This window comes from Pseudovibrio sp. Alg231-02, assembly GCF_900143565.1.
In the GTDB taxonomy this organism is placed as follows: Bacteria; Pseudomonadota; Alphaproteobacteria; order Rhizobiales; family Stappiaceae; genus Pseudovibrio.
The window spans coordinates 114,156-229,498 of sequence record NZ_FREX01000003.1; the positions used below are offsets into that span (position 1 = coordinate 114,156).

Here is a 115,343-nt window from a genome sequence, read left to right on the forward strand (position 1 = left end):
GCGGGATGCCACTTTGTGGAAAACATCATCCACCAGATCCTGCTTTTCACCTTCGCGAACTGTGCGAAACCCGAAGCTAGTTGCCATTTCAGTCGGGTCTGTTACGGATGCCTGCTCAGGGGTTGAGAACTCACGCGCCATAATCAAATCACTCCATTTCGCGGGCGAACATAGTACAGCTTGTTACAAAGCGCTATTGTTGAACGTAATCTTTGCCCAGCAGCAAACCACTGTACCAACGGATATCTTATGCCTGAATTACCGGAGGTTGAAACAGTCCGTCGCGGACTAGCACCTTTTTTTGACAATGCAACAATTTGCAGAGTTGAACAACGCCGACTTGATCTTCGTTTTCCTTTTGGCGATGATTTCATAGACCGTCTGGAAAATCGCAGAGTTGTTTCCTTCAGCCGCCGTGCGAAATATCTACTGCTTGATCTGGACAGCGGTGATGTTTTGGTGATGCACCTTGGCATGTCGGGTTCGTTCCGCTGGATCGAGACTGATGACCACGAACCAACACAAACCGTTGAAATGTATCATGCAAAAGGCAAACACCCTCAGCATGACCATGTGATTTTCCATGTTCGCCCAGCTAATCAGGAGACGATCGTAAAGATCATTTATAATGATCCGCGGCGCTTTGGATTTATGGTGCTCATCCCTCGCAGCGAGCTGGCGACACACCCGATGTTTGTCGATATGGGGATCGAACCACTTGGCAATGAGCTGGATGGAGCTTACCTAGCCAAGCTGTTTGAGAACCGGAAAACCTCTCTCAAAGCAGCTTTGCTCAATCAGAAGTTCATCGCAGGACTGGGTAACATTTATGTGTGTGAAGCACTCTGGAGAACGGGGTTAAGTCCCTTCAACAACGCATCCACACTTGCAGGCAAATCCGGTAAGCCACTTAAAAAGGCCGATGAGCTTTCCAATCACATTCGGGAAGTCTTGCAGGAAGCGATAAAATCCGGCGGTTCTTCCCTGAAGGATCACCGACAAGCGGATGGCTCTCTCGGATATTTTCAGCACAACTTCTCTGTCTATGATCGCGAGGGAGAAGCTTGCCGAACTCCCAAGTGTGCTGGTGTCATTGAGCGGAAGGTCCAGAATGGGCGCTCAACATTCTTTTGTCCGAAATGCCAGAAGTAGACATGCGAGCTGATATGTCACGCTTGAGGGAATTGCATTCCCTAGAGCAACTGTCTAGGAGACAGGCATAATATTATAAAAGCCAGCAGGATGCCCTGTAGACGGCGAGAAAAGGATGGCCCTATGAAAATCGGTGTAGTTGGTGTTGGCGCTGTTGGAAGTACTGCAGCCTACGCCATGGCCATGAACGGTGTGGGCAACGAAATTGTGCTCGTCGATTACAATCCGAAACTCGCTATTGCCCAAGCAGAAGATATTCTTCACGCGACCCCATTTGCGCGCCCGATGAGTGTTATTGGTGGTGATTACAGTGACTTGAAGGATGCAGCAGTCGTCGTGATTGCGGCTGGTGTCAACCAGCAACCGGGTGAAACCCGGATTGAGCTGTTGGCACGCAATGCTGGTGTGTTTGCAAAAGTCATTCCTGAGGTGCTGAAATATGCACCAAATGCGATCCTGATCATCGCAACCAATCCGGTTGATATCATGACTCAGGTTGCGACCGAGATTTCTGGTCTGCCGCGCAATCGCGTTATCGGCTCAGGTACAATTCTGGATACTGCACGTTTTCGTACTTTATTGGGTAAACATTTGGGCATCACGCCAACCTCTGTACATGCAGATGTGCTTGGTGAGCACGGTGACAGTGAAGTGCTTGTCTGGTCTGGCGCGAAGGCAGGTAACACGCCGTTGTTTACCTTTGCCGAGCAGATCAACAAGCCAATCACTCAAGATGTTCGTGACCGCATTGACCATGGTGTTCGTTACGCTGCCTATTCGATCATCGAAGGCAAGGGTGCAACCAACTATGGCATTGGCGCAGGGCTCTCCCGCATTGTGAAGGCTATTGTGACAAATGAACATGCTGTCATCAGTCTTTCCATCGTCAATGAAGAGATTGTTGGCGTGAGAGACACAGCCCTTTCAGTGCCGCGAGTGCTGGGTGCTGATGGTATTGAAGCGACCCTCTTCCCTAGTATGGATGAGTTGGAACGCAGTCAGCTGCAAGCATCCGCAGTGGCGTTGGAAACGGCAGCAAAAGAAGTGCTTTCCAAACACCTGAAATAGTGCAGATCCCGCAAAAGCTTTATTTCGGCAGTTTTATTAGGCTTTTGCGGAATTTTCTTATTCTCACCTTGGCAAAAACCTGTTTTTCACCTATGCCACAGACCTAGTTTCTGATGCACAAGCGCATACAATCGCCAAGTTAGCTATTGGATTAGGTTTGTTGCGCGCGTCTGTGCACCACTTGCAGCGCGGAGAGTATTGATGACACAGGCGGATATCGGCCTTGTTGGACTAGGCGTCATGGGAGCCAATCTGGCTCTTAATATCGCAGACAATGGCTATAAAGTAGCGGTGTTCAACCGTACTGCAGAGGGAACCCAAGCTTTCATGGAGAAGGCTGGACACCTCAAAGACATGTTTATTCCCTGCTACAGCACAGAAGAGCTGGTAGCGAACATCAAAGCCCCTCGTCCTATCATTTTGATGGTTCCCGCAGGCGAGCCAGTTGATCAGCAGATTTCTGTTCTGAAAGACCACCTGAAAGACGGTGACATTCTGATTGACGCAGGCAACAGCGACTTCCACGACAGTAACCGCCGCTACAAAGAATTGGCCGACACGCCATTCACCTTTGTTGGTATGGGCGTTTCTGGCGGTGCGGAAGGCGCTCGCTTCGGTCCATCCATCATGGTTGGTGCTTCTGAAGCCGCTTACGGGCGCATCGAGCCTATCCTGAAAGCGATCTCAGCAAAGCACAATGACGAACCTTGTGTTGCTTTGATGGGCCCTGAAGGCGCTGGCCACTTTGTGAAGACTTTGCACAACGGCATTGAATACGCTGACATGCAGATGATTGCTGAAGTGCACGAAGTTCTCACCGAGACTCTTCACCTGAGCATTCAGGAGCAGGCCGAGATCTTCTCCAAGTGGAATGAAGGCCCGCTGGCGTCTTACCTCATTGAGATCACCGCAAACGTTATGGGTGTGATTGATGAAGAGAGCGGCAAGCCAATTCTGGATGTTATTCTGGATACTGCTGGTCAAAAAGGCACTGGTCGCTGGTCCGCTGTCGAAGCGCATCTGCTTGGCGTTCCGGCAACTGGTATTGATGCAGCTGTTGCAGCGCGTTGCATGTCTGCAAGTCACGCACTCCGTCAGGAAGTTGCAGAACTCTACCCGCAGTCTGATGCAGTGCTGACTTGGGAACTCAAGCAGGAAGGCATTGATGCCTGTGAACGTGCTCTGATTGCCGGTAAAATTGCAGCCTACGCTGAAGGTTTTGCTGTGCTGGCTGCTGGTGGCAAGGAAAACGGCTGGGATCTGCCAATGGGTGACATTGCCCGCATCTGGCGTCAGGGCTGTATTATCCGCTCACGCTTCCTGGATGAGATTGCGCAGGCATATGACCAAAATCCTGACCTGAAATCTCTCTACCTGGCTCCTGCTATTGCTGAACGTATGAAAGATGCTGTTCCTGGTCTGCGCGATATGCTGAGCTTGAGCATCACCAACGGCGTGCCTACGCCTGCTCTTTCAGCAGCGCTTGGTTCGTTTGACATGATCCGTCAGAAGCGGACTGCTGCCTATGTGATTCAAGGTCAGCGGGACTTCTTCGGTCAACATGGCTTTGAACGTACGGACAAAGAAGGTTCCGGCTTCCATGGCCCTTGGCCTGCTGGTGGCGCGTAAGCCAGATACAACTTAGGCATGCTAGTTATTAACTAGGCTGTGCTATGCCTGATTGAAATTTGATACAGAAACTGGCAGGACCGCTATGTGGCCCTGCCCGTCTTTAAGAAGGCTGGCATGTAGAAGCTACAAACTAAGCCTTTACTAATCCCGGGAATAAGATGTGACTGCCAATTCACCCAATGGAGCTGAGATTTACCGCCGTCTCATTAAAGCGATTGAGAGCCGTGAGCTGAAACCCGGCAGTCGCTTGAGAGAAGCTGAACTGGCAGAGAAATTCGGTGTCAGCCGCACACCTATCCGGGAAGGCCTGAAGCGCCTTGAGGCGCAAGGGCTTGCTGTTCATGAACCAAACCGCGGCATGGTCATTCCTAGTCTGGACCATAACCAGATCAGCGAACTGTACTATCTGCGCGAAGTGCTGGAAGGAACTGCTGGTCGTCTGGCTGCGCAGCACGCCTCGAGCGCTGAGATCGAAATTCTGCAGGAAATGGTCGAATCTGACATGCAGAACCTTGCGGATGCAGAGCGCCTGATCAAGACCAACCGTGAGTTCCATCGCCGCTTCTATCTCGCTTCCCACAACCGCTATCTGGTTGAGCAAATTGATCATATGCGCCTATCTTTGCTACTGCTCGCGGGCACGACCCTGACGGATGATGACCGTCGTCGTCTTGCGATTGAAGAACATGCTGAGATTGTGGATGCAATTTCCAAGCGGGATTGTGACCGTGCTGACAAAGCTGCACGTCACCACATCGCAGAAGCCCATAAGGCTCGCCTAAAATTCTTCACTCAACTCACCTGAGTCTTGTCAAAATCTGGGTAATTTGGAGCGCGTTCTGCTAACAGAGCGCGCTTTTTGTTTAAGTGAGTCGGTATAAGTACCTAGAAAACCAACCAAAACAAGCTTCACTTTTATTAGCCTGAGATATCACATAAGTTTCATATGAACATAGTAGACGTTCATATGAACAGCATATTTGCAGATTGAAGCAGACTTTTGTGATGGAAACAGCGCTCAGTACAAGACAATCAGAGATCATCTCTCTCGTGCGGTCCAATGGTTTCGCGAGCGTAGACTCGTTGTCGGAGCAGTTCGCGGTTACCACCCAGACGATCCGTCGAGACATAAACCGCTTGAGCGAACTGGGGCTTTTGAGACGGGTTCATGGTGGCGTGGAGGTTCCGGCAAATAGGGGCAACATCACCTACAAAGCCCGAAAGATCCTCAATTTTGAAGCAAAGAACGCGATTGGGAACTCTGTTGCAGAGTACATCGACGATGGTGCAACACTTGCTTTTTCCATCGGCACGACGCCCGAGATTGTTGCAGAAGCACTTGATACCCATGAGGGGTTGAAGATCTTCACGAACAACATGAACGTAGCCATTGCAGCACTACGGAACACTTCCAGCGAAGTTACGATTGCAGGAGGCCGATTGCGTCATGGCGACCTAGACGTTCTTGGTTCAAGCGCGGAAGGTTTCTTCAAAAACTACAAGTTCGACGTCGGCATCTTCGGCGTTGCTGGCGTGGATAGCGATGGCACCCTCCTCGACTTCAATGAGGATGAAGCCACTGCCCGTCAGGCCATTTTGGCGAACTGTCGTCAATCATTTCTTGTTCTGGACCATTCCAAGTTCGGTCGCCTCGCCCATGTTCGCGCTGGCTTTCTGACTGATGTTTCGAAGATCTTTTGCGAAGAAACTCCGCCAGCTTCAATCCTTTCAATAATTGAGAAGTCATCTGCAGAGCTCGTAATCTGCAAACAGGAGCCTACTCTATGAGCAACCTGAACCATCCAGCTCGCCTAGAACTCTCAAACCTGACCAAGTCCTGGGGAGACTCAACGGCAGTCAACAATGTCAACCTGTCCGTGGATGGTGGAAGTTTTACGGTCTTATTGGGGCCAAGTGGATGCGGCAAATCCACGACGTTGCGCTTGATTGCCGGGTTGGAAGAAGCGACTTCCGGGCAAATTACAATAGGCGGGAGAGATGTGACTTATCATTCCCCCGCCCAGCGCGACATCTCTATGGTGTTTCAAAACTATGCGCTCTTTCCGCATATCTCTGTGGCTGAAAACATTCTGTTTGGGCTCAAAGTGCGCAAAGTAGGCAGAGCGGAACGGGATGAGCGGCTGAAGACTGCAGCTGATCTTCTCGGGATTTCTCAATTGTTGGACCGGAAGCCATCCCAGCTCTCTGGAGGGCAGCAACAGCGGGTTGCTCTAGGTCGCGCCATCGTTTCACAAAAGCCTGTTTGCCTTATGGATGAGCCTCTCTCTAACCTTGATGCCAAGCTTCGTCAGGAGATGCGCGTAGAGTTGAGAGCACTACAGCAGCAGCTTGGGCTGACAATGGTTTATGTGACCCATGACCAGACAGAAGCCATCACCATGGCCGATCAGGTGGTGCTGATGAACAAAGGTGAGGTTGAGCAGGTTGCAACACCAAAAGTGATCTATGAGCGCCCTGCCAGCGTGTTTACAGCGCGTTTCATTGGTACTCCGCCGATGAACATTGTGGAACTGGATAAGGTTCGTTCTGTCACCCCTGTCACGGCTCAATCCCTGCTGCCTGACGCACCAAAAGGATGTTTGCTGGGCCTGCGCCCGGAAGACATCAGATTAACTGGTGAAAACGGCGTTCCGGCCCAGGTGATAAGCCTTGAATACATGGGGGCAGATACGCTGGCTAATTGTTCTGTTGGCGGTGAAAAGCTGCTTGTTCGCGTGAAAGGCAGCACCGAATTGAGCCCGGGGCAGAACATTGGCCTGGCCTGGGATGATAAAATTCCTGCAAGCTTTCAGAGAGATACCGGCAAGCGCCGGGAAGAATTCAAGCCGGTCGAGGTGCAATTCGAGCCGGCTTGAAAAACGCGCATCAGCGCATTGGAGTGCCCCAATTACTAGGGCAATTTGAGGATATAAACCTATGAAATCCATTTTCAAGTCTTTAGGTCTGGCAGCTTCTGTTGCTGCTCTATCCCTTAGTACTGCGATCAGCGCTCATGCGGTTGATCTGCAATTCTATTTTCCTGTGGCTGTTGGCGGTACAGCCGCGACAACAATTGAAGAACTGACAGCAGAATATGCGGCTGCTCATCCTGACGTGAATATCGATGCTGTTTATGCCGGTTCTTATCAGGATACTGTATCCAAAGCTCTGACCGCAGCACGTGGCGGCAACCCTCCGCAGCTTTCTGTAATTCTGTCAGTCGACATGTTCACTCTGATCGATGAAGACGTGATCATTGCGTTTGATGATGTGGCAAACTCTGACGAAGACAAGAAGTGGCTGAACAGCTTCTACCCCGCCTTCATGGAGAACTCGCAGACTGGCGGGAAGACTTACGGTATTCCGTTCCAGCGCTCCACTCCGGTTCTCTACTGGAACAAGGAAGCCTTTAAAGCGGCAGGTCTGGATCCTGAAAAAGCACCTGCAACATGGGAAGAAATGGTTTCCATGGGCCAGAAGCTGATCAAGAAAGACACTTCCGGCAACGTCACCCAGTGGGGCGTGCGCATTCCTTCCTCTGGTTTCCCATACTGGCTGTTCCAAGGCCTGACCACCGAGAATGACGCTATTCTGGCGAACGCTGAAGGGAACAAGACCAACTTTGACGATCCAAAGGTTGTTGAAGCTCTGCAGTACCTTGTCGACCTTTCTGGCAAGCATGGTGTGATGGCTCCAGGCATCATCGAATGGGGTGCTACTCCAAAGGCCTTCTTTGAAGGTAATACCGCTATGATGTGGACCTCGACTGGTAACCTGACCAACGTGCGCAACAACGCTCCGTTCGATTTCGGCGTTGCTATGTTGCCAGCCAACAAGCGTCGCGGTGCACCGACCGGTGGCGGTAACTTCTACATCTTCAAAGATTCCAGTGATGAGCAGAAAAAGGCATCTGTAGACTTCGTGAAGTGGATCACTGCTCCGAAACAGGCTGCAAAGTGGTCTATGGCGACTGGCTACGTTGCGCCATCTCTAGCTGCTTGGGAAACTGACGAGATGAAGGCATATGCAGCTGACTTCCCGCCAGCACTCGTTGCTCGTGAGCAACTGAAGCACGCCGTTGCAGAACTCTCCACGTACCAGAACCAGCGCGTGACCCGTGTCTTCAACGACGCCCTGCATGCTGCAATCACCGGTAAGAAAACACCGGAAGAAGCTCTTAAAAGTGCCCAGGCAGAAGCGGATCGTATTCTTTCTGAATACCGCTAAGCCTTTTTAATTTCACGTGATCTGGCGAGGCGCAGCTGCTACGTGCCTCGCTCCAGCATTTTCCAAGAGGTTGCCCGATGACCAGACGTATGCAGTGGATTTACGCGTGGCTGTTGCTCACTCCAGCAATGATAATGTTGTTCGCGTTCACCCACTTCCCGGCCATCACCACTATCATCAATAGCTTCTTCTCCACTCCGCGTGGGCGCAGGCCGGCCAAGTTTGTTGGACTGCAGAACTATGAGGAGTTGATGGCGGACCCAACCTTCTGGAAAGTGCTGGTCAATAACCTTTGGTACGCGATGGCAACCATTCCAGCTTCTATCGGTATCTCTCTGCTGATGGCCATCTGGGTGAATGACAAGCTCAAGGGACGTAGCCTTGTACGCATGTCGTTCTTTGCACCGACTGTGTTGCCTTTGATCGCGGTCGCAAATATCTGGCTGTTCTTTTATACGCCGGGCTTTGGGTTGATCGACCAGATCCGCATGGGCGTCTTCGGGCTTCCCGAGAACTCATGGCTGGGCCAGCAGGAAACAGTGCTGATTTGCATGATGGTCGTGACCATCTGGAAAGAAGCCGGGTTCTTCATGATCTTCTATCTGGCAGCACTACAAGCCATTCCACCCTCCTACAAAGAAGCTGCTGATATTGAAGGGGCAAGCCGTTGGACCTTCTTCTGGAAAATCACATGGCCTTTGCTTATGCCAACAACTTTGTTCGTATCTATCAATGCTGTTATCAACTCTTTCCGCCTGGTGGACCACATCTTCACCATGACAGGCGGAGGGCCAGATAACGCTTCGTCTTTGTTGCTCTTTTATATTTATGAGGTCGCCTTCAAGTACTGGCAAACCTCTTATGCCGCCACGCTGACTGTCGTGATGCTGGCGCTTCTTTCGATCATTGCGATCGGCCAATTCTTCTTCATGGATCGTCGGGTGCACTACAGATGAGCGACTTATCTCTTTCCAACACTGTTGAAGCAACACGTCCACGCCAGTTCGATTTTGACCGTGCTCTCAACACGTTCGGAGCATGGACACTGGCGTTCTTATGGGCCCTGCCTCTGCTCTATGCGATCTGGACTGCATTCCATCCAGCAGCTTATGAAGCCAATTTCGAGTTGTTTGCACCGCTCACTTTGGAGAACTTCACTAAAGCCTGGTCAGCAGCTCCATTTGCTCAGTACTTCCTGAACACGACCATGCTGGTGACGATCATTTTGATAGCGCAGTTTGTTTTGGGCACTCTGGCAGCTTATGCCTTTGCACGCTTTGAGTTTCCCGGCTCAAATATCCTGTTCACTCTGGTGCTTTTACAGCTGCTTGTGATGCCGGATATCCTGATTGTCGAAAACTACAAGATGATCCGAAACCTTGGCCTGATAGACACCATCGTAGCAATTGGCTTGCCCTATATGGCATCTGGGTTCGGAATCTTTCTTCTGCGACAGACATTTAAGACTATTCCGCGTGAGTTGGATGAAGCCGCACGCGTTGAGGGCGCCGGACCTTTACTGGTGCTCTGGAAGGTTTACGTGCCGCTGGCAATTCCGACCTACCTCGCTTACGGGCTTGTTTCAGTCAGTCACCACTGGAACAATTTCCTCTGGCCTCTGATTATCACCAACTCGGTAGAGACGCGTCCCGTCACTGTTGGGCTTTCTATCTTTGCTGCGGTTGATGGTGGTGTGGAGTGGAGCGTTATCAACGCAGCAACGCTCATGACATCAGGTCCGCTGTTGATCGCTTTCCTGCTGTTTCAGAGACAATTTGTGCAGAGCTTCATGCGCGCAGGGATTAAGTAGGGAAATCGTAATTCTTACCCCTCAAATTTAAATGAAATGGGTGACCTTTGAGGAGGTTCACGACAGTTTTTTGAGGGGAATGAATGAAACTTACCGCGATCACAGCCAGTATCTTTGCAGTATTACTCGGAATTTCTGGGTGTGCAGTGGTTTCAGTCGGGGGAGCTGCGGTCTCGGTTGCTACAACTGCAGTAACAACAACTGCAAAGGTTGGAACAAGTGTCGTAGGAGGAGCGGTGGATCTTGCTATTCCGGACGATAACGAAGACGACGAGTAATAGGCCTGTTACTTCAAATGGATAGCGTAGTGTTTAAATTAATCTACGCTAACGGTTTCAGTGCTCGCCAAAACCACTTCTATTGCGCGGTGCAACTCGGACATTTGGTCTTCGTCGAGGACTTCAACAAGTTCACTGCGCGTTTCTACATCCAGCTGCTCAAGTGTAAATTTCTCTGCAGGAAGCTCTACGAGAGGTTCAGAACTGGCAGAAATCGGCAGAATTGGGCTATCTAGGCGCTCTGCTTTGACGCGAGCATCTTCCAAAATGACATGCACGAGGCCGCGGCGGTCGTCGGGGAGATTAACCTCGGCAACGATCGCATTGACAGTGTCGCGGTCTCCCAGCAGCAATACTGGCGGCTTGGAAGTCGCAGAATTAGTCATCGAGAGGGCAGTCAGCAACGCGCCCATAAACACTACTAGAAGATACGGCATATACTAGATTCTTACGGTCTAAGTGTCAGTTCAAGCTCAGATTATACAGGACAGAAGTATGAAGTAATAACCGCTCGAACTGGTTCATTTCTTTATATTCTTCCAGGGTGTTACGCGCCAGTGCAGGATCATCCGTGATAATTCCATCTACGCCCATGGAGATGTAGCGCAACATTGTAGACGGATTGTTAACCGTCCAGACAAAAACCTGCTTATTGGTCTCTTGTGTCCTTCTTATGAAGCTCAAAGAGGCGGAGGCGGAGGAGACGGCTACGAAGTTTCCTTTGAGTTCGGAGAAATTACCGATAGATGTGGCGGTAAGAAGGCCGATGTTCCAATTTGGTTCTAATTTTCGCATTCTTGAGAGGGCTGATCGCTCTAACGACATGATTGCTATGTCGTTTTCCATGTCAGCCTGCGTGATGATGCGTGCGACCTCATTTTCGAGGTGTTCGTTGCGGCTGCGGGGATAATATTTGAGCTCGATGAGGAGAACTGCCTTCCCCCTCACAATCTCAAGCGCCTCGCGAAGCGTTGGGACGCGTTCACCCTGAAACTCCATCCCAAACCATCCGCCCACATCGAGAGCCTGGATTTCCTCCAGTGTCAGGTCCCAGACATTGGCTGGCTTGCTGATGAGGCGCATGAAGTCGCTGTCGTGGGCGATGACCACGGAGCCGTCTGCGGCTTCCTGAACATCGACTTCAATCCAGTCGGCTTTGTCCTCAATTGCTCGCTCCAGTGCTGCTATGGTGTTTTCCGGCGCGTGGGCGGAGGCCCCGCGGTGGGCGATGATCAGGACGTCTTTTTGCGGCAGATCGGCTGAGACCCAATACGTCCCTGTCAGCACCACGATGGTTCCGACCACTCCAATGAGAGCGGCAAGGCGCATAGGTGTCAGTGGGTTGGCCCACTTACTCTCCAGCTTTGGCGTATGCGGCACCTCAGAGAACGTGTGCCCCTTTCCATCGGCAACGAACAAAGCTGCCTTGAAAAGCAACGCCATAGTGCCAGACATCACGCCACTGATCAGTGTATTGCCGACCAACAGAAGCACGACGAGACTGCCCAGGATCGCTGCCAATGTCTCGGGGGAGCTCTCCCCAAACGAAATGGCGTAGGAGCCGATCAGTTCCAGCGAGATCAGGAAGAACGCATGGATGAGGATGTCCAGAAGTAACCACAGCGAGACGGCACCTGCAAAGACAGGACGGAGGCCACGCGAGAGGAACCGGGCCCGCGAAAAGGCGGAGCCAACAGGATGATCTCTCAGCACCACAAGCGGCAAAGACAGGCCCCAGACGAGGATTGCATAGAGGGGCATAACGATTACCAGCGCCACCCCAATTCCAATGAAGAAGGCAGCCATCCAGAACTCAACGGGTTGAAACTGGAGGTAGTAACTGAAGTCATGCTCCTGCAAAAAGATTAGTATACTCAGTGCGATAATGACAAGACCCGGGATCATTGCCATCACTAACCGCTGTGTCAGCCGCCATGTAAACATACCAAGGCGGGGAAACATGCTGAGCGTTGAGAACAGGGCATTCCGTGCAGCAGGGAATGCATTCTCTTGCCTGTCCAGCACCGCGAGCAGAGCAACCTGCTCAAGCAGTGCCATAGCGATGAAGACGACGACAAAGAAGAAGGCACCGAGCAGCCCAATCGGCGACAGAAAGAAAGACGCGATCTCATAATCGGCCAGCACTGCATTGCCGGAAAGGCCAATAACGAAGTTGCCGATACCAGCAACAATAGGTGTGATTGCAACTGCACCGAGAAAAACAAAGGCATAGTGAACCAGCAGCAAGCGAAATGCGTTTGCTTTCCAGCCACGAAGTATCAATTGAGCAAGCGTGTTTAATCGAGCTGCCATACCCTGTTCTTATCGTTGTTGGTGCAGACAGACTGGCTGATTGATGCCAATTAAATGCAATGTACCTGAAGAAGGTTCCGTAAGAGCGCATAGGTGCTGCGAAGTCAAGATATGCCAAACAAACGGTAACAGTTGAGCGGGGGATTCGCGTATTTTCCCAATATTATCCCATTTATTTATGCGAATGATTTGCAACTGCAAAAGTGCGGAAAAGCTTTTAATGACAATAAGTTGCAACTGAAACTCATATTTAGAAATACTCTAAACTACTGAAAGTGCACGTTTTTAAACTTGACAACAATAGTCAGGAATATGAAATAGCCGCAGTTTTCTCACGCTTTAGGGCGTGACAACATTTGGCAAACTGAATTCGTGCAGCCCGGATTTTCCGCTCGCAGCGCGAGGCGAATTCACTGCACATTTAAGGGGATTACAATGAGCTTTATCCGTGGCGCTTTGCTCGGCACTGTAGCACTCGGCAGCCTTTCTACTGTTGCTGTCGCTGCAACTCCTTCTGACGTTCTTGCAACCTACGGCGACATCGCCCAGGCAGCGTTTGAAGACTCTCTGACAACTGCGAAGACCCTTCAGGGTGCAGTGGACGCGCTTGTCGCAGAGCCAACTGAAGACAACCTGAAGGCCGCACGCCGCGCATGGATTGCAGCTCGTAACCCATACCAGCAGACAGAAGTTTACCGCTTTGGTAACGCGATCGTTGATGACTGGGAAGGCAAGGTCAACGCCTGGCCGCTTGACGAGGGTCTGATCGACTACGTTGATGGTGCTTACGGCAATGAGTCTGAAGAGAACCCGTTTTACGCAGCAAACATCATTGCAAACACTAAATTGACTGTTGCTGGCGAAGAAATCGACGCCACTGAAATCACCCCTGCGCTGCTTGCTGAGCAGCTTCAGGAAGCTGGTGAAGTGGAAGCAAACGTTGCGACCGGTTACCACGCAATTGAATTTCTGCTGTGGGGACAAGATTTGAACGGAACGGGGAAAGGTGCTGGCAACCGTCCTGCTTCTGACTTCGACGCTGCAAATTGCACTGGCGGCAATTGTGAGCGCCGTGCAGACTACCTTCAGGCTGCAACGAAGCTGCTTATCACCGATCTGGAAGAGATGGTCGCAGCATGGAAAGCCGACGGCGCAGCACGTAAAGAGCTGGCTGATAAAGGCGAAGCTGCAGGCATCGCAACCATCCTGACCGGCATGGGTTCCCTGTCTTACGGTGAACTGGCTGGTGAGCGCATGAAGCTCGGCCTTATGCTGAACGATCCTGAAGAAGAGCATGACTGCTTCTCTGACAACACCCATATGTCCCACTACAACGACGTGGTTGGCATCAACAACGTATTCCAGGGTAAATACACCCGCGTTGATGGTTCTGTTGTTGAAGGCGCTTCCCTTAAGGACTTGCTTGCAAAGGCAGATTCCGCTGTTTCAACTGAGTTGGAAGGCAAGCTGAATGCTTCCCTCGGCACTTTCACAGCCATGAAAACCCGCGCTGAAACCACTGAATCCTACGACCAGATGATTGGCGAAGGAAACACAGAAGGTAATGCAGTGGTACAGGCTGCTATCGATAGCCTGGTTGACCAGACATCTTCCATTCAGCGTGCTGTTCAGGTGCTGAAGCTTGAAAATATTGCATTCGAAGGCTCCGACAGCCTCGACAACCCTTCTGCAGTATTCGAATAAGATATCCAGTCCCGCACGAGACACCTCGTGCGGGACTTATCCCCCTCGCCTTTTGTTTGCGTTGTTATGTGCGTTCATTTGCGTGTTTTAGCGTTTTTGCGAAGGCCTATGTAAATACAGGCACCCGTTATGCCAGGAATGGTTCCAGCCACACTTCGCCGTCGTGCAGGAGTGATAGCCACTACCACCGCTTTTACCAGCTTCCTCATTCCCGCCGCTTCTGCTGTTGATCTGAACCAGCGTACCGATCTCAGTGACGGGGATAAAGCGAAAGTCAGCCGGGTTTTGAAGGCACCGACTGATTTCTCTAAAGCTGAAAATTTTGAGTTGATGCAAGCGGGAAAAACAACGACCCGGAAGCCTCTCAATCGCGCTGTCTTTACCTACCCAAGTGCCAACCTCCCTTTCGAGCAGCATCAGGACTTCCGTCTGGGTGAGAGCCTGTTCCAGAAATTCTGGGTGTCGACCCCGAGTTCTACGCGCGCCTCTGATGGTCTTGGCCCTCTGTTTAATGCCCGCGCCTGCGAAAGCTGTCACCCGAAAGCAGGGCGCGGTCGCCCGCCGGTTGATGACGAACGCCCAGTTTCCATCTTCATGCGCCTCTCAGTTGCCCCTTCCACGCCGGAAGAGCGGGCTCTGATTGAGAGCGGTGAAGTGCCTCTCCTTCCCGAGCCGACCTATGGTGGCCAGCTGCAGAACTTTGGCGTGCCGGGCGTGCCCGGAGAAGGTGAGATGAAGATCACCTATGAAGAGATCAAGATTGATCTTTCTGAAGGTGAGACTGCCTCTTTACGCAAGCCGACCTACACCATTGAGAATCTGGCTTATGGACCGATGTCTGAACATGCGCTGATTTCGGCTCGTGTTGCGCCGCCAATGATTGGCCTTGGCCTGCTGGAAGCGATTGCAGACACTGACATCACCTCTCAAGCTGATCCGGAGGATGCTGACGGTGATGGCATTTCTGGCCGTGTAAGCTGGGTGAACCCTGCTGACCCTGACACCAAGCAGGTTGGCCGCTTTGGCTGGAAAGCCTTGAACGCGACCGTGCAATCTCAATCTGCTGGCGCATTTGCAGGCGATATCGGCATTTCGACACCGTATGACCTGCGCAATTATGGAGACTGCACCGAAGCTCAGACTGCGTGCTTTGAGCAAGCACATGGCGAGCAGGCGCATCTTGGTGTTTCAGAAGCGCCTGACCCGGTTCTGGACCTTGTGGTGTTCTATTCTCAAAACCTTGCCGTGCCAGCGCGTCGTGATGCAAATGACGCCCAAGTACTTGCTGGTAAAAAGGTATTTTACGAGACAGGTTGCGTAAGCTGCCATACGCCCAAATATGTCACCAGCCGCACAGCTGAAAACCCGGAGCATCAGTTCCAGCTGATCTGGCCTTATACAGACCTGCTGTTGCACGATATGGGCGAAGGTTTGTCTGATGGTCGCCCAACAGGTTCTGCCAGCGGAAAGGAATGGAAAACACCGCCACTTTGGGGTATTGGATTGACTGAAACTGTCAATAATCACAGGTTCTTCCTGCACGACGGACGTGCCCGCGGCCTGCTGGAAGCTGTGCTGTGGCATGGTGGCGAAGCGGAAGCCGCCAAAACCCGTGTGGTTGAAATGCCTGCTAAGGATCGAGCCAATCTGATCCGGTTCCTGGAGTCTCTTTGATGCGGTTTAAGCGCGCTGTCACGCTCTCTCTGGCTGTTGCCTCGGCAATCGTTGTCTCTGCGCCCTCTTTTGCGGCAGATACCACTGACTATGCTCAGTTCCCACGCTCCAGCGTAGAGCACTATATTCGCCCGGCGACCAAACAGCTTGCCAGCGCGCTGACCGACCTTGAGAAACGGACTGGGGATTTGTGCACCAGTTCCACGACTGAAAGCACCACGGCCTTTAACGAGGCTTTCAGCAAATCCGTTGCTGCACTCGCTGGCGTTGACTTTTTACGCTATGGGCCGATGGCGCAGGACAACCTTGCTCAGCGCCTCGCCTTTTTGCCGGACAGTCGCGGTGTGGTGCGGCGCCAGATCAATAAGGTGGTTGCCAAGCAGGACCCTACTGTTCGCGACCCCGCTTCCCTTTCTGTCAAAAGCGTTGCCTTGCAAGGGCTGACTGCTCTTGAGCGCATCTCTTACGCCAGCGATGGCACTTTGACGCTTGGTTCTGGCAAGGACGCTGTTTACCTTTGCGATTATGCCGAGAGCATCAGCATCAATCTGGTTGGTGCCGGATTGGAACTTGAAGCCGAATGGGCTGACCCTGACGGTTTTTCCAAAGTGCTTCTGGAGCCAACCAAAGGTGGCGGTGTGGTGCACACCCACAAAGAAGCTGCGGAGATGGTGTTCAATGCCATCACTACGGGTCTGATTGTCGACAAAGACCAATATCTGCTTGTTGTGCTTGGCAAGACTGAGAAGAAGGCCAATCCGAAGAAAGCTCCATTTGCCCGCAGCGGTAATGCTGTCACCTACCTTTCAGCCAGCCTTGCGGGTTTGCAAGGCGCTTTGAATGCAGGTGGCTACGCAAAGGTGCTGGAAGACGAGCAGGACTGGGTGGAAAGCTCGCTGAACTTTGAATTTTCCAATGCGCAGCGTGTGCTTGCTAACCTGCCAAAACCACTTCAGGACACTGGCAAAGAGCCAGAGGTGCGCGAGCAACTGCGTTATCTCATCACCATTATCGATGGCATCAAGGTGGTGATGGCAGAAGACCTTGCTGGCTATGTCGGCCTTGCAGGAGGCTTTAATGCGCTTGATGGCGACTAAGCCCCTTGCTCTGAGCAGACGGCAGTTTCTAACAGGTCTGGCAGCCTCCGGCATCGCTTTGAGCACAAGCAACACGCTGGCTTTTGCCAATGGCCTGCCTTTTGCGGAGGCCGAAGACCTGCAACTGTTCGCCAGCGCACTACGCACACCAACGGGCAGCTACGCTCTGGCGGTGTTCAGCGAAGATGGCGAAATCCTTTATCAAACGCCCCTGCCAGACCGTGGTCATGCCATTTCCTTTGACCGCAACACCATGCGCCTGCTCTCCTTCGCACGCCGCCCCGAGACCTTCGCCGTGCTTGCAGACCTGACCGGTGCGCGAGAGCCGGTTGTTTTCACATCTCCTGAAGACCGCCATTTCTATGGCCACGGGGTGTTCTCCCCCGATGGCCGTCTCGCCTATGCGCCGGAAAATGACTTTGCCAACGTGCGCGGTGTCATCGGCGTCTATGATGTTTCCGGCGACCAGCCAAAGCGGATCGGCGAGTTCGAGAGCTATGGCGTTGGTCCGCATGATTTGCTGATGTCTCCTGACGGCTCTCAGCTCGTGGTTGCCAATGGCGGGATTGAAACACACCCGGACATGGGCCGCGAAAAGCTGAATCTGGACACGATGAAGCCGAATGTGACCTTCATTGACACCGCAACAGGTGATTTGCTTGCTAAGCAGGCCCTGGGTTCTGATTTGCACCAGCTCTCCCTGCGCCACATGAGCTTTGATGGCAATGGTGATGTGTGGGTTGGCGGGCAGTTTCAGGGTGCGAAGGATGCAACGCCTCCGCTGATGGTGCATCTGGGGCTTGATAAGGCCGCTACAGCTCTGGAGATGCCTCTGGAGCTTACCAAGGGCCTGCAGAACTATGTTGGCAGCGTGGAGATGAACCGCTCCGGCGACGTGATTGCAGCCTCCTGCCCGCGTGGCGGTAAAATCCTGTACTGGGATGTGGCGCAGCGGTCCTTCATCGGTTTCCACCAGGTTGCAGATGGCTGTGGTGTGGCTCCGCTGGACGAGGAAAGCTTTGCGATTACTGACGGAAACGGTGCCATCAGCTTTAGTGGAACCGAGGATGGTGTGGCCCAGATTATCAGCCAGAGCGCTGGCGTCAGCTGGGATAACCACCTGACACCACTGGGTATCTTGCGGGAGGGTTAGGCTCTCCCCGCGCCTTTCCACATTTTCGAGGGTTGTTGTAATTGGCGCATTGCAGCGCGGCTTAGGATCGGGTAAAGACTACAACACCTCAAGGGCACCTACGCCCGACACAGGCACCCGTAGCTCAGTTGGATAGAGCGCTGCCCTCCGAAGGCAGAGGCCATAGGTTCGAATCCTATCGGGTGCACCATATTTTTCAATGATTTAGATAGACTTGCGTGACTGTGGATTTCATCAAAGGAACCACATAGTAACCACGCACAGGTAGCTCATGTGATTTAGTAACTCACCAAATAGGATCAATCGTCCTCTAAATTTTTGGTAGGTTGAGACCAGCCGCCTTCGGGCGGTTTACGATATTCTTCATCTTGTTGAACTCAGTTCCATAAGATTTTTTTATGCCCACGCTATGAGCAAACTCCTTACCCGTCACATGTTCTAGCTCTTCAGCATACTTAAGTGACTGAAGATGTATCTCCGCAGCTCTGCCTCCTTCAGGAGCCGCATCAATGGCTTGCCGGATTGTGTTAAAGATCTTGGATTTATCAGCCATATCTAATGCCTCAACATTCCATTGATGAAAACGAATAGGACACTCTGAAAGAATGATAAATTTCATTCTCAGAGCATCATAACGTTTCATTTTGCAACTAACTGCAAAATACTCATCCGAATTAAAGCCTAGATTTCTCTACGATGAACCGTTTCAATAAAGCAGAGGCTTATCGGCGCCTCAAATCACAAAATTTGCGTATTTATACTCTGGTCTGGACGGTAACAATTAAATCGAAGCTGAGTGGAATTCATTTATATTCAGAATTCATATGTCCCTTGTCCTGAGAGGCTTCTCAGGATGTTGTAGTGCGCGTCTAATATGTTAATGGAAAGTTAAATCTTGATTTAAAGTCATTTCGTTTATTAGGGGGCAAACATGCTGGAGATCACTCAAGAGGCACGCGCTGAAGAGACAGATTGCGGCGTTTCATTCCAAGTGACAATCTCTAGCGTCGTAAATTATGCGAGTTGGCAGAACTCGGTTCCCCTCCTCTCCATGGTTGAACTGCATAACTCAGCAGAACACGCTCAGAACAATCTTACGCTAGAGCTAAGCTTCACTCCGTCATTCGCAAAGGCCAAGAGCTGGAAGATTGATCGCTTACCTGCAGACGAGACACTCAGCCTTTCAAATCTTGAGGTGACTTTAGACCCAGATTACCTGCAAGGACTGGATGAGGCGGAAAAAGGTGTCGCAGTTTTCCATCTGCGCAATGCTGAAGGGGAACTTGTCGCCGAGCACAGAAAAGAATTGCGGTTATTAGCTCGCGACGAATGGGGCGGCTTTGCAGGCATGGCAAGCATTGCAGCTGCGTTTGTCATGCCAAACGATCCTGCTATCGCTCAGGTTCAGCGAGATGCCGGGGAAGTTCTCGTAAAATATGGATACTCGCCCGCCCTGGACGGATACCAAAGCAAAGACCCGAAAAGAGTTTACATGCTGGGTGCTGCGCTCTGGTCTGCTGTGGCTGGTATGGGCTTAATGTATGCAGAGCCGCCCAAAAGTTTTGAAGTTCACGGACAGAAAGTTCGGCGTCCTTCTACTATTCGAGAACAGGGGCTTGCCACTTGCTTTGACAGCACACTCTTTTTTGCATCTGCCTTAGAAGCCATTGGCTTAAATCCTGTCGTTCTCATCATCGAGGGGCATAGTTATTGCGGTTTCTGGCTGAGAGAGACAACACTTCCGTCCCTTATTGAACAAGATCCGACTGAGATCAGAAAAGCGCTTGCTGCACGCGAACTTATTGTGTTCGAAACAACAGGTATTACCCGCCGTCCGGCAGACCAGTTTGATAAAGCGATTGCGATTGCTAAAAGTTACACGAACGAAGAAAACGAAGCGGGTTTTATTGGCGCGATTGATATAGCACGCGCCAGAGCTTCTCAAATTCGTCCTATGGCGTCACACCAAGCTGCATCTTCAGAAAACCACGCTGAAGCGCCAGAGTTTGAGGCGACTACTCTACCTCTGCCTAAAGCACCTAGCTTTGATGCGCTCCCTACGGATGAAGCTGAAGAATCTCCACGTACTCCAAAGGATCGAATCGCACGCTGGCAGAATAAACTGCTTGATCTGTCGTTGAGAAACCGGCTTTTGAATTTTAAGTCCACCAAACAAACAGTTCCATTTTTGTGCACAGACGTTCCGCTTCTGGAGGATCGCCTCGCTGAGCGGAAGAAAATTCGGGTTATTTCGCTGCCAGAAGAGAACCCTCATGGGGAGCGCGATGAAGATCTGCATCTCAAAAAGACCGGGCAAGATCTGGATGAAGAGTTTGCAGCTCAAGCAATTGCAAGAAACGAGCTTCCTTCCACTTTAGAGAAACGAGAGCTGGATAAGCGGCTGACAGAGCTTTTCAGGCGCGCAAAGAACGATCTGAACGAGGGCGGCTCCAACACCTTGTTCCTTGCAGTCGGCTTCCTGCGTTGGAAGAAGTCAGCTGATGACGAAAAGGCCTACAAAGCTCCGCTCCTGCTTATCCCAGTGAAGCTCACACGTAAGAGCGCTGCATCTCGCTTCAATTTGGAGCACCATGAAGACGAAGTGCGTTTTAACGCAACTCTGATGGAGTTTCTCAAGAAGGATTACAATCTTTCTCTTCCACCATTCGACGCAAAACTGCCAACTGATGAGAGTGGCATTGACGTTCCTTACGTATTTGAGATGGTTCGAAAAGCGGTACGTGACGTGCCGGGCTTTGAAGTTGTTGATGAGACGGCCCTCTCAACCTTCTCTTTTGCCAAGTTCCTTATGTGGAAGGACCTCGTTGAGCGTACTGATGATCTGCGTAAGAACCGGGTCGTAAGGCACTTAATTGATAACCCAGACAAGGCATTTGAACCGGGTGTTTCAACGGCTTTTCCATCTGAGCGCGATATCGATGTAAAATACGACCCGAAAGACATCATCACTCCGCTCCCTGCGGACTCATCTCAACTAAGCGCTGTCATGGCTGCGGTGGAAGGTCAGGATTTCATCCTTGTCGGCCCTCCCGGTACTGGCAAAAGCCAAACCATCACAAACATGATCGCTCAATGCTTGGCTAACAACAAAAGTGTTTTGTTTGTCGCTGAAAAGACTGCTGCACTGGACGTTGTTTATCGTCGCTTGCGAGAACATGGGTTAGGCGAGTTCTGCTTAGAGCTGCATTCAAACAAAGCTGAACGAAAGCAGTTTTTGGAGCAACTTAAGACTTCGTGGGAGCAAGGTTCAAAGCCAGACACTGGCGAATGGGTGCGCATCAACGAGCAGCTCAAAGTTCGCCGAGATCACCTCAACGATTATATTACTGCCCTTCACACGCCTTCAGCATGCGGACTTACTGTATTTGATGCTCTGGGGTTGGCTGTAAAACATGCCAATGAATACGTTCCTAAGCTCAACTGGGACAACAACAGGACCATTGGAAAGGAAACGCTTGCACAGCTGCAGGACACCGTAAGCGAAATCGCTAGCGTGCACCGCGAAGTGCAACCAATCCCTGCTCTTAATCTTATTAAGCACCAAGATTGGTCTGTACGCTGGCAAAATGACTTACTGGATGTAATCTCAGAAACTTCGAATGTGACATCCAAATTTCTGGAGCAGTTAGACGCCTTCAACCAACTTGTTGATTTCAAGACAACGGCACAACTTAGTCTGCAGGATATAGAAGATATTTGCTCATTTTCAGAGCTCGTTCTGTCAACTCAGGACACTCAGTTGCGTGTCGTGTTCGAAGAGCATTTTGATGAAATCAAGACATCGGCATCCAAATTTGTCCATCAATTAGATACCTTCAACCAACTTGTTGATTTCAAAGCAAGTGACACCCTCATCTTGCAGAAAATTGAAGAAATTTGTTCGCTGGCTGAGCTAATTCAATCTACTCAGAGCATGAAATTGGATAGGGTATCTGAGGAGCGCTTCGACGAACTCAAAACGTCTGTATCCAGCTTTCTCCATCAATTGATTGCCTTCAATCGTCTTGCTAATTTCAAAGCAAACGGCACCCACAGCTTGCAGGATATTGAGGAAATTTGCTCGCTGGCTGAGCTAATTCAATCAACTCAGAAAACACAGTTAGGTGTGGTGTTTGAAGAGCGATTTGATGAGATCAAAGCATCTGTATCCAATTTTCTCCATCAGTTGGATTACTTCAATCAGCTTACTGATTTCAAAGCAAGTGACACTCTCGGGCTGCAGGATATTGAGGAAATTTGCTCGCTGGCTGAGCTAATTCAGTCAACTCAAGAAACGCAGCTAGGTGTTGTATTTGAAGAGCGATTTGATGACATTAAATCGTCTGCTCAAAAGTTAGAAAAAGACATAATCCAATTTAAGAAAGCAGAAACACAACTAAATGCGTCGTATGATGAAGCAACAATCCTGCGATTACCAATGGATTCATTGGATCACAATTGGCGTGAAGCTTGTTCAAAAATGTGGCCGTTTTCTGCCTTTGCAAAAGGCAAAATTAGAAAACTGTTACAGACCTACACGCAAAGTGGCACCGCAAGTCCCGAAACCGAAATTTCTCAGCTGCGAGAGATGCAAGATGCGTTGAACTCGATTCAAGAGCAAACTGATCAGCGCTTTTATCCTAAATGGGACGGAACACAGACAGAAACTGAAAAGCTGCGCTCTTACTTTGATTTAGCTGAGAAAGTCAAAGCTGTTCTCGCTCACATCAATCATCATAGTAATGCTACGATCTTCAAGAACGAGCAATTCCGATCTTGCTTAGAAAATGGAGAAGTTGGTCATCCATTACGATTGCAATCCCAAAAGCTACTCGAAGCAAAAGATCATTTTCACGTTAAATTTGCCCAACTCTGCGAGTTTACAAATTCACTCAGAAACCAAGGTGATAGGCGCTCCCTACCTAAATGGGAAGCTGCACAAGCAGATATCGACCAACTCCGCTCTTACTTAGGCTTGGCTTACGAAAGCACAAAGGCCATCCGACATATCAATCACCTTAGCAACGCAACAGTCTTCAAAAACGAAGAACTCCGCTCCAGCCTGTCTGAGGGAAGAGCTGATGATCCACTACGCTTGCAGGCAGCAAAGTTGATTGGAGCTGCAAAGCTCTTCCGAGATGGATTGGGCCGTTTTTGCCGCGCAGCAGGTTCTAGCAAAGATCATTTTGAAGGGACTGCAATCTTACACAGATTGCAGGATGATCTCCAAGTCTTAACCGACAATTCAAAGCAACTTCAAGTCTGGACCGAATGGCAGAAAGTCAAAACAACTGCTGAAAATCAAAACCTTACGCCATTCATTGAAGCTGCTGAGAACCAACTCATCCCTCATGAGGACTTAGAAAAGCGTTTTACTGTCGCCTTCGCAAACTGGTGGCTTCCTGAAGCGATTGATAACACTCCTGTTCTTCGCAGCTTCAAGCGCTTCAAGCATGAGGAAATGTTACAGCAATTCCGAAAGCTTGATGATCAAGTGCGGGCTACTGCGGCATACAAAGTGCAATCTGCCCTAAACCATAAGCTGCCTTCACAGCATGCCGTTCCAAAAAGCTCCGAACTTGGAACGCTTCGCCACCAAATGAACCTGAAGCGGCCAAGCAAGTCTATTCGTGACGTTATTTCGGCAATGCCTGGAACATTTAGTAAGCTGGCTCCCTGCCTTCTAATGTCTCCTCTGTCAATTTCGCAGTATCTTCCTGCGGGCCAATCACAGTTTGATGTGGTAATTTTCGATGAGGCTTCCCAGATCACGACTTGGGATGCTGTTGGAGCAATCGCACGTGGTACGCAAACTATCATTGTGGGTGACCCTAAGCAGCTGCCTCCAACCAATTTCTTTGGCCGCTCAGAACAAGATGATGATGAAGAGCTAGAAGCCTACGAGAAGGATCTGGAAAGCATCCTTGAAGAGGCGAAAGCCTCTGGTTTGCCTAACTTACAGCTGAATTGGCACTACCGCAGTCGTCACGAGTCTCTCATCGCATTCTCCAACTGGCACTACTACGATAACAGGTTGATTACATTCCCATCACCTGTCGTGGCAGACCGTGCTGTGAAACTCGTTCACACGCCAGATGCAATCTATGACCGAGGCAAGAGCAGAACTAATAAGCTAGAAGCCCAAAACATCGTCAAAGAAGCTGTTAAACGCCTGCGTAAGTGGATTGATCTGCCGGAAGAAGATCGTCCTACACTTGGTGTAATAACCTTCAACCAACAGCAACAAAGTTTGATTCAGGACTTGTTTGACGCTGAGTTGCGTAATCATCCTGACTTGGAATGGTTCTTTGCTGACGAACGCATTGAACCTGTCATCGTTCGCAACCTTGAAAACGTTCAAGGTGATGAACGCGATGTTATGATGTTCTCGATTACGTTTGCCCCCGACATTGCAGGCAAAATGTCCATGTCGTTTGGTGCGATCAACAAAGATGGCGGTGAACGCAGACTAAACGTTGCAGTAACCCGCGCACGCGAAGAACTACTCATTTTCAGTACAGTTACGGCAGATGCTATTGATACATCTCGGACAAAAGCCCTTGGCGTAAAGCATCTTAAGGAGTTTCTGAGCTTTGCTGAAAAAGGCACAATTGCGCTAGCAGCTTCAGACGATGGTTCTGTGGGAGGCTATGATAGCCCATTCGAAGAAGCTGTCTCCGAAGCACTCCAGATGCGAGGCTGGACAATTGTTCCGCAAGTCGGGGTGTCAGGCTTCAGAGTCGATTTAGGCATTGTACACCCAGATAAACCGGGAGCGTTTATTGCCGGTGTAGAATGCGATGGAGCAACATACCATAGTTCAGCAACCGCACGGGATCGCGATAAAGTACGCGAGCAGGTACTGCGCAATCTCGGTTGGGAAATCCTTCGTATTTGGTCTCCTGATTGGTGGTACGACTCTCAACATGTAGCAGACGAGATTCACCACAAACTGCGAGATCTGTTAGTCGATAGCCGCGCCGCAGATAAATTGAAGGCAGAGCAAGCAGCAGAGGCTGAAAAGCTTGAAGAAGAGCGCTTGGCTTTTGAAGCTCAACTTGATGAAAGCATTCCGGACACCTCTCTTGAAGAGGTCAAGGAAACGACACAGGTTGATAGGATTGAGCCACTACAGAGCACTCCATTGCACGGCAATCACTCTGTAACTTCAGCATCAAATGCACCTTCACCAACATCAAAGCCGTATGAGTGGACAGACCTTTCTGGCCTTGCGCCGGATCCAGACAAATTTCATGACGCTGACTATGCTCCAACACTGTTGGAGATGATCAGAAAAATTGTATCGGATGAAGGACCAATCAAAGATACAGCATTGGCGCAGCGCATTACCAAAGCACATGGTTGGAGTAGAACTGGTGCTGTGTTGCGGCGTGAAATTGAGAAGCACTTTGCGAACTTTGACCTTCACGAGGAAACATCAGGTACCTTCGTTTGGGAAAAAGATAGCAAAACGCAACTCATCGGCTTCAGGCCAGCAGTGAACAAAGATTACAGGCGTTCTGTAACGGATATTCCAATTGCTGAAATCGCTGGTCTCATTGATGAGCAGCCGCACTTGCTTAGCGAAGAGGACCCAGTTAATGCCATCGCCCGAACAATGGGTTATGACCGCGTCGCTGCAGCCATTAGGGCAAGAGTAGCCGAAGCAATCGAGTACTTTCGAGCACACTCTGGGTAACTAAGCACAAGAGATCAAATCAATGGGCGGATCTATTCCTGCCCATTGAAAACCAAACTACGTTTGATTTGATTGCCAATTATGTGCTTGCGCGCCTTTTTGCAAAAGGAATGCAACACGACGCGCAATTTCAAGCTCTGACATCTTCTTTCCATGAATATCAAGCCCGGTTACTTATGCTTGCAGGACACCCCCGTCCTTGCCAGTGACTTCGCTTTTTATCTTTTGACCATAGCGAGAAGGGAAATGCTTCTCTGCAATCCACTGCGCGTTTGTATGCGCAAGCGCGAACGTTGAACGTTTTCTGCATTGAAAACCGCTGTGGTTTCACTTCGATTGATGCGCTCCATCCAGTCATTGCGAGCATCATCCGCAATCTCCAACATCTCATCAACAAGGCTGTTAGCAGCAAAACGGCGAGCTGCCTCATAGGCCTGCCTAAATTCTGGATAGCTTTTAAGGCAAATATATCTCCTAATTCCGCTCTACAAAGTTTGTTAAGTCAAACCGGCTGCTGGATTTTTTGTTTTGTGAACTCGGAGAGGCGATTCACGAAGGTTCCCAGGTCTTGTTGGAGAGTGATGAAGTTTGGGTATTTTTCGAGTGTTACTTCGCTCATGTAGAGGCCGCGGCTGACTTCGATCTGGAGGGAGTGCCAGCCTTGTTGGGGGCGGCCTGTGTGAATGACCAGTTCTGCGCCTTTGTAGGGATCATTGATCTTCACTTCATAGCCAAGGTTTGTGAGGATTTCCCAAGCTGTGTAGATGTATTCGCGGTCGCAGGTAGTGCCATCCCGATCGCTGAGGGTGATATCTGGCCGCTTTTCGCCTGCTCCAGTTTCGTGCATGACGGTGGAGACCGCCTGCATGCTGTGGCAGTCCAGATGATAGGCCACACCGAAGCGGGCGTGGGCATGTTCCATGAGGCGGGTGAGTGCATCGTAGTAGGGCGCGTAATAGGCATCTATGCGGTTCTCGATCTCCGCAACGCTCAGTTCACGGTCATAAAGCGGACCGCTGGTGGGTGGGGCTTCTGTCCAGATGAGGCCTTTGCCGAGGTCACTGCGGAAATCGGGCTTTGCTGCTCGTGTCCAGCCTTTGATAGTGGCCGGATCAATGTTGTCTGCGCGGCGGTTTGGGTCGATGTAGATGCGAGGAAAGAGCGCCTCGAGGTAGGTTCCGCCAGTTTCAGCCGCCTTTTCAAAGAGTTCGTGGACGTATCTGTCCTCTGCACATTTGTAGCGGCTGGCGGGTACGCAAGGGCGGAAGTCCGCCGGGTAGATCTCTCCTGAATGAGGAGAGTCCACCACCAGCGGGTTGGTCAGTTCTGCGGGTCGATGGATGTTCAGCACGTTTTCGATGGATTGGGGCAATGTGTTTCTCTCAAATATTTTTGGTTTAACTAGGCATCATTGAGGTGACAGGCAGAGACATGACCGGGAGCAATTTCCCTCAGGGTTGGCTGCTGCTCTGTGCACCGTTTGGTGGCAAATGGACATCGCGGATGGAAATGACATCCGCTTGGTGGGGCCAGTGGTGACGGGATTTCGCCTTTGATCGGCTCATACACCTGCTTGCGGGCATCAATACGCGGGACTTCGCGCAGTAAGGCCTGTGTGTAGGGGTGGTTTGGTCTGGCAAATAACTCATCAGTTTTCGCGATCTCAACTACGCGGCCCAGATACATGATCACCACACGGTCGGAGAGGTGCTCCACCACGCCAAGGTCATGACTGATGAACAGATAGGTGAGGCCGAGTTGTGCCCGCAAGTCCATGAAAAGATTGATGACCTGCGCCTGAATGGACACATCAAGCGCTGCAATGGACTCATCACAGACAAGAAATTCCGGGTTAACTGCTAAAGCGCGGGCGATGCCGATACGTTGGCGCTGTCCGCCGGAGAATTGATGCGGATAACGGGTTTTGAAATCCGGATCCAAGCCGACGCGGAGAAGCATCTGGTCTACATAGTCTGAGAGGTCTGCCTTTGAAACTAGGCCATGGACACGGGGCGCTTCGCCGATGATATCACTCACCCGTTTGCGTGGATTGAGGGAGGACATAGGGTCCTGAAAGATCATCTGCACCTTCAGTTGAGCATTTTTAGCATCCGCACCGGAGAGCTGTTTGACGTTGTCTCCATGGAACTGAACGGTGCCGTTGCTGGCCTCATGGATGCCTGCCACGACGCGGCCCAACGTGGATTTTCCGCAGCCGCTTTCGCCAACAAGACCAACCACTTCGCCCGGTGCAATGCTGAGCGAGACGTCATCAACGGCGTGGACCACCTGCTCTTTGAGGTTGGAGCCGAAGAAGCGGAGTGTTTTTTCAGCAAGGTCCAGTTTTTTGGTGAAGCGCTTGGAAACGCCTTGCAGCTCAATGACCGGAGTTTCCAGAAGTGTCATGCCATTTCCTCCTGCTTTACAGGATGGAAGCAACGGACTTGCCTTTCCTCTCCTAACTGCGTGATTTCTGGCGTAGCAACCAGACAGTCACTCTGCTTTGCCGAGCAACGACTTGAAAAGGCGCAGCCAGCGGGAAGGTTGAGCAAAGATGGTGTCATACCTGGAATCTGGTAGAGCTTGGCGCCGCGTTTGTTGCGGCTTGGGACGGATTCAATGAGGCCCTTGGTGTAGGGGTGCAGTGGTGCGTCCAGTACTTCATCAATGCTGCCCTGCTCTACAATGCGCCCAGCATACATCACCGCGATCCTATCTGCCAAACCGCTGATGACAGCCAGATCATGCGTGATCCAGATGAGGGACATGCCGGTCTCTGAGCACAGCTTGCGGACCTCGTAGAGGATCTGTGCCTGAATGGTGACGTCCAGCGCTGTTGTTGGTTCATCTGCAATGATCAAGTCCGGCTCGTGCAACAATGCGATGGCAATGGCAACACGTTGGCGCATGCCGCCTGAGAACTGGTGCGGGTAGGACGCGAGGCGTTCATCCGGAGAAGCGATACCAACGCGGACCAGTGCTTCACGGCAACGCTGTCGTGCGGATTGTTTTGAGATGTCCTCGTGGGCCTGAATGGCCTCAATCATCTGCGTATCGATGCGCAGAACAGGGTTGAGGGTCATCATGGGGTCCTGAAAGATCATGGCGATCTTCTTGCCCCGCAGCTCGCGCCACTGCTTTTCGTTTTTTCTGGCGAGATCATCCCCATTGAGGAGGATTGAGCCGCCGACCACTCTGCCCGGCTCATCCACCAGACCGATCAACGAGAAGCCCGTCACGGTTTTGCCGGAGCCACTCTCACCAACGAGACCCAGGATTTCACCGGGTTTGACGGAGAAGCTGACATCATCAACGGCTTTGACAACACCTGCCTTGGTGAAGAAGTGGGTTTTGAGGTTTTTGACTGTGAGTGTGTTTGGCGTGTTCATATTGTCCTCACTTCCTCAGGCGCGGGTTGAGGACATCACGCAGCTGATCGCCCACCAGATTGATTGAAACCACAGTGATGAGCAGGGCTATGCCGGGGAAGATTGAGATCCAGTATTTGCCACTGATCACATACTCAAAGCCATTGGCGATGAGCAGGCCGAGGGAAGGCTCTGTTTGTGGCAGGCCAACGCCGAGGAACGACAGGGTTGCTTCCAGCGCAATGGCGTGGGCGGTCTGAACCGTTCCAACCACAATGAGTGGCGGCAGGCAATTTGGCATGATGTGTAGGAAGAGCACGCGGGCATGACTGAGGCCAAGGCAGGTGACGGCTTCCACGTACTCCTTCCCACGTTCAACAAGGGCTGTTCCCCTCACTGTTCGGGCGTAGTAGGCCCATTGCGCTACGACGAGGGCGAGGATGATTTTGTCGACGCCTTTGCCCATCAGCGCCAGCAACATCAAGGCAACCAGAGAGGCTGGGAAGGAGAGCTGCAGGTCCACAATGCGCATGATGAAGGTTTCTGTGCGACCTCCAACATAAGCTGCGATCAGGCCGACGGACATGCCGATGACAAGAGCGATGATGCCACTTGTCACCCCGACGGAGAGCGAGATGCGCAGGCCGTAGAGGATTGCAGAGAACAGATCGCGCCCTGCCCCATCTGTGCCAAGCCAGAAGGTGTATCCGTCAAAGCTTTGCTCCCCCGGCTCCATGCGGGCATCCAGCACGCTGACTTGCGCCAGGTCGTAAGGGTTTTGCGGGGTGATCCATGGGGCGAACAGTGCTGCCATGATGATTGTGAACAGCAGGAGCGCAGCGGCGACAGCGACTTTGCTCTCCACAAACTCCGAGAGAAAGCGGCTCATAGGAGTATCGCCAGAGAAAAGCTGCTTTCGCGGTGGTTTGAGGCTTGTTTCGATGGTCATGAGATGCCCCTTAGTTCGCCGCATCCTGAAGCCGCACGCGCGGGTCCAAAATGGAATAAAGGATGTCAACAATCAGGTTGATGACGACGAAGAGCACCACGATAATCATCAGGTAGGCCACGATGATCGGGCGATCGAGCTGCTGAATGGCATCAATGAGCAGTTTGCCCATGCCGGGCCATGCGAAGATTGTTTCCGTCACGACTGAAAAGGCGATGAGTGAACCAAACTCCAAGCCGAGGACCGTGACCACGGGGATCATGATGTTCTTGAACAGGTGCACCATGACAATACGGCTGGAGGACAGGCCTTTGGCGCGGGCGAACTTGATGAAGTCCATATGCATGACCTCCCTCACCCCTGCCCTTGTCAGGCGGATCACCAGCGAGATTTTTAAGAGCGCGAGATTGAGTGCCGGGAGAACAATGTGAGAGAAGCCATCTGCGGTGAGGAACGAGACCTGCATGCCGAGCACCGAGACGGTGTCTCCACGCCCTGTGGCGGGCACCCAGTCGAGCATCACGGCGAAGAGCATAATCATCATGATGCCAACCCAAAATGTGGGCAGTGAAAAGCCCAGAATCGAGCCGCTCATGATGAGACGCGAGGAGATGGCGTTGGGGCGCAGACCCGCGTAAAGACCTAGCGGAATGCCAATGACAATCGCCATGAGGAGCGCCATGAAGGCGAGTTCCAGCGTGGCAGGCATCCGCTCCACAATGAGCTTGAGCGCTGACTCACCAAAGATAAAGGAGGTGCCCAGATCTCCTTTGAAGGCGTTGCTGACGAAGACCGTATATTGCTGCCACACAGGCTTATCGAGGCCGAAGTCGCGGATGACGCGCTCAATTTCGGCCTGATCCGCATCCGGTGCGACCAGCATATCGATGGGATCTCCCACCACATTCACGCCAAAGAACACAATGACGGACATAGCAATCATGACTATGCCACTTTGCATCAGGCGTCTGAGAACGAAGACAGACATGTCTTTAAATCTTTCGCAGGTAAAGCCAACCCATTGAAATAATTGAGGTGAGTTTTGGCCTTAGAAAAGAAAAAGACCGGCATAAGCGCTATGCCGGTCTTTTGTTTGCATGCGATTACTCAGCGGATACGCCCCAGGACAGGGTGTATTCATCCGTGCGAGGCAGGTACTCAAGGCCCTTGCGGGTCGCCCACGTATTCACCTGATAATGCAGCGGAATGATCGCCTGATCGTTGATGGCGATCTCGGTTGCTTTTGCGAGCAGATCCTGACGCTTTTCATCATCGACAGTTGCCAGAGCTTCTTCAATCATGGCGTCCACTTCAGCATTGGAGTAGCGGCCACGGTTGGAAGAGCCGAACCCCTGGCTCTTGTCGTAGGTATGGATGAGAGAGCGCAGTGGTGAGGATGCTTCGCCAGAACCAGCGCCCCACCCCACGAGAACCATTGAGAACTCAGGCGTGTTGTTTGGACCACCACGAGATGCGCGTTTGAAGTAGACAGACCGCGGCATGGTCTCCACATCGGTTTTGATTCCAACGCGGTTGAGCATCTGTGCGATGGCTTCCACGATCTTTGCATCGTTGATGTAACGGTCATTCGGACCGTGGATCCGCAGCTCGAAGCCATCACCAACACCGGCAGCTGCCAGCAGCTCTTTCGCGCCCTTTGCGTCGTATTCAACCGGCTTCAGGTTTTCGCTGACCCCAAAGAAGCCATCTGGCAGAAGCTGGCCTGCTTTGACGGCGACACCTTCCATCACACGTTCAACAATCAGATCGCGGCTGATGGCCTTGGAGATCGCTTCACGAACACGCTGATCCTTCAGCGGGTTTTTGATGGCCCCGCCGCCCATGGCTTTCACGAATGGGCTGTCATCGCGGTCATGATCCAGATGCAAGTAGATGACGCGGTTGGATGGGCCCTGCCACAAGGAGACTTTGTCGTTGCTGCTCAGCACTTCAATGTCTGTTGTTGGGACGCCGTTAATCAGATCAACATCACCCGCCAACAAAGCAGCCACACGAGATGGGCCGGATTTGATTGGCTTGAAGGTTACCTTGTCCCATTTCGGCTTTGCGCCCCAGTAATCAGGGTTTGCTTCCAAAACAATGCGATCACCCGGCACGTACTCAGCATATTTGTATGGGCCGGAGCCAACGGTTGCTTTGCCGGAGTTGTACATCTCGGTTGTTGCATCCGTTCCGGCTTCTACAGAGATGATACTGACGGTTGAAATGTCATTAGGAACAAGCGGATAAGGCTTTTCAGTCACGATATGGACTGTGTAGTCATCAATCTTTTTGACCGTTTTGCCTTTGGTGTATGTGGCAAAGCTGGATGGTGAGTTTGGCACATTTGGTGCGCGCTCAAATGAGAACACCACATCATCCGCATTAAACGGATTACCATCATGGAACACCACGCCCTCACGCAGTTTCAGTTCCCATGTGGTGGCGTTAATTGGCTTCCAGCTGGTTGCGAGGCCAGGCTGCAGCTGTTGTTTTTCGTTTTGGTGAATAAGCCGGTCAAACATATGATAGGCAATCATATTGTTCGGACCCAGATTATGGTAGTGCGGGTCAATGGCGCTTGGCTCTGAAGACAAGCCGATTGTCAGGTCTTCAGCAGACGCTATTCCACCCATAAGCAACATGGCACTTGCTGTTCCAGCAAGCCATTTGTGCAGCTTAATCATTGCTGCTCCCCCCTCAAAATTTTCGTTCCCTCTGGCGATTAAAATTCATTCGCCCAGTAACAATGCCGCTGCTTCTTTATATGAGTGTGCTTCTGCCAAAACGGGCAAATCACCGGTAGAGCTTCGCGGTTGACTTAAACCGTAGTATGTGTTTTCAACATTGTCATTCAAAATTTTATAATCAAAACGCATAGAACTATGTCAGATACCCCTACACGCCCCCGTCTCAGCCTTCGAGAGTTTGAAGTTTTACGCGCTGTCATCAGCGTTCGGAAAACAACTGCCGCCGCTGCACGCCTTGGTATTTCGCAGCCTGCGGTGAGCCGCGCGATCAAGCACCTTGAGGAACGTCTTGGTAAAACGCTGTTTAATCGGGAAAGTGGTCGGCTTGTGCCAACCTCTGATGCTTTGGCACTGAATGAGAAGCTTGAGCCGGTTTTCGAGATGCTGGCGGGGATTGAGAACGAGACATTCGTTTCTCAGCACAGCAGCAAGCCGCTGCGCCTTGCAGCGCCGCCAACAATCTCACACCGCTTTTTGCTGGGCGTGATGGCGGCGTTCATCAAGGCTTATCCAGGGCAAAAGGTTGAACTGGAGATTGGTACATCCTCTGACGTTCGCAATCATGTAGCGGAAGGGCATGCCGATCTGGGGATCACTGACGGGCTTTCCAAGCACGCTGGATTAACGCTGGAACCGCTGCGTTCTGCCATTGCGCATGCGGTTTTGCATCGGGACCATCCCCTTGCCAGCAAAGCGTTTATTGAGCCCGAAGACTTCGACGGGCAGGACTTCGTCGCCCTCACCCGCCGGTTTCCCGTGCGGGCGATTTTGGAGCGCATGTTTGCGGAACGGGGAATTCGGCCTAATATTGTTGCCGAATCTTCTACCGCCGTCTCCGTGAGTGAGCTGGTGCATGCAGGTGTTGGTGTCAGCGTCCTCAACCCGTTTCCCGTGGCGCGAAACCATCCAGAAACGCTGGTTTTTCTGCCGTTTAAGCCGCGTATCTCCTACCTCAACGCCTTCATATTGCCTGCAACGACACCGAGCACTCCGATCGCCAGAAAATTCATTGAATTTACGCGCGCCTTTGAGATTGAGGACCCATATTCAACACCAGCCTAGATGCGTTTTGAGGCTGGTGTGACCTATACTTTTCAAGGACCATTGCCATGATTATTGAAAGTACAGCTTACCCTATCGAAATCGATTTTCCCGATATCCTGCCCTATAAAGTCGGCAATACCGGAGTGGATTGGATCACTACGTTCGATTCCGGCACTGCTGGCCCGCATGTGATGATTTCTGCGCTGGTGCATGGCAATGAGCCGTGCGGCGCTGTTGCTTTGGACTGGCTGTTTAAGCAGGAAGTTCGCCCTGTGCGCGGCAAGCTGAGCTTCGCTTTTATGAATGTGGCGGCTTACAACTCGTTTGACCGGAATGACCCAACCGCTTCGCGTTATCTGGATCAGGATTTCAATCGTGTTTGGCAAAATTGTTCGCTGAATGGCCCGGAAGTGACGCGCGAGCTGGAACGAGCTCGCGAAGTGCGGCCTGTTGTCGATACAGTAGATTACCTGCTGGATTTGCATAGCATGCAGCACAAGAACCCGCCGCTTATGCTGGCTGGGGATCAGGAGAAAGGCCGTGCGTTAGCCAAGCAAGTGGCTGATCCTGAGTGGATTATCTGCGATTCCGGCCATGAAGAAGGCAAGCGGCTGCGTGATTATGATGGGTTTGGCGAGCCGGCCAGTCCAAAGGCCGCTCTTTTGCTGGAAGCCGGGCAACATTGGGAAGCTGCGGCTGGGCCTCGTGCTATAGCGGCGTGTATTCGTTTCCTGCGTGCAACAGAGTGTGTGCCTGCTGATTTTAGTGAGGTGTTTCTTGCAGAGCAGCCGCCGCTGGTTCCACAAAAAACAATAGAAATCGTGGCACCTGTTACGGTTCAGCATAAAGATTTCCGTTTCAGCGATGATTACCTTGGGATGGAGGTCATTGCCGAGAAAGGAACTGTGATTGCGACGGATGGAGACACGCCAGTCACAACACCGCATGACAACTGCGTGCTGATTATGCCAAGTCGTCGATTGCTGGTTGGGAAGACTGCCGTACGACTTGGGAAGCTGTTGGATTAAGAGCGCTTTGGGGCTGGGAATCTGGTTCCCAGCCACGCAATTTAAGCGCTTAACTCTGCGGTTTCAGAGCAGATATTCTTCAAGCTTTCCCATTGCCATTCACTGAGAACGGGCGTTTTCTTTGCCTCTGGGTCGGCAAGCTCATTCAGCGTATCCACGCGCTCTTGTGTTGGCGGATGGCTGGAGAGGAAGCCCAGAGCCTGTGTGAGAGCATTGGCTTCACTGTGCTCTGCTGCGATCTTTTCAAGGAAGCTCGCGAGCCCGGTAGAATCTACGCCTGCGTTTTCCAGCATCTGAACAGCGAAAAGGTCGGCTTCACGCTCCATGTCTCTGGAGTAAGAGCTGTCGAGCATAGACTCCCCAACACTGGCAACGATACTGCCGCCGGTGAAGTCTCCGATGAACATGGAAAAGACAATACCCGTGCCCGCCACGTTGATGAGCTGTTGCATGGAGTGGCGGTGTTTGACATGGCCAAGCTCATGCGCCAGCACGGCGGCCAGTTCATCAGGACTGTCAACCACTTCCAGTGTTTTGGAGAGAATGGTGATCCTACCGCCGGGAAGGGCGAAAGCGTTGGGTATTTTGCTTTCAACCACTGTCATCACCGGGTCAAACGGCAAGTCCATGCCCTTTGTGAGGCGCTTTGCCATCTGCTCCAAGGCAGCCTGACCCGTTGAGGCCTTACAGATTTTCTCTTCACTCAAAGCCGGGATCAGTGTTTCTTCAACGCTCTTGCCAAGTTCCGCTTCCCAGGACTTCGGCACGTTGTGAACCGCGTATTTGGAGAACGCAGGTAAAAAGTAAATCAGCGCAAGCGCAATCAGGGCGATGGATGCCAAGCTGCCAAACACGATTTTCTTTGTGTTTTCGCGCTTTGGAAGGCCCGCTACCAAACGAATTTTGCGCTCAACGGATTGCGCGGTCTCTGTATTCGTAATTTTGACGTAAGCGGTGCTTGTTGGCTTGTTCAGCTCTACCACCATGGCGGTTTGAGATGTCCAATCACAGAGCAGCTTTGCCGCGGACCAGCGCGCATATTCCTGATCGCCTGCCAGATCTGTCAGGACCATCTCATCATAGTCAAACCAGATCTGACAGTTGCGTACAGCTGCAGACGTGCCATCAAAGAACTCAGCGTTTCCAAGCAGTAACTTCATGGTCAGATAACTTCAAACCCTGCGTCAAGCGTATCAGCAAGCCCCATGCCAACTGCATTCTCCAAATCACCAGCAGCAATTGCATCCTTTACGCTGTGGGCGTTGATGACCACCATGCTGCTCATCTTCCACTCAAACAACATGACTTGAAGGACCATCATATTGGCAAACAGGAGCACACCGTAATAAAGAGCAAAAACTGGCAGGAAAGCCAGACTGAAAAAGCCACTCTGTGGCTCTAGTTGGACTCCAACTGTTACAGCCAGAAGAGTACCAACTGCACCTACAATTGAGATACCCACGCCAACAATCACACCATGAATAATATAGGCGCCGTAGAACTTGGAAGCTCCGATATAACTCTCGAAGCCGGTATCACCAATCTTTGTGGAGTTGGCCTGAAGACGGAAGATTCTCGCCATGGCAAGAGGCCAGAGGACCATAGACAACAGAACTACGAGCGGTAGGAAGGCGAGGGCTTTACCTTGTGTATACACCGCCGCAATCAAGATAAATGCGACGGGCAATAACGTGATCGCATAAACAGGTATCAACGCATCAAAATAGTTCTTCGCTTTTGCTGAATAACTGAACCGCTGGTTCCCAAAGTAGCTGGCTTCTGCCAGCATTCTGTCCAGTTTTGCCATGCGCCATGGCAGAGCAATGCCGAGGGTGAGGACTGAGAGGATGGTCCAGAAGAGCCATGCGCCCACATAACGCCATGCAGAGCTTTGCATGTGGAAGCGAACTCCGCGCCAGCTTGTGCGGGTTAGCAGGTATCTGCGGCGGCGGAACAAGGCGTAGGGTGTCAGCAGAAAACCAACAACAAACATGATACCGAAACCAACGATTGTTGCAATCGGCCCCATAAACTGGAGGCCAAAACCAAGCGCGTAGAATGGAATTAGGATTGCCAGAGCAATCAGGAAACCAATGAAAAGCTCTTTGCCCGTGCCATGGTAGCGAAGATGATCGCCTTCCAGATGGGTCGCGGACCAAAGAGATCTACGCAGGCCCGTCATGGCCCAGAAACGGTAGATACCCAATGTAGCAACCGTCAAAGTGACCCATGTCATAATGCGTCCGAAGAACGAACCGCCAGAAAAGAGGATATAACTCCGCTTTGGTGAACCCGGATTTTCCTGAGCAATGTCAATAGTCATGGCACGATCCAAAATTTTTAAATAAAAACGTCTTTCTCTGTAATTCTACTCGTCAAATTATGCAAACACTCGAAAGCTGAGTGAGCATTATTCTTCTATAGCAACTCTTCGGCCGTGAATGCCTGAGGATTTCTTAGGTTAACAAAAAACAGGCGCATCTTTGCAGATGCGCCTGTGTAGAATCGATGAATGTTCTGCGTCCTAAACGAAGCAGTCCATGATTTCCTGTTCGCGAATGATACCGACCGGGCGGTCTCCGCGATAAACTGCGATTGGACCAGCGTTGTGGCGCTTCATCTCAATCACTTCGCGGATCATTTGCTTCGCTGCACACTTTGGCATCTCTTCAACGCTCACGATCACATCAGCGCTCATCTGAGAGAGGTCCGTCATGATGTCTTCAGCGTGCAGAACGTTGAGTGGGTTCATGTGCGCGACAAAGGATTCAACGTACTCATCCGCTGGTTTCTTCACGATTTCCTGCGGAGTGCCGATCTGCACCACATGACCACCTTCCATAATGGCGATGCGGTTGCCGATTTTGGCGGCCTCATCAAGATCGTGGCTCACGAACACGATGGTTCTGTGTAGTCTTTCCTGCAGCTCCAGCAGCTCATCCTGCAAACGGCTGCGAATGAGAGGATCGAGCGCAGAGAACGGTTCATCCATCAGCAGGATTGGTGCATCTGTTGCGAAGGCGCGTGCCAGACCAACACGCTGCTGCATACCACCGGAAAGCTCATGCACGTATTTGTCGCCCCAGCCGCCAAGACCAACAAGTTCCAGCTGCTCTTCGACACGTTCCAGACGCTGGGTCTTAGGAATGCCGGAGAGTTCCAGACCGAAGCCAACATTATCTCGCACAGTGCGCCAAGGCAGCAGGCCGAACTGCTGGAATACCATGGCAACACGTTCGCGGCGCAGTTTACGCAGGCGCGAGGTAGAGCAGGTGGTTGGGTTGACCTGCTCGCCATCGTCAGCAACGAGCACTTCGCCACGGCAGACCTTGTTAAGTCCATTGATGGCGCGGAGCAGGGTGGACTTGCCAGAACCGGACAGGCCCATGAGAACAAGAAGTTCGCCCTGCTGGATGTCGAAGGTCGCGTTGGCAACGCCAACCAACTGGCCGGTTTGGTCCTGAATTTCAGCGCGGCTTTTGCCGGCATCAATTAAGGGCAGGGCAGCGTCGGGCTGATCGCCGAAAACAATGGAAAGGTTTTTGAAGGAAACAACAGGATTGGTCATTTTTTGCTGCCCTTTTCTTCTGAGCTTTTGAAGAAACGGTCAAGCACAATAGCAATCAGCACGATTGCAATACCAACCTCAAATCCTTTTGCGATGTTCACTGTGTTCAACGCACGAAGTGTTGGAACACCAAGGCCATCCGCGCCAACAAGGGCAGCGATCACAACCATGGACAGTGACAACATGATGGTTTGCGTCAGGCCAGCCATAATATTTGGCAGCGCATATGGCAGCTCAATCTTAAAGAGCTTCTGCCAATAGGTCGCGCCAAAAGCTTCACCAGCTTCCAGCAGATGTTGCGGCGTGGAGGCAACACCAATCTGGGTTAGGCGAATGGATGCGGGCAGGGCGAAGACGACAGTTGAAATCAGACCTGGAACGACACCCAGTCCGAACAGGATCAGGGCGGGGATCAGGTACACAAACGTTGGAATTGTCTGCATCAAATCCAGCACAGGCCGTACCCATGAGAAGAACTTAGGGTGATGCGCGGAGTAAACGCCGACAGGAATACCAATCAACATACAGATAAAGGTGGAGCTGAGGATCAGCGCCAGCGTTTCTGTGGTTTCATCCCAATAGCCCTGGTTGATGATGAGCAGCAGGCTCACTGCAACAAAGGCTGAAAAGACGAAGGATCTTCTGACCACAAAGGCCAAAGCTGTGGCAATGACGACAATGCCGAGCGGGTGAGGGGCTTGTAGAACCCATAGTACACTGTCGATGAGCCATTCGATTGCAACGGAAATCGCATCGAAAAAGCCACTTGCATTGTCGGTGAGCCAGTCAACTCCCCACTTGGCCCATTTGCCGATGGGTAGTTTGTGCTCTGTTAGCCACTCCACGGGAAACCTCAGATTTTGTTATTGTGTGTCAACGCGTTAACGTCATTTCATTTATAGGGCAGGATACAGAATTATTGGTACCGACAAGCAGCTTGCCCCAGTGCGCAATGGTTATTCCAGGTGCCGGAGTGTTCTGGAATAATGCGCTAAGAGGCGGACTGCGAGTGTATCGCATCCGCCTCTCAATTCATGCTCGGTAATGACCCTTAGAGGCCGAATGCAGTCTTTGCAGCAGCAAGACCGTCTTTACCGTCAAAAGTAGTTACGCCAGCAAGCCATTTATCAAGAGCCTCAGGGTTCTTCTTGATCCATGCTTTTGCTGCGTCTGTTGGCTCTTCACCGTCGTTCAGAATACCGTTCATGATCTCGTTCTCCATCTGCAGGGAGAAGGTGAGGTTCTGAAGGAATTTGCCCATGTTTGCGCACTCAGCAGAGTAACCTGCGCGGGTGTTGGTCAGAACGTCAGCGCCGCCGAAGTTTGGACCGAAGAACTCGTCACCACCGGTGAGGTACTTCAACTCAAAATTGGAGTTCATTGGGTGCGGTGCCCAACCGAGGAAGACGATGTCCTGGTTCTTGCGGGTTTTACGCGCGACCTGGGACAGCATGCCAGCTTCAGATGATTCGACGAGGTCGAATTTGTCGAGACCGAACGCGTTTTTCTCGATCATATCGAGGATCAGACGGTTACCGTCGTTGCCCGCTTCAATGCCGTAGATCTCGCCATCAAGGTCTCCAGAGAATTTTGCGATGTCCGCAAAGTCCTTCAAACCCTTGTCATAGGTATACTTAGGAACAGCCAAAGTATACTTGGCGCCAGTCAGGTTGGTTTGAACAGTATCAACGGTGCCAGCTTCACGATATTTCGCGATATCAGCTTCCATTGTCGGCATCCAATTGCCGAGGAATACATCAATATCGTTGTTTGCGAGAGACGCATAAGTGACTGGAACGGAAAGTACTTTTACGTCTGTTTCGTAACCGATCGCGTCCAGCACAGACGTTGCTGTGGCGGTGGTTGCGGTGATGTCTGTCCAGCCCACGTCGGAGAAGCGTACAGTTTTACAGGCTTCCGCTTCTGCGGCGAGAGCTGACCCAGTGATTAGTAATAGTACTGAAGCAGAAGTAGAAAGTTTCTTTATCAGGCCACTAGCAACACTCATGTAAATCTCCCCAATTTCGATATTTATTTAATAGAGCCGTAGAATTGTGTAGAAAACATGTCCCAAACACTATCATGGCGACAATTAAATTTTCAAATTCCTTCGTTCACTAAAGCTAATAAACACCCGATGGACTAAAGGCAACCTCTCCGTCAGATATTAATTACGATAAATCTGAGTGCAATACTTTTCAAAAGCTCCGAAATGTTCTAAGAACTATTTTTATTGATTGAACGTTCAATAAAAATAATCTTGGAGTGAGTTCGGCGCAAATGCCTAAGGTCGGAATGGAAGAGGAACGCAAAACCTCGATAATTATGGCAACGATCAAAGCGATCCATGAAAAAGGATACGCAGCGACGACAATGGCAGATATTGCCAAGAATGCCGGCGTTTCGACGGGTCTGCCACATCACTACTTTGGCTCGAAGGCAGCTGTCTTCAACGCGACCATGAGCTTTTTGCTGACGGACTTGAGCAAGCAATCCCGCAAGCGCTTGCTCAAGACGAAAACCCCTATGGAGCGGATCGATGCGATCATCCATACCAACTTCAGCGATGAGCAGTTTCAGCCCTCTGTTATCTCGGCGTGGTTTGCGTTTTATGTGGTTGCACGAACGGAACCGGGAACACGCCGGTTGCTTCAGATCTACCACCGACGGCTGATCTCGAACCTCACTGCGGAATACCACCGCGTCACAGATCGTGAGACGGCAATTACAGCGGCAGAAGGTACAGCTGCGATGATTGACGGGCTCTGGCTGCAATGCGTGCTAACGACAAACCGGCCTGACGGGTCACCGGCAACAATGCTGGTTCAGGACTACGTGAAGAAGTGCTTCGACAGCTTTGAAACGACAGAAACTACACAATAATAACTGGAATACGGCTTCAAGCCCAAGAGAATACAATGACTGCAGATTTCATTATTGTAGGCGCCGGCTCTGCTGGATGCGCCCTGGCAAACCGTCTTTCTGAAGATCCCCAAAACAAGGTGGTTTTGCTGGAGTTTGGTGGTACGGATATCGGTCCGTTTATCCAAATGCCCGCTGCCTTGTCCTATCCCATGAACATGTCCCGCTACGATTGGGGCTATGAGAGCGCGCCCGAGCCGCATCTGGATGGGCGTAAGCTTGCTTTGCCACGTGGTAAGGTGATTGGCGGCTCTTCCTCCATCAACGGCATGGTCTATGTGCGCGGCAATGCCTGCGACTTTGACAGCTGGGAGGAGATGGGGGCGAAAGGCTGGGGTTACCAGAACGTTTTGCCTTACTTCCAGCGCCTTGAGAATACCGAGATCGACGGAGACTGGCGCGGAAAGTCCGGCCCACTCTACGTCTCTCGCGGTACACGCTGGAGCCCGCTTTACGATGCCTTTGTGCAGGCTGGTGAAGAGGCTGGTTATGCCAAAACTGACGACTACAACGGTTATCGTCAGGAAGGCTTTGGCGATATGGAGATGACGGTGCACAATGGCCGTCGCTGGTCCGCCTCCAATGCCTACCTCTGGCCCATCAAAGGCCGCGAGAATCTGGAGATTATCTCTGGTGCGCACGTTAATCGCATTCTCATGGAAGGCAAACGTGCTGTTGGCGTTGAGTATGTACGTGGCGGGCAAGTACATCAGGTCAAATGCTCCCGCGAAGTTGTCGTTTCTGCGTCTTCCATCAACTCTCCAAAGCTTCTGATGCATTCCGGCATTGGTGATGCAGCTGCTCTGTCCGCTCTGGGCATTGATGTGATTGCAGATCGCAAGGGTGTTGGTGCGAACCTTCAGGATCATCTGGAACTCTATATTCAGCAGGCGTGTACTCAGCCGATTACGCTCTACAAGCACTGGAATCTGATCTCCAAAGGCGTGATCGGAGCTCAGTGGCAGCTGGCGAAATCTGGTCTGGGCACCACCAACCACTTTGAGACCTGCGGCTTTATTCGCTCCAAAGCGGGCGTGATGTACCCTGACATTCAGTTCCACTTCCTGCCGTTTGCGGTTCGTTATGACGGGCAGGCGGCGGCTGAAGGCCATGGCTATCAGGTTCATGTTGGTCCGATGCGCTCCAAGTCTCGCGGTGCGGTGACGCTGCAGTCTGCGGACCCAATGGACAAGCCGAATGTGCTGTTCAACTACATGAGCCATGAAGACGATTGGGAAGATTTCCGCCAGTGCATTCGCCTGACACGTGAGCTATTTGCTCAGCAGGCGTTTGATCCATTCCGTGGCAAGGAAATTCAACCAGGCAAAGACGTTGAAAGCGACGATCAACTGAATGCTTTCATCAAAGAACATGTCGAGAGCGCCTTCCATCCGTGTGGCACCTGTAAGATGGGTGACACGAATGACGAGAGTGCTGTGGTTGACAGCGAATGTCGTGTGATTGGTGTTGACGGTTTGCGCGTTGCGGATAGCTCCATCTTCCCGCAGATTACGAACGGAAACCTCAATGCACCTTCCATCATGGTTGGTGAGAAGGCTGCAGACCATATTCTCGGAAAAGGTATGCTTCCTGCCAGTGATAAGCAGGCGTGGGTTCACCCGAACTGGCAGAACGAACAACGGTAAGTGTTGGATTAAGAAATGACGAAAACAGATAACCTGACAAATGCATCCCTGCGTGCGCAGCCTGGTGGCTCTCACTTTATTGGCGGCACTTACGTTGAAGACACGATGGGTGAGGAGATCCTCAGCCTTTACCCTGCAACACAGGAAGTGATTGCGCGGGTTCACTCCGCAACACCGGCAATCATCACCAAAGCTGTTGCATCCGCACGGACGGGCTTTGCAATCTGGCGTTCCATGGCACCTGCTGAGCGCTCCCGCGTTCTGCGTAAGGCTGCTGACCTGATGCGCGAGCGTAACCGTGAGCTTTCCGAGCTGGAAACGCTTGATACGGGTAAGCCGCTGCAGGAAACTCTGGTGGCTGATGCTGCTTCCGGTGCTGAAGCGCTGGAATACTTTGCAAGCGTTGCGGCTACCTCTAACGGCGAACACATCGATCTGGGTGGCTCTTATGCCTTGACCAAGCGCGAGCCACTGGGCATTTGCCTTGGCATTGGCGCCTGGAACTATCCGATTCAGATTGCTGCATGGAAAGCTGCTCCGGCGCTGGCTGCTGGTAATGCAATGATCTTCAAACCATCTGAAGTGACTTGCCTTTCTGCGCTCAAGCTGGCTGAGATTTTCCGTGAAGCGGGCTTGCCGGATGGTGTGTTCAACGTAGTGCAGGCAAACCGTGAAGCAGCTGCTTCTCTGGTTTCCCATCCTGAAATTGCCAAGGTTTCCCTGACGGGTTCCGTGCCAACCGGTATGAAGGTTGCTGAAAAAGCAGCTTCTCAGCTGAAGCACATGAGCCTTGAGCTGGGCGGCAAATCTCCGGTGGTGATCTTTGAAGACAGTGACATCGACAATGCCGTTGCTGCAGCGATGAACGCGAACTTCTATTCCACCGGTCAGATTTGCTCCAACGGCACACGCGTGTTCGTGCACTCTTCCATCAAGGATGAGTTCCTGAAGCGTCTGAAAGAGCGGACCGAGAAGATCCTTATTGGTGACCCGCTCAATGAAGACACACAGCTTGGCCCGCTTGTCTCCAAAGCTCAGCTTGAGAAAGTGATGGACTACATCGCGATTGGACAGAGCGAAGGTGCGGTTCTCTATGCTGGTGGTGGACGTCCGCAGGTGGCAGGCCTTGGTCGTGGACTGTTTGTTGAGCCAACCATCTTCACTGAGGTCAAAGACGACATGCGCATTGCTTGCGAAGAGATCTTTGGTCCTGTGATGTGTGTGCTGGACTTTGATGATGAAGCTGATGTGATCCGCCGCGCCAACAACACCGAGTTTGGTTTGGCTGCTGCTGTGTTCACCAAAGACATTCAGCGTGCTTACCGTGTGATTGATCAGTTGGAAGCTGGCACTTGCTGGATCAACAACTACAACCTGACCCCGGTCGAGATGCCATTTGGTGGCTTCAAGAACTCCGGTATTGGACGTGAGAATGGTCAGTGGGCGCTGGATCAGTACTCTCAGGTCAAGAGCATCTATGTAGAGATGGGTGATGTTGAGGCTGGCTGGTAAGCAGCCTCAACCATCATTTTGAATGAGCAGAGTAGGGGCTTTTGTTCGCGTATCTTTATCCGAAAACCGGTTTCCACTTTTCGGCGATACACGGCGTCCCTACTCACGCATTGCGTGGGCGATCTGATCGACCATTGGCTTCATGATGTATGAGATCACCGTGCGGTTTTCTGTTTGAATGAACGCCTCGACCGGCATACCCGGCACCAGATTTTTACCACCCAGCTTGTCCAGCTGATCTTCTGAGATTGTCAGCTCAGCCATATAGAAACTGAGACCGGTTTTGGGGTCTTCCAAAAGATCAGGTGAGATCGTCTTCACCTGAGCTGTCAGCTCGGGTGTTGTGCGTTGATCAAAGCTTGGCAGGCGGATCGTTGCTTCCTGATTGGGCGTCAACTGATCCACATCGATTGGCTGCACCTGCGCTTCAATCACCAGAACGTCTTCACGTGGCACAACTTGCATCAACACCTCTCCGGGAGCGATAACACCGCCGATGGTGTGAATGGTCAGGTCGTGCACTGTGCCAGACTGGGGTGATTTGATTTCCATGCGCATCAGCTGGTCCTGTGCAGCGATCTTCTTTTCTTCAAGTTGAGCAACCTCTGCCCGGACTTGCTGAAGCTGTTCCAGTGTCTTTGTCAGCACATCTTCTTCGATCTGCATGATCTGAATATTGCGCTCCGCGATGGCTTCTTCTGTCTTAGCGACCTGAGCTATGAAGTCCCCATATTCACCCTGAAGCTTGGTTTTTTCGCGCTTGAGGGCTGTGACACGGGACTCTGTAACCAGTCTTTTGGCCAGTAGTTTGTTGAGGTCTTCCAACTCGCCATCGATCAGGCTGATCTCGATTTCTTTGGCATCTCTTTGTTGAGACAGTCCATCAATTTGCTTTCTATACTGCTGAATCTGAGCACGCATCTGGTCCTGTCGGCCACGCAGGTTCTTGGTCTTCGCAACCATCATCCGGCGTTGCCCTTCCTGAATGGTGTTCAGGACCTGAGAATGTGCATCATCTGTGGCTCGTGTTGAGAAGAGTATTTCTTCTTCTCCATCACGTTCTGCGATCAAACGGGCTTCCTGCGAGTAAAGATTGTCGAGCTGTTTGGTCACGACAGCAAGGTTGGCGCGGGTCACTGTGTCATCAAGGCGGAGTAGGGTGTCTCCGACTTCGACAGTGTCCCCGTCAGTTACCATGATGGAGCGGACAATTCCGCCTTCCATGTGCTGCACATTCTTGGTGTTGGTTTCAACGACAATGGTACCTGGAGCGATGATCGCGCCGCGGATTTCCATCAGGCCGCCCCAGAGGCCTACGCCTCCAACAAGGATAACAACCAGAAGACCAGCGCAGATCAGATGGAATCTAATGCTACCCTTGATCTGCTTGTCACTTTCAGAATGATTATACATTATGCTGCTCCTCGTTTGGCAGGAGCTTTAATTGCTGCTTTTTGCGGGACTTGCTGAGTTTGAACCGGGGTTACAAGTTGCTTCATAACCTCATCTCGCGGACCAAAGGCAGCTTGTCGGCCATCATTGAGCACAAGCACCTTATTAACCGCCGCAATCGCACTTGGGCGGTGGGCAATGACAATGACGATCTTACCCCGGCCCCGCATCAGTTTGATCGCATGGGTCAGGCAGGCTTCACCTTCAGAATCCAGGTTGGAGTTAGGCTCATCCAGAACGATGAGGAAAGGCTCACCATACATGGCACGGGCGAGGGCGATGCGCTGACGTTGGCCGCCAGATAAGGCATAACCACCACTACCGATAATCGTGTTGTAACCATCCGGCAGGCCCGTGATGAACTCATGGATACTGGCAATTTTCGCAGCTTCGATGACATCATCAGGGTTTACGTCTTCCTTGAACCGGGAAATATTCTCCGCAACCGTGCCATCAAACAATTGAATGTCCTGCGGCAAGAAGCCCACAAATTCACCGATACGCTCCGACGTCCATTGATCAAGCTCTGAGCCATCAAACCGGATTGATCCTGTCAGCGCATTGGTGATGCCGACAATCGAGCGGGACAGTGTTGACTTGCCAGAACCGGACTTGCCAATCACGCCAAGGCCTTCGCCAGCTGCAAGACTAAATGAGATGCCTTGCACGATTGGCTGGCGGATACCGACCGGGCCACATGCCACACTGTCCAGATCAACTTTCTGATGCGGAAGGGGCAGCTCCATCACGTTGTTGGTGTCATCTTTATTTTCGACGACCTTGCGCAAACGGGCGAGGCCCTGTCGTGCAGCCAGAAAACCTTTCCATTGGGAAACTGCTTGCTCAACAGGGGCCAAGGCACGGGAAGACATGATTGAAGAGGCGATCATGACACCAGAGGTGACCTCCTGCTGGATAACCAGCCATGCACCCATGCCAAGCATGGCGGACTGCAAGATGAAGCGGAAGGTTTTGACGGCTGTTGAGAAAAAGGCAGCTCGGTCGCCCGCTTTGCGCTGCTTGACCAAGTAGGCATCATTGCCCTTGTGCCATCTGTTCTTCATCGTTTCCATCATGCCCATTGCCTGAATGACTTCAGCATTGGAACGACTGGCTTCAACGATGGCAGAGCGGCGGTTTGTTTCGGCTGCAGCCTCGCTTGAAGGTCTGCGGGAGGTAAGTTCATTTACTCCAACGAGCGCACAGATGATCAATGCCCCACCGATTGCCATCATGCCAAGATAGGGATGGAAGAGGTACACGATACCGAAATAGAGTGGCATCCACGGCAAGTCGAAGATGGCAGCAGGGCCTGGGCCTGAAAGGAAACTGCGCACCTGATCCAGATCCTGAACCGGGCGCATCTTTGCACCTTTGGGGCCGAGAATAAGCGGTAGGCTCGTTGAGATTTCGTAGGAAACACCAGAGAGCTGGGCATCTACACGTTGCCCAAGACGGGACAAAACACGACTGCGAAGTGTTTCCAGAATTCCATAGAAAAGGAAAAGGACGCCAACAAGGGTTGCTAAAACGACAAGCGTTGGGACCGACCCACTCGCCAGCACGCGGTCATAGACCTGCAGCATAAAGAGTGGTCCTGTCAGCATCAAAATATTCAACAGCATGCTGACGCCACCAATTCCAACCAGTGCGGACCTTAGAGATCTGAATGCACTGGTGATTACAGATTCTTTCTGTCGTTGGCTGCCGGGCATAAGCTTTTCTCTCAATTGCTTCGGGAATTAAAGCAAGAAACCCCCTCCCGGTAATGACCGGGAGGGAGCAGTTCTTTTCGTTAGCTCATCGATCAGATCAAGTTATCGTCCTGATTGACCGAATGCATCTGATCTACAACACCGCCTTCTTCAGTTACGATGGTGTTGAAGTCGTCAGCTTCGAAGTTCTCCGCAGAGAGGTCTTCTACGCTGATGCCGTTCAAGGTGTAGGTGTGACCACCGTTATCCAGAACCTCGATCACAACACTGTTGTTCTCTTCCGTGATCTGAACCTGTGATGCATTCAGATTACCGAAATCAATGGTGTCGGTAGCAGGGTCGAAGTTTGTGATGACTTCTTCTGATGCCCAATCCCAATTGATCTGAACGGTATCGCCTCCGATTGCTCCATTGCCATTGGCCGCAGCTGCAAGAGCTGGTTCAGGAGCATTCTGAGCTTCACGAGGTCCAGTTTCCTGTTCAGCTTCCTGAGCAGAAGCGGCAACCGCATCATCGTCTCTGTCATTGGAAGCAGCTGCTTCCTGTGCAGTGGTTGATGCTTCAGGAGCCTCTGGAATGTAGGTAGAGTCTACACTTTCAGCTTCGGACTGAGTTCCCACATCTGCCAGATTGTCAGCATTTGACAGGAAGTCATCAATCTTAGCCTGAGCAGCTGCATCATTTGCGATGATGCTGTTTGCTGTCAGATCAGCTACGACAATGCCAACCAGCAGAAGTGACCGACCACCGTTACCCGGCAGAGTGAACAACACACCATTGTCGGTCTGTTCCACTTCGAACTGGCCGCCGCCAATCCAACCGATGTTCACGGTATCCTGTTCCGGATTGAAGTTTGCGACTTCTTCCTGCTTGCCCCACTGCCAATCCAGTGTGAACTCACGAGGTGAACCATCGCCCGGATCAACTGGGTCAACCGGATCCACTGGATCTACAGGATCGACCGGGTCAGGATCTGGGGTTGGGTCTGGGTCCGGAGTTGGATCTGGATCCGGAGTTGGGTCGACAGGTGGCTGTGAACCTTCACCGCTGAGCAGATCAAGGATTTCCTGCAATGTAGATGGATCTTTAATGTCGAAGTTATCGGCATTCAGATCCTCAAGGAACACACCTTCCAGCAGGAGGGTTTGTCCACCATTTGAAGGCAGGGAGATCACGAGACCGTCTTCAGATTCTGTGAAGCTGATCTGGTCTGCACTGATCCAACCAATACTGATCTTATGTTCCGCTGGGTTGAAGTCGGTGATAACGCTGTTTTCACCCCAAGCCCATGTGAACACGACCACACCATCACCAGGAACCTGACCTGGAGTGCCTGTACCCGGATCAACTGGGTCAACCGGATCGACTGGATCAACTGGATCAACTGGGTCCGGATCTGGATCAGTTGGGTCGACTGGGTCAACCGGATCGGTTGGGCCGAAGTCACCCGGTCTGGTCTGGTGGCCATCCGTTGTGTCGCCAGCTGGCGCTTCCGGAGTCAACAGGCCTTCACGGCTAACGAGGGTCACGTCACCCTGATCAAATCCGAATGGAACTTCAAGGTTATCTTCCATAACCTGATCGAAGTGGAATTCCAGCTGACCTGGAACCAGATCATCAAGAGAAATGCCTTCGAACAGGAAGCTCTGACCACTTGGCAGAGTAGAGATCAGCAGGCCGTCGTCGGTTTCTTCAACGCTCAGACGCTCACGTGTACCGTAGTACAGGAAGCTGATCTTCATGGATGATGGGTCAAAGTCAGAGATAACTTCGTGTACGCCGTACTCATGAGACCGGATGTAGACTGTGTCGTCTTCGCGAGGGCCCACGCCTTGTTCCCAAGAGACCACGCCACCAAGATCTTGACGGAGGTGTTCATTACCGACCACTCCGAAGTCTGAGATGTCGACATCCTGGAAGGTGACGCCCTGCACGATTTGTGCAGAAGAGCTCCACGGGCTGTCGAGAACAATTTCACCAGCAGGAGACTTGGTCACGATGAGGCCGTGAACAGATGTTCCGCCGAAGTCCAGCTCGTCCCGATCAGGGTCAAAGCCAACGATATCGTCTGCGTTTACGTCAGCGCGGAACTTGGAACCACCTTCATCGGTCGTGCCGGTGACTGTTGGTGGGTTTGAACCGTCGTTGTCGTAAACAAGCTCGTATCCGCCGCCCTGACTTGGGTCTGGCACTTCAACGGTCTCACCAATGGCAGAGACAACTTCGTTGAACGCAGACTGGTCTGCGACAGAGAAGTTTGCCAAAGACAGATCGGAGAGTGTCACACCCTGGAAGATGGTGGTGGACATGATGTTACCGAACTGATCAGTGATCACGATGCGGACTGTTTGTCCGAGTGCGTCGCCGCTTTCCTCGAAGATTTCAAACTGTTCGCCAGTCACACCTTCCAGAATATGGATCATGTCAGAGGATGGATCGAAGTCTGCGATGACCTGAGACTCACTGTCCAGACCGAGCATATACATGTCGCCAGTATGGCCACCATGCCCATCATCGCCATCGCCTGGATCAACCGGGTCGACAGGATCTACCGGGTCAACGGGATCAACCGGATCCACAGGGTCTACCGGATCAACAGGATCTGTTGGTTCTTCAGGCTGAGTGTTTCCGCCAACAAGGTCTCTGATCAATTCAGCTGCTGATGCATCCTGAATGGAGAAGTTTGCCAGTGTCAGGTCAGCAAGTGCAACCCCGGCCAGGAGCAGCGTCTGCCCGCCATTGGACGGAATAGAGAAGAGCACACCGTCTGGTGTCTCGGTTACTTCGAGCTGGTCAGCACTGATCCAGTCAACGAAGATCACGCCATCTTCTGTATCGAAGTCGTTGACGACTTCCTGTTCACCATAGGACCATGTGACAACCACATCGGCATCTTCTTTTGGAACACCAACGCCTGGCAGAGTGCCGTTCAGGCCTTCTTCGCCAGTCAGACGATCCTGGAAGTAGTCGATTGCTTCATCAACAGTTGGGCTTTCAAAGCCGCCAAACTGCTCAACATACTGCAGAATTGAGGTGCCGTATTCATCCTGAGAAACGTTGCCGCCCTGCAGGAGAGCAAGTGTACCGTATGCGCCACGCAAGTGGGCAGCAGCCAAAATACCCGTCAGTGTGAGGGTTACGCTGACTTCCTGACCGTTCTGCTCGTAGGTAAAGTCCTGTCCAATAAAGTCGTCCAGTGACTGGCCGCTGTTGGACAATCCGTTTTCGATAATCTGGAGATTGAAGCCAAATGCTTCCTGAATGGCAACTTCCTGTGCTTCAGGAGTCATAAACTCTTCTAGTGAGTCGACGCCGTTTTTACCGGTCCAGGTACCATCCCAAGTGTTAGTGGATGCGCCGTTGCCGTAAAAGACATCATCATCATAGTAGCCCAGATCGATAAGCAGAGCTTCACCGAACTGGTAGCCGACGAACCCAAGTGAGTTGGTGGAGCGATAAGACATCGCACTCCATTGGTCGTCGTTCAGATCCCCCCAACTGTCATACTCTGGAAAGAAGTCTTGCACCGGACCGCCTGCCCATTCAGTGAGCTGCCAATCCTGAATTCTGCCGTCGTTGTATCTTTCGCGATCCCAACCGGATTCGAAAGCCCGCAATGCGTCACGGAATTCGTCATATGTGCCACGATAGTCCATTGTATTCCCTCAGTTTTTATTGAGAGGTCCCAGACAACTCCGAAATTAAAGGAGCAAGCCGAATTGCTAAGGTCCGGAAGGCTCACCGAGCCGCTCTCGTTAAAAACGAACGTTGATGCGATCTGACTGCAATTTTGATCTTTGCGTTTCCAACAGCGCATTGTTTGCAGTGCATCTGATCGCTTCCGCGTTCGACGAGGCTGATTTTTCTGGAAATTGGGGCCAAATTTCGAAAGAAAAATGGAGTATTTATTACAGACGAATTTAAAAAAATCTCTGCGATTCAATGTTTTACATCACAGAATACCGTTTTTAGAATCTAACGATTCTGTTTTCTCTCAGTATTTCCGCGGCTTAACGATTCTATTGATTTAGAAAGATCTTTGGTATTTTATTGGCGTTTAAGGTGCCTTATTTGCCTTATTTGGCTTGTATTACTTTAGGATATGTACCTACACATTCTTGTGAATTATGCGGATATCACAGGTGCTGAACGCACTATCAGGCTTCCGACTCAAAGTGCCTAAACAATCCCTAAAATTCTACCCGCATACATTGCTGATTTTAGTGATCGGCATTTGCCCCCAAAATGAGAATGGTGACTAGTTCATTCTGGGAGGAAGCTATGGCCACGATCGCTATAAGCATGGCTTTGGCTCTGTGCTTTACGTCCATTGCCCTTTTGTTTCTTGCCGTAAAAAACAGGTGGTCTGCCCGCTACAGGGTTCTCAGGCGCAAAGTACCGATCAAAGGTGAGTTTTCCCTCCACCCGCTTAATCTCATTCGTGAAGAAGAAGAGAAGATCGAGAAAGAGCGCCTTAAGCGGCGGGACGATCTTTAAGGGCGCTTACGCTGCTTCTGTATAGTCAGAACAGCAAACGACCTGGGTTGCCCATCCAGGAACGCAGGCCGCAACGCGTGATTATGCTGTACTTAGGACGGACGTAGCTCTGACCAGGATTTGCCGAGGTTCTGACCTTTTGCCAGATGGCCCCACTTGGTTTCCAGCATGCGGTCATCAAGGTGGTAGACCGAGCGGAGCAGGTCGGTTGTTACAACATCCTGCGGCGTGCCGTGCGCAACCAGATTGCCGTGGTTCAGCACAAAGATCTTGTCGGCATAGACGCAGGCCAGATCGATATCATGAAGGACTGCGATAACACCGCCGCCTTCATTCGCGTATTTGCGGCCTGTCTCCAGTACGTCGATCTGGTGCTTTAGATCCAAACTCGCAGTCGGCTCATCCAGAAACAGATAGTTGGCACGGCCATTTTGTCTTGGTTCCCAAACCTGACAAAGCACACGAGCCAAATGAACACGCTGTTTTTCGCCGCCAGACAGTTCCTGATAGTACCTGTTCAGGTAGGACGTGAGGCCGACACGATCCAGAGCTTCCAGAACGCGTGGACGTAGTTGCTTTGCGCTTAGGCCATGACTGCCGGAGACCAGACCCAGCATAACAACCTCTTCAACAGAGAACGGAAAGGACAGCTGCGAGCTTTGAGGCAACACCGCACGGCGGCTTGCAAGCTCGACTGCGGGGACTGACCAGATAGACGTTCCATCCAGCATTACGTCGCCTTCTGATGGCGACAAATCACCCGTCAGGCATTTGAGAAGCGTCGACTTGCCGGCGCCATTGGGGCCGATGATTACTGTCAGTTCTCCCGGACAACTGCGGAAGTAGATGTCTCGGAGAAGTTTTTTTGTGCCAACGCTAACCGTGATGTTTATTGCCTCAAGCATCTGGAATCCTCACAATTGGACTTGGTTTTTGCGGCCAAGCAGGATGGAAAGGAACACAGGTGCGCCAATAATTGCCGTGATGATGCCGATTGGCAGTTCAGCAGGCGCGACCACCGTTCTGGCAACAACATCAGCGGCAACCAGTAAGGATGCACCGAGCAATGCACAGGATGGCAGGAGGAAGCGGTGGTCTGGTCCAATGAGCAGTCTCAAGACGTGGGGCACAACAATCCCGACAAAGCCAATTGCACCAGCCGCCGCAACAGAGGCTCCGGTTGCACCCGCAACCAGAATAATAATCAAACGTTTGAGGTGTTGTGTGTTGAACCCCAGATGAAAGGCTTCAGCTTCACCCAACAGAAATGCATTCAAACCCTTTGCAATGAATGGGAGAGAAACGAGCACAGCCAGAGCAAAAGGAAGTGTGGACCAGACTCTTGGCCATGTGGAACTTCCCAGTCCGCCCATGCCCCAGAATGTCAGGTCTCTGAGTTCTTCGTCTGTGCTACCGAAAACGAGAAACCCTGTGACAGCACCAGATAATGCGCCAAGCGCAATGCCTGCCAGCAACATGGTCGCGATGGAGGTTTGACCTCGACGGGTTGCGACTTTGTAGAGCAGGGCGGTTGTTGCAGCACCGCCGACAAAAGCGCCCCATGGGAGGAGGTAGACCGAATAGTCATCCAAAATCCATGCAGGCAGACCGGAAGACAGAGTGATCACGCAGACTGCGGCGAGGGCAGCACCTGATGAAACTCCCACCAAACCCGGATCAGCAAGGGGGTTTCGGAACAAGCCTTGCATCATCGCACCGGAGGCAGCAAGAGAGGCGCCGACAAGACATCCAAGTACCGTTCTTGGCATACGAATATCCATCAGAACGACTTTGTCTCGGAGCGTGAGTGCGGTTTCATCACCGAAGAGCCAGTAGTTAATTGCACCGAGGATATGTGAGACCGATACCTCAGTTGGCCCAACAGCCAGCGATACGAAGCAGACCACCAAAAGCAACAGGGTTAGTGCCTTAACGGCGTACTGCTGGCAGATTTCTCTGCTTGTTCTTGCATGGGTTACTGGTGACTTGAACGCCTCAGACAGTGTCATCTCACTCATGGCCGCCTGACCTCACGATTTTACGTCAGATTTAGCTGTGATTTTCACAAAGCGATCGCTCAGGTCGCGAAGGGCTTGCGCTGTGCGAGGGCCGAAGCCGAGGAGATAGACGCCGTCCATGACGATGAGGTTGCCGTTTAGGCCTGCAGGGGTGAGGTTGAAACCCTGTTCTTTGAGAATTTCTGATTGGTCGCTTGAGCCCGGACGAGACATCATCATCACAACATCAGGAGCCGCTGCAATCAGCGCTTCTTTAGAGACCGGTTTGTAGCCGCGCAGGTTTGCAAACACGTTGGTTGCACCAGCCAGTCCGATTACGGCATGAGCCCCTGTTTCGCGGCCTGCGACCAGCGGTTTTCCGCCTCCTTCAGAGATGACAAAGACAACTTTGAGCGGTTTTGCTTGCTGATGTGCGTAGGCTATTGCCTCATCAAGATCTGCTTTGACCTTTGCTTTCAGCGCTTTTGTTTCCTCTGGAAGCTGCAATGCGGTTCCGACCACATCAATCTTCTCAAGAATGCCTTCCGGGGAATAAACCTCTTTCACTTCCGTCAGCTTGATAGAAGCAGCTTTGAGGACATCAACCGCTGTTGATGGGCCAGAACCTTCCATCATGAGGATATGATCCGGATTGGTTGCGAGCACGCCTTCTGCGCTGAGAGCTCTCATGTAGCCCACGTTGGGAAGCTTTGTTGCCTCCTCGGGATAGAGACTTGTGGTGTCGACAGCGGCCAACCGATCCTGAGCTTCCAGTGCGTAGACAATTTCTGTCAGAGATGAGCCAATTGAGATAATGCGCTGATCATTTTGTGTGCCCTCAGCCTGGACCTGACCGATGAACATTCCAAAGAACAAGCTCAGGAGCGCTGCGGCCACATAAGGAAGCATGAGAGAAAATGAATCGAGGGCTCTGGTTAGAACACGCATGGTAGCACCCATTTGAGAGGAGGTATTTCATTCCTTCGGGCATGAGTGGCTTCTGGCTTCCCAAATTCGCCCAGTTTGTAAAACGCTATCTTTCAAAATAACATGAGTGAAATACTCATATTTATATATCGGGTCAATCTCTAAATTGAGCTGGGAAGGAAGACAGGCAAATATAAGAAATAATACTTGACTATTAAATTCATATTTTTCTACATACGCGGATCGAGAGCCTTTAACTGGCGTATCGTTAAGACCATTTTGCCAGCCAAGCGGTTTAAATCGCTAGCCAGCCTCCGCATACCCCTCCCATTCCTATTGTGGTATGTGTTTTGAGAGTGGCTCTGAAGACCTGAAACTTTGCTGAGCTTTTGACTGGAAAGGCTCATGTACTAATTGGCTAAGGAGTTCCGGCGTGTACATCGCAATGAACCGTTTCCGCGTGGTGCGGGGCAAAGAAGAAGAGTTTGAAACCGTTTGGAAAAATCGTGAGCGTCACCTGAGCTCCGTTCCCGGCTACATCGAATTTCGTATGCTCAAAGGCGAGACAGCTGAAGACCATACCCTTTATGCATCCCATACCACCTGGGATACCTATGAGAATTTTGTCGGCTGGACGAAGTCTGAAGCGTTTGCATCTGCTCATAAAGGCGCTGGCACCCGCATGAACTTCTATCTGGGCGGCCCACACTTTGAAGGCTTTGAAGTCATCCTGACCGAGACCCGCGAAGTCGCTTAAAGCCTTCCTGACTGGAAGCTACAACTTGCTGTAGCTTCCTTTCTCCCCCGTCCAAAGTATCAATTGCGCCGCTATACTTTGCATGCAAATTATTTGCATGCAAAATTTATGGAGTGTCTGTGATGCGCTTAGATAATTGCATTTTTTATCTGCTTTCCCGCAGCGCCAGAAGTGGTGCGCGGTTTTACAAGAAGCAACTGGAAGAGCTGGGACTCACACCGGTGCAATCCATTGTGTTGCAAGCCCTTGCTGTTCAGGACGGATGCACAACGTCTCAACTGGGCAAGGCTGCCGAATTGGACAATGCAACACTTACCGGTGTGCTGGACCGGCTATGCCCCGCCGGGTATCTGGAGCGCAAAGCAAGCCCGGAAGACCGACGGACCCAGCATATTTTCCTCACCAAGCAAGGTCAGGAAGTTTCCGAAATTCTTGACAGTTTAACCGAAGACGCGAACACCAGATTTCTTGCGGAGCTGAGTGATCGTGAGAGGGACGATCTCAAGGCACTTCTCACCCGACTTTAGGCTGGGCGCTCAAATTCATTTGAGCATTATTTTCATTGCGTAATCTGATTGAACACCAGCAATCACTTGCAGGATTACGCCTTTATCTCAAAGATTTTCAATAGGACGGATTGAAAAGATGGACGTAAAAGTGATGTCAGGACTGGAGTTCCTGAAAGCCATGCAGAAAGCGGGCAATCGTCCGCCAATGGCGGAAACCATGAATGTAGACCTTGATCGCATCGAGGATGGTCTGGTTCGTTTTAAATGCATGCCAACGAATGATCATCTCAATCCGGGCGGCACAGTGCATGGCGGCTATGCTGCGACAGCGCTGGATTCCGTTCTTACTCTTGCGGTTCAGACCAAGCTCAAAGACGCCTTCAATTTTCGCGGCACCTCAGAACTCAACGTCAAGTACATACGTCCCATTAAGGTAGGGCAGGTTCTTTACGCTGAAGGCCGCGTGGTCAGCATGACGCGCCAGACCGGGATCTCTGCCGGAGAAATCGTCGACGAAGAAGGTAAAATTTACGCCTACGCTTCTGGAACTGTGATGATCAAACCAGAATCCTGATCGCATAGTTTTGGATAGGAGCACATAATCGCCTCTATGTGCTCCTTCTTTTGTGGACAAATTAGCTGGCTAAATTAATTTATTTTTGTCTGCTATATTTTCTGTTCCGTTGGTTGAAACTCTTCAAAACTGCCAATTAATTAGAATTTATAGCCTTGAAATTGTGTCTTTTTATTCGATTAAATAATAGTTACAATGAAGGGCGCAACAATACGCCCTACCCCTAAGGAACTATATTTTACAATTGCACGTAACATAGTTTACACGCTATACGTGCTTATGGTGTTCCTGTGATGAGAAATCCGAAGCTATTTAGTGTAATGTGCTCTCGGATTCGTCTCTATCCAAAAAAAAGCGCTTTCTGTCATGCTGCACTCGATCTCGGACCGCTCGCTCGTTTCTCGCTTTGGAATTTCTCCCTGGTCATCCACCAGCAATCGTAAAAGTGACGCTGTCTATCTTTATTTAGAAGAACAGATCATCGTTGGTGCTCTTAAGCCTGGTGAAGCAATTGCCGAACAGACGGTAGCTGATGCGTGTGATTGCGCGCAGGGAACTGTACGTGAGGCCTTGCTTAAACTTCAGCAGTCCGGCCTAGTGGTACGGCACGATTACAAAGGCACTCGCGTTGCGGGTATCAGCCGCGCTGAAGCTGTCGAGATTGTCAAAATCCGCATGCAGCTGGAAGAGCAAGCCGGACGAATGATTGCCTCTAACATTTCAGGCGAGACGCGCGACCGGCTCTTTGAAATTCTGGATGCTATGTGTCAGGCAGCCGATGACAACGAGGTGTTTCTTTGCAGTGCTTATGACCGCCTCTTCCATGCAACTCTGTTCCGTCAGGCAAACTTGCGCGGATTAGAGCCTATTCTGGAACGTTGTGCACTCCATATGCATCGTGTGACGCTGTCTCACCGAGACATTCCACTCAATGGTACTGACATTCATGAAAAGCATATTGCGATCATCGAAACGCATTGCAATGGCACGCCTGAAGAAGCTGCAAACGCTGCGCGTGGGCATGTGAGCTTTCTGTTTGACCGCTGGATGTCAGAGCACACCTTCCTCAGTCTTTCCATTTAGACCGTCGCCAGCCTTATGCTGGAGCAAGGCATAAAAAAAAGCCGGAGTGCAGAAGCATCCGGCTTTTGTTGTTTTTTACGCTTGTGCGTTGCTTAAACGTCGAGGTTCGCAACGGATAGAGCGTTGGTTTGAATGAAGTCGCGGCGTGGCTCAACTTCATCGCCCATCAGCTTGGTAAAGATGTCATCAGCTGCGTCAGCTTCCTTGATCTTCACCTGCAGCAAAGAGCGTACATTCGGGTCCAGCGTGGTTTCCCAAAGCTGTTCTGGGTTCATCTCACCCAGTCCCTTATAGCGCTGCATGGAGATGCCACGACGCCCTTGCGCGTAAACAGCCTCCAGAAGGGCTTGTGGGCCGCGAATTTCGACAGACTTGTCTTTGCGCACCAAGGATGCGGCCTTGTGATAGACCTCATCCAGATGCTTGAAGTAGCTGTCGAGGCGACGCGCATCTGCAGAAGCCAGTAGGGCAGCATCAATCGTGGTGACTTCTTTCACGCCGCGAACAACACGGCTGAAGATGAGATCACCCTCTTCAGTTGCTTCACCTTCCCAACCACGCTCAAACTCGTCGGCCAGAATGTCCAGGCGACGCGCAATGTAAGCTGCAGCTTCCTGCGCTTTTTCGTGGTTGTGCAGGTTGTCGGAGTTCAGCGCACCGGCGATCGCAGCCTGCTCGACAACAGCTTTGTTGTAGCGGGAATGCAAACCGTTAAGAACGTCGGAGATTTCACGAGCCTCATTAACGACGCTACGCAGGTCTTCACCCATGCGCACTTCGCCGCTTGCAAGGCTGAGTGACGTCTCATCCAGACCACTGCCGATCAGGTATTCTTCAAAGGCCGCTTCATCTTTCAGGTACTGCTCGGACTTGCCACGCGTAACCTTATAAAGCGGAGGCTGAGCGATATAGACGTAGCCGTTTTCAATCAGATCAGGCATCTGACGGAAGAGGAAGGTCAACAGAAGCGTACGAATGTGCGCACCGTCGACGTCCGCATCGGTCATGATGATGATCTTATGGTAGCGGAGCTTTTCGAGGTTGAATTCCTCGTTGCCGATACCTGTTCCCAATGCAGTGATCAGCGTGCCGATTTCCTGCGAGGAGATCATTTTATCAAAACGTGCGCGTTCGACGTTCAGGATCTTACCCTTCAGCGGCAGCACAGCCTGATTTGATCTGTCACGGCCCTGTTTGGCAGAGCCACCCGCGGAATCACCCTCCACTATGAAGAGTTCAGCTTTAGAAGCATCGCGCTCCTGACAATCGGCCAGCTTACCGGGTAGGGACGCGATATCCAGCGCGCCTTTGCGGCGTGTGAGCTCGCGAGCTTTACGAGCAGCTTCGCGAGCGCTCGCCGCTTCCACGACTTTGGAAACAATGGACTTTGCCGGAGCCGGGTTTTCTTCCAGCCATGTAGACAGCGCTTCACCAACGAGGTTCTCAACCACCGGACGGACTTCTGAGGAAACCAGCTTGTCTTTGGTCTGGGAGGAGAACTTAGGATCCGGCACTTTTACTGAAAGCACGCAGGACAGGCCTTCGCGGCAATCTTCGCCAGTTGGGTTTACTTTCTCACGCTTCAGGATCCCTGATGAGTCTGCGTAGCCGGTCAACTGACGTGTCAGAGCGGCGCGGAAACCAGCAAGGTGCGTACCACCATCACGCTGTGGGATGTTGTTTGTGAAGCACAGAACGTTTTCGTGATAGCTGGAGTTCCACCACATCGCCACTTCTACAGTGATGCCGTCTTTTTCGGCAATCATTGTAACAGGCTCTTCGATGAGTGGATGCTTGGCACGGTCCAGATAACGAACGAAAGCTTCCAGACCACCTTCGTAGTAGAGCTCTTCAACGCGAGGCTCAACACCACGATTATCTGTCAGGATGATACGGGCACCGGAGTTGAGGAAGGCCAGCTCGCGCAGGCGGTGCTCAAGGGTGTCGTAATCAAACTCAATTTTAGTGAAGGTTTGAGGAGATGGAGTGAAGGTCACCTCAGTACCGGATTTACCCGGAGCGTCGCCGACAACTTTCAAAGGAGCTTCAGCCTCACCGTGATGGAAGCGAAGGAAGTGCTCTTTGTCATTGCGGAATACACGCAGCTCCAATGTGGTGGACAGTGCGTTCACCACAGAAACACCCACACCGTGCAGACCGCCGGATACCTTGTAGGAGTTGCTGTCAAACTTACCACCAGCGTGGAGCTGGGTCATAATAACTTCAGCCGCAGAAATTCCCTCTTCCGAGTGAATGTCTACCGGAATACCGCGTCCGTTATCGGTTACCGAGACAGAACCATCAGCGTTCAACGTAACGGTCACATAATCAGCATGACCGGCCAGCGCTTCATCGATGGAGTTGTCGACAACCTCATAGACCATATGGTGCAGGCCCGAGCCATCATCGGTATCACCGATATACATGCCGGGGCGTTTACGTACAGCATCCAGGCCTTTCAGCACTTTGATGGAATCTGCACCGTATTCACCTGCGCCATTTTCCTGCTCAGGTCCGCCATTTTCAGGGGTCGACGTTTCGCTCATTCGAATCACTTCACACAACGGTTTTCATTAGGGTTCATGTTATAATTGGTTGGGCAAATGGTTCAAGCAATCTGGGAGTTTAAGCGCTCGTAAACCAAGGGAAATATTGCATAAACACTATTTTTAAGGGGGGATAATTTCCTTAGCGTGCATCCCATGGATTTGCTTGCACGATTAGCACCCCAAGTTTTCATTTTTGTGCCTGGCATTTTCTGAAAATTGAAACGACTTATCGGTGCTATTGCTACCGTGTAATCATCAGGACTGCGATGCCGAGAAGTCCCAGAGAAGCCATTCGATTAATCAAGTACATCGTCTTTTCTGACCACAAGAACTGGCAAAGTTTGACTGCCAGAAATGAATAGGCACCGTTGATGATCAGTAAGATGGCTGACAGCACAGCGGCGAGTTCAACAAAGCCCAGCAGGCTCATTTCCTCAACGCTGACCAAATTGGGCATGAGCGCGAGGTAGAACATGATTGCCTTGGGGTTTGACAGGTTGAACAATAGCCCAGCAAACAAGGATGTCTTCGCAGAAGATTGTGGTGGGATTGAGTTGCTGTAATCCTCGGAAGGAGCTGCATTTGCGCTCTTCCAGATGCCCCAGGCTAAATAGGTTAGATACGCAGCACCTAACCACTGCAAAGCCACGAAGGCTCCTGAAAAACTGCTGGCAATTGCTGCTAATCCCAGTGCAGCCATGGAGAACCAGAGCAGGTCACCACTCAACAGCCCCAAACAGAACAGCACTGCACCGCTGCTGCCAAAGCTCACCGCACGGGCAATGATTGCAAAAACGGCAGGGCCGGGAATAATTGCTAGTGTGAAAAGCGTGCCGCCAAACAGGGCAAGGCTGGTTACATCCATAAAACTGCAGCGGTTCTTTCGTGGTGACAAGCACTTTCAGTTTACGGCGCCGCAGTCTTCCGCAAGCGCCGTCTCAAAGAGCAGATTGCTCAGCGGGTCACCATGGTTGCTGCCACGCCGACCATTACCACGCTGGAACTTCTGTTAAGGCGCTGGAATGCTTTTTGCGACGAAATCAGCTTCTTTGCAGAGACCGCCAGATAAGCATAGATGCCGAAGACGATGAACAACACACTGGCCATGGTTGCTGCCAGTTCCCAATAAGCCAGCAGGTTGATCTTATCCATGGGTACGATGTTCGGCATCAGCGCCATATAAAAGATCACGACCTTTGGGTTGGACAGGTTCATGGATAGACCAGCGAGCAAGGCTGTAAAACGTGAGGACGCCTCTACAGCTGCATCCCCATCTTGCGTTGGGGATACGCCTTTTGAGTTCCACATCCCCCAGGCGACGTATAGCAGATAAGCGGCTCCAACCCATTTGAGCACCATAAAAATAATCGCGTAGTTGGTTGCGATGGCTGCCAGCCCCATGATTGCGAGCGTAAACCAAAACAGATCACCACAGATCATACCGACAACGAACATAGGTGTGCCGCGCATGCCTTGTCCGAAAATTCGGGCAAGCAAAGCGGCGATACCGGGACCCGGTGTGATGGCTGCAGCGAACAAGGTTCCTGCAAAAAACAAAAGAACTGCCAATTCCATTTTATTGCTCTTCTTATCGCGCCACGATTGCGGCAGCGGTGCCAAACATTGCAACACTCGCGCTCTTATTCAATCGAGTCACGGCTTTTTCTGAGGTCAGGAGGCTTCGTGCCCGTACGGTCACACCAATATAGATTGCAAAGACCAGTGACAACACGGCAAGCGTAACAAACATCAACTCAACCAAGCCAATGGTCGTGATGGTTTCCATAGGCACCACGCTTGGCATCAAAGCCGCATAGAACAGCAAGCCTTTAGGATTGGAAAGCGTGATCAGCATGCCGGAGACAAGTGTTTTGGCACTGCTTTTGGTGTTTTGCGTTATGGCGGCGGTGCCTTCAGTTGCCTGCGCTGTCTGCAGACCACTGGCACGCCAGAGCTTCCAAGCCAGAAACAGCAAATAGGCAGCACCTGCATATTTAACGATGGTGAACGCCAGTACATAAGTACTCGCCAGTTTTGCGAGGCCCAGGATTGCCAGAATAAACAGACACATGCTGCCAATCAGCATGCCAGAGACAAATGTGAGTGTACCTTGCAACCCAAAACCGAGTGTGCGCGAAACCAGTGCCGTAATCGCAGGGCCAGGTGTGATGGCAACAACAAACAGAGTTGCCCCAAATACGAGGAGAATTTGCAAGTCCATGGGGATCACTTAGGTCAGAGATAAGGCGCTTAACGCAGTTCGCGTATTCTCATCGGAAAGCTTGTCTCTGCTTTTCTAGAATACCGCCCAAGACTAATCACAAGGATATTTCTCTGACAAGCGAGATAAAAGCGGCTTGCCTTCAAGCCAGCTCAATGATGACACTTTCAGCTTAGCGCAATACCACCGTTTGCAACCTCGAAAATCTGTGCCGCACTTGGCAGGTCTTTGAAGAGGTTTTCGTCGGTGCCAGTCATGAAAACCTGACCGCCCAGAACTTCCAGCCGTGTAAAGAGTGCTTCGCGGCGGCCAGGATCCAGATGGGCGGCGACTTCATCCAGCAGCAGGATCGGGGTCATGCCGGAAATCGATGAGGTGAGGTCTGCATGTGCCAAAACCAAGCCAATCAACAGCGCTTTTTGCTCTCCAGTTGAAGCTTGCGCGGCGGGCATTTGCTTTTCGCTATGAACCACGTAAAGGTCAGAGCGGTGCGGGCCATCCAGAGTACGCCCTGCGGCACGGTCGCGGAAGCGGCCTTCCACCAGCAAATCGCGATAGCAATCTTCCCGATCTGATGCGCTCATGCCGATGGTTGCGGTTTCAAACGCGCCTTGCAGGTGGATTTCTGCGGACGGGAAGGGGAGGCCGAGCTGCTTTTGTGCTTCCAGTGTTTTGGCCAGCAAACTCACGGTTTCACTGCGCGCCAGAGCAACAGCGGTGCCCAGTTCAGCAACCTGCGCTTCGATGGCATCCAGATATTCGGGTGTTCCGCCCTCAGACAACAGGCGATTTCGCTGGCGCAATGCTTTTTCAAAGCTTGCAACCATTCTGCCATGAGACGGATTGAGGGAGAGGACCAGACGATCGAGAAATTTGCGTCGATCAGAGGCTGAGCCCGTAAACAGGCCATCCATGGACGGGACCAGCCACAAAACACGAAGGTATTCCAGGAGAGCTTCGGAAGAACGAGCTTCTTCGCCGTCAATGCGGACGCGGCGTCCCGGTTCTCCGGCAGTTAAACCTGTACCGATGCGGGTCTCGCCAAATTCTCCATTCAAGATCGCGCTGACAGCCCAGCCGCCAGATCCATCGGCCCGGGCGATATCACCAAGGGTTGCGCGGCGGAGACCTCGACCAGCGGAGAGAAAGGAGATTGCTTCGAGAATATTGGTTTTGCCTGCGCCGTTATCGCCAACAAAAGCGACCATTCGGCTGTTCAACTCAACGCTTGTTGCGTTGTAGTTTCGAAAATCCGTTAGCGCGAGGCGAGTAAGCGCCACAGGCACTGGATCCGACATTCAGGCTCTCTTTGGTTACATGAATTTTGAGCATATTCTCATCCGAAAATTGGCTGCTATTTTCGGGAATATGTAGCAGAAGAAAAATGCCCCCGGCTTAGGACCGAGGGCAAAACATTTAAACGCGCATTGGCATCAGCACATAAAGCGCTTCATCACTACCTTCATCGCGAACGAGGGTCGGAGAACCGGAATCCGCAAGTGTAAAGAGAGCAGAATCTGCTTCCAACTGAGCTGCGATATCCAACAGGTACTTGGAGTTGAAGCCGATCTCGAATTCTTCGTTGTCGTACTCAACTGCAACTTCTTCAGTCGCAGAACCAGAGTCCGGGTTGGTGACCGTCAGAACGATCTTACCTTCGCTCAGGGACATTTTGACTGCACGGCCACGATCAGATGCGATGGTGGATACGCGATCAACGGCTTCCTTGAAGGCATCACGATCAACGCGCAGTTCCTTGTCGTTTCCTTTTGGAATGACGCGCTCATAATCCGGGAAGGTTCCGTCGATGAGTTTTGAGGTCAGGATGATGTCACCAATGGTGAAACGGATCTTGGTTTCAGAGATCTCAACTTTGATCTCAACTTCCGGATCATCCAGCAGCTTCTGAATTTCGCCAACGGTTTTACGCGGTACGATGATACCAGGCATACCCTCGGAGCCTTCCGGCGCCTCAAGCTCAGCCTGAGCGAGGCGGTGTCCGTCCGTTGCGACAGCGCGGAAACGCAGGCCTTCTCCGATATCCAGAGAGTGCATGTAGATACCATTGAGGTAGTAGCGGGTTTCTTCCGTAGAGATCGCAAACTGAGTGCTGTTGATCAACTTGCGGATACCGCCTGCGGTCATGGTGAAGCTGTGAGTGAACTCACCTGCAGTCAGGTCAGGAAAGTCGGTGACTGGCAGGATTTGCAGCGCGAAGCGGGAGCGCCCGGCGCGAATTTCCATAGTGCTGTCATCACCAGACGTTTCCAAAACAACCTGAGAACCATCTGGCAGCTTGCGCACGATCTCGTAGATCATGTGAGCTGGCACTGTGGTTCCACCTGGCGTTTCGACCATTGCCGCGATGCTTTCCACGACCTCAAGATCCAAATCTGTTGCCTTGAGCTTGAGGTTGCCACCTTCAGCCTGCAGCATCACGTTGGAGAGGATCGGAATGGTGTTCCGCCGTTCCACCACACGGTGTACGTGGGTCAGAGACTTCAAAAGCTCGGTCCGCTCAAGTGTCACTTTCATGCGAAACGTCCATTCTTCTGGGCGGAGCATCGCGCCGGTGCAGCGAACTCCGCGAATTACTAATACAAATTGCCCAGTTTCAGTGCAGAGGCCCACTTGGTCTGCACTTGCCCACTATGCCGAGTTTAACCTCGTGCAGGGTCGTTCAAACTGCACGTTTAGCTCGCAAAATGCAAGAGGGGCGCTGCAAGCAGCGCCCCAATAATCACCAAATTCCTGCAAGGAGTCCAGATGGCTCCGTGTAAAGGACGCTTATTAGAGCACGTTGCATTCACGCATCGTGCTCTAAGTTCTTTCCTTGAGCTCATTCAGATCATTTGATTGAAGCCAATCAAATGGAATGCGCTCTAGGCGTCCAGCATACGCTTCAGCAGCTCCAGCTCCTGCGCAAGACCGTTATCTGCCTTGGAGAGCTCTTCGATTTTACGAACTGCATGAAGTACTGTTGTGTGGTCACGATTGCCGAAGCGACGACCGATCTCTGGCAGAGAACGTGGGGTCATCATCTTAGCGAGATACATAGCGATTTGACGAGGACGCACGATGGTGCGTGTCCGGCGTGCAGAAAGCAGATCTGCTTTTGTGACGTTATAATGTTTTGACACAACGCGCTGAATGTCTTCGATTTTAACGCGGCGTGGTTCAGCTGCACGGATGAGATCACGCAGAGTGATTTCAGCCATTTCCAGAGTTACCGGAGAGTTTGTCAGCTGATTATGCGCAACGAGACGGTTCAGAGCACCTTCCAGATCGCGACCTGAAGAGGTTACGTTGCGAGCAACGTAGTCCAGAACGGCCTCTGGCACAGTGAAGTTCGGGTATGAGCGCTGCTGAGCACGCATACGATCTTCAATGATAGCGCGACGAAGCTGGAAATCTGGTTCGGAGATATTTACGACCAGACCACCTGCCAGGCGGGAGCGAACGCGATCATCCAGGCTTTCCAATTCAGCCGGAGCGCGGTCAGCTGCAACAACAACCTGACGAGCACCATCAATCAATGCATTAAGAGTGTGGCAGAACTCCTGCTGCACCTGCTTGCCGTGAAGGAACTGCATGTCATCGATCAGAAGAAGATCGATAGAACGCAGAGTTTCCTTGAAGGACATTGCAGACTGCGCCTGAAGCGCGGCAACGAAGCGGTACATGAAATGCTCTGCGGTGAGGTACAGAACACGGCGACCAGCCATACGGGCCTGATTTGCAATCGCCTGCATCAAGTGGGTCTTACCAAGACCTACAGAAGCATGGAGGTAAAGTGGGTTAAAGGTTACGACACCGCCGCCTGCAACTTGCTTTGCTGCTGCAAGAGCCAGAACGTTGGATTCACCTTCAACAAAACTTTCGAAGACGTATTTCGGATCGAGGGATGCCCCCTCGAGTACGTCTTTAGAGGAAAGGTCGGAACGACCACCTCGACCGCCCATCATAGATGGCATTGGGGACGTTGCGCGCAGACCAACAGGATCATTTACCTGAATTGGGCGCATATCAGTCTTGCCACCCAGCGCTGGGCGTGCAGCTGGCTTAGCAGCTGCAGGACGGGGACGAACGGCACCGCGAACGGTGAGCTCGATCTTATGAATGTCATCACATTCATTTTTCCAAAGTCCCATCAGACGCTCTGAATAATGAGACTGAATCCATTGCTTCAAAAACCGTGTAGGAACAGACAAACGAACGGTGCCGTTGGTGTGCCCTTCCATGTCTACACGTGCAAACCAGCTGGAGAATACATCTTCACCCAACTCAACACGTAGACGTTTCTTAACGCGATCCCATTGCTCCGGCCCTGGAGCTTCCTGAACGTGCATGCTCGCCTCCTTGCAGCCGTTGAGTATTCCGCCACAGATACTCAACCATCAAATCTATTGCGCTCATTTCGAGCTTTGTTGAACCAGACGCTTTTTTATTTCGTTGCCATTAGACAAAAACATCACATCGGTGTGGCGCCCACACACCGTTGCTAAATTCTAATATTTCTTGGGAGCTATCCTTGGCTCCACGGAAGACCTTGAGCCTTCCACCCAGAAACCGAGCCTCGATGACCTTCAGCATCATGACCGCCTTCAAAGCCGTCTGCCACGTTGTAGCAGTTTTTATAGCCAAGGGCTGTCATCGCGATCGCTGCTGCCTTACTCCGAACTCCAGAGCGGCACAAAAAGAAGATTGCAGCGTTTTGGTCAAGTCCTTTTTGCGTCAATGCGTCAGAAAGTTGACTCGCAAAGCCCTCATGAGGGCCATTGGATGGGAAACCCTGCCATTCAGCAAGGATGACTTCCTTCTCCAATTTGGAAAGATCCGGAATGCCTACGAAGGTCCATTCAGCGTTGGTTCTTACATCTACAAGAATTGCAGAACCATCAGCTTTAAGGCTCTCGAAAACTTCCGTTACGCTTCGATCACCTGCATAGGACTCATGCATAGATACTTCCATTTACTAACCTAGACGCATTACGTTTGCTCACCCAAATGAGTAAGCCACTATAAAAAGACTCAAAATCGAAATTCAAGAAAAATCAGAAGGAAAAGCAACAATAGCAGCAAAATGACGCAACAACTCTAGTAGTCTAAATTGCAATTACTATAAAATGCAACGCCTAGACTTTACGCCATCTAACCAGCTTTGCCCGACCCTGGTTCGATTCTTCTAACTTGTATGCTGGGATCGGGTAGCAACCCGACTTCTTCTTGACCATACACAGCCGATTTTGGTCCCGCAATAGCGGAAAGTTTACAAAACGCAAATGCCCTTTCTGTGACGCAAGGTCAAGCTCATATGTCGTCAACGGCTAAGTTCGGCAAAAAGCAGTGAACTCAACAACTTTCTCGATATGCGCTTGGTTAATGGTGGGCCCGGGAAGCGAATAAAAAAAATTTATCCGGCCATCTCTTGACTCACCAAGAATCTGCTCATTTCAACTGTGACAATTTTAACCTAGAGCCAATCCATTGTTTTTTAAGGATTTTCCTTGACAGGCTCCGAGACTAGTCCACAGGCTATCCGCCGTGAAAATGCCCCAGTTTTATCCTAGGGTAAGCTTATCCAGCTAACAAAAAAGCCCGGCCATACGACCGGGCTTTTTTAGTCCAAAAAAATTGGATTAGGCGCCGAGTGCCTTAATGCGGGCATTCATGCGGGATACTTTGCGAGACGCAGTGTTCGCATGCATAACGCCTTTAGTAGATGCACGCATGATTTCAGGCTGTGCAACTTTGAATGCTTCGTTAGCAGCTGTCTGGTCACCCGCGACAATTGCTTCTTCCACTTTACGAACGTATGTACGTACGCGGCTACGGCGAGCCTTATTAGTGGCCGTCTGGCGAGCAATTTTACGTGCCGCCTTCTTGGCCGAAGGAGTGTTGGCCATGGGCTCTGTCCTGATCTGTCAGTAAGAACTGTTTTCAAATCGCGAACGAGACCGCCCAAAGCCGCCCCGATCAAACGAATTCAGTGACGAACAAAATCCGCCTCTGGTTGTGGAGCGCTTATAGTTGGGAGTCTGAGCCTCGTCAACGAAAAAAGGTGTAGACCTGCCTAAAAACGGCTTATCCGTCTTCGAATTCAGGTTTTCTCTTTTCAATGAATGCCTTCATACCTTCTTTTTGATCGCTGGTTGCAAACATAGAATGGAACAAACGACGCTCAAAACGAATGCCTTCAGCAAGTGTTACTTCGTAAGAACGGTTTACACTTTCCTTCGTCATCATAACAATTGGAGTCGAGAAACTTGCAATCTTTTCAGCAGCTTTGATTGCTTCAGCAACCAAATCTTCATTTGCGATAACACGAGAAACCAGGCCAGCGCGCTCAGCCTCTGATGCATCCATCATACGGCCTGTCAAGCACATTTCCATTGCTTTTGACTTGCCAACAAGCCTTGTTAATCTCTGTGTACCACCTGCACCTGGCATAACGCCAAGTTTGATCTCTGGCTGACCGAATTGCGCAGATTCTGCTGCCAGAATGAAATCACACATCATGGCAAGCTCACATCCGCCGCCCAGAGCAAAGCCTGCGACCGCTGCGATGATTGGTTTACGCTTTTGCGCGATCTGATCCCAGCTGGTGATGAAGTCCATCAGATAGGTCTGCGGATAGTCGTATTCTGCCATCACTTTAATGTCAGCGCCCGCCGCGAAGGCTTTCTCGGAGCCGGTGATGACTGTCGCGCCAATTTCAGGGTCACGATCAAATACGTTCAGTGCTTCATCAAGCTCAGCGATCAGGTCGCTGTTCAATGCATTCAATACTTTCGGGCGATTTAGCGTAATCAGGCCAATCTTGCCGCGTGTCTCAACCAGAATATTCTCGTAGGACATATGTCCCTCCCAATAAAATCAACTTGGATTTCTGCCCTAACATTGAAGAGTGATGGCTTAGCGGCAAGGTATCCGTTTGTCTTAGTTCTATCAGGCGTCTGTGTTTGCCCGCTCTGGAAACAGCGCTGCGAGCCCTTCTTTGCTTGCTGCACAGGCACCGCGTTCAGTGATCAGGGCGGTGACGTATTTTGATGGCGTCACGTCAAACGCGAAGTTGGACAAAGGGGTCTCTGGCGGGCAAATGCGCACCTTCTCGACCTTGCCCTCCGCGTTTTCGCCCGAGATCCACGCGACCTCTTCGCCGCCGCGCTCTTCAATTGGAATTTCCTTCAGGCCATCAGCGACGGTCCAGTCGATGGTTGAGGAAGGCAGAGCCACGTAGAATGGGACGCCATTGTCATGGGCTGCCAGCGCTTTGAGGTAGGTGCCGATTTTGTTGCAAACATCGCCGTGTGCAGTGGTTCTATCCGTTCCCACGATGCAAAGATCCACCATGCCATGTTGCATGAGGTGGCCACCTGCATTGTCGACAAGCAACGTATGAGGCACGCCGTGCTCTCCCAGCTCCCATGCAGTCAGGCCAGCGCCCTGATTGCGCGGGCGGGTTTCGTCGACCCAGACATGGACCTTGATGCCTTTATTGTGGGCCTGATAGATCGGAGAGGTAGCTGTCCCCCAGTCCACAGTCGCCAGCCAGCCCGCATTGCAGTGGGTCAGGATATTGATGGTCTCGCCCGGGCTCTTTTGCGCAGCGATCTCCTCAATCAGCTTGAGGCCGTGCTTGCCGATGGATTCGTTGCAGGCCACGTCTTCATCAGAAATCTCGACGGCCCGCTTCCATGCAGCTGCCGCTCTTTGCTCCAATGGCAGCTCTGAGAGCAGGCTTTGCATGTCATTCAACGCCCAGCGCAGGTTGATTGCGGTGGGGCGGGTTGCATGGAGCACCTGCCACGCATTGCTTAGTGCTGCATCGCTTGGGTCTCGCGCCATTTCCAACGCAACACCAAAGGCGGCTGTTGCGCCAATCAGTGGGGCGCCTCGAACCCACATGTCCTTGATGGAAACTGCTGCATCTTCCAGATTACGCAGTTCAACCTCGACAAAACGATGGGGGAGGCAGGTCTGGTCGATGATCCCGACAGATTTTCCAGCTTCCAGCGGCCAAATGGAACGGTATGCTTTACCATGAACCTTCATCGCGACGTCTCCTACCCATGTATGTGGTTTGTGCGTCAGATTATCGGATTTTTCCGTGGCTCCATCTGCATTTTATCGCGTCCGGTTTCTTTTCCTCATAAAGTTCTGCAGTCCGCAGTTTCTGCATGGTCCAATTAGATGAAAGCCTTTCATCTCCTCTTTAACCATACTGCGCTACGCTGACTCTCTTACGTTAGTTTACACATAACTTTGCCGGGTTGATGAAAGAGGCTTCCGATGGCTCCGCTGGACACTGAAATTCGCGTTATGGATGAAGATGGCATTCTGACCATGCTTGATTGGGCTGCCCAAGAGGGGTGGAATCCAGGTGAAGATGATGCTCCATCCTATTATGCAGCGGATCCCGGTGGTTTTCTTGGCTGCTATCTAAACAATCAGCTGGTTTCTATGGTGTCTGCCGTTCAATACGGTGAGGCCTATGGCTTTCTCGGCTTTTACATCTGTCATCCAGAGTTTCGCAGGCAAGGCCTTGGGGCCGTTATATGGAATGCCGCCATGAAACGGCTGGAAGGGCGGACGATTGGCCTTGATGGCGTGGTGGAAGAGCAAGACAATTACGCGAAGTCCGGCTTCAGGCTCGTTCACCAGAATATGCGTTACAGCGGCTTGTCTGATGTCACCATGCCTATGGATCAGCGTATTTCCATCATTGGCAAGGGCATTTTGCCAAGCATTATAGAATATGATCGCAACTATTTTCCCGCAGAACGCTCCGCTTTTCTGGAACGCTGGATGGAGCCAATGAACCCTATGCGACGGGGCCTCTATCTGGTTGAAGAGGGTATTGTTCGCGGTTACGGCGTTATCCGTGCGGCCCGTGATGGGTATCGCATTGGCCCAATGGCCGCTGAAACTCCAGAAGGGGCTGACCTGCTGTTCCGCGCCCTTGCTGGCAGCGCCAAAGGGCAGATGATCAACATTGACCTGCCTTTGCCTAATGAGCAAGCCGTGGAGCTGGCAGAGCGCTATGACCTATCACCCGTGTTCGCTACCGCCAGAATGTATAAGGGCCAAGACCCCAACCTCCCCCTCGACAAGATTTATAGCTTTGCGAGTTATGAGCTGGGGTAGAGCATAAGTTACCAGACACAGATTTTTGTGTTTGTTTCATCATTCACCCAGCATGCTTTGTCTGCATCATCACGCAGATATTTACCTGGCAAAAAAACGTTACGACCAGTGCCAAAGTTAGCCCAACCATAGGCAACGCCGGGAGGATCAATCACTAAAATCATAGTGGGTTTACCCGCTGCAGATACCTCAAAGCTACCTTTGTTATCAGTGATTTTGAACTCACATTCATACTCGCCATCATCAGATGTAAAGCAACGAGCTTGCTTCGCTGAGGCAGGTTGGGCCGCAACAAACCAAGCGATAAAAAATAAGGATATTCCTGATCTCATAATGATGCTCATGTTTCTTCCCAACTCTTGAGAAAATGGACAGCAACTTTTATGATGTGACATTATCCTATTGAAATAAAAGTATAATTTATGGGTATCTGCGGCTATTATTAAAATGTCTCACGAACTTCGATCTTTCAGATGCACTCAAGCAAATCTAGTAGGTGTTCAATTTCATGGTCTGCGTTCATCGATCGCAAATAGTCGAAGTTATGGAAGAGGTTGTTCGATATTGGTGCAAACAGGCATGTACGACAGCCTAGAGCTTTACCTGCCAAAATATCTACATGAGAGTCGCCAATGACCAATGTCCTACTGGCATCTGCTCCCATGCGATCCAACGCTTCTTCAAAGGGGCGGGTATCTGGCTTGTGTCCGTAACCGTCATCTCCCGCAACCGTCGTCTGGAAAAAGTCCGAGAGGCCATGCACTTCAGTTCCACTCGAGAGAAGACGGCGTGAGCTTGAGCTAACAAGGCTTGTTGGAACCTTTTCATCCTTCAGCGTTGAAAGGGTCTCGATTGCTCCTTCATAAAGCTCAACTTCTTGCAATGCCTGCAGAACGTACTTCCGCGTTTCCTCGGCGATCTCGTGAAACCCTATATGAGGATGCTTGTCTGGCACTTTGTGGTGATCATGAAAGAATTCTGCCACGATTTCTTTAGGTTGGAAGGTGAAGTTACGTTGCTCCAAAGCGCGTTGATATCCGTCGAGCCACACATCCATAGTTCTGGCTAAGGTGCCATCCCAATCAAAAATAACGTTTTGAATATTCAATTTTGCAGCTTTCTAAAAATAGGCACGATCAAATTATGCCTCATGCTTTGATCTATCAATGATGGGCGGAGCTACTCACGAATAAGTCAAAGCTCGGTCAATCCACCAAGGGGGCATAGATTTAAACCATCACTTAATACGCCGACCCTAGGGTATAATTTGTGTTCCGAAAAGTGAGGTTGGTTTTGCAGAATCTCAGAATAAAACAACTTGATAAACGCGATCTTGGCACCATCCTGAAGTGGGCAGCCAATGAAGGATGGAACCCTGGCTCTGATGATGCTGAGGCTTTTTACTCAGCAGATACTTCCGGCTTCTTCGGGTGCTTTGATGGAGATCGTCCAATCTCATTCATTTCCGGGGTCAAGTATGGCAAGGATTTCGGTTTTGTAGGACTTTACATTTGCGATCCGGAACTGCGGGGCAAGGGATACGGAAAGTTGGTGTGGGACCACTGCATCAAGTCCTTACATGGGCGTACGATGGGGCTGGACGGGGTTATTGAGCAGCAGGACAATTATGCGCGCTCCGGCTTTGAAACTGCCTACAGACATATCCGATATGCTGGCATTTCTGCTGTGACATCAACCGATGACAAACGCATCAAGCGCATCGATGAAAGCACGTTACCCAGTCTCATCGAGTATGATCATAAGTTTTTCCCGCCTCAGCGTACCTCTTTCCTTACTAAGTGGCTGGATCCTGCATCTCAGCATCGCTCTACCTTCTGTTACACAGAGGATGGTGCAATCAAAGGATATGGCACAATTCGGACTGGGCATGATGCTTACAGAGTTGGGCCTCTGTTTGCAGATGATGAGCGTATCGCGGATTCATTATTTCAAGCACTTATCGGAACGGTGCATGGAAAGGAAGTTCACTTAGATCTACCTGAGCCCAATGCCCATGCGCTTTCTCTCGCAGAGCAATACCAGATGGAACCTGTATTTGAGACTGCGCGAATGTACAAAGGGACTGCGCCCACTTTTCCACTCGGCAACATCTACGGAGTGACAACACTGGAACTCGGCTAAATCGAGAGCTTACTGCGGCAACAAGGTCTCCCGGTCCAATTGCTGTTCGTGGGCTTCTTCCTGGAGCCATGCTTTGAAGGACTTTACGACTGGGCGCAGGGTTCGGTTTTCCGGATAGACGAAGTGGTAGGCGGAAGAGAGTTTTAGGCTGATGTCGAACAGGCGGACCAGTGTTCCCGCAGCGAGTTCTTCTTCGATAAAGAACTTTGGTACCAGTGCCACGCCCAAGCCGGAGGCGGCAGCCTGTGAGATCATGGTGAACTGATCGAAACGCGGGCCCTGAAAGGCGCCGTCTGTTTCTACACCTGCCAGAGAGAACCATTTTTGCCATGCATCTGGCCGTGTTGACTGGTGCAGGCGCATAACATCAATCAGGTCCTCCGGCGTACGCAGGCTGTGTCTGTCGCGAAATGCTCTGGAGGCAACTGGAATGACCTCTTCCTGAAACAGCGGCTCCGCAATGGCTCCTGCCCAGACAGGCTCGCCATAATGGATGGCGCCGTCGAACGGCTCTACCGAGAAATCGAACGGGCGTAGTCTGACGGAGAGGTTGAAGCTGGCCTCCGGGTAGCGCTCGTGGAAACGGGGGAGGCGGCGGGCGAGCCAACGCGTGCCGAAAGTTGGGAGTACTGCGACGTTGAGCACATCCTCACTGCCTGCAAAGGACATCACCTGACGGGTGGCGCTGGTCATCTTTTCCAGCGTGCCGCGGATGTCATGCAGGTAGATACGCCCGGCATCCGTCAGAACAATGCGTTGGCGAATCCGTTTGAACAGCTCAACACCCAAGCGACCTTCCAAAAGGCGCACCTGTTTGCTGACTGCGCCTTGCGTCAGGAACAATTCTTCAGCTGCACGCGTGAAACTGCCGTGCCGCGCTGCGCTTTCGAATGCGATCAAACAGTCAATCGGGGGGATAAAACCACGCTTCATCCTGACCTCTCATGATGCCGTGGACAGCTCGAAACATCTGAAATCGCGAGGTTAGGCACAACCAGCACGAACAAATTTCGTTCTATCTGGCATCATCTCCTTCTTAAAACAGGACCTTAAACAGGTCGCCACCTATAATTATCTTACTGATTTTAAGCAGTTTTCTTCGAGACGCAAGATCAAGACGAAATTATCAGTCATTCCATATGCGAATGAATAATGGAAAAGACGTAGCTTTTACCCGTGAACAGGACAAGAGAAACTCTGCTCAAATTTCGAACTGACTGTTTCTCACTCTTTGGGGGCTTCAATGACCGTAGGTCTGGATACCGCGCAATTCGCAAAAGAAACAATTGAACTCATGGAGCGTATGGGTGTTGCCCGCGCTGCTTTGGAAGGTGGCACACTTGCTGCAACTTCTCCAAACTCCGGTGAAACACTGGCGATGATCAAAGAAGACAGCGCCGCGGAAACCACCGCTGCAATTGGTCGTGCTCACGATGCTTTCAAAGAGTGGCGCAAGCTGCCTGCACCTCGTCGTGGTGAGCTGGTTCGCTTGCTGGGTGAAGAGCTTCGCACTTATAAAGATGACCTTGGCAAGCTGGTGAGCCTGGAAGCAGGCAAAATCACCTCTGAAGGGCTGGGTGAAGTTCAGGAAATGATCGACATCTGCGATTTCGCAGTTGGTCTTTCCCGTCAGCTGTACGGTTTGACCATCGCGACTGAGCGTCCGGGTCACCGTATGATGGAAACCTGGCACTCATCTGGTGTTGTTGGTGTGATCTCCGCGTTCAACTTCCCTGTTGCGGTTTGGTCCTGGAACGCGGCGCTTGCATTCGTTTGTGGTGACTCCGTTGTTTGGAAGCCATCTGAGAAGTCTCCTTTGACAGCCATGGCATGTGCTGCACTGTTTGAGCGTGCAGTTGCCAAGTTTGGTGATGATGCACCGAAGGGTTTGCTGGAAGTTATCGTAGGTGGCCGTGAAATCGGTGAGACGCTGGTCGATGACAAGCGCGTGCCTGTTATCTCCGCAACCGGTTCTACTCGTATGGGACGTCAGGTTGGTCCACGTGTTGCAGAACGTTTTGGTAAGTCCATCCTTGAACTGGGCGGCAACAACGCAGCAATCGTGACCCCGTCTGCTGATCTGGATCTGACCCTGCGCGGCGTGGCCTTCTCCGCAATGGGTACTTGCGGTCAGCGTTGTACTACACTGCGCCGCCTGATCACGCATGACAGCGTTTATGATGCGCTGATCCCACGTCTGATCAAGGCGTATGCCTCTGTGAAGATCGGCATTCCGACCGAAGAAGGCACGCTGATCGGTCCGCTCATCGACAAAGACGCTTTTGACAACATGCAGAAGTCTCTGGAAGCTGCAAAAGCTGCTGGCGGCACCGTGCATGGTGGCCAGCGCGTGATGGCGGATGAGTATCCGGATGCCTATTACGTTCAGCCTGCTGTTGTTGAAATGCCAGGTCAGGTTGGTCCTGTACTGGAAGAGACTTTTGCTCCGATCCTCTACGTCGTTCGCTACAGCGACTTTGATGAAGCGATTGAAATTCAGAACGGTGTTGGTGCTGGTCTGTCTTCTTCCGTCTTCACCAAAGACATGGGTGAAGCTGAAACTTTCGTTTCTGTTGTTGGCTCTGATTGCGGCATTGCAAACGTCAATATTGGCCCATCCGGTGCTGAAATTGGCGGCGCATTTGGTGGTGAAAAAGAAACTGGTGGTGGCCGTGAAGCTGGCTCTGATGCCTGGAAGGCATACATGCGCCGCGCGACCAATACCATCAACTACTCTGGCGCTCTTCCATTGGCGCAGGGTGTGAAGTTTGACGTTGAATAAGGAATTTTGAGCATGAGTAGTGATCCAACCGGCGGAGGCGTCTTCAATTGGGAAGACCCGTTCCTCATGCGCGACCAGTTGAATGAAGACGAAGTCCTCATCATGGAAAGCGCGCGTGCCTACGCTCAGGAAAAGCTTCTGCCGCGTGTGATGGAAGCTTACCGCGAAGAGAAGACTGATCGCTCCATCTTTAACGAGATGGGCGAGCAGGGTCTGCTTGGCGTGACCCTTCCAGAGCAATACGGTGGTTCAGGTGCGTCTTATGTGGCTTACGGCCTCGTTGCCCGCGAAGTCGAGCGTGTGGACAGTGGCTACCGCTCCATGATGAGTGTGCAGTCCTCTCTGGTGATGTACCCAATCTACGCCTACGGCTCTGAAGAGCAGCGCATGAAGTATCTGCCGAAGCTTGCTTCTGGTGAATACGTTGGCTGTTTTGGTCTAACCGAGCCGGATGCAGGGTCTGACCCGGCTGGCATGCGCACCCGCGCTGTGAAGACCGAGAGCGGATACCGCATCACAGGTTCCAAGATGTGGATCTCCAATTCCCCAATCGCAGACGTGTTTGTGGTTTGGGCGAAGTCTGAAGCGCATGACAACCAGATCCGTGGTTTCGTTCTTGAAAAGGGTATGGAAGGTCTTTCCGCCCCTAAGATCGAAGGCAAGCTGTCTCTGCGTGCTTCCATCACCGGTGAAATTGTGATGGACAACGTTGAAGTGGGTGAAGACGCGCTGTTGCCTAACGTTTCTGGCCTGAAAGGTCCGTTCGGCTGTCTGAACCGCGCTCGCTATGGCATCTCCTGGGGTGCGCTGGGCGCTGCGGAAGATTGCTGGATGCGTGCTCGTCAGTACGGCATGGACCGCAAGCAGTTCAACCGTCCTCTGGCACAGACACAGCTGTTCCAGAAGAAGCTGGCAGACATGCAGACTGAGATTACCCTCGGCCTTCAGGCTTCCTTACGTGTTGGCCGTCTGTTTGACGAAGGCCGCGTTGCTCCTGAGATGATTTCCATCGTGAAGCGCAACAACTGCGGCAAGGCGCTGGATATTGCGCGTCAGGCACGTGACATGCACGGCGGTAACGGTATCTCTGAGGAGTTCATGGTGATGCGCCATGCTCAGAACCTTGAGACCGTCAACACTTATGAAGGTACACATGACGTTCACGCCCTTATTCTGGGTCGTGCGCAGACTGGCCTTCAGGCTTTCTTTTAAGCCCTGATCAGCATCGTAATCTCGTGAAAGTGCTGGGAGGCCTTTTTTGAGATTACGCTTGATGCTCTTGGGAGGCGTTTCGCCTCCCTTTTAGACCGGCGCTCGCAAATACCCGCCTAATTGTTTCGGGCGTCGGTTCTTACCCTTTTCATTTCTCAGTATTCAGGTGTGACTATGGCGATAGCTTCAGTGGATGTTGCTATTATTGGGGGGGCTGTCATCGGGTCATCGGTGGCGTACCATCTTGCACAACGCGACGACTTCAAGGGTAGCATTGCGGTCTTTGAGAAAGACCCGTCTTACCAACATTGCGCTTCGGCGCTTTCTGCCGCTTCTATTCGCCAACAGTTCTCCTCTGCCGTGAACATCGACATTTCGCTCTATGGCATCGATTTCCTGCGCAATATTGGCAGTCTTCTGGAAGTTGATGGCGAACAGCCACGCATTGATCTGGTTGAGGGCGGTTATCTTTTTCTCGCAACGCCAGACAAGCGCAGCATTTTGGAAGAGAACCACGCGCTTCAACAAAAGATGGGTGCGGATATTGGTTTTTTGGATACTGATGCGCTGAAAGCTAAATTTCCGTGGCTCAACGTCTCTGATCTTTCTGCTGGCTGTCATGGCTTGTCCGGCGAAGGCTGGTTTGACGGTTATGGTCTGATGCAAGCTTTCCGCCGCAAAGCCCGCTCCCTGAACGTGCCTTATGAGCCGTATCAAGTGGTTCACCTTGAAAAGATCATGGGCGGCAGCTGGATTTTGACGCTCTCCAACGGAGAACAGGTGGAAGCTGGCGTTGTGGTGAATGCAGCAGGCGCGTCAGGTGGTGCTCAGATTTGCATGGAAGCTGGTTTTGAAGCGCCTGTGCACTCCAAAAAGCGCATGATTTTCACCTTTGAATGCCGCGATGAGGTTTCGGGTCTGCCGTTGCTGGTTGATCCAAATGGGACCTATGTGCGCCCTGAAGGGACAGGCTTTATCTGCGGCAGCTCACCGGATGAAGAGCAAGACCCGGATTCCTTTGACTATGATGTCGATTATTCCTTCTTTGAGGAACACCTTTGGCCAACACTCGCCAACCGTATTCCTGCATTTGAGGCCATCAAGCCTGGCGCGGCGTGGGCAGGCCATTATGATGTGAACCTGTTCGACCACAACGCATTTACCGGTCCAGTGCCTGGCATTGAAGACTTTTACATCGCGCTGGGCTTCTCCGGTCACGGCCTTCAGCAAAGCCCGGCGGTGGGGCGCGGTCTTGCCGAACATATCGTAACAGGCCGCTATGAGACGCTGGACCTTTCCGAGCTTGGTGTTGAGCGCCTGACCGCAAACAATCCGCTGATTGAGCGGAATGTGGTTTAAGAAGAGCGGCCTACTGAGGTGGGCCGCTTAATCTGACTCGGTTTTTGATGATCAGGTCGGCGAGGAAGTCTGCCATGACGCGCATTCGGGGGGAATGGGCGAGATCAGAGTGCATGACCAGATAGATTTGTTGATCAACGCCGATGTTGGCTTCCACGCATACAAGCCCAGCTTCTGCTGCAAGGAAGTGAGGGAGGACTGCCAGACCGAGCCCGGCTTTGGCGGCGACCACTTGCGTGGCGAGTGATGAGGTTAAAACTGCAGGCTCACGGCCTTTTAAAGCACGTCGAATCCATTGTGCTGCGGCAAGGTGAGCCTGCGCTTCACTCCAGGATATGCAGTCATCGTCCTCATAGCTCTCAGGCTTTTCGAGTTCTGTTCGCTTGAGCAGATATTCTTTGCTTGCATAAAGGCCGAAGCCGAGTGTTCCCAAGCGGCGAAGTGTGACATTGCCGCTTTCCGGTTTTACCATCCGTATGGCGAGGTCTGCATCACGGCGGTGCAGGTTCACTGAGCTTACGTCGGTCAGAATTTCGATATGCAGGTCCGGATAGCTGGTGCACAGCTCGGGCAGTGCAGGCAAAATCAGGTGAGTGGCGAGGTTTTCAGCTGTGGCAAGGCGCAATTTTCCGGAAATGCCGGCCTGAGCCTTTGCGCCGGAGGAGAATGCTGCGGCTGCGGCTTCCAGCGCCTCTGCTTTTGCCAGCAACTCACGGCCATCCTCTGTGAGCTGATAGCCGGACTGGTGCCTGACGAACAAAGGGATTTTCAGCGTTTCTTCGAGACGATCAATCTTTCTCGACAGTGTCGCCACGCCGATATGCAGGTGTTGAGCAGCCGCGCTGAGCGTTCCTGTTCTCGCAACAGCCAGAAAAGCTTTTGTGTCATCCCATACAAGGTCGCGCAGAACTTCATCTCCAAATTCGGAAATCAGCTTTCCATTTCTACTCGTATTTTCCATTTTTGAAACATGGCAAGTATTCAGCAGCAACACAAGGAAGCTTCTGATGAAAACGCGCCAACTTGGATCTAAACTTAACGTCTCAGCACTTGGCCTGGGCTGCATGGGGATGAGTGAGTTTTATGGCTCACACGATGACAGCGTGTCCTTGGGTGTGATGGCACGAGCCGTTGAACTGGGCACAGATTTCTTCGATACGGCTGACATGTATGGCCCTCACCACAATGAGGAGTTGATTGGTCGTTTTTTGAAGGAAACGAAAGCGCCTCTCAAAATCGCAACGAAGTTTGGCATCAATCGGAAACCCGGCGAATACAAGCGGACAATCGAGAATAGTCGGCAGTATGTGCGGCAGGCTTGTGAGGCCTCTCTGAAGCGTTTGGGCGTTGATTACATTGACCTTTACTACGTTCATCGCGTTAACCCGGAACAACCCGTTGAGGATGTGATGGGCGAGCTTTCGCGGTTGGTTGATGAAGGAAAAATCGGCAATATCGGGCTTTGTGAGATCAACGAGACAACACTGCGCCGGGCGCATGCGGTTCATCCAATTGCGGCTGTACAGACAGAATACTCGCTGTGGTCACGTGATGTCGAAAGCGCAATCCTGCCTGCGTGTCGTGAGCTTGGTATTGGATTTGTCCCTTATTCCCCGCTGGGACGAGGATTTTTGACTGGCAGTTTCAACTCGAAAACGGAGTTTGAAGAGGGCGATTTTCGCGCCAATCTGCCGAGATTTTCGAAAGAAGCCCTGCTCATCAACGAAGGTATCGCGAAAGTGATTACAGCGGCCGCACACCAGAAGAAATGCACGCCTGCACAGCTCTCCCTTGCCTGGTTGTTGGCAAAGGGAAACGATATCGTGCCAATTCCGGGTACGAAGAGACTGAAGTATCTGGAAGAGAACGCTGCTGCCACTGAGATTGAGCTGACTTCAGATGAGGTGCAAGCACTGGAAGCCGAAATTGCTCGCATTCCTGTTGTGGGCGAGCGGTATACTCCTGAGGGCATGAAAGGCCTTAATGCGTAAGCAGCTGAGTGATCTATAAAACTTATTCCCCTCCCAGTTTTCTCCCATATTCTGAGAGACATGCCCACGCAACGGGCTGCTGGCGGACCGTCCGTCAGTGAGGCGTGGGTTGGGTGGGGCTGTCAGAAGAGGTAACGCATCTTTCTGGTGGTCCGGTGAACCGAACTTCAAACGTGACCGCATGGTTTGAGGGGAAGGGCCCAAGTTTGTAGGGTATCACGCGGCGACAAGTGCAAATGTACCGGCAGTAAAACCTGCTTTTACAGATGCGTTTGTCAAAGACGGAGGAACTGTTCGGTTAGGGAAACCTGATTGGATAAGCCATTGTCTTTCCGGGAAACCGGCTATCGTGCCTTACAGGCAAAGAGGCGACGTTGTTCATTACAAGAAAGCCCGGGCGAGGCGAGCAGCCACTGCCGAAGACTCATATTTAAACAAGTAGCGCAGGCACTGCCTGCTCGCCTTGCTCATCCCAATTTTGGGAACCTTAGCTTCAACACTGCATGGGCTGCCATGTGGTGCTTTTAGTGCATGTTTTTGTTGTTCCAGTGCCATTCAGAACAGCGCAACTCTGCAACTTCCTGCACAATCTTGGTGTCAGGCTTATAAAGCCCTGCATGACCAGTTGACCGCGTTCAGGAGGGTGGAACATGTCATCTTCAGTTACTTTGAGCACACCGCAAATTAATCCGCACATCTCAGCGGGGGATCTTGAGAACATCAAGGGAGCCTCGGACAGAGACCATGTTGGGAATCCGGCAACACGGCTCTGGGACAAGATTGTTGACTGGTTTTGCGGGACGGACCGCGTAACAGCGAAGAAACTGGCGTTTGATCTGTACTCGCCGGGTGTGACGGACCAAAACAAGGTCAAAGCATTTGAGCAACTGCGCGAACTGGCTGGTGCGAACTATCAGGACAATTTCAAAGTCTATGACAGTTCCCATTATCGCAGCTACAGCGTTTTGGATTTCAAGTTGGAATTTGATGTGCGCAGTCCTGATGAAGACCGCGTGGAAGCTAACCTGAAAAACGACATCATGATGGAGGGGATCAAGATCCCTGAACAGCAGGGATTGCAGTTTCAAAAGGACTTTGACCGCAGGCAGGAGCGCACTTTTACGTTCGATTCAAAACCGATTGAAGACATGAGCTTCTTTGATCAGTTTTCTTCGCAGGAACGTGCCGCCATCTTTGCAGTTTGCCATCAAGGGCTGTTTCCGCTGCTCTCTGATGCGGTGATGTGTATGTCCAACAATCAGGACATGCGGTTTAATATCAGCAAGCCGGGGCCAGATGATCTGCGCATTGAGGCCTACATGGAGAAGGACATTTCCATGGACTTCGATGGACCATTCTTCGAGGAACAACAGCAGCAGGTTGCTGACTATGACGGCGTGAAGAAATCGCTGAAGATTGAAGCTGTGATCAATGTCTGGCGAGGTGGCCAGGAGGTTGATCTGGTTTCTGCTGAAGTCCTGTCACAAAACGAAGTGTGACAGGAGCTGTTGCGGAGCGTTGTAGACGAAGGACGCTGAGTTAGCTCTCCTTGTCCTTCTTCTTCATCGCCTTTTCGAGAGCGTTGACGGTGGTTCTAAGCACCTGAATGCGGGCGTAGCGCTTGTCTTCGGAAGAAATGAGCGTCCATGGCGCATAGCGGGTGGAGGTGCGGTCCACCATGTCACCCGCTGCGATGGCGTATTCGTTCCATTTGAGGCGATTGCGCCAGTCTTCCTCGGTGATTTTGTAGTTCTTGTAGGCGGTTTCTTCGCGGGCTTTGAAGCGGCGCAGTTGCTCTTCTTCCGAGATCGCCAGCCAGAACTTGCAGAGGACGAAGCCGGAATCTGTCAGCTCTTTTTCGAAGGCGTTGATTTCGTTGTAGGCCCTCATCCAGTCCGCTTCGGAGCAGAAGCCTTCGACGCGCTCAACAAGAACCCGCTCGTACCAGGAGCGGTCAAAGATGGCGCTGTGGCCCTTTTTCGGCAGGCGGCGCCAGAAACGCCAGAGGTACGGGTGCAGCTTTTCTTCCACGGAAGGGGCTGCGATTGGGTGCACCTTGTAGTTTCGCGGGTCCATGGAGCGGGTGAGACGGCGGATTGAACCGCCTTTGCCGGCTGCATCGTTGCCCTGGAAGACGGAGATCAAACCGAACTTTTTGAAACGCTTGCGGTCTGTCAGGTACGCCATCTTGTCCTGAAGCTCTTCAAGCTCTGCCTTGTAGTCTTCTTTGGAAATGGTTGCTGTCAGGTCTATCGCATCCACGGCGTTGGCCTGCGACAAGGTCGTGACCACAGCCGGAGCTGAAACCGGATTGCCGTTGCCGCTTTCCAGCTTCTTCTTCATGGACTGCGCGATGGTTTCGGCCAGCGCGAGATCGCGAACATCCGGATCCTGAGAGGGGATCACAAACCAAGGGGCATAGCCGGTGCTGGTTTGCAGGGATGCCTTTTCGCCAGCCGTCTGAGCGGCGCGATAGTGCTCTGAGCCAGACCATTCCTCAATGAAGTTGCGGCCTTTTTTGCCTTTGGCTTCGATATCATGCAGGCGTTCCTGCTGCTCTGCCTTTGGAAGAGTGAACCAGAACTTGAGAAGGAGAATGTTCTCGTAGGCCAGCATTTTTTCAAAGCGGTTGATGGCTGACAGCTGGCGCTCCAGCTCTGCGTCATCAATCTTGCCCATAACGGCATCACGCAGTGGTTCCTGATACCAGGAGCCAAACACAATGGAGGTTTCGCCCCGTGCAGGCAGATCACGCCAGTAGCGCCAGTAGTTTGGCCGGGCGCTTTCAGACTCGCTGCGCTCTTCATGGTAGGCGTTGCAGAACAGATAACGGGTGTCCATCCACTCATACAAACGGGAGATCGCCGCGCCTTTACCCGAGCCATCTACGCCAGCGAGCAAAATGATCGTTGCAAAAGCTTTGTTCTCTCTCAGCTTGTGCTGAACTTCCAACAATTCCTCACGGAGTTCAGGCAGTCTTTTTTGAAGCAGCTCTTTGCTGACTGTCTGAGGAATGTTTGCAGACTGAAACATGCAAGTGACCTTCGCATCTGGGGCATGGCGTAAAATGTTATTTTTGCTCATTCGGCTTTGCAGCCAAGAATAGCCATTCTGTATTATTGCTTAAAGAGCTAAACGATGTTTTTCGTCACCAGAATTAACGTATGGGTCTGATTAGTGGGACTATTATGCTTTTTGAAGGGATTAGGGCTTGTTATTTCCCTTTCAAAGCGCCAGATGCCTGCATATAAATGTAACAGAATGCAGACCTTATTTTGGTCACCTTGGCACTATGTATACATTTCAAGCAGTCACCCAGCGATCTAAGTCATTTATGAAAGAGCTAGAGACTTTTCAGTGAACGTCGATTTCGTCACCACATTCCTCAACCACATTGTTGATTTCATTGCAGCAAACCCAGCGTTCGCTGGCCTTATCTGTTTTATCGTCGCAATGGGCGAAGCGCTCTTTCTGATTGGACTGGTGTTTCCAAGCACGGTTGTTCTTGTGGGCGCCGGAACGCTTATTGGCCTTGGCGAGCTGCCCTTTCTGAGCATCTTTTTATGGACAACCGCAGGCGCCGTAACGGGCGACGCGTTTTCCTACTGGTTTGGCTACTTTTACAAAGACAAAGTGCGCACCATCTGGCCATTAAGCCGGTATCCGGATTGGCTGCAGCGCGGTGAAGACTATTTTGCCAAACATGGTGGTAAGAGCATCTTCATTGGCCGTTTTGTGCCAGGTGTGAAGTCTGTGGTACCCGGAATTGCCGGTATGGCGGACATGAGTTTTGGCCGCTTTACGTTCTTCAACGTGACATCAGCCTTCGCATGGGCCGCGATCCATCTGATACCCGGTGTGATGGCTGGCTCTGCTCTGTTTGCTATTGGCGAGTTCAATACGCGTCTGGCGATTATTCTTGGTGGCTTGCTGCTGGTTCTTTTGATTGCCGTGGCCCTGATCCGCTGGCTGATCATGTTTATTCTGCCAATCGTTGGTGGTTCTCATCAAGCAACAGTCAATTGGTTTGCCCGCCGTCCTGATCGCTTCAGCCAATGGGTTGCACGGACGTATGACCCTGAAAACCCACGTAGTGTGGGGATGCTGGTTTCTGCATTCTTCCTGCTTGTCACGCTGCCCGGCTTCATTTGGTTTACAGGTGCTGTGGCGCCGGGAATGCCGATGGCGCGGGCTGATCTTGCGATCAGCAACTTCTTCCAGATCGCCCGGACACCGATCATCGATAAGGTCATGGTTATGATCACCATGATGGGCGATGGACATGTCACTGCAACCGTGACGCTGGCTGTTGGGCTTTATCTGTTTGGGCGGAAGGCATGGCGCAGAGCGACAGGCTTTGTCATCGCGATTGTCAGCTCCTCTATCTTTGTGGTGATCACCAAGGCGCTGATTGGCCGCGATCGTCCGATTGAGCTGTACTCTGGAGCGGACGCATTTTCATTTCCATCCGGGCACGCGACGATCAATACGGTTCTAATCGGGGTCATTGCGGTTTTGGTGGCTCATGATCGTTCCCGGTTGAGCAAGACGATCATCTATTCTGTGGCGGCAACCTTTGCGATCCTGATCGGGTTCTCACGCGTTTATCTCGGCGCGCACTGGCTTTCAGACGTGCTGGCAGGTCTCTTATTTGGCTCCGGTACGGTCTTCTTCTTCTCATTTGTATTTGGGCACATTCACAACGAGAAAGTTGGCAGAACTGCGCTGACGATCATTTCGCTGAGTGCACTGGCGATTGCTTCCGTCTGGCACATCAGCACAAATTACAAGACAACTGCTGAGGCTTATGAGCCGCGCAGTGAATCCGTTGTGATCCAAAAATCCAGCTGGCGTTTGCAGGACTGGCGTTTGCTGCCTGCCAAGCGTGTGTCCATTACGGGTGAACTGGAAGAGCCGATAACACTGCAATGGTCCGGCACGCCGGAACAGTTGGAAAAACAACTGACAGACTTGGGCTGGCGCAAGGCTCCGGAATGGTCTGTTCCAACAGCGACTGGATACCTGAAAGGCGAGACACCTGCTGGCGAACTGCCTCCGGTACCACACACCAATGCAGGCTTCCTACCTGCACTGACAATGGTTTACGAAAGCGATCAGGACCACAGACAGGTGTTCTGGCTCTGGGAAACCCGGTTCAAGCTCTCCGATGTGAGCGGAGATATCTCCAATCTGTATATCGGCGGTGCGCTGGACGAAGAAACCGTCCGTCTGTTTGGTGAGTTTTCAGGTCTGAAGTCTGAAGATGAAATTCCAGTGGATCTTCACATGTTCAACCAGCTACCGAATGCAGAAGAGAAGCGTAGGTGGGATGGCAGCTCTGTGGTAATCGCGGGGCCTTAAAGCAGGCCCTGCTAGGCTTTTTCCTGAGGAGCGCAATACAGGCCGTAGAGAGTTTGCAGAACGGATTCCACTTCGGCACTTGCCAGAGAATAATAGATTGTCTGGGCGCTACGACGGGTGGACACCAGATTGCTGGCACGCATCTTGGCAAGGTGTTGAGACAGCGCGGACTGACTAAGATTAACAGCTTCGGCAAGTTCACCTACAGTACATTCGCTCTGTACCAGTCGACACAACACCATCAAGCGCTTGGGATGCGCCATGTTAGCAAGAAGCCGCGAAGCTTCCTCAGCGTTTTCTTCTAAGTCTTCAAAATTTGCATCAATCAAAGCTCGAACCCTAATCTTTAATGTTATTAGCAGCAGGCCATTTATAGGATGTGGGCCATAAAAGCAGCGTCATTATTCTTGGTCCCCATACATAAAGAAGAACATGAAACATGCAAGTAGCTGGACTGCTCTAACCAAATTTGTCGTCCTTTTCTTGTCGGGACAACCAGAATATTATGCTCTCCTGCAATAATTCTAGCATAATGTGGCGGGTCTATGTTAATAGCCCGATCAAACCGAGCCTCAGAGACTATTCCAGTAGAATTAATTGAAGCTGCCTGCTTTTGTGCTGGATTTCTCGAAGGCAAACTTCTTCAAGCTTGTTTTGTGCGCATCCTAAAACGAAAAATGGTTTCTGATTTTCCGGGACACGCAAAAAACACATGATGAAATCAGCAGAACCGGCTTCGGACACTCTGCTCATTCGAAAGATCACTTTTGACCGACTTCGACAAACTTGGCGTTGCAAAACCATTTCAGATCGCCCTGAAATCTAAAGGTTATGACGAACCAACACCTATTCAGGAAAACGCTATTCCATACATTCTGGATGGCAAGGACCTGCTTGGTCTTGCTCAGACCGGAACGGGTAAAACCGCAGCTTTCGCAGTGCCGCTTCTTCAGCGCTTGCTTGAGAGCCGGTATCGCGCAGCGCCGAAGAGCGTGCGCAGCCTTATTCTGACGCCAACCCGCGAGCTGGCGGATCAGATTTCAAAGAACATCAAGGCCTATTCAGGCCGCACCAAAATGTACTCCAGCTGCGTTGTTGGCGGTGTGCCGTTTCCTCCGCAGTTCCGTGCTTTGCAGCGTGGTCTGGATGTGCTTGTGGCGACACCTGGTCGACTGCTCGACTTGCATCGCAAAAACGGCGTCAGCTTTGATGAGCTGGAGATTTTCGTTCTTGATGAAGCGGACCAGATGCTGGATCTCGGCTTTATCGCAGAGCTGGAAGAGATTGCTTATCTGCTGCCGGAAAAACGGCAGACACTGCTGTTCTCAGCGACTATGCCTGCAGAAATTCGTGAGTTTGCTGGTCGCTTCCTAAGCGATCCTGTTGAGGTGAGCACTGCGCCACCAGCAACAACAGTAGAAGCTGTAATTCAGAAGATCGCGCATCTGGAAGATAACGCCAAGTATCCTTTGCTGAAGACGCTTCTTGAAACGGAAGAGTGCGAGCGCGCTCTTGTGTTTACGCTCACCAAAAAAGGCAGTGCGCGACTAGCTGCCCGGCTGAACGCAGACGGTGTGCCAGCAGAAGCTATTCATGGCGACATGTCTCAGGCAGAACGCCAGAAGACGCTGGACAAGTTCAAAGGCGGTAAGCTGAAAACCCTTGTTGCGACTGATGTTGCAGCCCGCGGAATTGACGTTTCAGACATTTCGCATGTGATCAACTTTGACATGCCCAATGCGACTGAGAACTACGTGCACCGCATTGGCCGTACGGCGCGTGCGGGTAAGAGCGGAAACGCGATTACGTTCTGCCTGCCTGAAGATCGCGGTATGCTGCGTGCTGTTCAAAAGCTGATCGGCAAGAAGATCCCCGAGATGGATGGATACACCTTCTTCCCATCAGATCGCGAGCCGAAAAGCGCACGCAGCAGTGCGCAATTGGCGGGCAAAAAACAGAAGCTTGGTGGGCAGCGTAAAGGCCCGGGCGGCGGCAAGTTCGCTCAAAAGCCAAAGGGCAAATCTTCTGCCAAGCCGAGTAAAAAAGCACCTCCACGCCGGTCGCCAAGCAAGTCATCTGACAGTTCTTCAGCACCTGCTTCCGGTGGTGGCGTTTATCTCAAGCGCAAGAAGCCTTAAGCCTCCGCTCAATGCAGGGGCTTACGACAGTACCGAGTGTATCTCACGGATTGGAAGTGAAGTTCCAATCCGGTGGTCGCAGCGGTGTGTTACTGGTTGTTTTCTCTCAGGTCCGGATACCCTCTGGTAAATTCGGGCTGGAGCGCTTGTTTGCAAAGACACAGCATTCCTGTGTTTTTCTGAATGATATCCAATCGCAGTGGTACCTTAGTGCTCAACAGGGCATTGACTGTGCGATTGACGAAGCGATTACGCAAGAGAACCCGGAGCGCATCATCTATTACGGCGCATCCATGGGGGCTTATGGGGCGTTGGTGACTGGCCTGCGGCGTCAGGACGGTGAGATTTATGCATTTTCACCGGAGCTGGAGCTGGGTGTGGTTGGCACGCAGAGCGCTGCATACCTGACACCTTCTGCTCCTGATAAGGCAGATCTGCTGGCGCTTCTATCAGAGAGTATGAAGTATCCCGTTAACCTCTTCTTCGGGCTATTCGATTGGGTCGATACGAACGGATACCTTGCCGCGCAGCGATTGCAGCATTGTGCAAACCGGTTTTGTTATGGGGTTGCAGGGCCGCATGCGTTGCATGATCAGCTTTACTCTCTCAACATTATTCGCCAGCTGATCAAGACGTTTCAGCGCGATGTTGCTGAGCTGCTTAGGGCGCGAGGTCTCCTTATCACGCCAAACCTTGCTGACTGCGCGGAGTTTGTTCGTCTGGGGCAAGCGCTCGCAGAAGGCAGAGTGATGCATCTGCCAGATGTATCGAGAGCACTCTCTACAAATCCGGGCTATGGGTTGCTAAAGGCCGAACATCTTGCGTTGCAAGGAAAGCCTCAAGAGGGTGCTGAACTGCTTCAGGAGTGGCATAGTACCTTGCAACGTGATGCCGTGTTGAAGACGACACCAAAGCGTTGGCGCAAGAGTTTTTTGATAGGTGCAGCAGAGTTGTATTTAAGCTGCTCTGAGCACAGGAAAGCTCGGGAAGCCCTTGCTAACTGCGCTGCACAGTTTCCGATTGATGAACGGATGTTGCAGTTGGCAGCAAAGCTGGATTTCGTTTTACCCGAAACTCAGTGAAGCCCTGATCTAATCTTGGATTGAAATTGTCGGACAGCTTGATAGTATCACTAAGAACAAAGTGGGAACAATTTCATGGAATTTGTGAAGGGCTCAAATCGCGTTCAACTGGATGATCCGCTGGTCGATGGTCGTCAATCCGAGCGTGCGTTGAAAATCCAGCGTGGGGTGCAACGCTATTTGCGAGTGCTGGGTCATACGAGCTTGCCAGAAATCACATTGGCCTCAGGCCGTCGGGCTGATCTGGTGGTTCTTGGCAAGAGGTCCGAGATTTGGATTATAGAGATCAAGTCATCCATTGAGGACTTCAAAGCAGACAATAAATGGCATGAGTATCGCGATTATTGCGACCGGCTGTTTTTCGCTACCAGCGCGGATGTCCCGCAAGAGATTTTTCCAGAAGAAACCGGCTTCATTCTGGCTGACGACTACATGGCAGAAATCATTCGCGAAGCTCCGGAACACAAGCTTTCTGCTGCCACTCGCAAAGCAGTGATTTTGCGATTTGCGCAGGCTGCAGCGAACAGACTGCACGATCTGACTGACCCGAACCAGAGAAACCTGCGCGGGGGATAAACTGGGGAAGAACCTCAGCAAGCCTCTGTGTTCAAATATTATTTTCAAAGAACCCCCTCAGAGAAGTTTAGCGCATAACATACTCACCAGAATGTTCAGGTTTCCGTTTGGGGAAAGGCTCACTAACATTGAAACATAAAACAACTTGTCCGTATTGGGGTGAGAGAAAAGTGCTTTAGGCATTTTTGCTGTTTCATTTCCGGAAGAGGTGAGGGCTTTCGGGCGTGTGGTGTGTTTCTGGGGAGGGGCGCAATGGATTTTGATTATGTGATTGTTGGAGGCGGCTCAGCAGGGTGTGTGCTTGCAGCCCGACTTACAGAAGACTCTTCAGTAACTGTTTGCCTGCTTGAGGCTGGAGGTGAAGGAAAGTCCGTTCTGGTACGGGCACCTCTTGGCATTGCAGCGATGGTTTCCGCAAAGCCCTTTGCCATCAACAACTGGGCTTTTAACTCAGTTCCACAAACAGAGCTTAACGACAGAACCACATTCCATCCACGCGGCAAGGCTTTGGGAGGTTCCAGCGCAATCAACGCTCAACTTTATATCCGTGGCCAAAAACAGGATTATGATGGTTGGGTGGAGCAGGGTGCTGAGGGGTGGTCCTTTGATGATGTACTGCCCTACTTCAAAAAATCTGAATGCAATCAGCGCGGTGAAAGCGGAATGCATGGGGCCGATGGGCCTTTACACGTTTCAGAGCAGCGTTCGCCTCTTCCAATCTCGCATGCCTTTCTAGCGGCAGCTGAAGGCAGGCAGATTAAACGCAACAATGACTTTAACAGCGGTGATCAAGAGGGGGTTGGGCTTTATCAGGTCACGCAGTTCCATGAGGATGATAAAAAAGGCGAGCGCTGTTCGGCTGCTGCTGCCTACCTTCATCCCGTTATGGATCGCCCCAATCTAACCGTGATTACCCATGCCCGCAGTACTCGGGTGTTGTTTGAAGGCAAGAAAGCCGTTGGTGTTGAATACAGCCAGAAGGGCAAACTTACGACGGTGAAAGCTGGACGTGAGGTTATTGTCTCAGCAGGTGCTTTCCAGTCTCCGCAGTTGCTTATGCTTTCTGGCATTGGGCCAGCGGATGAGCTGGCGAAACACAACATTCCGGTCCTGCATGACCTGCCAGGTGTGGGCAAGAACCTGCAGGATCATCTGGATTACACCATCAGCTACCGCTCTAATAAAACGGATATGCTGGGACTGGGCTTGAAGCCGGGCATTCAGCTGATCAAGGAGATACTGCGCTGGCGGAAGGATGGGTCTGGCATAATTGCTTCTCCGGCAGCAGAGGGTGGGGCTTTTTTGAAGACCAACCCGGAACTGGACAGGCCTGACGTTCAACTACATTTCGTCATCTCCATCATCGATGACCATGGTCGGAAGCTCTATGGCGGATACGGGTTTGGCTGTCACGTTTGCGTTTTGCGGCCAAAATCAACCGGGGAAGTTGGGCTCAACTCAGCAAACCCGATGGATGCTCCGCGTATTGACCCGAAATATCTGACAGATCCGGAAGACATGGATGTGTTGGTGAAGGGTATCCGCATGACACGGGACATTCTGGAAGGGCCAGAGCTCTCAGACTATAGGGAGGACATGCTCTACGAGTTTGGCCGTGATGAGCGCAGTATCAAGCAAGCGGTGCGGGAGAGGGCGGAGACGATCTATCATCCTGTTGGCACTTGCAAAATGGGCACAGATGAAATGTCGGTCGTCGGGCCGGACCTGAAAGTGCACGGACTGGAAGGCCTGCGAGTGATTGATGCTTCTGCGATGCCTTCGCTGATCTCAGGCAATACGAATGCGCCGACAATCATGATTGCCGAGAAGGCTTCAGACATGATCCTCGGTAAACCGGTTTTGAGTGCAGAACACGAGAGCGAACAGGTTTCGGCCTAAACAGCAAAAAGGCCGGTACGAACTTACCGGCCTTCTAACGAGACAGATTGGCGAATGGGTTAAGCCAGCTCTGCAATCTTTTTGACAAGCTGGCGAGCGACTTCGTCCTTACCCATTTTCGGCCAATCTTCCACGCCGTTATGGGTCACGAGACGGACGGTGTTGTTGTCGCCACCCATAACGTTATTCTCTGGGCTAACATCGTTTGCTACAATCAAATCAGCGCCTTTACGCTCTAGCTTTCCGCGGGCGTTGTTGATCAGATCATTTGTTTCGGCAGCAAAACCAACCACTAGCTTCGGTCGTTTGCCCTGCAAATGTCCTACTGTCTTCAGAATATCCGGATTTTCGACAAGGCTCAGCGCTGGCGGCAAGCCTGTTCCGTCTTTCTTGATTTTCTGGTTGCTATCGTGAGCAACCCGCCAGTCTGCTACGGCTGCAGCCATGATCGCGATGTCAGCTGGTAAGGCACATTCAACTGCGGCCAGCATAGCGCTTGCAGACTCTACGCGGATTGTCTCAACGCCTTTCGGGTCTGACAGAACTGTTGGGCCTGAGACAAGCGTCACTTGCGCTCCAGCATTCGCCGCAGCTTCTGCAATGGCATAGCCCTGTTTGCCGGAGGATCGATTGGCGATGTAACGCACTGGATCAATTGGCTCATGGGTTGGGCCAGCCGTGATGACAATGCGTTTGCCCTTCAGGGGCTGTTCTTTTGGAGAAAGGAGATCTTCAATCGCGGCGACAATTTCCAACGGCTCGGACACGCGGCCATAACCTGCTTCGCCTTTTTCCGCCATCTCGCCCGCATTGGGGCCAACAAAATTCAGGCCGTCCGCTTTCAACTGAGCCACGTTGCGTTGGGTGGCCGGGTGGCTCCACATTTTGGAGTTCATAGCAGGAGCAACGAGGACCGGTTTGTCATTGGCCAGCAATACGCAGGAGGCCAGATCGTCAGCCAATCCATGTGCCATCTTTGCCATGATGTTTGCGGTGGCTGGGGCGACGACGACGAGATCTGCCTCACGCGACAAGCGGATGTGGCCGACATCATGCTCGGCTTCTCTGTCAAACAGCTCGGTGAAGACTGTGTCGCCCGTCAACGCACCAACAGCAAGCGGTGTGATGAACTGGGAGCCACCGTTGGTCAGAATTGCCCGAACTTTCGCGCCTCGCTCTTGCAGGCGGCGGATCAGATCCAGCGATTTATAGGCTGCAATACCGCCTGTGATGATGAGGAGAATGCGCTTGTCTGAAAGCATTTTAAAACCACCTTTTGCGCAGGCTTGATCACCATCAGGCCCGCCAACTCATTTCCTGAGGTATTTCTATCCGTTTTCGCTCCAGATTTCATTAGTTTCCTAAAGGCCTTTCGTCCCATTGAGTAAATCGCGGTAACAGTGCAGCGCCTTCAGATCCTGAATTTTCCGGGATGAGGCCAAATTTCTTCTTCGGGTTTATCGAATTGCATGAGTTCGATGAGGTTTCTACCCTCCAAAATGAAAGCGACCCAAACGCCTTTGGCCGGACTTTCTGGAGACAAAATAACGTTCTTACCTTGCAAAGCTTCGGTAAGGTCATCAACCACATAGGCAACATGAGGGGTTGTCTTGATTATCTCGGGGAGTGGGTTGTCATCATCAAAGTTCATCCACTCAATGGCATAGGGACCCTCAAAATAGCCTGTTGCAGTGAGTTTGAGGGTTTTGTTGTGGTGCGTTTCCGGCAGCTTTTCGCTAGTGGGAATGCCGACATGATGAAAGCGTAGTTCCTGCATGGCTCCTTGCCTCTAATGGCGATTTTGCCAATGCAGATTAGGCTTTTTCGATCACCACAGCCCCAAGATAACAAGTGCAATTGGAGAGAGTTTTCAGAGCTAAACACAAAAAAGCCCCGCTCTTGCGAGCGAGGCTTTCAACACCAAAAGTTTCAGAGCCTAGAATTGGCCGGAAAAGCTGCGAGGTGCCGGAGCAATTGGTTCTGCAGTTCTCTTGCCAGAAACAGCATAAACCGCAAGTCCACGGTCATTCAGGCCATCTTGCTGGAAGCGGAAGATACCATCAATGCCGAGGAAACCATCACGGTTGGTCAACACACGGTTAGAGAAGCGATCAGGCCCAGCGGAGCGGACCAGCCCAGCGGCCAGAATTGTTGCATCATAAGCCAAGGACGCATTGCGCGGTGGTTGAGAGCCATAGGTTTCGCGGTAACGGGTCGCGAGACGCTCGAAGCTCTGGTTATCCGGACCTGGGAACCAACTACCAACCATGACAGGAGACTGGAGGATGTCTGGTGTGTTCCATTGACCACTGCCGATCATCTTCACTTCACCAAGGCTTGCACCCATTTCGGTCATCACCTGCATCACAAACGGAGGAACACCGCCTCCTTCTGGAACAAACAGAGTGTCCACCTGCGAAATAGAGCGGCTCAGGCTGGCAACGCGGGCGCGGATGTCTTCAGCATTGCCTGGGATGTAGCGCTCAATGGTGATGATACGACCATTTGTTTGCCCAACAGCCTGACGGAATGCAGCTTCAGCCACCGCACCATAGGCATTGTTTGGCAACAGCGCAGAATAGGAGCCACGCTCTTGTTCTGCAGCGTAAGACACAATGCGGTTCACGTCAGATACTGGCAGGTAGCTGAGCAGGTATGTGCCCGGCTTTGCCGCATTGATATCAGAGGAGAATGCAACGATTGGGACACCAGAGCGACGCGCAACAGCAGAAGCACCCTGAACAGCTGGGGCAAAAACCGGACCGATAAGGAGTTCTGCACCTTCACTGATCGCCTGCTGAGCAGCAATGCTTGCACCCTCTGAGGTTCCGCCAGTGTCTTTTACGAGTAGCTGGATGTCAGCTCCCTGAAAATCCTCTAGCGCGAGCTTGGCGGAGTTTTCGAAAAGAGTGGCAACAGAAGCAGCGGATTGACCTTCGCCAGAGTATGGCAGCAGCAGGCCAACACGAACAGAACCATTGCCAATGGCACGGCCTGAAACCAGTTGCGGCTGGCCGTTCGGGTTCAAATCAGGCTGAAAAGGAGTGTTCACCGATGAGAAGTTAGGTGAATTAACACAGCCAGCCAACAAGAAGGAGACGCCAAGTGCAGCCCCTGTCACAAGTTTGCGGAAGCTCATTCCACGCAGTGTGGCTGATCCTAAGCTCATGGATGCCCCATCTATTCCGAAGGCCGTTCGATCAATCCCCCGTTTTGCAAGGGACGAAATCCGGCAATTTACATTTAGAACTCGTCGCGATTGTTCCCGCGCCATGCTCTAATCGATTATTTTACGCATACTCTTATCCGAAAACCGGACCCCACTTCTCGGAGATACGCCTTAGTTTGGTTTATTTCTACAGATCCAACGCAGTTAATACAGCCTCAACCCAAGGAAATCCGCGATTTTTTTAAGGATTCTGTCAAAAACTCCCCGTTGTAATTAGTCATTTTGCGGTTTGTTGGTTAGATGTGCACTCTCTACTGTGCAAAACTTGCTCCATTCTGGAGCTCTCACGAGGCGACCATGGATCATTCCGAAGCTGCATCCGAGCGGAAATACTACATTGGCGAGCATTCGCTAGCGGCTAAACGGATTGAACCGGGACTGCACATCGTTTCAACCCCAATCGGCAATCTGCAGGACATCACAATCCGTGCGCTGGAAACTTTGGCGGCTTGCGATCTTATTGCCTGCGAAGATACCCGTGTGACGGGTGTTTTGTTACAGCGTTATGGCATTCGCACGCAGATGATGACCTATCATGAGCACAATGCCCACAGGCAACTTCCCAAAATTTTAGAGGCATTGGGCGCAGGTCGAGCCGTTGCACTGGTCTCAGATGCAGGTACGCCGCTCATTTCTGATCCCGGTTTTCGACTTGTAGGTGATGTGGTGGAGCATGGGCACAAGGTTGTGCCAATTCCAGGTGCTTCAGCCATGTTGAGCGGTCTGGTTGGTGCTGGTTTGCCTTCTGACACCATTTTGTTTGCTGGCTTCCTGCCCAATAAGACCCATGGCAGAAAGAAACGCCTTGAAGAATTGAAAGATATTCCGGCGACACTGGTGTTTTATGAGAGCCCTCACAGAGTTGGAGCTTCTCTTGTCGATATGACTGAAGTTCTTGGAAAGCGTAAAGCAGCTGTTGCTCGCGAGCTGACCAAGCGGTTTGAGACCTTCCAACGTGGTACCCTTGCAGAACTGAGTGATTTCTATTCGGGGGATCGCCCCAAGGGAGAAATTGTTATTCTTGTCTCACCACCTGAAGAGCAGGAACTGACCGAGGTTGATGCAGACGCGCTGTTGCATGAGGCATTGAAAGAAATGCCAGTGAGCGCAGCAGCCAAAAAAGTCTCCAAAGCGACCGGGGTGGATCGAAAGACGATTTATACCCGTGCGATGGAGCTTAAAAATGCAGGAACCGCAGAAGAGCCCGAGAGCGACTAAAAGCAACCTTCTGAAGAAGCAGGCAGCTTACCGAAAAGGCCTGCAGGCGGAGTTGAAAGCAGAGATGTTGCTTCGCCAGGCTGGCTGGCAGATTCTTGAAAGACGCTACAAAACCAAGCAGGGCGAGATCGATTTGATCGCCGAACAAGACCAGACGATCGTGTTTGTGGAGGTGAAAGCCAGACGGGGTGTGGATGATGGCTTATATGCAATCACGCAACGCTCTCAACGAAGGATTGCAAATGCCGCCCGAGAATGGGTTTCACACCACAACGATGTGGTTGGAAAAACCTTGCGATTTGATGCGGTTATTCTTCCCAAACACGGAGAAGCCCAACACTTCCCTAATCTTTTTGAAGCTGAAATTTTTTAGGAAACAAATATTTTATCGCAAAAATGTAGACAAATTGCTTTCTGACCCACATATCTGCAGCTAACATCCATTTTTATTTACATGGATTTCTATCCCAGCATTATTTCAGGAGTGCCTCATGTCCCAAGCAGCTTCTTCTGGTGCCAAGCGGCCGCTTAAAGTCGCCGTACAGATGGACCATATCTCTACCATCAACATTGCGGGCGACAGTGCTTTTGCTCTGATGCTAGAAGCGCAGGATCGTGGTTATGAACTGTATCACTACACACCAGAGCGTCTGGCGCTTTGGGGTGAAAAGGTTATGTGCCGCGTTGAGCCGGTAACCGTGCGCGACGAAGCAGGCAATCACTTCAGTTTTGGTGAACCGCAGCGCGTTGACATGTCTGAAATGGACGTCGTTCTGATGCGTCAGGATCCTCCATTTGATCTGGCTTACATCGCTGCGACCCACATTCTCGAAAAGCTTTCCGAGACAACGCTCGTTCTGAACAATCCAGTCTCTGTACGTAATGCACCAGAGAAACTGTTTGTGACCCAGTTTGCGGACCTGATGCCACCAACGTTGATCACCCATGATCGCGAGGAGATTGATGAGTTCCGCAACATCCATAGCGACATCGTGATGAAGCCGTTGTTTGGACATGGTGGAGCTGCTGTTTTCCGCGTGACCAAGGATGACCTGAACTATGGGTCTCTTTACGACTTCTTCTCCGTCACATTCCGCGAGCCTTGGGTGATTCAGAAGTTTCTGCCGAATGTGAAGCACGGTGATAAGCGCATTCTCCTGGTTGATGGTGAGTTTGCTGGTGCAGTGAACCGTGTGCCTGCAGAGGGTGACTTACGCTCCAACATGGTGCGTGGCGGTTCTCCTAAAGACAGTGACCTGACTGAGCGCGAAAGAGAGATTTGCGCGCGCCTTGGGCCGACACTGAAAGAGCAGGGGCTCATTCTCGTTGGTATCGATGTGATTGACGGAAACCTCACTGAAATCAACGTGACGGCACCAACTGGTATTCGAGCGATCCAGAAGCTGGGTGGGCCAGATGTGGCCGGCATGGTCTGGGATGTGCTTGAGAAAAAGCTGGAAGCCTAAAAAGTAACAAAAGCCCTGTTCTTCAACAGGGCTTTTCTTTTTCATCATGAACTCCGAGAATTCAGGTAGGGCTTCTTATGGGAGCTTTCGTATTTCTGAGTATTCAAGGCTTGTGTGTTTCTCATTCGTTCCTGCTTAATTACTACAATGATGATTAATTGTGGCCGCAGGAGTGTCAGGTGTTTGCTCGCATCTCTACCGTTTCCTTTCAGGGTGTCGACGCTGCAAATGTTGACGTGCAGGTCCAGATTAGCCCCGGATCCGTCTATTTCACTCTTGTTGGCCTGCCTGACAAGGCAATTGCAGAGAGCAAAGAGCGGGTTCGTTCAGCTCTCATTGCCTCCGGCTTGGCGCTACCCGCCAAACGTGTGACGGTTAATCTGGCTCCGGCTGACCTGCCTAAGGAAGGATCTCATTATGACCTTCCTATTGCACTTGGTCTCTTGGTGGCGATGGGGGCACTGCCTGCGGAAGCTGTCGAAGGCTTCCTCGTACTTGGTGAGCTCTCACTGGATGGCAGCATTTCGCACGTCAACGGAGCCCTTCCAGCTGCAATCGCTGCTGTTGCAAACGGGAAAGGTTTGATCTGTCCAGCAAGTTGCGGCTCTGAAGCGGCATGGGCGGATGAGAACCTGAAGATTATGGCCGCGGGATCACTGGTTCAGCTCTACCGCGCATTGAAAGGTGATATTACTCTTTCTGCCCCAAAACCGCGTAGCTCTCCACAAGTTGCCAGTTCACTGGACCTTGCCGATATTCGAGGTCAGGAAACAGCGAAGCGGGCACTGGAGATTGCTGCAGCTGGCTCTCATAACCTGATGATGGTTGGCCCACCAGGTTCTGGAAAGACCTTGCTCGCAAGCAGGTTACCCGCTCTTTTGCCACCGCTCTCAGCTCGCGAACTTCTGGAAGTATCCATGATCGCTTCCATATCAGGCGAGTTGGAAGATGGCGCTTTGAGCAATCAACGCCCCTTCCGGGCACCACATCATTCTGCATCCATGGCCTCATTGGTTGGCGGAGGTATAAAGGCCAGACCCGGTGAAGTGTCCATGGCTCACAATGGTGTGCTTTTTTTGGATGAACTGCCAGAATTCGATAGTTCCGTTTTGGACAGCTTGAGGCAGCCTATTGAGAACGGTGTGGCGACGATTGTGCGTGCCAATTATCGGGTGAGCTATCCATCCATAGTGCAAGTGGTTGCTGCGATGAACCCTTGTCGTTGCGGATATGCAGGAGAACCGGGACATACTTGCAGGCGAGGCGATAAATGCGCCAGTTCTTATCAGTCGCGAGTGTCCGGGCCATTCCTTGACCGGATGGATTTGCAACTTCATGTTCCCGCAGTTTCTGCAAGAGACCTGATCAGCCCGCGCACTTCTGAGAGTTCGCAGGTGGTTGCTCAACGTGTGGCGCGAGCTCGCGCAATACAGCAAGCTCGCTATGCCTCTCTTGGGTTAGATATCACTGTCAATGCACATGCCAGTGCGCGGACCATCGAGCAAATTGTTGCATTGGATCAAGGCAGTAAGGAGTTAATTGAACAGGCCTCCATACAATTTGGTCTTTCTGCACGTGGATACCATCGTGTTTTGAAACTATCACGGACAATCGCAGATATGGACGGGTCAGAGTCCGTTCAGCGTATTCACCTGGCCGAGGCCCTGAGCTTCAAACGCTCTTCAGCCTATTTGGCCGCAGCATAATCTGTTATATCCTACCAATTGAATTTTACTGATTTACCGAAATAGTTCGGGTGGAGCAAAAGCTGTGTTGAAACGGAGACTGAAAACTGAGGAGAGCACTCATGTTGTTACTCAGGCTCGCGTGTCTCTGATTAAGCAAAGCGAAATCACCGAGAAATCCTCCTTTGTTCTAAAGAGCCTCTCCATTTTCGTGGGCGTTGTATGCTTGCTGATTGCACTGCTGCTGACCGATTGGCAGTCCTTGCAAGGTTTCTATGTTGTGTTACTTGCTTTTGGGGCTGGCGCTGTCTTGTTTCGTCGGTTTCCAGCAAGTGATGTTATCGCCCAAAGTTGGAAAACGGCTCAAATCCAGAGTGAAGTGGAGCAACTTGAGGACCCATCTGAATTAGCTAGCGATACTGACTGGCAACTGCGTGAAGCGGATGATCGGCACCGTTCTATTCTGGATGCGCTGGGCGCTATTGTAATCCGTTGTGATAGCAATGGGGCGGTGCTGTCCGTCAATGATGCAGGTAAACGCAATTTTCCAGCTGGGTTTGGAGTTGAGATCGGAGAGGCTATTTATCTGCCTTATGCCGAAGACTTTACTCCTGATCTTGAGGAAGGGGCTGCTGGAACCACTGAAGATGTCGCCTTGCGTACAAAACATGGCACCCGCTGGTATTCACTCCTACGCCTGAGCATTCGCGATGGCAGCGGTGGAGCTCCTATCATTCAGTGGATCCTGACGGATGTCACAGATAGGCGACAAGCTGAGCAAAAGCTGCGAGAAGATCGCGACCATGCAGCAAATGCCAGCGAGGCAAAATCTCGCTTCCTTGCGATGGTCAGTCACGAAATTCGTACGCCCTTAAACGGTGTCTTGGGCATGGCAGATTTGTTGGATGACACGGCAACCACTGCAGAGCAGCAAAATTACATTAATGCGATCAGAACTTCAGGCTCCACACTTTTGATGCTCATTGATGAGGTACTTGATTACTCCAAGATCGAAGCAGGAAAGCTAGAGTTGGAGACTGGCAATGTTGAACTTGCTCCGTTAGTGGAACGCGTTGTGGAGCTGCTCTCTCCCAAAGCCCATGCAAAGGGGTTGCAGATTGGTTCATTTATCAATCCAGCCGTACCAAAAACCATCCAGAGTGATCCCGCACGATTGCAGCAAATCCTATACAATCTGGTTGGAAACGCGATCAAATTTACAGAAGAGGGCGGCGTTTCTTTAGTCCTGCAAGTTACTACGGATACTACAGGCCACCACTTGTTGGAGTTCGCTGTTCAAGATACTGGCCCCGGCATGGATGACGTCACAGCAGCTCGCATCTTCAGGGAATTTGAACAGGGTGAATATGGGAGAGACCGCAAGTTCGATGGAGCAGGCCTGGGCTTGGCAATTTCCAAACGACTCGCGGAACTTATGGGAAGTTCGCTCACCGTTCAAAGCCAGCTGGGTTGTGGCTCCACTTTCCTTCTTGAGATGCCAGTTGATGAGATTTCAGAGGACTTTGTAAAAGAACATAATGATCGTATCGCGATCATAACCAGCAATCAGATTGAGGCCGACCTCGTCTATAAAACGCTGAGCACAAGCGGTTACAATCACACCAAGGTTCTGGCAGCAGATGAACTTGAAGATTTGCCTCTTACGATACAATTTGACCGTTTGCTTGTCGGTGAAGAATATGTAGAACGCATTCGCAATTTCTATGGGCGGCAATCTGAGAGTGCACCGGAGATCTTTGTCCTCATTAAACCTCAGGAACGAGCTCGAATTGCCGACATCAAAACTGGAGAGTTCTCCGGTTACTTGACCCGTCCTGTTCGTCGCAGCTCACTGCTTCGGGTGCTCTCACCCAGCTCGCTGCAGACTGACGTGGTAGACAACGATGTGACAGAAGAAAAGGTGGCATCTACACCACAAGGCCAGAGTACAAATCTCAATGTGTTAGTGGCCGAAGACAATCCAATTAACTGGATGCTGGTTGAAGCATTGCTGGGCAAACTGGGCCACACATCCTCGCTTGCTGAGGATGGGCATAAGGCTGTTTCGCTCTGTGCCAGCGGCTCGTTTGATATTGTGCTCATGGATCTGCACATGCCCGGTCTGGATGGACTTGAAGCCATCTCAAAAATTAGAGGCCGAGAAGAAAAAACCGCATCGCAGGTGCCAATTTATGTTGTTTCAGCAGACGTTATGCCAGACGCAAAAGAAGAGGCTCTTAATGCCGGAGCAGACGGTTTTTTAAGCAAACCCCTAAAAAAGCAGGATCTCGAAGCTGTTTTAAAACGCTATGCTAAGGGATAGCTCGGTATATTTAGCCTGTTCAATATCACGAGGCGGTTGTTATACTCAGATTAACCGCGACCGCAGCATTGTTTAGCAGATGTGAGCGTCGTTACGCGGGTAAATGTTGGTGTTATGTCACTCAACTGTCCTAAAATGGGCTTATATCACAGATTGACTACCCAAAATTGACATGGGTGACTCGATTGGTGCAAATTCAGAAAGGCGTTCTCATTATTGCAATGTTTCATAAACACCTAAGCAATATGAGATAATAATAGTATGGCTGGATCTGGACATATCTCCCCGATGAAAGTCCTAAAAAAGTTTACACCGAGCAAGTTGTCAGGGCGACCTGCGCCACGGTGGATCCCTCAGGCAATGCTTGGAAAAATGCCGGAGGCAGGACAAAGCCTCGGTAAGGTCGGCCCACTCGAGGTTCGTCTTTCCAACGGAGCCAAAGAACTCAAGCAATCTCAGCGTTTACGCTACGAAGTGTTTTACGAAGAGATGTCCGCTATTGCAGATGCACAAACTCAGTTATCGCGTCTTGATCGCGACAGTTATGACGAGATTTGTGATCATCTATTGGTCGTTGATCACAACAGTCAGGTTCGCAACAAACCATTTTCCAAACTCAAGCCGCAGATCGTAGGCACTTACCGATTGCTCCGTCAGGAACTTGCACAGCTCAATGGCGGTTTCTACACAGCAGGCGAGTTTGATATTCAAGGGATTCTGGATCGTCACAGTGATCTGAATTTCATGGAACTCGGTCGTTCTTGTGTTTTGAAACCTTATCGCACCAAGAAGACCGTAGAATTGCTATGGCATGGCATCTGGTCTTATGTGCTGACGCACAATGTAGATGTAATGATTGGCTGTGCCTCTATCGAAGGTACTGATCCTGATCTTCTTGCTGAGCAGCTTTCCTTCCTGCATCATTTTGCTAGTGCACCAGAAGAATGGCACGTATCAGCGCTGCCGGACCAGTATGTAGAAATGAACCGCATTGCGAAAGATCAGGTGGATCAACGCGCTGCGCTGCGTTCTCTGCCACCGCTGATTAAAGGATATCTACGCCTTGGCGCCTATATCGGTAACGGAGCAGTTGTTGATCACCAGTTCGGCACCACTGATGTTTTGATCATCATGCCAGTGTCCAAGCTGAACTCACGCTATGTGAATTACTATGGCCAAGATGCCAGCCGGTATTCCAGCTGATCACAAAGCTATCAATGTTTCAAAATGGAGAGGGCGGATTTCCGCCCTTTTTTATATGCGTAGAAGCGCTAGCATCTCTGCATATTTGTGGTATTTCCCGGCCAACTGCGCGCAATTCACCTCAATAGCTTAACGCACAATTAAGCGTGTTTCCCTAAAATCGTTCGTGTTTTGTATCCAGGTTGCGACCTCCCTCCCAAGCGGTCAGCAGCCTGAGTTTGTTCAGGCTTGCTCAATCTTTCATGGCAATATTTGCCCAAAATTTGAGTGATTGGTACTGGGGTGTTTTAAAGTTATGGCGACAGGCCAAAATGGAAATGGCAAAAAACGGAGGCCAGTGCGCCCCGGGCAACGCCCTTCCGGCAAGCCGCCTCAACATCCTGAAGGACAGCGCTCAAAACGCCCAGCACAACCTCAACGCCCACGCTTACAAGGCGTCGCATTGCGTCCGGACGAGGTCGAAGATTATATTCGTCGTCCGAGCAAAGCCAACGCTCCAAGCAAGCAATCATCATCAGGGCAACGCTCTTCACCGCAAAACCCAACGGCACAGGCCAGAAAACCTGCTCCCCAACGTCCCAGACCTGCGCAAGGAGCGCCAGTCAAGAAGCCTGCCAAAAAACCTAGCCGCAAGGCACGTCAACAGACACTGGCAGCTCTTGATGCAGCAACCTCCTCTGGCAAGCCAAAGAGCCAAAGCAAGTTTCGGCGGTTCATGTGGAAGTCCTTTCGCTTTTCCATGTATTGGAGCGTCGTACTTGGCATTTGGGGGATCGTCGTTGTTGGCGGAATTCTCACCTATTACGCTGCGCATTTGCCACCAGCTTCGGAGTGGGCTGTTCCGCAACGTCCACCTAACGTGCGCATCGTTTCAGCAAACGGCACTTTGATTGCCAATCGTGGAGATACCGGCGGAGAGGCCGTCCGTCTTGAGCAGTTGCCTACGTATCTGCCTGAAGCTGTAATGGCTATTGAAGACAGGCGGTTCAGGTATCATTTCGGCATCGATCCAATTGGTCTCGCCCGCGCTGCATTTGTCAACTACACCAGCGGGCGAACTGTACAGGGCGGATCAACACTCACACAGCAGCTGGCGAAGAACCTGTTCCTAAAGCCTGAGCGCACCATGCAACGTAAGATGCAGGAAGTGGTGATGGCGCTGTGGCTGGAGTGGAATTACAGCAAGGACGAAATTCTGGAGATGTACCTTAACCGGGTGTATCTCGGTGCAGGGGCTTATGGTGTTGATGCCGCCTCGCGGGTTTACTTTGGAAAATCCGCTCATCTCATCAACCTTGCTGAAGCGGCAACCATTGCAGGATTGCTGAAAGCACCTAGTAAATATGCACCCACACGCAATGCCGCTCTTGCAGAAGGTCGTGCGCAGGTGGTGATCGCATCAATGCACAAGGCTGGCTTCATCACCGCTGATGACGCCAAAAACGCATTGTTCAACCCAGCGCACGTTGTCACAAGCCATAACAGCAGCAGTGGCAATTATGTTGCTGATTACGTGATGGAATTGCTACCCGGCTTCGTCGGCTCTATTGGTGAAGACATCATCGTCGATACCACCATCGATTGGGATATGCAGCAAGCGGCTGAGACAGCGCTGACCACTCGAATTGCGGAGTCTCGCCGAGAGTTTAATGTCACTCAAGGCGCGGTTGTTACGCTCAATCGCAGCGGTGCAATCCGTGCTCTTGTTGGCGGTGTTGATTATCGGAAAAGCCAGTTCAACCGCGCTGTATACGCACGCAGACAGCCGGGATCTGCCTTCAAACCGTTTGTTTATCTTGCAGCGTTGGAACGGGGTATGACCCCTAATACTGTCCGCAGGGATGCTCGTGTCACCTACAGGGGCTGGACGCCGAAGAACTACACCAAGCGATACTACGGCGATGTGACACTGACGCAAGCGCTTGCATTTTCGATCAACACCGTTGCAGCAAAGCTGGCGCATGAGGTTGGCCCGGCCAACGTGGCGCGTACAGCACGTCGTCTGGGCATTACATCTGCGCTGAAGTCCAATCCGTCCATCGCTCTTGGAACTTCAGAGGTTACCCCGCTTGAGATTGCAGCTGCGTATGTGCCTTTCTCCAATGGCGGATATGGTGTCGTTCCTCATGTGGTACGGCAAATTCGAAATGAACATGGCAAAGTGCTTTATCGCCGTTCCGGTGATGGTACAGGACGCGTTGTTCGTGGAGATAAGCTGAGTGAAATCAATACTATGATGGCACAAACAGTCTATGGAGGCACAGGAAAACGCGCTCTGTTGGCTGGACGACCGGCGGGAGGCAAAACCGGTACAACGCAAGGCTACAAAGATGCGTGGTTCATTGGTTATACAAACTCACTCACCACTGCGGTTTGGCTTGGGAATGATAATAACAAGCCGATGAAGAAGGTGAGTGGGGGGACACTGCCAGCAGAAATCTGGGCATGGGTGATGGAGACAGAGCATCAGGGTATCCCGATTGCCAGACTGCCGGGTGTGCCGATTAATCTTGCCGAAACATCACCATTGTTGAAACCGGGCACTACGCCTAAGCGTCGTCAACCAACATTTGTGGCAGCTCCTCAGCAACCACAGACACCAAGGCCTGCTGTTCAAGCAACAACAACTCCGCGCCCGCAAAACAACACCAGCACAAGTCCGCTGGACCTGCTTGGAAGGTTGTTTGGCGGTGGCTAGCTATTCTTGTCCGTAAAGATGAAGTTGAGAGCCGTGCTCTTTGAGCCAGCGTTGGGCTTGCTTTGTGTGGGGTGCTAACTGCTCGCAAACACGCCAGAACTCTGGTGAATGATCCAGTTTCACCAAGTGAGCAACTTCGTGAGCGGCTACGTACTCCAAAATGTCGGGTGGTGCCATCACAAGGCGCCAGGAGAACGATAGTTTCCCATCATACGAGCAGGATCCCCATCGGCTCTTGGTGTCTCGCAATGTGATGCTATGATAGTTGCGTTCAAGCTTCTTCGTGAAGTGCTGTACGTGTGCCTCAAGATCTTCTTTAGCTAACTTCCGCAGGAAGTCTTTGGTTTTGCGGTGAAAGCTTTGGGTTTCTCCAGGCAGTAACAATAGCGGTTCATCCGTCTCTTCTTCAAGGTCAAGCTTCGCAAGCCCACGCAGTTTGCCAGAAGACCGCAAGGTGTGCAGGACACCTTTAATAGGGATGCGGGCACCCTCTTCAAATTTGATGGTATTCGGACGAGAGCCCAATCTTTGCTTCAGCCACTCGACTTGCCGATTGGCAAAATCCTGGGCTGTTTTCAGATTGCCGCGAGCAGGAACAGTGATGACAGGTGTTGGGTCTCCAGGGGGAATTCTAAGGATATAGCGTTTTGCTCTGGAGTTGCGTTTCAGGCGGATTTGCAGAGGCTTATGCCCCAAATCCACCTCAATAAACTCTGGCAAAACCTTTGTCGCAAAGAACCCCATATCACCTCAAAAATTGCACTGGTCGCTCTCGTTATTGCAGAGAAAGGGGCGATTTGAAAGTCGACCAGTGCGAATTACTTTAGCGTGTGTGTTGCTTTGCGAGTAAGCCTCAACGCACAAAAGGGTGCCCTGCTAGAGCAGAGCACCAGATGCTTGTTATGAGCCTTTGAGAACCACTAGATTGCTTCACCAGCAGATGGCTCACCTGGACGGTTGTGGCGGTTTCTCATGAAGCGGTCGAATTCTTCCTGATCTTTAGCCCGACGCAGGTCGTTCATGTAATCATCGAATTCCTGACGCATGCTATCAAGCTTTCTGCGCTCTTCTTCCAAGCGGGTCAGCTCTTTTTCACGGTAGTCGTCAAATGCAGCATTACCGCTGCGGGTCGCATTTTGCATATTGTCCATCGTATTTTTCAAGTTGCTACGATTCCACTGGCATTTAGCTTCACGCTTCCAGCCATTAAAGTTGTCGCCCCATAAGATGTAGGCAAGCATAGCAAGGCCAAGAGGCCAGAAAACTACGAATCCAAGAACCATAAGTGCAATACTTAGAGGATTCCAGGAGGGTTTTATTGCATTTACATTCATTAAAATCACCCCTTTCTCAAATCAACAAGCTTGAGATGGGATGATTTTATTTTACTTTCAAGAGATAGAATGAAATTTTATTAGACGATGAGTTATCTTCACTTACGTTCAGTTGGAATGCACTGTTTCATTGAGACGGCGTGCCTGCTCAACCCAATTATCCCGAACCATGCGTCCGCGAATATCCAAACGATCGTCCAGCGCCGCGGCCTGATGTTCTGTCAGATTTGCAATTTGCCAGTAGTGGAAGATACCTGCGCCGTTCAAGGCCCGCTCTAGTTTAGGTCCAACACCGCTGATCAACTGCAGGTCATCTGCAGCGCCTTTTGGCTCAGCAAGCAGGATTTCGCGTAGTGGGTCACCCGCAATTTTCTCAGAGGTGTTTTCACGCAGGGTCTTTTTCGCTGCACGTTTGGAAACTTGCTCCGCACGCACGTTTCTTGGATTATCCTGAATGAACTTGACGATACGTGGCGCGATTTCAGAACGATACTTTGAACCGTTAAACACACCGTAGTGGCCTACACCGGGCTGGATGTAGTGCAACCGGCGGTTGGATGGGATGTTTTCAGCCAGCTTTTGAGCCGCTTGGGTTTGGCCAACACCAGAAATGTCGTCGTTTTCGCCTTCAACGGTACACAGCGCCGTGCCGGTGATCTTTTTCGGATCAACCATCTTGCCACGATGCATCATTTCGCCTTTTGGCAGCGAATGCTCGATGAACACGGTTTCCACGGTCTGGAGATAGAATTCGGAGGTCAGATCCATAACAGCGAGATATTCATCATAGAAGTCACGGTGCTTCTCAGCGCTGTCACCATCACCCTCAATCAGATGCTGGAAGAAATCGCGGTGGGCAACCATATGCCGATCCAGATTCATGCTCATGAAGCCAGAAAGCTGGAGGAAGCCCGGATAAACCTGTCGCGTGAACCCTTTGTGGGGGAAGGGAACTTCCATGACAACATTGCGCTTGAACCAGTCGATACCTTTTTCGACGGCCAGATCATTCACGGCGGTTGGCGCTTCGCGGGTGTCAATTGGGCCACCCATCAGCGTCATAGTCGCCGGAGCGCATTTGTCTCCGTTCTCTTCCATCAAGGCAACGGCTGCATAAACTGGAACGGATGGCTGGCAAACCGCCAGAACGTGCGTATTTGGTCCCAGATAATGCAGCATCTGCATGATGTATTCGATGTAATCGTCCAGGTCGAAACGGCCATCAGCTACAGGCACCTGTCGCGCGTCTTCCCAGTCCGTGATGTAAACATCCAGATTTGGCAGTAAGGCTTCAACTGTGCCACGCAGAAGAGTTGCGTAATGGCCAGACATGGGCGAGACGATCAGAATTTTAGGATCGTCTTTTCTGCTTTGAGGTAAATCACGCTTGAAGTGCAACAGGCCGCAAAATGGTTTCGCCCAGATGATTTCTTCCGTGATGTCTACTTCTTTGCCATCCACGACAGTGGTGTCGAGCTCAAACTCCGGCTTGCCATAACGACGGGTTACGCGCTCAAGCATCTCACAGGATGCAGCAACCGTGCGACCAACCTGCGTGTGTGACATGGGATTGAGCGGGTTTTGAAAGCACAATCTTGTCATGTCCGCTGCAGCCCGGACAGGGGACATCGCTGCATGGTTCATTTCATACAAGTGGTAGAACAGCACAGAATGTTTCCTCCCAAGACGTTCGCTTCAGCCAACTCTTGTTCATGTAATTCTTGATTTCCGCAACACGAATACACTTTAGCCCGAAGTGCTGCACCGCAAAAGTATAGACAGCTCTATACCTTTTCAGCAACATAGACTCATGGAGAAATTCAAACCAACCTTAACTTGCATTGAAGATCAATAGGTTCTTCACCATCGCTGAGGTACATGTCAGTGTAATCAATTATGTTGCATTGCACAATATGTAAATTAATACCCCAATCGAATCGAGTAATTCGACTGCAATTATTTCACTAAGTTGAAATCGCTAATGAATTTTATTTGGGAATGCTAATCGGAAGCCAGCTCAGCAATTACGGCATCCAGTAGGGGAAAGCCAGCTTGCGTTGCACGCAGGCGAGTGTTGCTTACCCATTCTACCATGCCGTTTTCCTGCAGATTTAACAATCTCTGCGGATTGAACTGACGGCCAGAGAGCTGTTCATAACGTGGTACGTCAATGCCTTCATGCAATCGCATACCCATCAACAACAACTCGTCACCCTGCTCGCCATGACCAAGTATGTCTTCAGAAATAGAGCCGTGGCCCTGACTTTCAACCAAACCTAGCCATGTTTCCGGATGTTTTTCAGTCGAGGTTGCCAGCTTGGTGCCATCTTCCAGCGTCAATCGGCCGTGTGCACCCGGTCCAACACCGACGTAATCACCATAACGCCAGTAAATGAGGTTGTGCTGGCACTGAGCGTCAGGCGCCGCATGGTTTGAGACCTCATAGGATGGCAAACCGCGTGCTGCGGTGACCTTCTGTGTCAGGTCAAACATGTCTGCGGCTAGATCAGGGTCCAGCATCTCCAGCTTTCCAGCCGCATACAAGCGCTGGAACATGGTGCCGCTTTCGATGGTGAGCTGATACATGGAGAGGTGATCAGCGGCCAGATCGATAGCACGGTTGAGCTCTTGTTCCCATGCCTTCAAGGTTTGATTGGGGCGGGCGTAGATCAGATCAAACGAGATGCGCGGGAAAGTTTTGCGTGCAATTTCAACGGCTTGAATCGCCTCCGAAACAGAGTGCTGGCGACCAAGGATCTTCAGTTCCTTGTCATCCAACGCCTGAATACCGACGGAGAGGCGGTTTACGCCTGCAGATCTGTAGCCTGCAAAGCGAGTTGCTTCCACGCTGGTTGGGTTGGCTTCCATGGAGATTTCAGCGGTGGACGTCAGATGCCAGAGGCGCGCAACTTCATTGAGGATTGTCTCAACGGTTTTCGGCTCCATCAAAGATGGCGTGCCGCCGCCGAAGAAGACGGAGTCAACCGTGCGACCCGGCACCATCTGCGCATAACGTGCCAGCTCTGTTGCCAGAGCTTTGGCGTAACGTTCCTGCGAAACCGGCTGGTGGCGCACGTGGGAGTTAAAGTCGCAATATGGGCATTTTGCCAAACAAAAAGGCCAATGCACGTAAATCCCAAAGCCGCCAACCGGTGACACAGTCATTCTTTTTCCTTTGTGATTGCCAACTTATTTCGCACGAGTTCTTATCCGAAAATCGGTATTCAATTTTCGGGAACACGTATTACGCTGGCAAACACTCTTTTTGAAACTTAACAAAGGCGCGGGCGCGATGTGACAGCGCTTCGCCCTCTTTTGTTTTGTGTTTTTCTTGCTTGTCCATCTCACCGAAGGTCCTATCGAAACCTTCAGGAACGAACATTGGATCGTAGCCGAAGCCTTCCAGACCGCGCGGAGGCCATGCCAGTTCTCCATGGATCTCACCACGGTAGAACTGAGTGTGCCCATCCGGCCATGCCATGCACAGCACAGCAACGAAGTAAGCGGTTCGGTCTGTAGCGTTCGTTTCGGTCAGCTTGTCCTGCACGGCCTGCATGGCCACGCCGAAGTCTTTGTCTGAGCCAGCCCAACGTGCGGAGTAGATGCCCGGATCGCCGTTGAGGCCGTTTACACAAAAACCGCTGTCATCTGCAAGGGCGGGCAGGCCAGTGGCCGTTGCCGCAGCAAGTGCTTTGATTGCAGCGTTTGCTTCAAACGTGTCACCATCTTCCACCGGCTCTGGCAGGTCCAGATCACCAGCAGAGAGAACTTCAAAGCCATGCGGTGCAAGCATGTCCTGAATTTCGCGCAGCTTGCCCTTGTTGTGACTGGCAAGCACGAGCTTGCCAGGTTCCAAACGGCGATTTTCCGTTGTGTCTGCCTGCATCACAGCACCGTCAACTTCTGCAGCTCAACCAGTTTGGAGATGGACTGTTTTGCAAGACCCATAAGCTGGCCGAGTTCTTCTTCGGAGAATGGCTCACCTTCAGCAGTACCCTGAATTTCAACAATGCCGCCTTTGCCAGTCATGACGAAGTTTGCGTCAGTGTCAGCAGAGGAGTCTTCGATGTAGTCCAGATCAGCAACCGGAGTACCTTCATAAATGCCGCAGGAGATCGCTGCGATGTGGTCTTTGAGAACCTTATCGGTTTTGACCATGTCGCGCGCCTCCATCCATTTCAGACAGTCGTGCAGAGCAACCCATGCGCCAGTGATGGACGCTGTACGGGTGCCGCCGTCTGCCTGAATGACATCACAGTCAACGGAGATCTGACGCTCGCCCAGTGCACCCAGATCAACAACAGCACGCAGAGAGCGGCCAATGAGGCGCTGGATTTCCTGAGTACGGCCAGACTGCTTGCCTGCAGAGGATTCACGGCGCATACGGTCATGAGTTGCGCGTGGCAGCATGCCGTATTCTGCAGTTACCCAGCCACGGTTCTGACCACGGAGCCACGGCGGAACACGCTCTTCCAAACTTGCGGTACACAGAACATGGGTATCGCCGAATTTGATCAGGCAGGAGCCTTCGGCATGTTTGGCAACACCGCGCTCCAGGCTGACTGGACGCATTTCTTCTGGTGTACGTTTGGATGGACGGTTCAAGGCAAGCTCCTCGGGTTGCTTAATAGCTACAAATTCACAAATGGTATTGCGGATCTTTTAGCTGCGGATTGCCGTTAGCGCAAAGGCTGGTTTTGGTTTGAGGGGCTATTTTCTGCTAAAAATGAGTTTTGGCTGTTCAATTGTCCTGTGTTAGGGATTGAATACAGGCTTTGGCCCAAACCTGCTGTTGATGTGGAGTACCGATACCGTGACGAGCGTTCCTCCTTCTGTCCCTCTTGAGGATCTTGATGAACGTTCCCGTGAGGTCTTCCGGCGCATTGTCGAGAACTACCTTGATACCGGCGAACCGTTGGGGTCTCGCAACCTTGCACGCGGGCTTTCGCAGCCTCTGTCTCCGGCCTCTATTCGCAACGTAATGGCGGATTTGGAGCACCATGGTCTGCTCTACTCTCCGCACACCAGTGCTGGACGCTTGCCGACGCAGTCTGGTCTTCGTCTGTTCGTGGACGGTTTTTTGGAAGTTGGCGACCTGACCAAGGAAGAGCGCGAGCAGATTGCCGTGCAGGTGAAGGCTAAAGGTGGCGAGAAAACACCCGAACAGGTCCTGACCGAAGCCAGCCAGATGCTATCTGGTTTGAGCCGCGGGGCGGGGGTTGTTCTTTCCAACAAGACAGACACCACCCTTCGCCATATCGAGTTTGTGCAGATTGAGCCGCTTAAAGCGCTTGTCGTGCTGGTGAGTGAGGACGGTTCCGTTGAAAACCGTGTTGTCGATCTGCCTGCTGGCTTGCCACCATCTGCGCTGACCGAAGCCTCGAATTACCTCAACTCCATCATCAGAAACCGCACGTTAGCCGATGCGCAATCTGAGCTAGTTCGGCAGCGAAACGAATTTCAGGCCGAGCTGGATACGCTGACATCCAAAGTGGTGGATGCAGGTGTTGCTGTTTGGGGTGGAGACAAGAATGATCCCGGAACACTGATCGTGCGTGGACGCTCCAACCTGCTGGAAAACGTGGGTGCGAAGGAAGATCTGGAGCGTATTCGCCTGCTATTTGATGATTTGGAAAACAAGAGTGAGCTGATCCGCCTGCTTGATCTTGCAAAGGGCGGCGAAGGCGTACGTATTTTTATCGGGTCAGAAAACAAGCTGTTCTCGCTTTCCGGTTCTTCCTTGATCGTTTCTCCATACCGCGATAGTGAACAGCGCGTTGTGGGCGTTCTTGGTGTTATCGGGCCGACTCGTCTCAATTATGCGCGTGTCATTCCCATGGTGGATTACACAGCCCGACTGGTGAGCCGTATGCTCGGTTAAACTACTGGAGTCCCAATTGCTTTCCCTTACAGCTTCTGAACTGGAACGTTATGCCCGTCACATCGTCCTGCGAGATGTCGGTGGTCCTGGGCAACAGAAACTTAAAGCTGCACGCGTTCTTGTGATCGGTGCAGGAGGACTTGGCGCACCGGTGCTGCAATACCTAGCGGCGGCTGGCGTTGGCACCATTGGTATTGTTGATGATGACGTTGTTTCGCTGTCTAACCTTCAGCGTCAGATCATCCATGACACGGAGAAGCTTGGCGAGCCTAAGGTTGCCAGTGCGGCGGAGGCGATCGCTCGGCTGAACCCGAATGTGCGCGTTGTTCCGCATCCGACACGCATTAGTGGGCAAAATGCCATGGCGTTGATCAACGATTACCATATCGTTGTTGATGGCTCTGATAACTTTGCCACCCGTTACCTCGTTTCGGATGCGTGTTTTTATGCAGGACGTCCGCTCGTTACCGCTGCTGTGGGCCAGTTTGACGGCTCCGTTACGCTGCTGAAACCATTTGAGCGAGATGACGAGGGCAACTACATCAACCCAACTTATCGCTGCCTGTTCCCCAAACGCCCTGAGGCTGGCTCCATACCAACCTGCACAGAGGCAGGTGTTTTGGGTGCTTTGACAGGCCTGGTTGGCACATTACAGGCGCTTGAGGTGATCAAAGAAATCGTTGGCTTTGGTGAAGGTCTGGTTGGGCGCTTGTTGCTGGCAGACACACTGAGCATGCATTTTGAGACCATCAAGTACAAACGCTCTGCAAAGAACCCGCTCAACGGTGACACTCCAAAAACATGGAGTGAAATGCTGGAAGTTGAGCACGGCTGATCCAGCGTAATTGAGTTACAAAAGAAAACGGCGGAGAATTTCTTCCCCGCCGATCCCGGCCTTTCCGCCACAGAAGGCCTAGCCTCATTCAGGCAAACCTGTCTCACCAGCATTGCCAGACGCACTGCATTTGCAGCGCACCGAAGAGAGGCTTAAAACGTTTTCGCCAAGCTAAGCTTGAAGGACCGACCTTTGCCTTCGGTTTCACTCAGATGCGCTGTGTGTTTCTGATCGAAAATATTAGTCACGCTAGCGCGCACTTCTGAGCCTGCAAGGAATCCATCTTCAGGCTTCCATGCTAAACGTGCGCTATGCAACGCATAACCTGGCGAAGCATCGTCAGCATCGTTCACGCGGTCCTGTTCTGCGTATAAATCAGAGCGCCAGGAAACATCAAGATTATAGTCGGTAATCTTATATCCTACTGAAAGGAAAAGATTATCTGCCGCTACGCTATCCAGATATTCATCATCAGAAAGGTTGTCACCCCGTGTGACTGAAGCACCCAGATTGCCGTACCAGCTGTCTGAGGAATAACCTGCTTCTAATTCGATGCCTTTGATCCGCGCCTCATCAATAGCAGTTGTGATTGTCTTGCCCGTTGCATGATCGCGAGAGGAATAGAGGTAGTTGTCGATGCTGTTGTAAAAGCCCGTTACTTTGAAGCGAAGGCTGTCATTTTCCAACAATACATCATTGAATTTAAGGCCTAAGCCAGCTTCAAAATTGTTAGATTTTTCTTTTCCGAGATCGGTAAAGCCATCACCCGAGAAAACTTCATCCAAAACTGGCATGCGTTCTGTGTGTGCAACAGAACCAAAGACATTCAGCCAGTTTGTCAGCTCATAAATTGCCGCAAGTTTTGGAGAATAGGCCGTTTCATCCAGATCTTTACGCAGAGCCACGC

Annotated in this window: 95 protein-coding genes and 1 tRNA gene (2 of these 96 cut by a window edge); 47 read left to right on the forward strand and 49 right to left on the reverse strand. The window is 51.5% G+C overall.

Annotated elements, in window-relative coordinates; genetic code table 11:
- On the reverse strand, nt 1–141 hold the start of the coding sequence (ubiE, locus tag DHN43_RS10075) for a bifunctional demethylmenaquinone methyltransferase/2-methoxy-6-polyprenyl-1,4-benzoquinol methylase UbiE (RefSeq protein ID WP_108818515.1). 663 nt of this gene lie to the left of the window's left edge; the window shows 141 of its 804 coding nt (coding positions 1–141); its start codon is at nt 139–141; its stop codon lies beyond the left edge, outside the window.
- Nucleotides 142–249: 108 nt separating this feature from the next.
- Between ubiE and mutM the strand changes: the two genes are divergently transcribed.
- From mutM to DHN43_RS10125, 10 genes are all read left to right on the forward strand, one after another.
- Nucleotides 250–1,152, forward strand: coding sequence for a bifunctional DNA-formamidopyrimidine glycosylase/DNA-(apurinic or apyrimidinic site) lyase (gene mutM, locus DHN43_RS10080; RefSeq protein WP_108818516.1), 903 nt, complete (start codon nt 250–252; stop codon nt 1,150–1,152).
- Between the two features lie 123 nt (nt 1,153–1,275).
- Nucleotides 1,276–2,220 carry an L-lactate dehydrogenase gene (locus DHN43_RS10085; protein WP_063294320.1) on the forward strand — a complete coding sequence of 315 codons (945 nt, stop codon included), beginning with the start codon at nt 1,276–1,278 and terminating at the stop codon, nt 2,218–2,220.
- A 201-nt stretch (nt 2,221–2,421) separates the two neighbouring features.
- A complete protein-coding gene (gndA, locus tag DHN43_RS10090) occupies nt 2,422–3,849 on the forward strand; it encodes an NADP-dependent phosphogluconate dehydrogenase (RefSeq protein ID WP_108818517.1) in 1,428 nt (475 codons plus the stop codon).
- 163 nt (nt 3,850–4,012) lie between these two features.
- Nucleotides 4,013–4,657, forward strand: a complete 645-nt coding sequence (locus DHN43_RS10095; protein WP_057463095.1) for a GntR family transcriptional regulator — start codon at nt 4,013–4,015, stop codon at nt 4,655–4,657.
- A 200-nt stretch (nt 4,658–4,857) separates the two neighbouring features.
- Nucleotides 4,858–5,640, forward strand: a complete 783-nt coding sequence (locus DHN43_RS10100) for a DeoR/GlpR family DNA-binding transcription regulator (RefSeq protein WP_063286329.1) — start codon at nt 4,858–4,860, stop codon at nt 5,638–5,640.
- Complete coding sequence (locus DHN43_RS10105) at nt 5,637–6,728, forward strand: ABC transporter ATP-binding protein (RefSeq protein WP_063294757.1); 1,092 nt, start codon at nt 5,637–5,639, stop codon at nt 6,726–6,728. Before DHN43_RS10100 ends, DHN43_RS10105 begins: the two co-directional genes overlap by 4 nt.
- Before the next feature lie 61 nt (nt 6,729–6,789).
- A complete protein-coding gene (locus tag DHN43_RS10110) occupies nt 6,790–8,079 on the forward strand; it encodes an ABC transporter substrate-binding protein (RefSeq protein ID WP_108818518.1) in 1,290 nt (429 codons plus the stop codon).
- A 77-nt stretch (nt 8,080–8,156) separates the two neighbouring features.
- Nucleotides 8,157–9,035 carry a carbohydrate ABC transporter permease gene (locus DHN43_RS10115; RefSeq protein ID WP_108818519.1) on the forward strand — a complete coding sequence of 293 codons (879 nt, stop codon included), beginning with the start codon at nt 8,157–8,159 and terminating at the stop codon, nt 9,033–9,035.
- Nucleotides 9,032–9,889, forward strand: coding sequence for a carbohydrate ABC transporter permease (locus DHN43_RS10120; protein WP_108818520.1), 858 nt, complete (start codon nt 9,032–9,034; stop codon nt 9,887–9,889). The genes DHN43_RS10115 and DHN43_RS10120 overlap by 4 nt, the downstream gene beginning before the upstream one ends.
- 83 nt (nt 9,890–9,972) lie before the next feature.
- Nucleotides 9,973–10,167 (forward strand): hypothetical protein, encoded by a 195-nt coding sequence (locus DHN43_RS10125; protein WP_057463101.1) that lies wholly within the window; start codon nt 9,973–9,975, stop codon nt 10,165–10,167.
- Between the two features lie 38 nt (nt 10,168–10,205).
- On the opposite strand, the gene DHN43_RS10130 is transcribed toward DHN43_RS10125, so the two are convergent.
- Together DHN43_RS10130 and DHN43_RS10135 are read right to left on the reverse strand one after the other, a co-directional pair.
- A complete protein-coding gene (locus tag DHN43_RS10130; protein WP_057463102.1) occupies nt 10,206–10,604 on the reverse strand; it encodes a hypothetical protein in 399 nt (132 codons plus the stop codon).
- A 25-nt stretch (nt 10,605–10,629) separates the two neighbouring features.
- Complete coding sequence (locus tag DHN43_RS10135) at nt 10,630–12,480, reverse strand: glycerophosphodiester phosphodiesterase (protein WP_108818521.1); 1,851 nt, start codon at nt 12,478–12,480, stop codon at nt 10,630–10,632.
- A 435-nt stretch (nt 12,481–12,915) separates the two neighbouring features.
- Here DHN43_RS10135 and DHN43_RS10140 point away from each other — a divergent pair, with 435 nt between their 5' ends.
- The 5 genes from DHN43_RS10140 (at nt 12,916) to DHN43_RS10160 (ending at nt 18,298) form a co-directional block, all read left to right on the forward strand.
- Nucleotides 12,916–14,184: an imelysin family protein gene (locus tag DHN43_RS10140; RefSeq protein ID WP_108818522.1), complete on the forward strand. Its 1,269-nt coding sequence runs from the start codon at nt 12,916–12,918 to the stop codon at nt 14,182–14,184.
- Nucleotides 14,185–14,313: 129 nt separating this feature from the next.
- A complete protein-coding gene (locus DHN43_RS10145) occupies nt 14,314–15,858 on the forward strand; it encodes a di-heme oxidoreductase family protein (protein ID WP_108818523.1) in 1,545 nt (514 codons plus the stop codon).
- Complete coding sequence (locus tag DHN43_RS10150; protein ID WP_108818524.1) at nt 15,858–16,955, forward strand: imelysin family protein; 1,098 nt, start codon at nt 15,858–15,860, stop codon at nt 16,953–16,955. The genes DHN43_RS10145 and DHN43_RS10150 overlap by 1 nt, the downstream gene beginning before the upstream one ends.
- The gene (locus DHN43_RS10155) at nt 16,945–18,108 is read left to right on the forward strand and encodes a DUF1513 domain-containing protein (RefSeq protein WP_108818740.1); all 1,164 of its coding nucleotides are present in this window, start codon (nt 16,945–16,947) and stop codon (nt 18,106–18,108) included. The genes DHN43_RS10150 and DHN43_RS10155 overlap by 11 nt, the downstream gene beginning before the upstream one ends.
- Nucleotides 18,109–18,221: 113 nt before the next feature.
- Nucleotides 18,222–18,298, forward strand: a tRNA-Arg gene (locus DHN43_RS10160).
- A gap of 120 nt (nt 18,299–18,418) precedes the next feature.
- On the opposite strand, the gene DHN43_RS10165 is transcribed toward DHN43_RS10160, so the two are convergent.
- Nucleotides 18,419–18,751 carry an HTH-like domain-containing protein gene (locus DHN43_RS10165; protein ID WP_199914798.1) on the reverse strand — a complete coding sequence of 111 codons (333 nt, stop codon included), beginning with the start codon at nt 18,749–18,751 and terminating at the stop codon, nt 18,419–18,421.
- A 288-nt stretch (nt 18,752–19,039) separates the two neighbouring features.
- On the opposite strand from DHN43_RS10165, the gene DHN43_RS10170 reads away from it, so the two are divergent.
- Nucleotides 19,040–25,807, forward strand: a complete 6,768-nt coding sequence (locus DHN43_RS10170) for a DUF3320 domain-containing protein (protein ID WP_108818526.1) — start codon at nt 19,040–19,042, stop codon at nt 25,805–25,807.
- A gap of 218 nt (nt 25,808–26,025) precedes the next feature.
- Here the strand turns inward: DHN43_RS10170 and DHN43_RS27630 are convergent, their stop codons facing one another.
- From DHN43_RS27630 to DHN43_RS10200, 7 genes are all read right to left on the reverse strand, one after another.
- On the reverse strand, nt 26,026–26,286 hold the full coding sequence (locus tag DHN43_RS27630) for a hypothetical protein (RefSeq protein ID WP_373456191.1): 261 nt from the start codon (nt 26,284–26,286) through the stop codon (nt 26,026–26,028).
- A 23-nt stretch (nt 26,287–26,309) separates the two neighbouring features.
- Nucleotides 26,310–27,179 (reverse strand): N-formylglutamate amidohydrolase, encoded by an 870-nt coding sequence (locus DHN43_RS10175; protein ID WP_208995171.1) that lies wholly within the window; start codon nt 27,177–27,179, stop codon nt 26,310–26,312.
- Between the two features lie 29 nt (nt 27,180–27,208).
- A complete protein-coding gene (locus DHN43_RS10180; RefSeq protein ID WP_108818527.1) occupies nt 27,209–28,213 on the reverse strand; it encodes an ABC transporter ATP-binding protein in 1,005 nt (334 codons plus the stop codon).
- A complete protein-coding gene (locus tag DHN43_RS10185) occupies nt 28,210–29,196 on the reverse strand; it encodes an ABC transporter ATP-binding protein (protein ID WP_108818528.1) in 987 nt (328 codons plus the stop codon). Before DHN43_RS10185 ends, DHN43_RS10180 begins: the two co-directional genes overlap by 4 nt.
- A 7-nt stretch (nt 29,197–29,203) precedes the next feature.
- Entirely contained in the window at nt 29,204–30,124 is a 921-nt protein-coding gene (locus tag DHN43_RS10190; protein ID WP_063294747.1) for an ABC transporter permease, read from the reverse strand.
- A 10-nt stretch (nt 30,125–30,134) separates the two neighbouring features.
- Nucleotides 30,135–31,112: an ABC transporter permease gene (locus tag DHN43_RS10195; RefSeq protein ID WP_108818529.1), complete on the reverse strand. Its 978-nt coding sequence runs from the start codon at nt 31,110–31,112 to the stop codon at nt 30,135–30,137.
- A gap of 115 nt (nt 31,113–31,227) precedes the next feature.
- Nucleotides 31,228–32,811: an ABC transporter substrate-binding protein gene (locus DHN43_RS10200; RefSeq protein ID WP_057463110.1), complete on the reverse strand. Its 1,584-nt coding sequence runs from the start codon at nt 32,809–32,811 to the stop codon at nt 31,228–31,230.
- Between the two features lie 198 nt (nt 32,812–33,009).
- Between DHN43_RS10200 and DHN43_RS10205 the strand changes: the two genes are divergently transcribed.
- Nucleotides 33,010–33,936 carry a LysR family transcriptional regulator gene (locus DHN43_RS10205; protein ID WP_063300348.1) on the forward strand — a complete coding sequence of 309 codons (927 nt, stop codon included), beginning with the start codon at nt 33,010–33,012 and terminating at the stop codon, nt 33,934–33,936.
- Nucleotides 33,937–33,983: 47 nt separating this feature from the next.
- On the forward strand, nt 33,984–34,946 hold the full coding sequence (locus DHN43_RS10210) for a M14 family metallopeptidase (RefSeq protein ID WP_108818530.1): 963 nt from the start codon (nt 33,984–33,986) through the stop codon (nt 34,944–34,946).
- 41 nt (nt 34,947–34,987) lie between these two features.
- Here DHN43_RS10210 and DHN43_RS10215 read toward each other — a convergent pair whose 3' ends face one another.
- The 5 genes from DHN43_RS10215 to DHN43_RS10235 form a co-directional block, all read right to left on the reverse strand.
- Nucleotides 34,988–36,106, reverse strand: coding sequence for a M48 family metallopeptidase (locus tag DHN43_RS10215; protein WP_108818531.1), 1,119 nt, complete (start codon nt 36,104–36,106; stop codon nt 34,988–34,990).
- Nucleotides 36,107–36,108: 2 nt separating this feature from the next.
- On the reverse strand, nt 36,109–37,269 hold the full coding sequence (locus DHN43_RS10220; protein WP_108818532.1) for a DUF898 family protein: 1,161 nt from the start codon (nt 37,267–37,269) through the stop codon (nt 36,109–36,111).
- Nucleotides 37,270–37,470: 201 nt separating this feature from the next.
- Entirely contained in the window at nt 37,471–38,514 is a 1,044-nt protein-coding gene (gene choV / locus DHN43_RS10225) for a choline ABC transporter ATP-binding protein (protein ID WP_057463115.1), read from the reverse strand.
- Nucleotides 38,511–39,359, reverse strand: a complete 849-nt coding sequence (gene choW, locus DHN43_RS10230; protein ID WP_057463116.1) for a choline ABC transporter permease subunit — start codon at nt 39,357–39,359, stop codon at nt 38,511–38,513. The genes choV and choW overlap by 4 nt, the downstream gene beginning before the upstream one ends.
- A 206-nt stretch (nt 39,360–39,565) precedes the next feature.
- Nucleotides 39,566–40,522 carry a choline ABC transporter substrate-binding protein gene (locus DHN43_RS10235; protein ID WP_057463117.1) on the reverse strand — a complete coding sequence of 319 codons (957 nt, stop codon included), beginning with the start codon at nt 40,520–40,522 and terminating at the stop codon, nt 39,566–39,568.
- A 272-nt stretch (nt 40,523–40,794) separates the two neighbouring features.
- On the opposite strand from DHN43_RS10235, the gene betI reads away from it, so the two are divergent.
- The 3 genes from betI to betB are packed head-to-tail and all read left to right on the forward strand — an operon-like array spanning nt 40,795 to nt 44,594.
- Nucleotides 40,795–41,397 carry a transcriptional regulator BetI gene (gene betI, locus DHN43_RS10240; RefSeq protein WP_063306035.1) on the forward strand — a complete coding sequence of 201 codons (603 nt, stop codon included), beginning with the start codon at nt 40,795–40,797 and terminating at the stop codon, nt 41,395–41,397.
- 35 nt (nt 41,398–41,432) lie between these two features.
- Entirely contained in the window at nt 41,433–43,082 is a 1,650-nt protein-coding gene (gene betA, locus DHN43_RS10245; RefSeq protein WP_108818533.1) for a choline dehydrogenase, read from the forward strand.
- Nucleotides 43,083–43,130: 48 nt separating this feature from the next.
- The gene (betB, locus tag DHN43_RS10250) at nt 43,131–44,594 is read left to right on the forward strand and encodes a betaine-aldehyde dehydrogenase (RefSeq protein WP_193775898.1); all 1,464 of its coding nucleotides are present in this window, start codon (nt 43,131–43,133) and stop codon (nt 44,592–44,594) included.
- 99 nt (nt 44,595–44,693) lie between these two features.
- Here betB and DHN43_RS10255 read toward each other — a convergent pair whose 3' ends face one another.
- From DHN43_RS10255 to DHN43_RS10265, 3 genes are all read right to left on the reverse strand, one after another.
- Nucleotides 44,694–46,007 carry an HlyD family type I secretion periplasmic adaptor subunit gene (locus DHN43_RS10255; protein WP_108818534.1) on the reverse strand — a complete coding sequence of 438 codons (1,314 nt, stop codon included), beginning with the start codon at nt 46,005–46,007 and terminating at the stop codon, nt 44,694–44,696.
- Nucleotides 46,007–47,761, reverse strand: a complete 1,755-nt coding sequence (locus DHN43_RS10260; protein WP_063286299.1) for a type I secretion system permease/ATPase — start codon at nt 47,759–47,761, stop codon at nt 46,007–46,009. The genes DHN43_RS10255 and DHN43_RS10260 overlap by 1 nt, the downstream gene beginning before the upstream one ends.
- A 92-nt stretch (nt 47,762–47,853) precedes the next feature.
- Nucleotides 47,854–51,417, reverse strand: a complete 3,564-nt coding sequence (locus DHN43_RS10265; protein WP_108818535.1) for a 1,4-beta-glucanase — start codon at nt 51,415–51,417, stop codon at nt 47,854–47,856.
- 625 nt (nt 51,418–52,042) lie between these two features.
- On the opposite strand from DHN43_RS10265, the gene DHN43_RS10270 reads away from it, so the two are divergent.
- Complete coding sequence (locus DHN43_RS10270; RefSeq protein ID WP_108818536.1) at nt 52,043–52,258, forward strand: hypothetical protein; 216 nt, start codon at nt 52,043–52,045, stop codon at nt 52,256–52,258.
- Nucleotides 52,259–52,350: 92 nt separating this feature from the next.
- Here the strand turns inward: DHN43_RS10270 and DHN43_RS10275 are convergent, their stop codons facing one another.
- The 3 genes from DHN43_RS10275 to DHN43_RS10285 are packed head-to-tail and all read right to left on the reverse strand — an operon-like array spanning nt 52,351 to nt 55,203.
- Nucleotides 52,351–53,163: a heme ABC transporter ATP-binding protein gene (locus tag DHN43_RS10275; protein WP_108818537.1), complete on the reverse strand. Its 813-nt coding sequence runs from the start codon at nt 53,161–53,163 to the stop codon at nt 52,351–52,353.
- 9 nt (nt 53,164–53,172) lie between these two features.
- Nucleotides 53,173–54,276: a FecCD family ABC transporter permease gene (locus DHN43_RS10280; protein ID WP_108818538.1), complete on the reverse strand. Its 1,104-nt coding sequence runs from the start codon at nt 54,274–54,276 to the stop codon at nt 53,173–53,175.
- A 12-nt stretch (nt 54,277–54,288) separates the two neighbouring features.
- A complete protein-coding gene (locus tag DHN43_RS10285; RefSeq protein WP_208995173.1) occupies nt 54,289–55,203 on the reverse strand; it encodes a heme/hemin ABC transporter substrate-binding protein in 915 nt (304 codons plus the stop codon).
- Nucleotides 55,204–55,615: 412 nt separating this feature from the next.
- On the opposite strand from DHN43_RS10285, the gene DHN43_RS10290 reads away from it, so the two are divergent.
- From DHN43_RS10290 to DHN43_RS10305, 4 genes are all read left to right on the forward strand, one after another.
- Entirely contained in the window at nt 55,616–55,939 is a 324-nt protein-coding gene (locus DHN43_RS10290; RefSeq protein WP_057463125.1) for an antibiotic biosynthesis monooxygenase family protein, read from the forward strand.
- A 122-nt stretch (nt 55,940–56,061) separates the two neighbouring features.
- A complete protein-coding gene (locus DHN43_RS10295; RefSeq protein WP_108818539.1) occupies nt 56,062–56,466 on the forward strand; it encodes a MarR family winged helix-turn-helix transcriptional regulator in 405 nt (134 codons plus the stop codon).
- Between the two features lie 118 nt (nt 56,467–56,584).
- Nucleotides 56,585–57,022, forward strand: a complete 438-nt coding sequence (locus tag DHN43_RS10300) for a PaaI family thioesterase (RefSeq protein WP_108818540.1) — start codon at nt 56,585–56,587, stop codon at nt 57,020–57,022.
- Between the two features lie 366 nt (nt 57,023–57,388).
- Nucleotides 57,389–58,105 carry a GntR family transcriptional regulator gene (locus DHN43_RS10305; protein WP_063294341.1) on the forward strand — a complete coding sequence of 239 codons (717 nt, stop codon included), beginning with the start codon at nt 57,389–57,391 and terminating at the stop codon, nt 58,103–58,105.
- A gap of 92 nt (nt 58,106–58,197) precedes the next feature.
- On the opposite strand, the gene gyrB is transcribed toward DHN43_RS10305, so the two are convergent.
- The 11 genes from gyrB to mtnA form a co-directional block, all read right to left on the reverse strand.
- The gene (gyrB, locus tag DHN43_RS10310; protein ID WP_063286294.1) at nt 58,198–60,651 is read right to left on the reverse strand and encodes a DNA topoisomerase (ATP-hydrolyzing) subunit B; all 2,454 of its coding nucleotides are present in this window, start codon (nt 60,649–60,651) and stop codon (nt 58,198–58,200) included.
- Nucleotides 60,652–60,895: 244 nt separating this feature from the next.
- Nucleotides 60,896–61,519: a LysE family translocator gene (locus DHN43_RS10315; protein ID WP_108818541.1), complete on the reverse strand. Its 624-nt coding sequence runs from the start codon at nt 61,517–61,519 to the stop codon at nt 60,896–60,898.
- An 89-nt stretch (nt 61,520–61,608) separates the two neighbouring features.
- Nucleotides 61,609–62,229 carry a LysE family translocator gene (locus DHN43_RS10320; protein ID WP_063317164.1) on the reverse strand — a complete coding sequence of 207 codons (621 nt, stop codon included), beginning with the start codon at nt 62,227–62,229 and terminating at the stop codon, nt 61,609–61,611.
- A 13-nt stretch (nt 62,230–62,242) separates the two neighbouring features.
- Nucleotides 62,243–62,875, reverse strand: coding sequence for a LysE family translocator (locus DHN43_RS10325; protein WP_108818542.1), 633 nt, complete (start codon nt 62,873–62,875; stop codon nt 62,243–62,245).
- 167 nt (nt 62,876–63,042) lie between these two features.
- Complete coding sequence (recF, locus tag DHN43_RS10330; RefSeq protein WP_108818543.1) at nt 63,043–64,173, reverse strand: DNA replication/repair protein RecF; 1,131 nt, start codon at nt 64,171–64,173, stop codon at nt 63,043–63,045.
- A 118-nt stretch (nt 64,174–64,291) separates the two neighbouring features.
- Nucleotides 64,292–65,410, reverse strand: coding sequence for a DNA polymerase III subunit beta (gene dnaN / locus DHN43_RS10335; RefSeq protein ID WP_063286480.1), 1,119 nt, complete (start codon nt 65,408–65,410; stop codon nt 64,292–64,294).
- Between the two features lie 347 nt (nt 65,411–65,757).
- Nucleotides 65,758–67,224, reverse strand: coding sequence for a chromosomal replication initiator protein DnaA (gene dnaA / locus DHN43_RS10340; RefSeq protein WP_057463134.1), 1,467 nt, complete (start codon nt 67,222–67,224; stop codon nt 65,758–65,760).
- Nucleotides 67,225–67,400: 176 nt separating this feature from the next.
- Nucleotides 67,401–67,835: a rhodanese-like domain-containing protein gene (locus tag DHN43_RS10345; protein ID WP_057463135.1), complete on the reverse strand. Its 435-nt coding sequence runs from the start codon at nt 67,833–67,835 to the stop codon at nt 67,401–67,403.
- 679 nt (nt 67,836–68,514) lie between these two features.
- On the reverse strand, nt 68,515–68,781 hold the full coding sequence (rpsT, locus tag DHN43_RS10350) for a 30S ribosomal protein S20 (RefSeq protein WP_057463136.1): 267 nt from the start codon (nt 68,779–68,781) through the stop codon (nt 68,515–68,517).
- 178 nt (nt 68,782–68,959) lie between these two features.
- Nucleotides 68,960–69,733, reverse strand: coding sequence for an enoyl-CoA hydratase (locus DHN43_RS10355; RefSeq protein WP_057463137.1), 774 nt, complete (start codon nt 69,731–69,733; stop codon nt 68,960–68,962).
- Nucleotides 69,734–69,823: 90 nt separating this feature from the next.
- A complete protein-coding gene (mtnA, locus tag DHN43_RS10360; RefSeq protein WP_057463138.1) occupies nt 69,824–70,930 on the reverse strand; it encodes an S-methyl-5-thioribose-1-phosphate isomerase in 1,107 nt (368 codons plus the stop codon).
- Nucleotides 70,931–71,167: 237 nt separating this feature from the next.
- Between mtnA and DHN43_RS10365 the strand changes: the two genes are divergently transcribed.
- Nucleotides 71,168–72,022: a GNAT family N-acetyltransferase gene (locus DHN43_RS10365; protein ID WP_063294346.1), complete on the forward strand. Its 855-nt coding sequence runs from the start codon at nt 71,168–71,170 to the stop codon at nt 72,020–72,022.
- A gap of 8 nt (nt 72,023–72,030) precedes the next feature.
- Here the strand turns inward: DHN43_RS10365 and DHN43_RS10370 are convergent, their stop codons facing one another.
- Nucleotides 72,031–72,366 (reverse strand): hypothetical protein, encoded by a 336-nt coding sequence (locus DHN43_RS10370; RefSeq protein ID WP_108818544.1) that lies wholly within the window; start codon nt 72,364–72,366, stop codon nt 72,031–72,033.
- Nucleotides 72,367–72,491: 125 nt separating this feature from the next.
- A complete protein-coding gene (locus DHN43_RS10375; protein ID WP_108818545.1) occupies nt 72,492–73,130 on the reverse strand; it encodes an HAD family hydrolase in 639 nt (212 codons plus the stop codon).
- 185 nt (nt 73,131–73,315) lie between these two features.
- On the opposite strand from DHN43_RS10375, the gene DHN43_RS10380 reads away from it, so the two are divergent.
- Complete coding sequence (locus DHN43_RS10380; protein WP_208995175.1) at nt 73,316–74,164, forward strand: GNAT family N-acetyltransferase; 849 nt, start codon at nt 73,316–73,318, stop codon at nt 74,162–74,164.
- A gap of 9 nt (nt 74,165–74,173) precedes the next feature.
- On the opposite strand, the gene DHN43_RS10385 is transcribed toward DHN43_RS10380, so the two are convergent.
- Nucleotides 74,174–75,097, reverse strand: a complete 924-nt coding sequence (locus DHN43_RS10385; protein WP_063300370.1) for a LysR substrate-binding domain-containing protein — start codon at nt 75,095–75,097, stop codon at nt 74,174–74,176.
- Between the two features lie 310 nt (nt 75,098–75,407).
- Between DHN43_RS10385 and amaB the strand changes: the two genes are divergently transcribed.
- The 3 genes from amaB (at nt 75,408) to DHN43_RS10400 (ending at nt 79,517) form a co-directional block, all read left to right on the forward strand.
- Nucleotides 75,408–76,946, forward strand: a complete 1,539-nt coding sequence (gene amaB / locus DHN43_RS10390; protein WP_108818546.1) for an L-piperidine-6-carboxylate dehydrogenase — start codon at nt 75,408–75,410, stop codon at nt 76,944–76,946.
- Nucleotides 76,947–76,958: 12 nt separating this feature from the next.
- On the forward strand, nt 76,959–78,158 hold the full coding sequence (locus tag DHN43_RS10395) for an acyl-CoA dehydrogenase (protein ID WP_057463143.1): 1,200 nt from the start codon (nt 76,959–76,961) through the stop codon (nt 78,156–78,158).
- A gap of 174 nt (nt 78,159–78,332) precedes the next feature.
- Nucleotides 78,333–79,517, forward strand: coding sequence for an NAD(P)/FAD-dependent oxidoreductase (locus DHN43_RS10400; protein ID WP_108818547.1), 1,185 nt, complete (start codon nt 78,333–78,335; stop codon nt 79,515–79,517).
- Nucleotides 79,518–79,527: 10 nt separating this feature from the next.
- Here DHN43_RS10400 and DHN43_RS10405 read toward each other — a convergent pair whose 3' ends face one another.
- Nucleotides 79,528–80,478: a LysR family transcriptional regulator gene (locus tag DHN43_RS10405; protein WP_108818744.1), complete on the reverse strand. Its 951-nt coding sequence runs from the start codon at nt 80,476–80,478 to the stop codon at nt 79,528–79,530.
- A gap of 46 nt (nt 80,479–80,524) precedes the next feature.
- Here DHN43_RS10405 and DHN43_RS10410 point away from each other — a divergent pair, with 46 nt between their 5' ends.
- Entirely contained in the window at nt 80,525–81,508 is a 984-nt protein-coding gene (locus DHN43_RS10410; protein WP_108818548.1) for an aldo/keto reductase, read from the forward strand.
- Between the two features lie 650 nt (nt 81,509–82,158).
- A complete protein-coding gene (locus tag DHN43_RS10415) occupies nt 82,159–83,007 on the forward strand; it encodes a hypothetical protein (RefSeq protein ID WP_108818549.1) in 849 nt (282 codons plus the stop codon).
- 40 nt (nt 83,008–83,047) lie between these two features.
- Here DHN43_RS10415 and pap read toward each other — a convergent pair whose 3' ends face one another.
- Nucleotides 83,048–84,541: a polyphosphate:AMP phosphotransferase gene (pap, locus tag DHN43_RS10420; protein ID WP_057463258.1), complete on the reverse strand. Its 1,494-nt coding sequence runs from the start codon at nt 84,539–84,541 to the stop codon at nt 83,048–83,050.
- Between the two features lie 324 nt (nt 84,542–84,865).
- On the opposite strand from pap, the gene DHN43_RS10425 reads away from it, so the two are divergent.
- Nucleotides 84,866–86,869, forward strand: coding sequence for a bifunctional DedA family/phosphatase PAP2 family protein (locus DHN43_RS10425; RefSeq protein ID WP_063300374.1), 2,004 nt, complete (start codon nt 84,866–84,868; stop codon nt 86,867–86,869).
- An 11-nt stretch (nt 86,870–86,880) separates the two neighbouring features.
- Here the strand turns inward: DHN43_RS10425 and DHN43_RS10430 are convergent, their stop codons facing one another.
- Entirely contained in the window at nt 86,881–87,198 is a 318-nt protein-coding gene (locus DHN43_RS10430) for an ArsR/SmtB family transcription factor (protein ID WP_057463148.1), read from the reverse strand.
- A 438-nt stretch (nt 87,199–87,636) separates the two neighbouring features.
- On the opposite strand from DHN43_RS10430, the gene DHN43_RS10435 reads away from it, so the two are divergent.
- The 4 genes from DHN43_RS10435 to DHN43_RS10450 all read left to right on the forward strand — a co-directional run bounded on the left by DHN43_RS10435 (nt 87,637) and on the right by DHN43_RS10450 (nt 92,564).
- Entirely contained in the window at nt 87,637–89,007 is a 1,371-nt protein-coding gene (locus DHN43_RS10435) for a DEAD/DEAH box helicase (RefSeq protein WP_108818550.1), read from the forward strand.
- A gap of 56 nt (nt 89,008–89,063) precedes the next feature.
- The gene (locus DHN43_RS10440) at nt 89,064–90,089 is read left to right on the forward strand and encodes a hypothetical protein (protein ID WP_208995177.1); all 1,026 of its coding nucleotides are present in this window, start codon (nt 89,064–89,066) and stop codon (nt 90,087–90,089) included.
- 75 nt (nt 90,090–90,164) lie between these two features.
- Nucleotides 90,165–90,665: an MmcB family DNA repair protein gene (locus DHN43_RS10445; RefSeq protein WP_108818551.1), complete on the forward strand. Its 501-nt coding sequence runs from the start codon at nt 90,165–90,167 to the stop codon at nt 90,663–90,665.
- A 252-nt stretch (nt 90,666–90,917) separates the two neighbouring features.
- A complete protein-coding gene (locus DHN43_RS10450) occupies nt 90,918–92,564 on the forward strand; it encodes a GMC family oxidoreductase (protein ID WP_108818552.1) in 1,647 nt (548 codons plus the stop codon).
- A 59-nt stretch (nt 92,565–92,623) separates the two neighbouring features.
- On the opposite strand, the gene coaBC is transcribed toward DHN43_RS10450, so the two are convergent.
- The 3 genes from coaBC to DHN43_RS10465 all read right to left on the reverse strand — a co-directional run bounded on the left by coaBC (nt 92,624) and on the right by DHN43_RS10465 (nt 95,733).
- On the reverse strand, nt 92,624–93,826 hold the full coding sequence (coaBC, locus tag DHN43_RS10455) for a bifunctional phosphopantothenoylcysteine decarboxylase/phosphopantothenate--cysteine ligase CoaBC (RefSeq protein ID WP_063306023.1): 1,203 nt from the start codon (nt 93,824–93,826) through the stop codon (nt 92,624–92,626).
- 149 nt (nt 93,827–93,975) lie between these two features.
- On the reverse strand, nt 93,976–94,341 hold the full coding sequence (locus tag DHN43_RS10460) for a hypothetical protein (RefSeq protein ID WP_057463154.1): 366 nt from the start codon (nt 94,339–94,341) through the stop codon (nt 93,976–93,978).
- A gap of 159 nt (nt 94,342–94,500) precedes the next feature.
- Nucleotides 94,501–95,733 (reverse strand): penicillin-binding protein activator, encoded by a 1,233-nt coding sequence (locus DHN43_RS10465; protein ID WP_108818553.1) that lies wholly within the window; start codon nt 95,731–95,733, stop codon nt 94,501–94,503.
- 357 nt (nt 95,734–96,090) lie between these two features.
- On the opposite strand from DHN43_RS10465, the gene rsmI reads away from it, so the two are divergent.
- The 7 genes from rsmI to DHN43_RS10500 all read left to right on the forward strand — a co-directional run bounded on the left by rsmI (nt 96,091) and on the right by DHN43_RS10500 (nt 106,386).
- The gene (gene rsmI, locus DHN43_RS10470) at nt 96,091–97,011 is read left to right on the forward strand and encodes a 16S rRNA (cytidine(1402)-2'-O)-methyltransferase (protein ID WP_108818554.1); all 921 of its coding nucleotides are present in this window, start codon (nt 96,091–96,093) and stop codon (nt 97,009–97,011) included.
- Entirely contained in the window at nt 96,977–97,384 is a 408-nt protein-coding gene (locus DHN43_RS10475; protein ID WP_108818555.1) for a YraN family protein, read from the forward strand. The genes rsmI and DHN43_RS10475 overlap by 35 nt, the downstream gene beginning before the upstream one ends.
- Nucleotides 97,385–97,502: 118 nt before the next feature.
- Nucleotides 97,503–98,477, forward strand: coding sequence for a glutathione synthase (gene gshB / locus DHN43_RS10480; protein ID WP_084404307.1), 975 nt, complete (start codon nt 97,503–97,505; stop codon nt 98,475–98,477).
- A 179-nt stretch (nt 98,478–98,656) separates the two neighbouring features.
- Nucleotides 98,657–100,183: a YifB family Mg chelatase-like AAA ATPase gene (locus DHN43_RS10485; protein WP_108818556.1), complete on the forward strand. Its 1,527-nt coding sequence runs from the start codon at nt 98,657–98,659 to the stop codon at nt 100,181–100,183.
- Between the two features lie 64 nt (nt 100,184–100,247).
- Nucleotides 100,248–102,485: a response regulator gene (locus DHN43_RS10490; RefSeq protein ID WP_208995185.1), complete on the forward strand. Its 2,238-nt coding sequence runs from the start codon at nt 100,248–100,250 to the stop codon at nt 102,483–102,485.
- 360 nt (nt 102,486–102,845) lie between these two features.
- Entirely contained in the window at nt 102,846–103,688 is an 843-nt protein-coding gene (locus DHN43_RS10495) for a GNAT family N-acetyltransferase (RefSeq protein WP_108818558.1), read from the forward strand.
- Between the two features lie 295 nt (nt 103,689–103,983).
- Complete coding sequence (locus DHN43_RS10500; RefSeq protein WP_373456190.1) at nt 103,984–106,386, forward strand: transglycosylase domain-containing protein; 2,403 nt, start codon at nt 103,984–103,986, stop codon at nt 106,384–106,386.
- Here DHN43_RS10500 and DHN43_RS10505 read toward each other — a convergent pair whose 3' ends face one another.
- The 6 genes from DHN43_RS10505 to rph all read right to left on the reverse strand — a co-directional run bounded on the left by DHN43_RS10505 (nt 106,387) and on the right by rph (nt 112,325).
- Nucleotides 106,387–107,130 carry a M48 family metallopeptidase gene (locus DHN43_RS10505; RefSeq protein ID WP_108818559.1) on the reverse strand — a complete coding sequence of 248 codons (744 nt, stop codon included), beginning with the start codon at nt 107,128–107,130 and terminating at the stop codon, nt 106,387–106,389.
- Nucleotides 107,131–107,306: 176 nt separating this feature from the next.
- On the reverse strand, nt 107,307–107,720 hold the full coding sequence (locus DHN43_RS10510; RefSeq protein ID WP_063294363.1) for a DUF2852 domain-containing protein: 414 nt from the start codon (nt 107,718–107,720) through the stop codon (nt 107,307–107,309).
- A gap of 108 nt (nt 107,721–107,828) precedes the next feature.
- Nucleotides 107,829–109,349: a polyhydroxyalkanoate depolymerase gene (gene phaZ, locus DHN43_RS10515; protein ID WP_244306715.1), complete on the reverse strand. Its 1,521-nt coding sequence runs from the start codon at nt 109,347–109,349 to the stop codon at nt 107,829–107,831.
- 372 nt (nt 109,350–109,721) lie between these two features.
- Complete coding sequence (gene hemW, locus DHN43_RS10520; RefSeq protein ID WP_108818561.1) at nt 109,722–110,885, reverse strand: radical SAM family heme chaperone HemW; 1,164 nt, start codon at nt 110,883–110,885, stop codon at nt 109,722–109,724.
- A gap of 79 nt (nt 110,886–110,964) precedes the next feature.
- Nucleotides 110,965–111,606 carry an RdgB/HAM1 family non-canonical purine NTP pyrophosphatase gene (gene rdgB / locus DHN43_RS10525; protein WP_108818562.1) on the reverse strand — a complete coding sequence of 214 codons (642 nt, stop codon included), beginning with the start codon at nt 111,604–111,606 and terminating at the stop codon, nt 110,965–110,967.
- Entirely contained in the window at nt 111,606–112,325 is a 720-nt protein-coding gene (gene rph / locus DHN43_RS10530; RefSeq protein WP_082596820.1) for a ribonuclease PH, read from the reverse strand. The genes rdgB and rph overlap by 1 nt, the downstream gene beginning before the upstream one ends.
- A gap of 190 nt (nt 112,326–112,515) precedes the next feature.
- Between rph and hrcA the strand changes: the two genes are divergently transcribed.
- Together hrcA and DHN43_RS10540 are read left to right on the forward strand one after the other, a co-directional pair.
- Nucleotides 112,516–113,601 carry a heat-inducible transcriptional repressor HrcA gene (gene hrcA, locus DHN43_RS10535; RefSeq protein ID WP_057463266.1) on the forward strand — a complete coding sequence of 362 codons (1,086 nt, stop codon included), beginning with the start codon at nt 112,516–112,518 and terminating at the stop codon, nt 113,599–113,601.
- A gap of 16 nt (nt 113,602–113,617) precedes the next feature.
- A complete protein-coding gene (locus DHN43_RS10540; RefSeq protein ID WP_108818563.1) occupies nt 113,618–114,436 on the forward strand; it encodes a HesA/MoeB/ThiF family protein in 819 nt (272 codons plus the stop codon).
- Nucleotides 114,437–114,588: 152 nt separating this feature from the next.
- Here DHN43_RS10540 and DHN43_RS10545 read toward each other — a convergent pair whose 3' ends face one another.
- A protein-coding gene (locus DHN43_RS10545) for a TonB-dependent receptor domain-containing protein (protein ID WP_108818564.1) crosses the window boundary here: on the reverse strand, nt 114,589–115,343 show its 3' end. The gene runs 1,321 nt beyond the window's last position; the window shows 755 of its 2,076 coding nt (coding positions 1,322–2,076); the start codon falls outside the window, past its right edge; the stop codon is at nt 114,589–114,591.

Coding starts and splice junctions, on each gene's coding strand:
- coaBC (WP_063306023.1), bottom strand. CDS start 93,826: ATGCTTTCAGACAAGCGCATTCTCCTCATCATCACAGGCGGTATTGCA.
- DHN43_RS10260 (WP_063286299.1), bottom strand. CDS start 47,761: ATGCCCGGCAGCCAACGACAGAAAGAATCTGTAATCACCAGTGCATTC.
- DHN43_RS10215 (WP_108818531.1), bottom strand. CDS start 36,106: ATGAAGTTACTGCTTGGAAACGCTGAGTTCTTTGATGGCACGTCTGCA.
- rdgB (WP_108818562.1), bottom strand. CDS start 111,606: ATGCAGGCAGACACAACGGAAAATCGCCGTTTGGAACCTGGCAAGCTC.
- DHN43_RS10170 (WP_108818526.1), top strand. CDS start 19,040: ATGCTGGAGATCACTCAAGAGGCACGCGCTGAAGAGACAGATTGCGGC.
- betI (WP_063306035.1), top strand. CDS start 40,795: ATGCCTAAGGTCGGAATGGAAGAGGAACGCAAAACCTCGATAATTATG.
- DHN43_RS10285 (WP_208995173.1), bottom strand. CDS start 55,203: ATGCGTGTTCTAACCAGAGCCCTCGATTCATTTTCTCTCATGCTTCCT.
- gndA (WP_108818517.1), top strand. CDS start 2,422: ATGACACAGGCGGATATCGGCCTTGTTGGACTAGGCGTCATGGGAGCC.
- DHN43_RS10270 (WP_108818536.1), top strand. CDS start 52,043: ATGGCCACGATCGCTATAAGCATGGCTTTGGCTCTGTGCTTTACGTCC.
- DHN43_RS10345 (WP_057463135.1), bottom strand. CDS start 67,835: ATGCATGAGTCCTATGCAGGTGATCGAAGCGTAACGGAAGTTTTCGAG.
- pap (WP_057463258.1), bottom strand. CDS start 84,541: ATGTTTCAGTCTGCAAACATTCCTCAGACAGTCAGCAAAGAGCTGCTT.
- rpsT (WP_057463136.1), bottom strand. CDS start 68,781: ATGGCCAACACTCCTTCGGCCAAGAAGGCGGCACGTAAAATTGCTCGC.
- DHN43_RS10450 (WP_108818552.1), top strand. CDS start 90,918: ATGGATTTTGATTATGTGATTGTTGGAGGCGGCTCAGCAGGGTGTGTG.
- DHN43_RS10295 (WP_108818539.1), top strand. CDS start 56,062: ATGCGCTTAGATAATTGCATTTTTTATCTGCTTTCCCGCAGCGCCAGA.
- DHN43_RS10120 (WP_108818520.1), top strand. CDS start 9,032: ATGAGCGACTTATCTCTTTCCAACACTGTTGAAGCAACACGTCCACGC.
- DHN43_RS10500 (WP_373456190.1), top strand. CDS start 103,984: ATGGCGACAGGCCAAAATGGAAATGGCAAAAAACGGAGGCCAGTGCGC.
- choV (WP_057463115.1), bottom strand. CDS start 38,514: ATGACCAATCCTGTTGTTTCCTTCAAAAACCTTTCCATTGTTTTCGGC.
- DHN43_RS10210 (WP_108818530.1), top strand. CDS start 33,984: ATGATTATTGAAAGTACAGCTTACCCTATCGAAATCGATTTTCCCGAT.
- amaB (WP_108818546.1), top strand. CDS start 75,408: ATGACCGTAGGTCTGGATACCGCGCAATTCGCAAAAGAAACAATTGAA.
- DHN43_RS10505 (WP_108818559.1), bottom strand. CDS start 107,130: ATGGGGTTCTTTGCGACAAAGGTTTTGCCAGAGTTTATTGAGGTGGAT.
- DHN43_RS10150 (WP_108818524.1), top strand. CDS start 15,858: ATGCGGTTTAAGCGCGCTGTCACGCTCTCTCTGGCTGTTGCCTCGGCA.
- DHN43_RS10135 (WP_108818521.1), bottom strand. CDS start 12,480: ATGGCAGCTCGATTAAACACGCTTGCTCAATTGATACTTCGTGGCTGG.
- DHN43_RS10155 (WP_108818740.1), top strand. CDS start 16,945: ATGGCGACTAAGCCCCTTGCTCTGAGCAGACGGCAGTTTCTAACAGGT.
- DHN43_RS10405 (WP_108818744.1), bottom strand. CDS start 80,478: ATGGAAAATACGAGTAGAAATGGAAAGCTGATTTCCGAATTTGGAGAT.
- DHN43_RS10140 (WP_108818522.1), top strand. CDS start 12,916: ATGAGCTTTATCCGTGGCGCTTTGCTCGGCACTGTAGCACTCGGCAGC.
- DHN43_RS10205 (WP_063300348.1), top strand. CDS start 33,010: ATGTCAGATACCCCTACACGCCCCCGTCTCAGCCTTCGAGAGTTTGAA.
- DHN43_RS10465 (WP_108818553.1), bottom strand. CDS start 95,733: ATGAGCTTAGGATCAGCCACACTGCGTGGAATGAGCTTCCGCAAACTT.
- DHN43_RS10510 (WP_063294363.1), bottom strand. CDS start 107,720: ATGAATGTAAATGCAATAAAACCCTCCTGGAATCCTCTAAGTATTGCA.
- DHN43_RS10190 (WP_063294747.1), bottom strand. CDS start 30,124: ATGACCATCGAAACAAGCCTCAAACCACCGCGAAAGCAGCTTTTCTCT.
- hrcA (WP_057463266.1), top strand. CDS start 112,516: ATGTGGAGTACCGATACCGTGACGAGCGTTCCTCCTTCTGTCCCTCTT.
- DHN43_RS10200 (WP_057463110.1), bottom strand. CDS start 32,811: ATGATTAAGCTGCACAAATGGCTTGCTGGAACAGCAAGTGCCATGTTG.
- DHN43_RS10165 (WP_199914798.1), bottom strand. CDS start 18,751: ATGAAACGTTATGATGCTCTGAGAATGAAATTTATCATTCTTTCAGAG.
- DHN43_RS10265 (WP_108818535.1), bottom strand. CDS start 51,417: ATGGACTATCGTGGCACATATGACGAATTCCGTGACGCATTGCGGGCT.
- DHN43_RS10410 (WP_108818548.1), top strand. CDS start 80,525: ATGAAAACGCGCCAACTTGGATCTAAACTTAACGTCTCAGCACTTGGC.
- DHN43_RS10235 (WP_057463117.1), bottom strand. CDS start 40,522: ATGAGTGTTGCTAGTGGCCTGATAAAGAAACTTTCTACTTCTGCTTCA.
- DHN43_RS10475 (WP_108818555.1), top strand. CDS start 96,977: ATGCAGGAACCGCAGAAGAGCCCGAGAGCGACTAAAAGCAACCTTCTG.
- DHN43_RS10085 (WP_063294320.1), top strand. CDS start 1,276: ATGAAAATCGGTGTAGTTGGTGTTGGCGCTGTTGGAAGTACTGCAGCC.
- rsmI (WP_108818554.1), top strand. CDS start 96,091: ATGGATCATTCCGAAGCTGCATCCGAGCGGAAATACTACATTGGCGAG.
- DHN43_RS10145 (WP_108818523.1), top strand. CDS start 14,314: ATGCCAGGAATGGTTCCAGCCACACTTCGCCGTCGTGCAGGAGTGATA.
- DHN43_RS10315 (WP_108818541.1), bottom strand. CDS start 61,519: ATGGATGTAACCAGCCTTGCCCTGTTTGGCGGCACGCTTTTCACACTA.
- DHN43_RS10445 (WP_108818551.1), top strand. CDS start 90,165: ATGGAATTTGTGAAGGGCTCAAATCGCGTTCAACTGGATGATCCGCTG.
- gyrB (WP_063286294.1), bottom strand. CDS start 60,651: ATGAGCGAAACGTCGACCCCTGAAAATGGCGGACCTGAGCAGGAAAAT.
- DHN43_RS10130 (WP_057463102.1), bottom strand. CDS start 10,604: ATGCCGTATCTTCTAGTAGTGTTTATGGGCGCGTTGCTGACTGCCCTC.
- phaZ (WP_244306715.1), bottom strand. CDS start 109,349: ATGTCCCCTGTCCGGGCTGCAGCGGACATGACAAGATTGTGCTTTCAA.
- DHN43_RS10280 (WP_108818538.1), bottom strand. CDS start 54,276: ATGAGTGAGATGACACTGTCTGAGGCGTTCAAGTCACCAGTAACCCAT.
- DHN43_RS10300 (WP_108818540.1), top strand. CDS start 56,585: ATGGACGTAAAAGTGATGTCAGGACTGGAGTTCCTGAAAGCCATGCAG.
- dnaA (WP_057463134.1), bottom strand. CDS start 67,224: ATGCACGTTCAGGAAGCTCCAGGGCCGGAGCAATGGGATCGCGTTAAG.
- DHN43_RS10370 (WP_108818544.1), bottom strand. CDS start 72,366: ATGAGCATCATTATGAGATCAGGAATATCCTTATTTTTTATCGCTTGG.
- DHN43_RS10415 (WP_108818549.1), top strand. CDS start 82,159: ATGTCATCTTCAGTTACTTTGAGCACACCGCAAATTAATCCGCACATC.
- DHN43_RS10400 (WP_108818547.1), top strand. CDS start 78,333: ATGGCGATAGCTTCAGTGGATGTTGCTATTATTGGGGGGGCTGTCATC.
- DHN43_RS10195 (WP_108818529.1), bottom strand. CDS start 31,112: ATGTCTGTCTTCGTTCTCAGACGCCTGATGCAAAGTGGCATAGTCATG.
- DHN43_RS10185 (WP_108818528.1), bottom strand. CDS start 29,196: ATGAACACGCCAAACACACTCACAGTCAAAAACCTCAAAACCCACTTC.
- recF (WP_108818543.1), bottom strand. CDS start 64,173: ATGTCGGATCCAGTGCCTGTGGCGCTTACTCGCCTCGCGCTAACGGAT.
- DHN43_RS10395 (WP_057463143.1), top strand. CDS start 76,959: ATGAGTAGTGATCCAACCGGCGGAGGCGTCTTCAATTGGGAAGACCCG.
- gshB (WP_084404307.1), top strand. CDS start 97,503: ATGTCCCAAGCAGCTTCTTCTGGTGCCAAGCGGCCGCTTAAAGTCGCC.
- DHN43_RS10255 (WP_108818534.1), bottom strand. CDS start 46,007: ATGTATAATCATTCTGAAAGTGACAAGCAGATCAAGGGTAGCATTAGA.
- DHN43_RS10495 (WP_108818558.1), top strand. CDS start 102,846: ATGCTTGGAAAAATGCCGGAGGCAGGACAAAGCCTCGGTAAGGTCGGC.
- DHN43_RS10220 (WP_108818532.1), bottom strand. CDS start 37,269: ATGACTATTGACATTGCTCAGGAAAATCCGGGTTCACCAAAGCGGAGT.
- DHN43_RS10100 (WP_063286329.1), top strand. CDS start 4,858: ATGGAAACAGCGCTCAGTACAAGACAATCAGAGATCATCTCTCTCGTG.
- mutM (WP_108818516.1), top strand. CDS start 250: ATGCCTGAATTACCGGAGGTTGAAACAGTCCGTCGCGGACTAGCACCT.
- DHN43_RS10275 (WP_108818537.1), bottom strand. CDS start 53,163: ATGCTTGAGGCAATAAACATCACGGTTAGCGTTGGCACAAAAAAACTT.
- DHN43_RS10460 (WP_057463154.1), bottom strand. CDS start 94,341: ATGCAGGAACTACGCTTTCATCATGTCGGCATTCCCACTAGCGAAAAG.
- DHN43_RS10115 (WP_108818519.1), top strand. CDS start 8,157: ATGACCAGACGTATGCAGTGGATTTACGCGTGGCTGTTGCTCACTCCA.
- DHN43_RS10365 (WP_063294346.1), top strand. CDS start 71,168: ATGGCTCCGCTGGACACTGAAATTCGCGTTATGGATGAAGATGGCATT.
- DHN43_RS10110 (WP_108818518.1), top strand. CDS start 6,790: ATGAAATCCATTTTCAAGTCTTTAGGTCTGGCAGCTTCTGTTGCTGCT.
- dnaN (WP_063286480.1), bottom strand. CDS start 65,410: ATGAAAGTGACACTTGAGCGGACCGAGCTTTTGAAGTCTCTGACCCAC.
- DHN43_RS10125 (WP_057463101.1), top strand. CDS start 9,973: ATGAAACTTACCGCGATCACAGCCAGTATCTTTGCAGTATTACTCGGA.
- DHN43_RS10105 (WP_063294757.1), top strand. CDS start 5,637: ATGAGCAACCTGAACCATCCAGCTCGCCTAGAACTCTCAAACCTGACC.
- betA (WP_108818533.1), top strand. CDS start 41,433: ATGACTGCAGATTTCATTATTGTAGGCGCCGGCTCTGCTGGATGCGCC.
- DHN43_RS10180 (WP_108818527.1), bottom strand. CDS start 28,213: ATGACACTTCTGGAAACTCCGGTCATTGAGCTGCAAGGCGTTTCCAAG.
- DHN43_RS10320 (WP_063317164.1), bottom strand. CDS start 62,229: ATGGAATTGGCAGTTCTTTTGTTTTTTGCAGGAACCTTGTTCGCTGCA.
- DHN43_RS10385 (WP_063300370.1), bottom strand. CDS start 75,097: ATGAAGCGTGGTTTTATCCCCCCGATTGACTGTTTGATCGCATTCGAA.
- DHN43_RS10305 (WP_063294341.1), top strand. CDS start 57,389: ATGCTGCACTCGATCTCGGACCGCTCGCTCGTTTCTCGCTTTGGAATT.
- DHN43_RS10355 (WP_057463137.1), bottom strand. CDS start 69,733: ATGTCCTACGAGAATATTCTGGTTGAGACACGCGGCAAGATTGGCCTG.
- mtnA (WP_057463138.1), bottom strand. CDS start 70,930: ATGAAGGTTCATGGTAAAGCATACCGTTCCATTTGGCCGCTGGAAGCT.
- hemW (WP_108818561.1), bottom strand. CDS start 110,885: ATGACTGTGTCACCGGTTGGCGGCTTTGGGATTTACGTGCATTGGCCT.
- DHN43_RS10325 (WP_108818542.1), bottom strand. CDS start 62,875: ATGGACTTGCAAATTCTCCTCGTATTTGGGGCAACTCTGTTTGTTGTT.